A 115,343-nucleotide genomic window follows, 5' to 3' on the forward strand; every position below is an offset into this window, starting at 1 on the left:
TTGAACGCATCAACGTGCTTTTTGTAGTAACTGCCGCGATCGTAGCGTGCGTAGTGGCACTCGTAGTCGAAAAGCCCCAGAAACAGTCTCCGGTTCAGCCCGAGGCGCAGTGCCTCGGCCCAGCTCAAATAGGCGCTGACTGCCGGGTTGCTCCTGTCCAGCCAGAAAATCTCGTCGGTGCGCACAAACTGGTTCAGCTGGTGGTCCTGCTCGCGGCCGATACCGGCGGCCTGGAAGCGCGCGCGGTCGATGGAGCGAAAATGTCGCAGCAGCGACCCCAGTAGCGCAGGGGGCACCGGGGCGGGCAGGACGATATAACCGGTTTCACGCAGCGCGCTGGCGATCCGATCCAGGGGATCGTTGCCATCGGGACCGCGCCGCCAGGTGTCGCCCTCGAGGGCCTCCGCGAGAGGGCTCGTGAGAGATAGAGCAGCGTTCAATCAGGTGTGTTCCGAACGTGGCTGCGGGAAAGGGACGACCGGGCCAGCGGGTGCCGGCGGGAATGGGCCATCGTGCGCAGCAGGTTGATAAGGCCGGTCTTTATACCGCCGCCCGCACTGCTGCACCAGTAAAATTTATCGCGCCAGAGTGAGATCCCAGCCGGTCAGCAGAATGGTTACGGTTACCGCGCCCACCAGCAGGTTCATGGGGATACCGACTTTCAGATAATCCGAGAAACGGTAGCCGCCAGGGCCGTATACCATCAGGTTCGTCTGGTAGCCCAGCGGGGTGGCGAAACTGGCGGAGGCCGCCATCATCACCGCAAACATGAATGGCTCGGGGTTGAGCCCGGCGCTGGCGGTAATCTGCAGCACAATGGGTACCATGATGATGGCCGCCGCGTTATTGGTGACCATCTCGGTAAGGAGGGAGACGCACAGGTAAATCAGGATCAGCATCAACCAGGGGTGCCCGTAGGAAAGCGAGATTACGCCCTCCGCCAGCATCGCGGCCACGCCGGTTTTCTGCAGCGCGACGCCCAGTGCGAAGGAGGCCGCAATGGTGATCAGTACCGGCAGGTCGAGGCTTTTCTGCGCCTGGTTCACCGAGCAGCAGCGCGTGAGCAGCATGGCGCCGGCGCCAATCAGGGAGGCGTTCAGCATGCTGATCAGGCCGGTGCCTGCCGCCAGCACGATCGCGATCAGGATGAGCCAGGAGGTCAATCCCTTCTCGTGACGCGGGCTCTCCGCTTCCAGGTCGTTGATCAGCAGGAAATCCTTGCTGTAACGCTGGCGCATCACGAAGCCGGGGCGCGCTTCCAGCAGCAGGGAGTCACCGGCTTTCAGTTTGATACTGCCGAGATTGCCCGCCACCCGCCGGCCCTCGCGGGCCACCGCCAGCACTGCGGCACCGTAGCGTGCGCGGAACTGTGCATCGCGGATACTACTGCCAATGACCTCGCATTGCGGGGATACCACCACCTCCACCAGGCGACGTTCTTCGACACCCGAAGTGAGGACGGTGGTGCCGTCGTGATGGTCCGACGGCACAATGCCGCGCATGCGCAGAAGGTCGGAAATCGCTTCGGTGTCGCCGGCAAACACCAGCCGATCGCCGCCACGCAGTTTTTCACCGGAGCGTACCGGGGTAATTACGCGGCCGTCCCGCTCAATTTCCACCAGGTACACACGGCGAAGCCCCCGCAGGCCCGCATCCTCTACAGTCTGCCCGACCAGAGGGCCGGCACTGTCGATGGCGACTTCAAGAGTGAATTCACGCAGGTTGCCGAAGGGTTTTTTCTCGCGACGGTCGGGCAGCCAGCGTGGGAAAAACAGCAGCATGAAGGCAATGCCGACCAGCGCAGCGGGCAGCCCCACCGCAGCGATGGAGAACAGGGAGAACCCCTCGCTGCCGGTAATGGCCTGGTACTGGCCGTTGACCACCAGGTTGGTGCTGGTGCCGATCAGGGTCAGGGTGCCGCCGAGGATGGCACCGTAACTGAGAGGGATCATCAGCTTGGAGGGGGCGATATCGATACGCTTGGCCCAGGCGTTCAGCGCCGGGATCATGGTGGCGACCACCGGCGTGTTGTTGAGGTAGCCGGACAGGGCCACCACCGGCGCAAACACCCGCAGCATGGCGGAGCGTACCGTGTTCGGACGCCCCAGCAGGTGCTTTACCATCATGTCGATACCGCCGGAGGAATGGATGCCGGCAGCCACCACAAACATGGCCGCCACGGTGATCAGGCCGCTGTTACTGAAGCCGGACAGGGCCTCCGCCGGAGTAAGAATCCCGCTGACACTCAACAGTGTCAGCGCCGCCATCATCACCAGATAGGCCTGAATACGGGTAAAAATCAGTGTGGCCAGTACGGCGAAAACGAGAAAAAGGGAAAACCAGCCAGACCAATCCATAGTATTGCGAGTTCTTTCGGGGGCAGTTGACGGCTAAAGCTACTGCAAACGCTTTGGCACCAAAAGTTATTTTTTCGCATATTTATATAGCGTTGCGACGAATACTACAGCGATTGCCGCAGGGTTGGTGCGTCCGGACTGCTTCAGAATCGCCGGAGAATAATATTTTTCACTGCGGCTGCTAGGCTTTGCAGAGGATTGGCGTCTGGTATCTGCGGCTGCGCGGCCGGTAGAATACGCGGCTTTCTATTTAGGGCCTGTTGCTCGGCCCGCGCTATCGACGGCACGCAGTCCGCGCCTTCATTTGGTTTCAAGACATAGTTGTTTCAAGAGATAGTTGTTTCAAGACATAGTTTCAGAACACGGGATTCAGCACAGAATGGGAAATAAAACCGCGCTTTACGATGCCCACGTTGCCATGGGCGGAAAAATGGTGGATTTTGGTGGCTGGGATATGCCGCTGCACTACGGTTCGCAGCTGGAGGAGCACCACAAGGTGCGCCAGGACGCGGGCATGTTTGATGTGTCCCACATGACCGTGGTGGATGTAGACGGCGATGGCGCCAGAGACTTCCTGCGCACCCTGCTCGCCAACGATGTCGCCAAGCTCGACGGCAAGCCGGGCAAGGCGCTCTACACTGGCATGCTGAATGATAAGGGCGGTGTAGTAGACGACCTGATCGTCTATCTGCGCGATCCGGGCTACCGTGTAGTGGTTAACTGCGCTACCCGCGAAAAGGATCTCGCATGGATGAACCAGCAGGCCGCTTCCTTCGACGTGACCCTCAGCGAGCGTCCGCATCTGGCGATGATCGCTATTCAGGGGCCGCAGGCTATCGACAAGGTGAAAGAAGTGATGGGCATCGACTGGGCTGCAGCCATCGATGACCTCAAGGTTTTCAACAGCTTTTCCCGCGGAGACTGGTTTTTGGCGCGCACCGGCTACACCGGTGAAGACGGCCTGGAGATCATGCTGAACAACGACGACGCGCCGGGTTTCTGGAATGCGCTGGCGGGTGCGGGCGTAGCACCCTGTGGTCTCGGCGCGCGGGATACCCTGCGTCTGGAAGCCGGCATGAACCTGTACGGTCATGAGATGGACGACGATACTTCGCCGCTGCAGGCGAATATGGCGTGGACCATCGCGTGGGAGCCGGAGGACCGCAAGTTCGTCGGCCGCGAGGCACTGGAACAGGAAAAAGCCGCGGGCGTGGAAAACAAGCTGGTTGGCCTGGTCCTGGAAGAGCGCGGCGTTCTGCGTGCAGGGCAAGAGGTTGTGGTGGACGGCGAGGATCGCCGCGGTATCATCACCAGCGGAACTTTCTCTCCCACCCTGGGATATTCCATTGCCATGGCCCGGGTACCGGTGAGTGTTGGTGACACCGCACAGGTCGAGATCCGCAAAAAGCTGATCCCGGTGCGCGTGGTAAAACCGAGTTTTGTGCGTAACGGCAAGTCTCTGGTATGAGTACACCGTTGGGCCACTGGATCATTTTCTGAATACACTGTTTACAGCTTATTTTGAGGGAAGAACCCATGAGCGATATTCGCAGCGAACTGAAATACGCCTCCAGCCACGAGTGGGCGCGGTTGGAAGAGGACGGCACGGTAACCGTGGGCATCAGTGACCACGCCCAGGATGCCCTGGGTGATGTGGTTTACGTGGAAACCCCGGAAGTTGGCCAGACCCTGAACGCCGGTGAAGAAGCGGGCGTGGTTGAGTCGGTAAAAGCGGCCAGCGATATCTACGCGCCGATCTCCGGTGAAGTAATCGCCGTCAACGAAGCACTGGAAGACGAGCCGGAAACCGTGAACTCCAGCCCTTACGATGACGGCTGGTTCTTCAAGGTGAAGCCGAGTGACGAGAGTGAGCTGGACAAGCTGATGGACGCGGACGCGTACAGAGCGGAGAGCGAAGAGGACTGATTCCCCTTTATCTCTTATGCGAAACGCCGGGCCTTGTGCCTGGCGTTTTTGTTTGTGTTTCGCGGATTTGTGTCCGGCTCAGATATTCGAGCTTGCCTCAGCCTGCTGCGGCTGCACCAGCCCGCCAATACCGAGATCCTGCAAATACTCGTAAAGCTTTGCCTCGATCTGCTCGGGGCTTTCCATTTTCAGTACTTGCTGGAGCAAGCGGTCCAGGTCGGACTTGTTCACTTCCCTCAGGGCCGCTTTCACCCGCAGCAGGTTGGTGGCGTTCATCGAAAGAACATCGTAGCCCATGGCCACCAGTAACAGCGCTCCACCGGGGTCGCCGGCGAGCTCGCCACAGATACCCACCTTGGTACTGGTCTCATGCCCCGCGGTAACCACCTGTAACAGTGCCTGCAAAACCGCCGGATGGAAGCTGTGGTAGATACCCGCCACGCGGCTGTTGTTGCGGTCCACCGCCAGCAGGTACTGGGTCAGATCGTTGCTGCCCACCGACATAAAATCCACGCGTTTGGCCAGCTCGCGTGCCTGATATACCGCTGAGGGCACCTCAATCATGATTCCCAGCGGCGGGCGCTGGATTGCGTAGCCCTCGTCCACAAGCTCGCAGTAGGCGCGGTCCACCAGCTTGCGCGCCGCTTCCAGCTCGCCGACACCGCTGATCATTGGCAGCATGATGCGCAGGTTGTCGAGCCCGAGGCTGGCTTTCATCATCGCCCGCACCTGGGCCAGGAAGATTTCCGGATGATCCAGGGTTACGCGGATGCCGCGCCAGCCGAGAAACGGGTTGGTTTCCTCGATCGGGAAGTACGAAAGCGCCTTGTCGCCGCCGATATCCAGGGTGCGCATGGTAACCGGGCGGGGGGCGAAGGCCTGTAGCTGTTCGCGGTAGATTTCCCGCTGCTCTTCCTCAGAGGGAAAGCGGTCGCGCAGCAGGAAAGGGACTTCGGTGCGGTAGAGGCCGACGCCCTCGGCACCGCGCTCCAATGAGCGCACTACGTCGGCCATCAGGCCAGTGTTCACCCACAGGCGTATGCGGTGGCCATCCGCGGTCTCACACGGGAGTTTGGCGAGGTGGTCCAGGTTGCGCGCGAGCTCGCGCTCTTCTTCCACGATGGCGTCGTAGCGGCGCTTCAGTTCCACACTGGGGTTGATGTGCAGTTCGCCGCGGTAGCCGTCTACCACCAGGTCGACGCCGTCCACCTGCTCCCAGGGCAGTTCCTGCGCGCCCATTACCGCCGGCACACCCATGGCGCGCGCAATGATGGAGACGTGGCTGTTGGCGGAGCCCTTGATGGACACGAGCCCTGCGAGCTTCTCCCGGGGCACATCGGCAAGTACCGACGCGGTGAGTTCCTCGCCGATCAGAATGGTGTTGTCCGGGTATTCGCGGAGGCTCTGTTCCTGCTGGCGCAGGTGCATCAGCACCCGCGCACCGAGATCGCGTACATCGGCGGCGCGCTCGCGGAAATAGGAGTCAGACATCGCCTCAAAGCGCCGAACATGTTCCAGCATCACCTCGGCCCAGGCGCGGCTGGCAGTGAGTTGCTGGCGGATGCGCTCGCACACTTCGACGGCGATGGAATTGTCGTCAAGCATGCTGATGTAGGCGTCGAACAGCGCGCGTTCTTCCTTGTTCAGGTCGTTCTTCAGCCGTTCCCCGACATCGCGGATTTCATCCCGCGCAGCGGCCAGGGCCTGGTGGAACAGGTTGAGCTCGCCTTCCACATCCATGGTGCAGGCAAAGGGTACCGTGGCGAGGTTGGCCGGTGGCGCGACGATATGTGCGCGACCGATGGCTACTCCGGGGGAGGCGGCGAGGCCGGTGAATTTCGCCTCATTGCGCTGCTGGCCCATATTGGCCAGGGCGCCGGTGGCCTCAGCGTGGGCGATAACCCCGGCAAGCTGGGCGGAAAGTGTGACCAGAAAGGCCTCTTCGCCCTCGTCGAACCGGCGCCGCTCGGTTTGCTGTACCACCAGCACACCGAGCACATTGCGGTGGTGGATGATGGGGGTGCCGAGAAACGCGGAGAAGCGTTCCTCGCCGGTGGCGGGGAAGTACTGGAATGCGGGGTGGGCTTCGGCGTGCTCCAGGTTGATGGGCTCCTCGCGGGTAGCGACGTTACCTACCAGACCCTCGCCAGGTGCCAGATGCACCTGGCCAACGGCGTCCTGGTTCAGGCCCTCGGTGGCCATCAACACGTAGTTGCCCGTTTGTTTGTCGCGCAGGTAAACCGAACACACCTTGGTGTTCATTACATCCCTTACCCGACGGACAATAATGCCCAGCGCGGTGGTGAGATCCCGGGCGGTGTTTACTTCCTGAACGATACTGCGCAGTGATCCGAGCAAAGTGGCTTTCCTCGCCGTATTCTTGCGGCTCCGCGCGCTGGCGTCGCCGTCGTTAGCTGTGCGAGCCTTTTCCCCGCGTGGCTCTGCACCACCTGGGTAATCGGGTTACTGCTCGCGCTTCAGCCAGCGTCTTTCCAATTGTAATTGCGTGGGCGCGAGCTCCGTGAGCGCACGCCGGTAAACCTCACGTTTAAAGGTCACGACTTTGGTCAGTGGGTGCCAGTAGCTCACCCATCGCCAGTGATCAAATTCCGGTTTGTAGCCGTTATCGAAACTGATGTTGCTTTCTTCGGCGTTCAGTTGCAGCAGATACCACTTCTGTTTTTGGCCGATGCACAGGGGCTCGGAACGGCGCCTTACCAGGCGCTGTGGCAGGCGGTAGCGGAGCCAGCCGCGGGTGCTGGCGAGTAATGTCACTTGGCTGCGGGTCAGACCCACCTCCTCATAGAGCTCGCGATAAAGCGCCTGCTCGGGGGACTCGCCGGGGTTGATGCCGCCCTGCGGGAATTGCCATGCGTCTTTGCCGCCTACCCTGCGCGCCCAGAGGGCCTGACCGCGCTCGTTCAGGACAATGATGCCGACATTCGGGCGGAAGCCCTCGCTGTCGATATTGCTGCTGTTGTCCGAAGCTGCACCAGTATTTTCCGCGCTCGATTTGCGGGTATTTTTTCCGCCACCGGATTTGTCGTTGCGCGCGGAGGACCTGGCGGGTCTGCGGCGGTTTTTACGCCCGGCGGGTGTCTGCTTGCCGTCGCCCAAAATACCGTCCTCAAATTTTTGTGGTGCCGATTCGTGAGGTAAGGAATACCTGCCGCACCATAATGTCCTGCATTGTTCCACAGCGACCGAATTACGGCAATTCGGTGACATCGGTCGGTGTATCCCACGCCCCGGCGGGGTAAAATCTGCCGCCTCGGGGTGCCACGGGTGGCGGCTATACCTCCGTGCGGAAAGGAACAGTGGTACCGATTTGGCGTAAAAAATCACCGTAGGGGCAACCTGCGCGTCAATGGTGCCCTATAGTCAATAAAGGAGATTTTTGTGCAATTGGCGATTTTTGATCTGGATAACACCCTGATTGGCGGTGACAGCGATCATGCCTGGGGGGAATTTCTGGTGACCCGAGAGTGTGTGGACGGTGAGCGCTTTCGTAGCGAGAACGACCGCTTCTACCGGGATTACCAGAGCGGCGATCTGGATATCTTCGCCTACCTGACCTTTGCCCTTGAGCCGCTGGCGCAGCTTTCCCGGGGACAGCTGCAGAACTTGCAGCGGGAATTCATGCGCGAGGTGATCGGCGATATCTGGTTGCCGCACGCGGAGACGTTGATCCAGCGGCACCGGGATGCGGGACATCACATCATGATTATCACCGCCACCAACCGCTTTGTGGTTGAGCCGATTGCCTCCAGGCTGGGTGTGGACACCCTGCTGGCAACCGAGCCGGAAGAGGTAAATGGCCAATTCACCGGCCGGGTCGCCGGTCAGCCCTGCTTCCAGGAGGGCAAGGTGGTGCGCCTGCAGCAGTGGCTGGATCAGCACCCGCGCTATGCCCAGGGCGAAAAATGGTTTTACAGCGACTCCATCAATGACCTGCCGCTGTTGCAGCAGGTAGAGCATCCCGTCGCAGTGGACCCGGATGCGCAGCTGCGCGATGCAGCGCTGACCCGGGGCTGGCAGGTTATCAGCCTGCGCGGCGATCACGAGGATTTCGCCAGCGCACTGAAGCTGTGAGTACTCACCGCTGAATGGAACGGTCCAACACGTACAGTAAAGAGTTCGGAAAACACGTGAAATACGCAGTCATCAAATCGTTCTCGCCCCTGACCCGGGCACTGCCCCTGGCGCTGGTTCTGACCGGAGGGCTGATGCTGGGAAGTGGTTGCGAGCGCAAGGCGCCGGAAACCGAAACGGAAACCGGCGTAGCGACACCGCCGGCACAAGTGATTAACGAAGCCGCCGCCGAGGCATTCTCTGCCGAGTACTGGCAGGCCGGGCAGGCGCAGATCATCGATGCCGAGGCCGCCGCGCAGGCGCTTCAGCGTGCGGTGGCTCAGCTACTGCAGGCACCTACGGAAGACCATCTGGAGGCGGCCAAGTTGGCCTGGCTGGACGCCCACCGCGAGCTGGCGGGTGCACTGCCATTTATCAAGGTGGCATTCTCGCCGGCAGAGCTGCAGCAGCAGGGGAAAGAGCTGCTGCTGGCGCTGGACAGCTGGCCGACCCAGGCTGGGTATCTGGATACGGTACCGGGGTATTCCACCAGCGGTATCGTCAATGACACCGCCATCGAACTGACACTTGCCAACCTGCGCAAGCAACACCGGCTCACTGCGCACGAAGAGGCCAGTACCGGTTTTCACGCGCTGGAGGTGATGCTTTGGGGACCGACCAGTGAGCGCACCGCGGACCAGTTCGCCAAGTCGACAGGTGGCGAGCAGCCGGAGGCTCAGGCTTCCAATCGCCGCCGCGAGCTGACGCGCCTGATAGCCCAGGGCATCCACGAAGACCTTTCCGGCCTGGCCACGCGCTGGCCATTGACCGCCAACGACTTGTCCCAGCGCTATCTGGCCAAGCCTCCCGCGTCGCGCCTGCAGTGGATTCGTTCGGCACACATGGATCTGCTGAGCAATGAAGTCCTGCCGCGGATGCCGGAAAGTTCTGAAAGTGATGTGGAAAGCGGTCGCGCGGCGGATTCCAAACAGGCACTGCTGGCCATGTTGCGCAACCTGCAGGCCAGTTGGCTGCCGGAAGGCGGCGGTGGCCTGGCAGACTTGATGCTGGATCGCCATCAGACCACTGCGCTGGCGCAGACGTTTGCGGAGCTGGAACAGAGGCTACTGAAGATGGAAGATCCCATTGAGCTGGCAGATCCTGCGGAGCTACAGCGGGCCCGTCATCAGGTCGAAGCGCTGTTAGGGCTGCTGTCCGGTGACACCCAGGTGCCCGCGCGGGAGGAGGATATGACGCCGGTGAGCCTGACGAGGCCGGCGGAGTAATGACGCGGTTTCATCTTTTCCCAACGCAAAAAACCCAGGCAAAGCCTGGGTTTTTTGGTGTTGGCCAGCGCGGCTGGTGATTACCAGCGGCGTACCGGACCGGTGTCGACGTGTACGAAGTTACTTTTCGGGTAGTAACCTACACCGCCGGCCTTCAGGTCCAGTGCTGCCTGACGCAGTTTGGACAGTGCGACACCCGGCATGCGGATATCCAGTGCCATGCCGCGGGTGTGGTAGCTTCGGCGTGCCACACCTCGGCCCGCTGCGCGGAGCTTGGCGTTGGTCTTGGGCGAACGATATCCGGAGATGATTTCGACTTCGCCGTTGTAGTTCAGCTTCTCTTTCAACTTGTACACGATGTCGAACAGTTTCGGGTCCATACGTGTAACTTCGTTGGCGCGGTGGTCGCGCAGCAGGCGGTTGAATTGCTTCAGGCCGCTGCTCGCGTAGTCGCCGTCCGCCCAGTAGGCGGTACTCAGGCGCTCACCAGTGTGCAGGTTACGCATTTTAAGGGTGCGCGACTTGCCTACTTTTGCCATTGCGGGGCCGGCTGAAACCGCCGCCGCGGTTGCTGCAGAAACTGCCAAAAACCTGCGTCGTGAAAGTTCTTTCATACCCTGTTACCGCCTTTGGTTTAGTAGTGAGTGTTGCCGTCATGGGCCTCTAGTCTTCAAGTTGCTTCCAGTGCCACTCGGTATGGCTGCACTGTACGAAAAATAATCATTGGTTACAAATAGATCGCCTCTCATGACGAATTGATCAAAAAATGAACTGGTGATTTTTTTCTAGCAGGCTACGGCAACCGGATTTTTTTTGTCGAGAGGGGCGTGGAAAACCCCGAAAACAGGGTGACAACGCTGTCATTTGTGGAAATTTATTTTTCTGCGACCGACAGGTACCGTTTTTCCTCTATTTGACCAGCACAGCGGGGACTACCGGGTTTTAGGGCGGGTTTTAGGATGGTTTGGCCCGTGAAAAGGCCATCTGGAGCAAGGGATATTGCGTTTTTACGGCCAGCCGCCCCCAGTGTGGGAGCGGACAATTTGCTCAGTTTGGCAGGGGAGGGGGGCCTCAGTGGGCGTTTCTGTACCTATGGAGCGGTTTGGGTCAGTTATCCCGGTGGTAGATGTCCGGGCGGAAGTGGACTTTACCCAGGCCATCGACCCAGGCGGTGAAGTAGGCAATGAATAGTTTGGGCGGGTTAGCCACTTTGATGGTGATGGACTCGTCCCCGGTGGTCGCCTGGGCTACCCGTGTTCTGTCCCAGCCCTGGGGACCGAGCAGGGCGTAGGCCAGCTCTTCCGGCTGCTGAAGCCGGATACAGCCGTGACTGAAAGCCCTGTGGTGGTGTTCGAACAGGCTTTGGGCCTGGGTGTCGTGGAGAAAGATGGCCTGCTTGTTGGGCACGATGAACTTTACCCGTCCAAGCGTGTTCCCCGGGCCGGAGATCTGGCGCAGAGTGGCTTTGCCCCTGGCGGCACTCTGGATACTTTTGTCGCTAATAGGTGTTGTCGTATTGGTGCCGTACTTTACGACCCGGTAGCCGCGTCTGTGCATGGCCTCGGGGTTATTGCGGGCCTTGGGTAGCAGGTCGGTCAGCAGGATGCTTCGGGGTACTGTCCAGGTGGGGTTGAATACCACCGACACAACCTTGCTGGTCATGTCCGGGGTTCGCTTACTGCTTTTGCCCACCACTGTCTTCATCGACAGGACCACTCGATGCTGTTCGATCAGGTGTAGCCGGAAATCGGGCACGTTCACCAGGATGTAACGTTTGCCGGGCTTGTCCGGCAGTTTGTCCCAGCGTTTGGCGTTGACTTCCAGCTGGCGTGCCAGATCCACCGGTGGGCGCTCGAGCTCTTTCAGGGTCGCCTTGTCCGCGACACCGGTGACGGCCATGCCGTGGCGGCGCTGGTATGACTCCACGGCGAGTTGCAGGCCCGCGTCGAAGCGCTCGGGATTGTTGTTGTTGGCAGTGACAGGGCCGGGGTGGCCGTTATAGTCGCCGAACATTTGCAGCAGTTTACGCAGCTGTGCGATGCGCGGGCCCTGGTCGCCGGCGCGCAGCGGTTCTCCCGGGGCGATGGGATGCCACTGGGCCATCATTCTGCGGTAGTGCTCGGCCTGCTTGCGCAGGCTGCTGCCTGCGGTCGCGAAGTCGACCGCGCTGTCCGGGCCGGTATAGCCCTCGTCCGGGGCTTCCGGGCTCGCTTCCGTCGTGGTTTGCGCAGTTTGTGCTGTGGAGGAGGGTTCCTCATTGGCGGCGGTGTTGCCAGTCACCGAGTTCTCGGCCTTCTCCGCTGGTTCGCGCTCGCTCTCCGGATTTTCTTTGCTTCCCGCCTCGGCTACCTCCGTGTCTGCCGGAGGCTCCTCGTTGTTCTGTTCCCGGTCACTTTCCTGTTTGTCAGCGTTCGCGGTTGCTGATTCTTCCGGCTCTGCTACCGGGTTTTCAGTCGACTCTGCAGGCGTATCTGCCTGCTCGTCGGATGGCTCGGTTGCGGTTTCGGCGTCGGCAGTACTCTGTGATTCCGCTGGAGCCTGTTGTTCCTGCTCAATCTGTTGCTCGGTCTGCGGTGGCGCGGCGTCATCGGCTTCGGTGTAGTCCGACAGCGGCAGCAACGCACAGCAGCTGATCGCCACAATCGCATAAAAGTGGTGAGAGCTGGTTCGTTGGCAATCTTGTTTGGCAATGAATTTACTGCTCATGGGAACCCCCACTCCTCATTCGCCGGCGCTGTCGCTCTGCGGACCATTGCTGGATGTGTCGCTTTTGCTGTCCGCCGGTTGGTCTCGATCGTAGATGTCCGGGCGGAAATTCAATAATCCTTCTTCATCTACCCAGGCAGTCCAGTAAACGATATGTACGGGAATTGGTTGATCCAGGGCGACGGCACGGGTGCGGGTACCGCTGGTGTAGCGCGTGAGTCGCTCGGCATTCCACTTGCCCGGGCGCGACCCCTGGTCGGCGAGTACGATCTCCGCCAACTCCTGCGGTTTCTCCAGACGGATGCAGCCATGGCTAAAGGCGCGTGTGCTGCGGCTGAATAGTTCTTTCCGCTGCGTATCGTGGAGAAAAATCGCCTGCTGGTTGGGTATCACAAACTTGAAGCGCCCCAGCGCATTGCCTTCGCCTCCACGCTGTTGCAGGGCCACACTGCCAAGGCGCAGCGCGCGCAGGTTGCGACCGCTGAAGGCCACGGACTTGCCGCGGTTGTTGACCAGCCGGTAGCCCCCGGCGGCGAGGGTGGCGGTACCTTTCGGTAGCAGCTCGCGTACTGCAATATTTATCGGAACTGTCCAGGTGGGATTGAACACCACCCTCGTCATTCGGGTGCTCAACTGTGGCGTCGGGTGTTTGGACTTGCCCACCACGACACGCATCCGATACTGCTCCCGCTCTCCTTCGATCAGGCGCAGGGTGTAATCCGGGATGTTCACCACAATGTGGCGAGGCCCCAGGTCCTTGGGCATTTTTTCCCAGCGATCGAGATTTGCTTCCAGTGTGGCGAGGCGGCGCGCTGGCGGGGTGTTCAGTTGTTCGCGGGTGGCGCGGTCGACAATACCATCGGCGCGCAACCCATGGCGGCGCTGGAATCGCTCGACTGCATGGCGCACATCGCTGTCGTAGAGCTCAGGAGCGGCCTTGCCTTTGCTGTTTTTTCCATCACCCCGCAATTGTGTGGTGGTCATGTCGTTGGTCGTGGGCAAATCACCGTATTGCATCAACAGGCTGCGCAGTATTTTGACGCGTGGGTCGCGTACACCCGGAGCCAGAGTCTGACCTTTTTCGGGAAGTGGTTGCCAGTGATCGCCCTCGCTCAGTGCCCGGTAGCGGGCCAGTTCTTCCCGCATCAGCGCGTACTGGCGACCGTAAGGCGTAAACGGGCTGTATGAGCCGGACACGGTTGCAAACTCGGATGCATCAGCCTGACCCACTGTGACGGCAGAGGATCCGGTGTTTTTGAGTTGCTGTTCAGATTGAGGCGTGGCGGCCCGTGGATTGGCTGCGGTTCGCGCAGCCGTGTCGAATGACGCCGCCTCGGGCGACACCAGTTCAAGCGAGATCGAGAGCACTACCGCAGCGCTCAGATTTGATTGAATACCCGGTCTGTTACCCATCTGTGACCCCTGAAGAAATCTCGGTCGGCCGAGTGGCCCCAACAAATGCCGGATTGGTCCACATCAGGCGGCCTGAACCGGAAGATTCCGAGGTATTGGCGCGCGGTGGACGAACCCTGTGCCTCTAATTGGTAACTTGTGACCGGATTGGCGCCAAATAAGATTGGGGTATGCGCAGGGGGGGATTCGAGCGGATTCGGAATAACTACCGGGTGGATCTTCCACCCGGTAGTTCTAGTGGGCAGTGAGAGAAAGGGTTAAAAAGACACTTACAGTGGTTGGGTTGGACCTGCTCAGTTGAACTGGTTCACCGCCAGACCGTCTTTGCCATAGATGTCGGGACGGAAGTGCATCCGGCCCTGTCCATCGACCCAGGCGGTCCAGTAGGTGAGATAGACCTTCACGTTCTGGCTCATGCGGACCTCGGTGGTTTCATCGCCGGTGGTCAGCTGTTCGATACGGTAGCGGCTCCAGTCACCGGGCTCGTCGCGCAGCAGCACCTCTGCCAGCTGGCGCGGCTTCGCCAGGCGCACACAGCCGTGGCTGTAGTCGCGGTCGGTAAGCCCGAACAGGCTCTTGGCGCGGGTATCGTGCAGGTAAATGTCATCCGAGTTGGGGATTTCGAACTTCACCCGACCGAGGATATTTTTCTCACCACCTTTCTGGCGCATCAGGAAGCCACCGGCGGCAGCACGCCCCAGGTTCTGGGAGGTCAGTGGCAGGTAGTCACCGCTGCCGTTGACTACCCGGTATCCCATATTTTCCATGCCGTGCGGATTGGCGCGGGCCTTGGGCAGGATTTCGTTGACCAGAATACTGCGCGGCACCGTCCATGTCGGGTTGAACACCACACGCGCCACGCGAGTGCTGATTTCCGGGGTCTGGTGAACCTTCTTGCCCACCACCACATTCATCGACAGCTTGATCCGGTCCTGCTCCACGTATTCGAGGGAGTACCCGGGGATATTGACCTGGATAAAGCGGTCTCCCAGGCTGGCGGGCAGTTTTTCCCGGCGGCGGATATTGGCCTCGATGATGTGCGCGCGTGCGGTGGGTGAGATGTTCAGGCGCTCACGGGTCTGTTTGCCGACGATGCCGTCGGGTTTCAGCCCGTGGCGGACTTGGAAGCGCACCACGGCTTCGTGCAGGCGCTGGTCGAACTTCTTGTTGTTGAGGTCCCCATAGCCGTAGTAATCCCCGTACACCGCGAGCATATTGCGCAAGTGAACCACATTGTTGTGTTTTGCGCCGAGGGTCATTGCCGGCCCGGCCGGCAGCGGGCGCCAGCGGCCTGAGGCTGCCATATCACGGTAGCGCGCCAGCTGCTCACGCAGGGCCTGGGCATCACCGCCATACGGGGTGTTCTCCTCGATGAACATACCCTCGCCATGGCTCGGCGCCAGCCCGGAGCCCTCTCCCTGAAGGCTGCGGAAGCGCGGCATGACACGCGGGTAGGTCTGCGGATAGCTGCGTGTGGAGTAGCGCGCAGAGTGGCTGGTGCCATAGCGCTGGCCACTGCTGTAAGCGTTATTCCTACGCTGCGTGTAGTAGCGCGAGCGATCGACCGCCTGGACGCGCTGATTGTCGCGGTTGTAACCCCGGAAGTACTGGCGGCCACTGTCGTTTGCCGCATACGTGCGTGCCTCCGAAACATGGCTGCGGGTACTGGCCATCTGGAAGCCGCCCTCGGTCAGGTTGACCGGGGTGATGTCCTTGCGGCGCAGGCGTGGCTGATGCTTGGGGGCACTCGGATTCAGTTTGTCCAGCTGGGTGTCCTGGGCGTAAGAAATGAATGCATCGGTCAGCAGCACGTCGAGCACCGCCGCCATCTGCAGGCGCTGGGGCGTGTCGCGCAGGGTGCGGTCAAAGTAGCCCAGGTGATAGCGGTAATCCACCATGCTGCTCGGGTTGCCGGAGCTGGACGCAGTGAGCTGCTTGAGAAGGTCGTTGGCGGTATCGCTCAGGCTGTAGTTATCGAACCAGAGCAGCCGGTAGTCGGTGCGGCGGTAGATGCGGCGCACAGCCACCGGGTTGAAAATCGGGTCCTGGGCGGGCCAGGCGTCTGGGTTGTCCTCGAGCCAGTTCACCAAATGGGGGCGCACGGCGTTCTCCGGCAATACCGGCACCGTTTTCTGATTGGCAGTGAATGCGTAGTAGAGGGCGAACACACAAAGGCTGCCGAGAAAGATCAACGGCAGCGGCGACTTGCGTTTGCGACGCTCTGGAATGAAATATGACATGGTACCTCAGCGATACTGCAGGGCGCCGGTTTACAGTGCGGAAGCCGGGTGCCCGATCGTTCATACCTTCCCAACCTTCGGCGTGCCTGATCCTGAGTAATCGACAGAGCGAATCCATCGACGGCGCACCTTAGTCGAGCATCCCGCGCGACCTTCCTTTTATTTAGGTGGAGTTGAAGCGCGTTTAGCGCGTATCTCAACATCCCCCTGCCTGTGAAATTAAGTATGGCAACAAATGCGAAATTTGCTTGGCGCAAACTTCATTTCACCTTACGAAAGTGAAGGTGCGGGAGAGGGATAGCAGGGGACCTGTGGAACGCCGCTCGGGCTCCGGCGAGAACCTGGTGCCAAACGGGCGGGTAATATTGAAATAATGTGGCTGGCTGGGTCGTCCATACCGGGTTCGATACTCAGCGGCCCGGATAGCGAAAGTGACGCGGGCTGCCGCTGACTGTACCGTCAATATAGGTCTGCTCCCACAGCTGAACCTCGCCGCAGTGGTCCACGGCCACCAGCGTACTGGCTCGGGTTCCATAGCCGCCGCGCATGGCACGGTGATTTTCCGCACTGATATCCTCGGCGTGAATACGTACGAAGATGGGCGAAAGCGCCGACTCCATCGGCAGTCCCACGCCGGTGTCCGGAAGCTGCGATTCCTGTGCACGCGTGTCATCGGCGAGAAGGGTCAGCGCGGGGGCGATGAAGTTTTCCGGGTCCAGCTGGTCGGGCAGGTTGGCAATGAGTCCCGCCAGTGACCGGCAGCCCCGCTTCACCTTGGGCCAGGGCGCGTCGGGCGCTCCGTTGGAAATGCCATGTACGCCCGGCGCCATGGCAAACGGGGCGTGGCGGTTGCCCGCGCACACCAGCTCCCTGTCCGCGCGCGGGTCGAACAGCAATGCGTTGAACCCCCGGTATCTCGCTCCTGGCAGTCCCGCTGCGTAGGTTTGCGGTGATTGGGTGCTGCGGAGAAAGTTCGCGGGAATTTCACCCCGTGACAGCACTTGTTGCGGCTCCGGCACGCCCGGTTCGCGGATATTGGTCACCGCCGCCACGCGCCCGCCCGGTGCAATTCCGAGCCAGGTGCCCCCCGCCTCCAGGTCGCGGCCCGCGACCATTTCGCTGTCTTCCCACGGGTGTGCCGGTGCCGCAGGGCGGCGGTAAAACTCATCCCGGTTGGCGAGTAACAGCAGCGGGTAGTGGGGGTGTTGGCGGTAGGCGATCAAAAGCAGGCACATGGCATCTCGCAATAGTCATTTCCTCAATGCCATAATAACGCCCACTTTGAATAACCGCGGTTCGAGCATGCTGACTTACCCCGAGATTGATCCCGTTGCGGTGGCCATCGGGCCCCTCAAGATCCACTGGTATGGCCTGATGTACCTGGCCGGATTTGCCGCTGCCTGGTGGCTCGCCATGCGCAGGGCGCAGAAACCCTGGTCGCCGGTGATCAAGTCTGAAGTTGAGGATCTGATCCTGTTCTGCGCCATCGGTGTGGTGGCTGGCGGCCGCGTCGGTTACATGTTCTTCTATAACTTCAATGAGCTGGTGGCCCACCCTCTCAGCCTGTTCAAGGTCTGGGAAGGGGGCATGAGCTTCCATGGTGGCCTGGTCGGCGTGATGCTGGCGGCAACAATTTATGCCCGCAAGATCGGCACCACCTTTCCCGCATTGATCGACTTTGTCGCGCCGCTGGTGCCTATCGGCCTCGGCCTCGGCCGTATTGGCAACTTTATCGGGCAGGAGTTGTGGGGGCGCGAGACCGATGTGCCCTGGGGGATGGTTTTCCCGCGTGACCCGGAACTGCTGGTTCGCCACCCATCGCAGCTGTACCAGGCGTTTCTGGAAGGACTGGTGTTGTTTGTGGTTTTGTGGATTTTCTCCAGCAAGCCGCGCCCGCGTCTGGCCGTCGGGGGGATGTTTGTCCTTCTATACGGGATCTTCCGCTTCCTGGTGGAGTTCGTGCGCCAGCCGGACGTCGGCATCGAGGTGATGTTTGGCTGGATGACGCGTGGCCAGTTGCTGTGTCTGCCGATGATCGCCGCCGGTATCATTCTGCTCGTATGGAGCTACCGCACGCAGCCCATGCCGCAGGGGCGCGGCCAGCGGGAGGCGGAAAAGCGCACTTCCAAGGGTGGCGCCGGTGCTGCCAAGAGTGAAGCCAAGTAACGCTGTTCACAGCAAACCTATTTAGAAGCCAAGAGATATAAATGAAGCAGTATCTGGATCTTATGCGCCATGTGCGCGACAACGGCACCGAAAAGAGCGACCGCACGGGCACCGGTACCCGCAGTGTATTTGGCTATCAAATGCGGTTTGATCTGGCCGAGGGCTTCCCGCTGATCACCACCAAGAAGTGTCACCTGCGCTCGATCATTCACGAGCTGCTGTGGTTTCTGAAAGGCGATACGAATATCGCCTACCTGAAGGAAAACGGTGTGCGTATCTGGGATGAGTGGGCCACAGATGAGGGGGACCTGGGACCGGTCTACGGTTATCAGTGGCGCTCGTGGCCTGCCGCTGACGGCCGCCATATCGACCAGATCAGGGATCTGGTTCAGCAGCTCAAAACGCGCCCGGACTCCCGCCGCCTGATCGTCAGCGCCTGGAATCCGTCGGATTTGCCTGATGAAGGCGTGTCACCAAGCGAAAATGCCCGTGCCGGCAAGATGGCGCTTGCGCCCTGTCACGCCCTGTTCCAGTTCTACGTGGCCGATGGCAAGCTGAGTTGCCAGCTGTACCAGCGCAGTGCCGACATTTTCCTCGGAGTGCCCTTCAATATTGCGTCCTACAGCCTGCTGACCCTGATGCTGGCGCAGGTGTGTGGCCTGGAGCCCGGAGATTTTGTGCACACTTTTGGTGATGCCCACCTTTACTCCAACCATATGGAACAGGTTGAGGAGCAGCTTTCCCGTGAGCCTCTGCCGCTGCCGCAGATGTTGCTCAACCCGGAAGTGCACGACCTGTTTGACTTCCGTTTTGAGGATTTTGAGCTCAGGGGCTACGAAGCCCACCCGCATATTCCCGCGCCGGTGGCAGTGTAATGTCCGCGGGGTCGCCGAGACTGGCGATGATCGTTGCCATGGCCAGCAACCGCGCCATCGGCCGTGAGAATACCCTGCCCTGGCGTATCTCTGGGGACCTGCAGTTCTTCAAGCGCACCACGCTCGGCAAGCCTGTGGTCATGGGGCGCAAGACCTTCGAGTCCATCGGCCGGCCCCTGCCGGGGCGGCAGAATATTGTGATCACCCGCAATCCCGAGTGGCGTGCCGAAGGCGTGACCGTGGTGGCCTCGTTGCAGTCGGCACTGGATGCCGCGACCACAAGCGCGTCGGGCGACGGCGTCGAAGAGGTCATGATTATCGGCGGGGCGGAGATATACCGGCAGGCGATGCCTCTGGCGGAGCGTTTGTACGTTACCGAGGTGGATGCCGAAGTCGAGGGCGACGCCTTTTTCCCTGCGCTGGACGAAACCTGGCGGGAGGTCAGTCGGGACTGTTACCCGGCGTCTGAGAAGGACGAATACAACTACTGCTTAGTCCAGTACGACAGGTTTAAATAAAAACAATTTGACTAAAAAATGCCCTTTCGGGTAGTTTTGGTCAAATGTTGCACAAAGTAGCCCGCCGCAAATGTGTGCATGAAACCCGAGGGTGTTACCTGGGTGTTACCGAGCTACACAGGCGGGGCGGTACAGTCAATCGGCATTTGAATAATCAAATCGGCTGTTTACAATGTGCGGCTCTTAGCTGTCTTCAAACCAAAAACCACCGCGTTGTGGCAGCTAATCCATCGCGACCATGTTGTGAAATATTGAACCCACTGGGGGGTCTAATGAAAACCAAGCGATTCATGGCTGTGGCGCTGACCACTGCGCTGTCTGCCGGCGCACTGTACGGTAGCGTAGCCACTGCGGATACACTCGATACCGTTCTCAAGGTTGGCGAGCAGAAAACTGCTGCTGCCACTGCTTCTCAAAAGCGCATCGACAAGATCGCTCAGGAAACTTCTGAACTCCTGACTGAGTTCAGGGTTGTGAACAAGCAAATTGACGGTCTGCGCGTATACAACCGTCAGCTCGAAAAGCAGCTGGCTAACCAGCTGGCCGTGATCAAGGACCTCGACGAGTCCATCGATCAGGTAACCGTTATTGAGCGTCAGATCCAGCCCCTGATCCTGCGTATGCTGGATGGTCTGGAGCAGTTCATCGAGCTGGACGCCCCCTTCAAGTTGGCCGAGCGTAAGTCCAACCTCGAAGGTGTTAAGAACAATATGGACCGTTCCGATATCACCGTAGCGGAGAAATTCCGTCAGGTGCTGGAGCTGTACAACTTCGAAGCCGAATACGCGCGTAAGATCGACAGCTACGGCGACACCCTGAACGTGAACGGTCAGGACCGCGAAGTAAACGTACTGCAGATCGGCCGTATCGCCCTGGTAGCTCAGACCACTGACTCCAAAATCTCCCTGGCTTATGACAAAGAGCAGAAGGCCTGGGTTGAAGTTGACGCTGGCGAATACCGTCGCGCCATCATGCAGGGTCTGAAAATCGCCAAGAAACAGGCCACTACCGACATCATGACTATGCCGATTCCGGCTCCGGAGGCTGCGCAATGAAAACCTCTATCGCCAAACGCGTCCTAGCTGTTGCTGCCGCTGGCCTGATCAGTGTTTCCGCTGTAGCCCAGGACAAAGCATCTTCCCTGGACCAGCTGCTGAAGATGGTTCAGAGCTCCAAAATCGCCGAGTCTGCCGAGCACAAAAAGCGCGAAGCGGATTTCCGTCGCCAGAAAGCCAATCAGGCTTCTCTGCTGAAACAGGCTGAAAACACTCGCGCTTCCGAAGAAGCCCGCTCTGCGGCGCTGGAGAAGAAGTACGAAGAACAGGAACTGCTGGTTCAACAGAAGCGTCAGCAGCTGGACGAGCGCCTCGGCTCTCTGAAAGAACTGTTTGGTCACCTGACCTCTACCGCTGGTGACCTGCGTGCCAACCTGCAGACCTCGCTGGTTTCTGCCCAGTACCCGGGCCGTGCCGAGTTCCTCGATCAGCTGATCGACAAAATGAACTCTGCCACCAAACTGCCGACCATCGCAGAGATCGAGCGTCTGTGGTACGAACTGCAGCGTGAAACCGTGGAATCCGGCAAGGTTGTCAAGTTCAACGGCACCGTAATCCTGCCCGACGGCGAACAGACCGAGCAGGAAGTGGTACGTGTTGGTAACTTCAACCTGGTTTCCAATGGCAAATACCTGGAAATGAACGACAGCCAGAAAATGGCCGAGCTGATCCGTCAGCCAGACGGCAAGTACCAGGGCATGGCGTCTGACCTGCAGGCGGCGACCAGCGGTTTCACTCCGTTTGGTATCGACCCCACCGGTCCTACTGGCGGTTCCTACCTGAAGGCCATGATCGCGAGCCCGAGCCTCGTTGAGCGCTGGCACCAGGGTGGTATCGTGGGCTACATCATCACTGGTGTTGGTGTGGTTGCGTTACTGCTGGCCATCTGGCGCCTGATCGTGCTGTCTGGTGTGAACGCTAAAGTGAACTCCCAGCTGCGCTCCTCCACTCCGAACACCAACAACCCGCTGGGTCGTGTTCTGTCCGTAGCGGAAGAGAACAAAGGTGTCGACGGCGAGACTCTGGAACTGAAGATGGAAGAAGCGGTGCTGAAAGAGCGTCCGGCCATCGAATCCGGTCTGAACCTGCTGAAGATCATCGCCATGGTAGCCCCGCTGCTGGGTCTGCTGGGTACCGTTACCGGTATGATCATCACCTTCCAGGCGATCACCATCTTCGGCGCGGGCGATCCAAAGGCAATGGCCGGCGGTATCTCCTCTGCACTGGTAACCACCGTTCTGGGTCTGTGTGTCGCGATCCCGACTGTGCTGCTGCACACCATTGTGAATGGCCGTGCCAAACGCATCCTGCACATCCTGGACGAACAGAGTGCCGGTATCGTTGCAGAAAACGCTGAGCGTAAATAAGAGGAGGCGGCAACATGCACGCATTAAATGACGCATGGGCCGCCGTCAACGCCTTTATGGCGTCGGGCGGGCCAGTACTACTTCTGATCGCCGGCCTGACCTTCTTCATGTGGACGCTGATTTTCGAGCGGTTCTTTTACTTCAAAGGCAGCCTGAAACGCGATGTTCAGGGTGCTGTGGACACCTGGGAAGCGCGCCCTGAGCGCAAATCCTGGGGTGCCCACCAGATCCGCTACGCACTGGTTTCCCGGGTATCCGAGAAGATTCAGAGCAATATGGACATGATTCAGACTTGTGTCGCCCTCGCGCCGTTGTTCGGCCTGCTGGGTACCGTCTGGGGCATGATCAACGTGTTCGAGGTTCTCGCAATTACCGGCGGTGGTGATGCCAAGCAAATGGCCAGCGGTGTATCCATGGCCACCATCCCGACAATGGCGGGCATGGTGACCGCACTGTCTGGGGTATTTGCCAATACCTACATCACTCGTACTGCAGAGCGTGAAACCCAGCTGCTGGAAGACCATCTGACGATGGACCACTGACGGCACCACAATGACGCGACCGGTCAGTCTCTGAAAGGGCTGCTGGAAGCCGAGAAGGTTTAGCCAATTCGGGGAGCTTTCACTATCAATACATTTGAGGTGAAAGCTCCACAGGGCCAAATCTCGCTATTAGCATTTCGCTAGAGAGAGTTGCAATGAGCAGAAGAAACAATACGGCTGAAGAAGAAGGACAAGCGATTGACCTCACGCCCATGCTGGACGTGGTGTTCATCATGCTGATCTTCTTCATCGTCACCGCAACCTTTATCAAGGAACCGGGCATTGACGTTCTGAAGCCGGAAGCGACAACCGCTGATCTCAAAGCCGCCTCTATTCTGGTAGCGATTAACGACAACAACGAAATCTGGATTGCCAAAGAGCTGGTAGACGATCGCCTGGTGAAAAACACCCTGGAGCGTCTCTATGCAGAAAACCCGAAAGGGTGGTTGGTAATTCAGCCCGATAAGAAGGCAAGTATCGAGAAGGTTGCCCTGATCGCGGACGCGGCCAGGAAGATCGGAATCGAGAAAGTGTCGGTCGCTACAGAGAAGAGTTAACAGCTATGAACCCGGTAAGACTAGTAGGGGCAGGTGCGCTGGCGGTAGCCACGACTTTCGCCCTGATCTTCACCATGCATCAGCTGATCGAAGCCAACATGAAAGCTCCTGATGAAGAGGAGCAGATCAAAGTGGCCGACGTCGTGATGCCGGAGACGAAGATCGAAACCAAATACGATACCAGCAAACCGGATAAGCCCGACGAGCCCGAGCAGCCGCCGCCCGAAATGCCGGAGCCGGAGTTTGACCAGCCGGATGTGGACAATGCCCTGAACATGTCTGCGCCTGCGGCCAACGCCGACCTGAAGGTGGGTGGTATTGGTGGTTTCGCCACTGAAGGTGATTACCTGCCAATCGTAAAGGTTCAGCCCCAGTATCCCCGTCGCGCACTGCAGCGCGGTATCGAAGGCTGGGTAGTCGTGGAATACACGGTGACCAAGAACGGTTCTGTACGGGACCCGCGTGTAGTGGAAGCTTTCACCAAAGACGGCAACCCCACTACGATCTTCAATAGCGCTGCGGTGAAGTCTGCGCTGAAGTACAAGTACAAGCCGCGGGTTGTTGATGGCGAGCCGATTGAAGTTCCTGGTGTAAAAACCAAGATCAGCTTCAATATGGCGCAATAAGTTAGGGGACGCATATGAACATGACGACCGTGACGAAAGGTTTATCCAAGCTCGTCCTGCGCACGTCCGTGGCGCTGCCCCTGGTGCTGGCCCCGGCAGTAAGCGTTACCGTGCTGGAAGCGGTGGGTGTATCCGCTTCTTTTGCCCAGTCCCAAGCGGCTGAACAAAAGACGCGCAAAACCCCATCCATGCGTGAAAGTGCCTTCAAATACCTGGGCAAGGCCCAGGAAGCCGCTGACGCCGGAAAATGGCAGGAAGCACTGGCTGCGTTGAGGGAGATGGAAGCGGGTAAAAGTAAGCTGAACGGTTATGAAACCGCTCAGATGTACTACTTCTACGGCTTTGTCTACTACAGCATGGAGAAGTATCCGCAGGCGATTAACTACTACAAGCAGGTACTGCAGCAGGGTGAAGAAAACCTGCCGGTAGCTCTGGAAGTAGGCACCCTGCTGACCATCGCCCAGCTGTATTTCGTAACCGAAGACTACAAGCAGGCTCTGGTTTACCTGAACAGGTGGTTTGCACTTGCTGACAACGTAACGGCGGATTCTTACGCCCTGCGTGCTCAGGCTTATCATCAGGTGGGTAACGCCAAAAATGCGATGGCTGATATCACCAAGGCCATTTCCATGTACGAGCAGGATGGCAAGACCCCCAAGGAAAACTGGTTCCAGCTGCAGCGCTACTTCTACTATGAGCAGAATGACTACAAAAACGTAGCTAAAGTGCTCGAGAAGCTGGTGAAGTACTACCCGAAAGGCGAGTACTACAGGCAGTTGGCAGGCATGTATGGCGAGCTCAAGCGTGAAGACGACATGCTTCACATGATGGAAGCTGCCTACGTGGCCGGTGCCTTGCAGAAAGAGAAAGAGCTGTTGAACATGGCCTATCTCTTTATGGGTGCTGAGATGCCGTACAAGGGTGCCAAAGTCATCGACAAGGGCATCAAAGAGAAGAAGATCAAGCGGACCTCGAAAAATCTGGAAACCCTGGCTCAGGCTTACCAGATGGCTCAGGAGCTGCAGAAGTCGATTCCCGAGTTGGAAGCTGCTGCCAGCATGTCCGACAAGGGCGATCTTTACTCTCGCCTGGCCAGTATTTACCTGGACCTGGATGACAACAAGAAAGCCATTGATATGGGCGCAAAGGCGCTGAAAAAGGGCGGTATCAAACGTCCTGATCAGCTCTATATTGTTCTCGGTATGGCGAATGCCAACCTGAAGAAGTATGACACTTCGCTGAAGTACCTCGAGAAAGCGGTCGATGACAAGCGTTCCGAGAAATTTGCCAAGCAGTGGATTACTTTTGTCAAAGCAGAGCAGGAGCGGGAGAAGCAGCTGGCAATGTAAGCCACTTGTTTGTTCTGACCCAGAAAAGGCCGCACAGTGTGCGGCCTTTTTTTATGCCTGAAATTTGTCTGTTTTGGCGTTTGCATGATCAATAAATGGGAATTATTTGCATATTCGCCAAATTCGACTAAATACTGAAAGTAGCTGATCAGCTTTCCACTGTACCCACTTACTCGTATGTGGGCGCGAACAATCAACACCTGAAAATAAAAAGGAGAGGTGTTTATGGGACAGGCTTATCCGCTAGATTCCATTTCCCAATTATCCAACCGGCAATTTTCCATTCCGTTAAGGACGGTAACGTTGTTGCGTAACGGCGCTTTTGCCCTGGGTGCTACCGGCTTGCTGCTGTTCGGTATGACACAGCTCATTGCCACGGATTATCAGGCTCCTCCGGAGGCTTTGCCGCCCAAGGTGGCGCCTATCCATATGCCAGAAGTGAAGCCCACGGTGCATAGGAAGGAGCCAGTCAAGAAGCCACAGGAGCTGCCGCCCCCCATGCAACCTGTGACGGTCGACCGCCGCGTGGAGCCGGGGGACATACCGATATCGTTTGAGCCGCCGGTGGTGACGAAGAGAAAGTTGGGGCCTGCTATCGTCAGTTCGGACCCGCTGCCAATTTATAAGCCGGCGCCGAGTTACCCGCGTCGCGCACTGGCCAGGGGTATCGAAGGATATGTGGTGGTGGAGTTCACCATTAGCAAAAATGGCAGTGTGAAAAACCCCAGCGTTGTTGGAGGCTACGACGGTAGCGGCGCACCGACGGATATTTTCAATTCCGCAGCGCTGAATGCCGTAGAGCGGTTTAAATACCGGCCTTTGCTGTCTGAGGGGCAACCGGTGGAGAAGCACGGCGTGCGCAACCGAATCACGTTCAAAATGGCCGAATAACGGGAGAGGTCATTGGATAAAAAAATAGCGGGCAACTTGCCCGCTATTTTTATTTGGCACCGGCCGCTGGATCGAAGACCAGGTCAGTCGATCTCGCGTACCGCACCTTTGTCGGCGGCGGTAGCGAGCAGCGCGTAGGCCTTGAGTGCGCGGCTTACCTTGCGTGGTCGAACCTTGGCCGGCTTCCAGGCGTCTTGTCCTTTGTTGCTCATGGCTTCCCGGCGGCGGTGGAGTTCGGCTTCCGGGATATCCACTTCGATCAGGCGATTGGGGATATCGATGCGTATCAGGTCACCGTCCTGTACCAGGCCGATATTACCGCCACCGGCCGCTTCCGGAGATACGTGCCCGATGGACAGGCCCGAGGTGCCGCCGGAGAAGCGACCGTCGGTGATCAGGGCGCAGTACTTGCCCAGCCCCTTGGATTTAAGGTAGCTGGTGGGGTAGAGCATTTCCTGCATGCCGGGGCCTCCCTTGGGGCCCTCGTAGCGCACGATCACCGCTTCCCCCTGCTTTACCTTGCCCTCGAGAATATGCGCTACCGCATCTTCCTGGCTCTCGACGATATGTGCGGGCCCTTCGAACTTCCACAGTTCCTCTTCAACACCGGAGGTCTTCACCACGCAGCCATCGACGGCCAGGTTGCCGAACAGCACCGCCAGCCCGCCCTCGGCGGAGTAGGCGTGTTCTACGGAACGAATACAGCCATATTCGCGGTCGCCATCCAGGTTGTTCCAGCGACACTCCTGGCTGAATGCCTGTTGGGTGGGGATGCCGGCGGGGCCGGCGCGGAAGAATTTGTGTACGTCCGGGTCGTCGGTGCGGCGGATGTCCCACTGTTCCAGGGCTTCCTTGAGCGAACTGCTGTGCACGGTCGGCAGGCTGGCGTCCAGCAGGCCGCCCGCTTCCAGCTCGCCCAGAATGGACATCACACCGCCTGCGCGGTGTACATCCTCGATATGATATTTCTGGGTGTTCGGCGCCACCTTGCACAGCTGCGGAATTTTGCGTGACAGGCGGTCGATATCGGCAAGGGTGAAGTCGATCTCCCCTTCCTGTGCGGCAGCGAGCAGGTGCAGGATGGTATTGGTGGAACCGCCCATAGCGATATCCAGCGCCATGGCATTGCTGAACGCGGCGCGGTTGGCGATGGTGCGCGGGAGTGCGGATTCATCGTCCTGTTCGTAATAGCGCCTGGCGAGCGACACGATCTCGCGCCCGGCCCGCAGAAACAGCGCCTCGCGGTCTGCATGGGTGGCGAGCATGGTGCCGTTGCCCGGCAGTGACAGGCCCAGGGCCTCGGTGAGGCAGTTCATGGAGTTGGCGGTGAACATGCCGGAGCAGGAGCCGCAGGTGGGGCATGCTGAGCGCTCGTACTCGGCGACCTTTTCATCGGAAGCGTCATCTGTGGCCGCAATCACCATGGCATCGACAAGGTCCAGCTTGTGGTCCGCGAGCTTGGTCTTGCCTGCTTCCATCGGCCCGCCAGAGACGAAGATCACCGGGATATTCAGGCGCAGGGCAGCCATCAGCATTCCGGGGGTAATTTTGTCGCAGTTGGAGATGCACACCAGCGCATCCGCACAGTGCGCATTTACCATGTATTCCACTGAGTCGGCGATAATCTCACGGCTGGGCAGGCTGTAGAGCATACCGTCGTGGCCCATGGCGATACCGTCATCCACCGCGATGGTGTTGAACTCCTTGGCTACGCCGCCAGCCTTTTCAATTTCCCGCGCCACCAGTTGCCCCATGTCTTTGAGGTGCACGTGCCCGGGCACGAACTGGGTAAAAGAGTTGGCGACGGCAATGATCGGCTTTTGAAAGTCGTCATCCTTCATGCCGGTGGCGCGCCAGAGTGCGCGGGCGCCGGCCATATTGCGGCCGGCGGTAGAAGTGCGGGAGCGGTATTGAGGCATAGTATTTCTTACAAAAATGGCTCTTGGAGCGGTGCTCCGGAAAAAATCGGCAAGTGACAGAGTGCGGGCAACTGGAAAGCTCGACCCGTCACAGAGGTGGGGCAGCAAATAGCCCCGGCAGCGCGACAGATTACCAAAGTAGAAAGGATTTTGCGCGGTCGCGTGCCCGCGGGGGTTTCGCCGAAAGATCTGTCCGCTTGGGGCTACGGGATCCGCAAACTTTTTACGCCTTGAGCGCCTTACGCAAAACGCGAGAATTGCGCTGGATGTTGTACATCGACTGGCGGCTTGCGGGCAGGCTGGAAACGTCGACCTGCGCAAAGCCTCGCTCGATAAACCAGTGCTCGGTCTGTGTCGTCAGGACGTAGAGTTCTGAAAGCTCGAGCGCGCGGGCCTGGCGTTCCAGGTGCTGTAACAACTTGGCCCCGCGGCCGCCACCGCGAAACTCCGGGTGAATCGCGACACAGGCAATCTCGGCGGCCACGGTGTCCCCCTGGTGGTCGAGAATCGGGTAGAGCGCCGCGCAGGCTACCGGCGTTCCATCAACTTCGACCAGAGTAAAGTGGTCAATTTCCGCTTCCAGCTTCTCGCGCGAGCGCCGCACCAGAATACCCTGCTTTTCCAGGGGACGGATCAAGCCAAGAATACCGCCCACATCATTAATCCGCGCGCGGCGAATCACCTCGTAGCTGTCGCGGTAGATCATAGTGCCGGCACCCTCACGACTGAACAGCTCCTGTAGCAGCGTGCCGTTGTCGGCGTAACTGAGCAGGTGTACCCGCTGGGTACCAGCGTTACAGGCGCTGATGGCGCTGTTCAGCGTCTCGCTGTCGAGTTGCTCTGCGACGTCCTCGGCCTGATGGATACTGAGGTCATGCACCGGCGTGCCTGCTACTTCCAGCTGTGGTGTATCCCGGTACAGGATCAGTTTCTCGGCGCGCAGGCATTTTGCAGCCTCTGTAGCCAGGTCCAGATAATTGAGGTTGAACAGCTCCCCGGTGAGAGAGGTGCCGATCGGGGACAGCAACACCAGGGCGTTTTCTTCCAGCGCACGCGTGATCGCGGGCACCTCCATCCGCCGCACCCGGCCGGTCCAGCGCATGTCCGTGCCATCGATGATGCCGACCGGCCGCGCTGACACGAAGTTACCCGAGATCACCTTGAGCGCTGACCTGGCCATAGGCGAGTCCGGTAGCCCCTGGGAAAAGGCCGCCTCGATCTCAAAGCGCAGCTTGCCCATGGTCGCCTTGATGACTTCCAGGGTGTCGCGATCAGTAATACGGGTATTGCCATGAAAACGGTTTTCAATACCGGCGCTTTCCAGCGCCCGGTTTACCTGCGCGCGTGCGCCGTGTACCAGTACCAGGCGCACACCGAGGCTGATCAGTAGCGTCAGGTCGTGTACAAGGTTGCGAAAATTCTCGTGCTCCACGCCTTCGCCGGGAATCGCGACCACCAGGGTTCGCCCGCGCAGGTCATTGATATAGGGCGCGGCGTTTCGGAACCAATTGAGGGTGGTGGTTTCGGTATTCACAATCTTTACTGTTCAGCAGGTAAGTTGGAGGTTGGCACAATATACCGTATTTTCTGCGGGTGTATTGTTTCTGCGTCAAGATGAGCGTTAGCCTGGTGCACAGGCTGCGATGCCCGGTTACAAACAGAAATGCCCAATCATCCCTTTTAAAATATCCACCATCGGATCAATCCGGTCTAACCCGAGGTACTCATCCGGCTGATGCGCCTGGTCGATATCACCGGGACCGAGGACTATCGTCTGCATTCCAAGTTTTTGTAGAAAAGGCGCCTCGGTGGCAAAAGCCACGCTCCCGGCACTGTGCCCGGTGAGCTTTTCCGCTGCTTTTACCAGCTCGGATTGTGCTGGCTCTTCGAATGCGTCCACGCCGCCGATCAGCGAGTCCATTTCAAGTTTTATTTTTTCCCCGCCGACTGCGTTGCTGAGGCGCTGATGCAGCTCTCCACGCAGTTCGTCCATGGGCATTCCCGGCAGCGGGCGCAGGTCGAACTGCAACTCTGTGTGGCCACAAATGCGGTTTGGGTTGTCGCCACCGTGGATACACCCGAGGTTGAGTGTTGGCACCTGAACCTCGAAGCCCGGATTCTGGTAGCGCTGCTGCCACTCGCCGCGCAGTTTCAGAATTTCACCCATCGCGGTGTGCATGGCTTCCAGCGCACTGGCCCCATAAGCGGGGTTGGAGGAATGGCCGGCCTGGCCGGTGATACGCAAGCGCTCCATCATCATGCCTTTGTGCATGCGGATGGGCTTGAGCCCGGTGGGCTCGCCGATTACCGCATAGCGGGCTTTTGGTATGCCCGCCTTTACCAGCGCACGGGCGCCGGACATCGACGTCTCCTCGTCGGCGGTGGCGAGAATGATCAGCGGTTGCCTGAGTGGTTTGTCGGCGAAGGCCTTGGCTGCCTCGATGGCGAGCGGGAAAAAGCCTTTCATATCGGTACTGCCGAGACCGTAGAACCGATTGTCCCGCTCGCTCAGTTTGAACGGATCCGACTGCCAGCGATCGTCGTCGTAGGGTACGGTATCCGTGTGTCCCGCGAGCACCAGGCCACCGTCACCTCTGCCGAGCGTGGCAATCAGGTTGGCCTTGTTGGGCTTGCTCTCGATCGGCATGATCTCGGCCCGGAAACCGAGTGTGTCGAGCCATACCGCCAGCAGGTCGATCACACCGCGATTGCCCATATCGAGTTTTGGGTTGGTGGCGCTTACGCTTGGGCTGGCGACCAGCTGCTGCAGCTGGCTCTGCAGGGTAGGCAGAGTGCGGGTGCTCATTGGGACGATCCTTGTATGTGTGAACTTCGGTGTTTGTTACGCCATTCACTGATCGCAACGGCCGCTGCGATCAGCAAGCCGCCGACGATCAGCCTTGGCAGGTTTGCGTCACGATTCCAGATCAGCAGGTTAACCAGAAGGCCGGCCGGAATCAGCGCGTTGTTCATTGCGGCAAGCGTTGCAGGGGATACCTGTGTGGCACCTTTATTCCAGAGAAAATAGCCGAGGCCGGAGGCGACCGCGCCAAGCCAGAGTAGCACGGCCCACTGCACGCCACTCGTTGGATATTGTGGTGTACCGAGTATCAACCACGCGGCCACGGCAACAATACTCGCTCCGATAAAAAACCAGCCAAATGTTTCCCGGGGCGCCAGAGTCGCCCCCCGGGTGCGGGCAGATTGCATAAACTGCCTGTAAGCCACCTGGCCGGTCGCAAAGCACAGGTTGGCGCCCTGGACTACGAAAAAGCCCAACCAGTAATCCTCACTGAGGTCATCCCAGCGGATAACCGCAGCGCCGGCGACGGCAATTGCAGCGACGGACAGGTTCCAGAGCGAGTCTCCCAGGGTGAAACGCCGTGCCAGCAGGTTATAAATCAGGGCGATGTATACCGGGGTGAAAATCGTAAATAGCAGTACCTCGGGCACGCTGAGCAGCAGGAAGGACTGATAGTAAAACAGGTACATCATTCCCAGCTGAACGGCGCCGATCGTCATCAGGGTGATCGCTGTGCGCGGTGGAGTACGCCAGTTGAGAAGAGGCAGGAACACAACGGTTGCCAGCAATACCCGGGTGAGCACGGAAAAGTAGCTGTCGACCTGCCCGGCAAGGTACACGCCGATCAGGCTGAACGAGAAGGCCCACAATAGTGTGATGAGCAGGAGAAGAATCATGAGTGCGACATTGTCCGGATGAGTTTACGCATGGATTACAAGTCACTGGCGGCATTGGCGCAACTGTGTGAGCGCTTACACAAGGTGCGTGCGTTCAGCTTCAATGCCAGCAATGGCCCCGGTTCCAAAACCAACTGGCGTGGACACGCGCGGGGTGAGGTCGAAGTGACGACGGCGGGAGCGCATATCCTTTTTGCAGAGCAGGCAGAATTTACGGATGCGGAAGGCAACAAGGTGGCGCTGGAGAACCGCTACCGCTGGACCCGCTGTGTCGATTTTGTGCGGCTGGAGCATTTGCGGCGCGAGCAGCCGGTATTGTTGTTTAATCTGGTCCCCATCACCGAGCACGGGTTTCGCCACCAGTCGCCGCATTTGTGTGGCGAGGATACCTATACTGCGGACCTGATTCTGCACCCGGATGAAATTGAGCTGATCTGGCAGATTGTTGGGCCGCGGAAGAATGAAAAGCTTCATTACCATTACTGGTAGTTCTTTGTGGTGCTCCGTAGAGAGTCTTGTGGCGGCGCCGCTACCGGGTGCAAACTTGTGAGACCTTCTAAAACATCCCTGTTTTAGAAGGTCTCACAAGTTTGCACCCGGTATCGTCGCCTTCTCGTAGGCACTTTTACTTCATACAAACCTTCGAATTAGAGCGTGATTTGCCCCCGCAAATAGGTCACCGCTTTCCCCCGCATAATCACCCTGTCTCCCTGCAATTCACAATCAAGCTCACCACCACGTGGTGAAATCTGCTTCGCCTTGAGCGCGGTCTTATCCAGCTTGTCCGCCCAAAACGGCATCAGGTAGGTATGGGCAGAGCCGGTTACCGGGTCTTCATCGATACCGATAGCGGGCGCGAAGAAGCGGCTGACAAAGTCGCAGTCGAAGCCCTCCCCGGGAGCGGTGCAGATTACGCCTTTGTAGGGAAGGCTGGCGACGGCACGCATATCGGGGGCGAGGTTAGCAATGACTTCCGCGGAGTCAAATGCCACCAGTAGCTGGTCATTGGAGCCAGCGACCTCCATTGCAGACCGCGGCTCGGCACCGAGCGCATCGGTGTATTCCTTGCCGAGGCCGACCGGTTGGATATTTTGTGCGGGGAAGTCCAGCGCCAGTTGCTCGCTGTTACGTCGTACGATCAGTTCACCGCTGCGAGTGAAGAAGTGGATTTCGTCGTCGATAAAGCCAAGCTCGGTCCATAGCAGGTGGGCGGTGACCAGGGTGGCGTGGCCGCACAGGGGGACTTCTTCACCAGGGGTGAACCAGCGCAGCTCGAAACCGTTGCCGGCAGGGACGGTGAACGCGGTTTCGGCGAGGTTGTTCTCCGCGGCGATCTGTTGCAACAAGCGGTCATCGAGCCAGCGGGTGAGCGGCACGTAGGCGGCAGGGTTACCTTTGAACAGTTCGGAAGTGAAGGCGTCAGCCTGGTAGATGGGCAGTTGCACGGGAGTTTCCTTCTCCAGTAAACGAAAAATGAACAATAAAAAAGGGAGCGATAAGCTCCCTTTTTAACAGGTGACGGCGGCGGTTTCTATTACCTGCCGTTATCTACCAGTGGTTTTTACCATTCCCTGTTACCAACCAAACACACCCTTGAAGAAAAAGAAGAACAGGATGGCCAGGCCGGCGCCAGCGGGCAGGGTGACGATCCATGAGGCGGCGATGGTGGTGATCATGCGCAGGTTGAGTGCGCCGATACCGCGGGCCAGCCCCACACCCAGCACCGCGCCCACCAGTGTGTGGGTGGTGGAGACTGGCAGGCCGGTGCCGGACGCCAGTACCACAGTGGAGGCCGCACCCAGCTCGGCAGCAAAGCCCCGGCTCGGAGTCAGCTCGGTGATCTTCTTGCCGATGGTGGCCATTACCTTGAAGCCGTAAGTGGCGAGACCGACAACGATACCGGCACCACCGAGTAGCAGGATCCACCCCGGCATTGCGGCCTTGGCGGTTACCGTACCCTGTTGCACCGTGTTGACCACCGCAGCCAGCGGGCCTACGGCATTGGCCACGTCGTTGGAGCCGTGCGCAAATGCCATGGCGCAGGCGGTGAAAACCATAAGGATCGCGAACACCCGTTCAACATTCGCGAAACGATTGTATTTCTCGCGCTCCGGGTCGCGCTTGATACGCTTCAGCAGCATGATGCCGACCCCCATGACGATCAGGCCCATGACCCCGGCGATGAGTGCGTCCTGCCAGAAGGAGAGGGTGATGTCGGCGTCTTTCAGTACATGTTTCAGGCCTTTGGTGAGCGTCACCATGGAGATCATCCAGCCCACCGCGAACATGTAAACCGGGATATAGCGCTTGGCGTTGGCGAAGGGGTCTTCCGTGTTGAGGATCAGGCGCTGCACACTCCTGAATAACATAAAGGAAATGGTGCCCGCGAGTACCGGCGATACCACCCAGCTGGCGACGATACTCGCGACTTTCCCCCAGGCCACCGCGTCCACGGATATACCCACCGCCGAGAAGCCGACGATGGCGCCGACAATGGAGTGGGTGGTGGATACGGGCCAGCCCAGGATACTGGCGATCATCAGCCAGGTACCCGCCGCCAGCAGCGCGGAGAGCATGCCGTAGACCAGTAGTTCTGGTTTATCGTTGAACAGATCCGGAGAGATGATTCCCTTGCGGATGGTAGAGGTCACTTCGCCGCCGGCCAGGTAGGCGCCGGCAAACTCGAAGATCATGGCGATCACGATCGCCTGCTTGATGGTCAGTGCGCGCGAGCCCACCGAGGTACCCATGGCGTTGGCGACGTCGTTGGCGCCCACACCCCAGGCCATGAAGAATCCGAAAACACAGGCCAGGATCAGGAAGATGTGACCGTATTGAGCGATGATTTCCACGTTTTCTCTCCCTTTAGCGCGCCAGCAACAGCTGTAGTCGGTTGCCCACGGCGTGGGCCTCATCCGCCAGTACGCCAACCCACTCGATGACCCGGTAGAGGAAAATCACGTCTACTGGCGGCAGGTCTTTTTCTAGTTTGAATAATGTGGCGCGTACTTCCACTTCAAGCTTGTCGGATTTGCGCTCAAGGTCATCCAGTTCCTCGGTCATGCGACGGGCGATATCCACTTCGCGTCCCGCAAAGCCGGACTCCAGCAGTTCGTCCAGCTCATTGATGGCGGTGAGCGCCTGCGCTGAGGTGGCCACGGCGCTCTCGACAAAGATCGCCATCATGCTGTGCATGGACGCGGGAATCTCCATCTGGCGACCGATCGCGAGGCCAGCGATATCCTGGGCGGTGTTGGCCACTTTGTCCTGGGCGTGCAGCAGCTCCAGCAGGTCGCTGCGGGAGACCGGCATAAACAGGCTGTCCGGCAGGTGCAGGCGCAGATCCTTCTTGATGTCGTCGGCGCGGTTTTCGCTGGCGGAGATGCGTTGCTGAACGGTTTTGGCAGTGCCGAAGTCACCTTTCATAAGGGCTTCGAAGAAGGGCACCAGATCCGCTGACGCTTCGTGGGCGGTCGCCATGTGCTCCTTGATCGGCTTGATCGGCGAGCGGCCGAACAGATTGGCGATATTGGACAGGGGCATGGTCTGTTCCTTTTTTCCGGTCCTGAGAGAGGGGGTTATGGCCGCCGGGGCGGCCAAATTGGGCGGCATGGTACCCCAACCAGTGCGAAGGTCACAGTGACGGTTTGGTTTCGCCGCCAATCCGTTGATCTGGCGCACTGTTGCCGCTCGCCATAAAAGCTACAATGCGCCTTCATGATAAGCGTAGACGGGTAACAGGGTATGGCTGTGAGCAGAATGGCGGACCGGATTCTCGACCTGCCGGGATTGCTGGAAGACCTGGTGGGACAGGGCTATGTGAGCCGTCTGGAGGCCAACCGCCTGATCGGGACGCCGCGCAGCGCTGAGCAGGCGCAAATGCACCCGCTTTCGTATATAGCCAGCTGTGAGCTGGAGAATCAGAAGAAGCCTGGCAAGACACTGGATGCCGCCACCCTGACCCAGTGGCTGGCGGATACTTCCTCCCACGGCATCTATCATATCGATCCACTCAAGGTGAACGTGGCGGAAGTCACCGAGGTGATGAGCTTCCAGTTTGCCAAGCGCCACCAGATCCTGTGTGTGGAGGCCTCGAAAGAGATGCTGCTGGTGGCTACCGCGCAGCCCTACACCAGCGGCTGGGAAGAGCAGCTGGAGCACACCAGCGGCCGCACGGTACAGCGGGTGGTCGCGGACCCGGCGGATATCAAGCGCTACGGCATCGAGTTCTATTCCCTCGCGAACTCCATTTCCGGTGCCAGCGGCCTCAAGGGCAGCTCCGGCGCCGGCAACTTCGAGCAGCTGCTGGAACTGGGCAATCTGAAGGACCCGGAGGCCAACGACCAGCACATCGTCAATATCGTCGACTGGCTGTTACAGCACGCCTTCGATCAGCGCGCCAGTGACATCCATATCGAGCCGCGTCGTGGTATCGGCCGTATCCGCTTCCGCATCGACGGGGTGCTGCACCCGATTCACGAGTTGCCGGATCAGGTCAACGCCGCCGTCACCAGCCGCCTGAAGATCCTCGGGCGTATGAATGTGGCGGAGAAGCGCAAACCGCAGGACGGCCGCATCAAGACCAAGCGTCCGGATGGCAGTGAAGTGGAACTGCGCCTTTCGACATTGCCTACCGCCTTCGGGGAAAAGCTGGTGATGCGGATCTTCGACCCGGAAGTTCTGGCGCGCTCCTATCACGACCTGGGCCTTGCCGGCGAAGACCTCGCCCGCTGGCACAAAATGCTGGGTCGCCCCAATGGCATCGTGCTTGTTACCGGCCCCACCGGTTCCGGTAAAACCACCACGCTTTATACGGCACTGAAGCAGCTGGCCTCCACCGAGGTGAATGTATCCACCATCGAAGACCCGATCGAGATGGTGGAGGACAGCTTCAACCAGACCCAGGTGCATCACAGCATCGGCCTCGATTTCGCGGCCGGTATCCGCACCCTGATGCGCCAGGACCCGGACATCATCATGGTGGGTGAGATCCGCGACCTGGAAACGGCACAGATGGCGGTGCAGGCCGCTCTCACCGGCCACCTGGTGATCTCCACCCTGCACACCAACGATGCCCCCACCGCGGTTACGCGACTGCTGGATCTGGGGCTGCCGCACTACCTGCTGAAGTCCACCGTGCTTGGGGTTATGGCCCAGCGCCTGGTGCGCACCCTGTGTCCCAGTTGCAAGCGCAAGGCGGAAGTGAGTGACGAGGACTGGCAGGCGCTGGTAAAACCCTGGAAGGCACCCAAGCCGGAGGTGGTGTACCAGCCGGAGGGTTGCCTCGACTGTCGTAACACGGGCTACAAAGGCCGTCAGGGTATCTACGAAATTCTCCCGTTCACCGAGGCTGTACAGGCACTGGTGACGCACGATTGTGATTTGCAGCAGGTGCGTCGCCAGGGCATGCGCGAGGGCATGAACAGTTTGCGTCTCTCCGGTGCGCGAAAAGTGGCGGCGGGTATTACCACCGTACAGGAAGTGCTGCGGGTCGCGCCGCCGCCGGATATCTCTTTCTGATGCCGGCGTGGCGGTGAAACGCTTGCAAACTTTTTTTGTTGCGCCATAGTCGGGAAACCCGGTGTAAAACGGTTGACGATAAAAAGACTGAATAAAGGACTAATCAGATGGCGCTTGAATACGTATTACTGGATGTTTTTGCCGACGCTCCTTTCCAGGGAACCCAGATCCCGGTGGTGAACCTTGCTGGTCGCTCACTGGACGAGTTGGCAAAGAAGGCGATCGCGAGCGAATTCCAGCAGACGGAAACCGTGTTTATCGAGCCGGAAAAAACAGTCCCGGCCTGTGTATATAACAGCGCGGGCCAGCAGCGGTTCGGCGCCCATACCATTCTCGCGGTGTCCTTTATGGCATTTGAGCTGGGCCTGGCCAAAAGTGAAGGCAGCTTTGCCTCTTTCCTGCTGCAGCAGGACAGCGGACTGATCGAAAGCTTTATTGACGACAACGAAGGTAGCCCCGGTAATATCCAGTTTGCGCGTGTGCTGTCACCCACCGTGGATCGCTACACCCCGGAAGTGTCCCGCCTCGCCGCGGCACTGAATACCGGGGAAAAACATATTTCGTTCAGCAAGTACCGGCCCGCCGTAGTGAGTGTGGATACGCCGACCCTGATTGTGCCTTTTACCCGCCCCGAGCATGTCCTGGCTGCCAGTCTCAATCACGATCGCTGGGCGGAATTACTGGGTGACATGTACACGTCGGAGCTGTTTCTGTTTGCACCTGGTTCGATTACCGGCGGTACAGAGTTTCACGGCCGCCTGCTGAACCCGAATCTGGCAAAAGACGTCTACCCGCCCATCGGCAATGTGATGCCGGAGTTTATCGCCTATCTTGCCGAGCAGCAGGAAACCGTCGCGGGCACCCACACATTTTCTGTGGATCGCGGCAGCGAGGACACTCGCAAGAGTGTGCTGCATGTGGAGTTTGATAAAAAGGCGGGCAAGGAAGTGCGCTGCCGCATCGGCGGCAAGGTGATCAAGATGGGAGAGGGCAAGCTGTTCTATTCCTGACCTTTGCTGGCAATAAACAGCAGCCAATAAAAAACCGCGCCGTTGCGCGGTTTTTTTATTGGCGAAGGGGTTATGCTGCCGGATCTTCCGTATCCTCCTGTTCCTCGCCTTCGGCGGTCTGTTCCTTTTCCTCCCGTTCCACTAGTACCAGGTCGTCGTGGCGTTTGTTCACCACGCGCTCGAAATCGTATTTGGCGATCTCGAAAACCTGTTCCCGGTCGTTCCGCCGCACATAGTATTTGTTGTCGGCCTGGGCGAAGTGATAGCGCAGCTCACCGCGCTCGGACTGCACCACGATTTCCGTTTCCTCGACATCGGGTATTTCCTCTGCGGGTGAGGTAACACGCAGTTTCTCCAGGGCGCTGGCGAGCTCGCGGGATTTTCCGGGATCAACCGCGGGCACAACGATTTCTTTGCCGTCGCTATTTGCCGTGGCAAATTTCCAGTTGTCACCATTTTTGCGCAGCTGATAGTCCGGTCCCTCGATACGCTCGATATCGCCGGCGGCCAGCAGGGTTTTATCCAGCCAGCTGCCCGCGTTTTCCGGCAGGTCGAAGCTGTTTAGCTCCACCGCATAGATGGCGTCGTCATCGGCGCGGCGCACATGCACCTTGCGGAAACCCGGTGAGGTACCTACAAGCAACTCCGCAGTCGGCGTGTCACCGTCCGTGGTGTACAGCTTGAGGTGTTTGCGGAATTTGTCTTCCGCTACTTCAAAGCGCTCGCGCGCGCTGTTGCTGGTGGCCACCGGCCAGTTGCCTTTGAGCGCAGTGAGTTTTGCGAGCAGAGTATCGAGCTTGTCGCTGTCGACCGGCAGATCGTGCAGGTCCGGCAGCTGCCACTGGCCGTCTTTTTTCACCAGCGTCACACGTTCGTCGTCGCCGGCAATTTCCAGTCGCTTGAGCGCATCGGTTTTGGTCTGCACCAGTTGGGTCTGTTGTGCCTGCGCCTGATTGCGTGCGCTTGTATTCCAGAACAGGCCCGCGGCCAGTACCAGCTGCAGTGCCAGCACGCCGCTCAATGCCATTTGCAGATTTTTCATATTACGGTTCCTCCTCAGCCGGCCAGCAGCTGCTGGTAGCGCTGCTGGCGGGCGCGACTGCGCAGGGTCTGGATAAGGGCGACGATGCCCAGCGCCAGCAGTGCGCAGATATAGTTCAGGGTTTCCCAGAACAGACGGCTGTCCTGCTCCATGGGCGGCAGGGTGCGGTTGAAGTGGCCGCGGGCGCGGATGCCGAGCAGGCCTGCGTCCTCAAGAGACCAGTCGACGCTGTTGGCCGCCAGTTGCAGGGTGTTGAGGTAGTCGCCGCCCGCGGCCGCGCCGCTCATGCGCACCACCTGATCGCGCAGGAAGTCATTCGACGCGAACAGGATGATGCGCGCGGACTCCGGCGAACGGCTGATCTGGCTGGGCAGGTTTTCCAGTTTGGTGGCGTCACTCGCGCTGTCGGCTTCGCCTTCGGGCTGCTCTTCTGGTTGTTGTGCCAGCGGCGAGGGTTTGCCGGCGAAGTAGGAATCAAAGCGTCCGGCACTCACCACACCCAGCAGCTGCGACGCGCGCTCGCCCTCCGGGGTGAAGGCGCTGATCTGCCCGTCCACATAGCGCGGCATCACGCTGGTACTGCTGGACAGCCAGGACTCCTCCGAGCTGTGCAGCAGCGGGGTGATGGTGCGCTGTGCAGACTTCTCGTCGTCCACACGGATCGGCGAGGCCCAGCTCAGGGTGGCCTGGGGCAGGTTACCGGTGATGGGGTTGTCGGCGTTCAGGCCGTCGCCGCGCACGTCGATAAAGTAGGGGTAGTCCAGCATGCGCAGTTCCTGCAGCTGGAAACCGCCCACATTGCGGGTGACCGGCACCGGGAAGGCACTGTTCTGTGGGTCCAGCACCAGTTGGTTGTCCACCTTCAGGCCCATGTGTTCGAGCCAGGGTTCCAGGCCGCTGTTGACCCGATTCAGGCTCAGGCTGCGGTTGGACAGGTTGGCGCTGTAGGGGGAGGTGGCGGCAATCACGGTGCCACCTTGCATCAGGAACTGGTCCACCGCATACAGGGCTTTTTCGCTCAGGTTGCGCGGCGCCAGAAGCATCAGGATATCCGCGTTGCCGGACACGCGACCATCGCTCAGGTCCTCGCGCTCCACGTTCAGCTCGGCGCCGAGCAAGGTTTCCAGCTGGCTGAAGCGGGCACCACCACCCATCCCCCGGCTGAAATCGTCTGCGGGTGTCACCAGTGCGACGGTCTTGGTAAAGCCGCTGGCAAAGCGCTTGATGCCCGCTTCCAGGTTGCGCTCGAAAGTGTCCGCGCTGAGGTCGTCCAGCGGGATTTGCACGATCTGCTCATCGCGGGCGAGGGTCAGGTAGAAATAGAAGGGGCGGCCGACCAGGCTCGCGGCCATGGGCTGGAAGCCATAGTCCTCGGCAATCTGCTGCGCCACCACACCGCCATCCGCTTGCGGGTCGATGAACTCGACGCTCAGGCGATCACCGGCGTCCGCCTGTATTTTTTCCACGGATTCACGGATGGTCTGCTTGAACTCCGCCAGCTGTTCGGGCAATTGCTCGTCGGCGGAAACATAGGCGGTAAACGTCAGCTTGCCCTGCACCGTGTCGAACAGGTTGCCCTCGCTCTGGTAGCTCTGCAGGACTTTCTTGATCGCGCGGGTGAGGTCGTACTCCGGGTTGCGCAGTTGCACGTCGATGTCCGCCTCGCGCTCTGCATTCACCTCGATCAGGTCGCGGAAGCCCAGTACCTCGTACTCGTCGCCGTACTGCACCAGCACATCGAAATAGGAGCTGACGATGGAAGCCTGGTAGCGGTCCGCCACCTGGAAGGGCACCGGTGCGATACCGTATTTGCGGTTGGCTTCTTCCTCCAGTTCCGGCTCCTGTGTCGGGTCAATGATCTCCACCCGCACGCGGCCGTCGCCGGCCACCTCGTACTCCCGCAGCAGGTCGCGCATCTGCGGTACCAGCGGGGCGAGCAGCGGATGGGTTTTGCCGCTGAAATAGCCGCGGATCAGCAGCGGTTCCTGCAGCTGGTTGAGGTACTGCTCGGTGGCCGGGGAGATGGAATACAGGTTGCCCTCGGTCACATCCGCGCGCAGGGATTTCAATTGCCCCAGCCACAGGTTGGCGCCCAGGGCATTGACCACCAGCAGCGCGGTAACCGCGTGCCAGGCGCGGCGATGCTGGCGGTCGCCGCTGGCGGCCCAGCGCTCGCGCTCCAGTACCAGGGTGTTGAGGGCCAGGAACACCGCGCACAGGCTCAGGTAGTAGTAGAGGTCCGGCAGGTCGATGACGCCGCGGGTGATGGCATCAAAGCGCGCACCGGTGCTGAGACTGCGCAGCCACTCGCCGGCGCTGTTGCCGAAAAAGTCGGTGAGCAGCGGTGTGCCGATCAGATAGAACACTCCGCACATGGCGGAAGCCACGATCAGGCTGACGATCTGGTTGCTGGCGCGGGCGGAGACGAACAAGCCGATGCTGAGATACGCCGCACCCAGTAAAAAGGTGGCAAGATAGCCGGCCCACACCGGTCCCCAGTCCAGCTCGCCGATCAGCGCCACGGTGATCGGCAGCGGCAGGGTGATGGCCAGCGCAATACCGAGCAGTACAAGGCAGGCGACAAATTTGCCCACCACAAACTGCCACAGGGGCGCGGGCTGGGTGAGGATATGTTCCAGGGTGCCCTTGGCGCGCTCGTCGCTCCACAGACGCATGGTGAGTGCGCTACTGAGGAATATCAGCAGCAGCGGCATCCACTCGAACAGCGGGCGCACGTCGGCGATATTGCGGGCAAAAAAGGCCTCGCCCCAGAAAAACACGAACAGGCTTACCGCGGCAAAGGTGGCGAGAAACAGATAGGCCACCGGCGAGGCGAAAAACAGGGTGAGCTCTTTGGCGGCGACGCGCTGCATCAGCTGCTTGCCGCTGACCGGGGGCGTGTTACGGGGATTGTTATCAGGCCGCATTATCCAGTGCCTCCGTTTTTTCGTCTTTGCTGTTTTCATTTACCTGGCGGAACAGGCTTTCCAGGTCCCGCTGTTCCGGCTGCAGGCGATAGAGCTCGCCGCCGGCGGCGATCAGGGTGCGGGCGATCACCGCGCTGGCACTGCGCAGGTTGGCGTCCTCATTAAGCAGGATGCGGAACTGCCCGGCGCTCTTCTGTGGCTCGATGCGCTCTATGCCGTCTTCCTTGCCGAGGCGGCCGAGGACTTCGCGGGCGTCGGTGGCGGAGGTTTCAAGCAGGATGCTGTTGGCGCGGCGCAGCTGGTCGAGGTTTTCGTCCACCGCGAGGCGGCCGCGGTGGATGATCAGCACGCGGTCACACAGGGCTTCCACTTCCTGCATGATGTGGGTGGAGAGGATGACGGTGGCTTCGCGGGCGATGTCTTTGATCAGTGCGCGCATCTGCCGGGTCTGTGTGGGATCGAGGCCATTGGTGGGCTCATCCAGGATCAGCAGGCGCGGACGCCCGAGAATGGCCTGGGCGACGCCGACGCGCTGTTTGTAACCGCGCGACAGGGTGTGGATGCGCGCGTGCAGTTTGTCCGCCAGTTCGGTGGCTGTGAGGGCGCGGCGGATTTCGTCGATTTTTTCCTGGCCGTCGAGGCCTTTTAGTGAGGCGGCGTAGTCGAGGTAGTCGGCGACGGTCATTTCGCCATACACCGGCAAGTTCTCTGGCAGGTAGCCCAGTTGCCGTTGCAGGGTTTTGGGCTTGTCGGCCATGCTGATGCCATCAATCTTTACGCTGCCGGTATCCGGTTCGAGATAGCCGGAGAGCATTTTCATGATGGTGGTTTTACCGGCGCCGTTGTGGCCGAGCAGGCCGACAATTTCGCCTTTGCCAATATTAAAACTGACGCCGTCTACGGCTTTGAAGTCGCCATAGCAACGGCTGAGGTGGGTGACTTCCAGCACCTTGTCCTCCTTTTGATTTGGTTGTCAGGGGGTGGTGGTAAAACTTCGGGGTTTTAATCAGCTCCGTGGCGGCGCCGCTGTCCGGTACAGCTTTGCGAGACACGCGGTGAACCCTTCCATGGGGCTCTGCACCGCCATCCATGGCGGTGAAGGTCTCGCAAAGCTGTACCGGACATCGACGCCTTCGCGCGAAGTGATGTGATACTTTTTCGAAAGTGATTACGGCGGCGGACGCGAGATGGGCAGGTAGATAGGCACGCGTCGCATGGGGCAGCGACAGGTTGCCGCGGCCCGGGGGAGATAGAGAAACTGGTGATGATTCGTGTAATCAGTCGAAATAGTCATGCTCGTAAAACGGGTCGGCCCGCAATAAAAACAAGGTTCAGACGAAAGATCGTTGGGTGTTGATCGTGGCTTAGATAGGGCCGGTTTGGAAAAGTTCAAGGCGCGGATCTGCACCGGTGAGGAATCCGGTGACGGCCGGTGTACACTTTGGGTTTCGCCGCTTTTTTGTGGCCACTAAACTCGCCGTTCAGGATTTAGATGGAGTCGCCCATGTCATTGATGGAATTCTGCCCGCCACAGCATCAGACACTGTTCACCCAGCGTTGGGAGGATTGGTGCGCCGCGGTGGGGGCGGAGCAGGTGGCGGCGGTTGAGGCGTTGTTGGATGACGGCAATAGCCTGGCGTTGTCGCGGGGGTTGTCGCGGGGATTGGTGCGCACGTTTGTGGGCTCGGATTTCTTTGTGCAGCAGTGCAGTCGGCACCCGGAATGGCTGGCGGGCTTTGTCGGGCAGGAGGATTGCGGCCTGAGCGCACCGGAGCTGGCGGAAATTGAATCGGAAGAGCAGCTGGAAAAAGTGCTGCGAAATCTGCGTAACCGGGTTAATGCCGAGGCGGTCTGGCGGGATTTTGCCGGGCAGTGGGATATTCCCGCCGCCTGCGGGCGGCTGACCGAGCTGGCGGAGGTGTGTATCCAGTGTGCGCTGGACTGGCACCGGGGGAAGATGGTCGAGCGCCATGGTGAGCCGCGCAACAGAGATGGGGACATCCAGCCGATGGTGGTGCTGGGGATGGGCAAGCTGGGGGCGCGGGAGCTGAACCTGTCTTCGGATATCGATCTGATTTTTGCCTACCCGGAGCCGGGGCAGAGTGATGGCGAGAAGCCACTGGAAAATCAGGCCTGGTTCCAGCGCCTGGGGCAGCGTCTGATCAAGTCTCTGGATGCGGTTACCGCCGACGGCTTTGTATTCCGTGTGGATATGCGCCTGCGCCCCTACGGCGACAGCGGACCGCTGGTGAGCCATTACGCCGCGCTGGAGGATTACTACCAGACCCAGGGGCGGGAGTGGGAGCGCTACGCGATGATCAAGGCGCGCCCGGTCGCCATGAGCGGTGAAGGCGCCGCGGACGCCGCGGAGGAGCTGATGGAGTTGCTGCGGCCGTTTACTTACCGGCGCTATATCGATTTCAGTGTGATTGACGCGCTGCGCGAAATGAAAACCCTGATCCAGCGCCAGGTGCGCGCGCGTGGCCTGATCGATAATATCAAGCTGGGTCGCGGCGGCATCCGCGAAGTGGAATTTATCGCCCAGGCGTTCCAGCTGATCCGCGGCGGGCGCGAGCCGGATCTGCGGGTGCGCAATATTCTCAAGGTGTTGCCGCTACTGGAGCTGGGCGGCCATTTGCCCGAGGGTGCGGCACAAGAGCTGCGCGATGCCTACCTGTTGTTGCGCCGGGTGGAGCACGGGCTGCAGGCGGAAAAGGACCAGCAGACCCAGACCCTGCCGCCGGAACCGGAACGCCGTGAGCAACTGGCGTTCGCCCTTGGTTATGACCAGTGGTCGGAGCTGGAAAGTGAGCTGGTGGCAGCGCGTGCACACATTGAGCGCGAGTTTGATGAGGTGATTGCACCACCGGAAGAGAGTGGTGAGATCACCAGCTCCGATAACTGGGATATGCTCTGGGCCAGCTGCGAGCGGGACGAGGAGCGCGATAACTGGCTGGAGCAGTTGCACGAGGCCGGTTTCCAGCCAGCGGCGAAGGCGCTGGAGGCTCTGGCGAACCTGCACGGTGATCGTATTGTGGCGGCACTGCCCGCCGCCGGCCGCCAGCGGCTGGACCAGACCATGCCGCTGTTGCTGGCTGCGGCATCCGAGGTGAGTGAGCCTTTACTGGCACTTGAGCGGGTGTTGCCGCTACTGCGCTCTATTCTCCGCCGCAGTGCCTATCTGGTGCTGATTAATGAAAATCCGCCGGTGCTGGCACAGCTGCTGCGCCTGTGCAGCGCTTCACCGTGGATCGCTGATCTTCTGGCGCGCCATCCGATCCTGCTGGACGAAATGCTCGACCAGCGTCGCCTGCTGCAGCCTTCCACAGCGCAGGATATTGCCGACGATCTGCGCCAGCACATGCTGCGGGTAGACCCCGAGGACCTGGAAGCGCAGATGGAGGCCCTGCGTCATTTCAAGCAGGGCCAGAGTTTGCGAATCGCCGCACAGGAGGTCACCGGCGCGCTGCCGCTGATGAAAGTGAGCGACTCGCTCACCTGGCTTGCGGAGGCGATTCTGCAGCAGGCGCTGACGCTGGCGTGGCAGCAGGTGACGGAAAAGCACGGTATGCCTGAAGGCGCCAGTGCAGAGGATATGCGCTTCACCATTGTGGCTTATGGCAAGCTCGGGGGGCTGGAATTGGGGCATGGTTCGGACCTCGATATTGTGTTTGTGCACGACGCCGAGACACATCAATACACTGATGGCGAGCGATCCATCGACAACCTCAGTTTCTACACCCGCCTCGCCCAGCGCCTGATTCATATCCTGCAGACGCGCACCCTGAGTGGCCCCCTGTATGAGGTGGATACCCGTCTGCGTCCGTCTGGGAATTCCGGACTGCTGGTGACGTCCCTGGCGGCATTTGAAAAGTACCAGCGTGAGAGTGCCTGGACCTGGGAGCACCAGGCACTGGTGCGTACGCGACCGGTAGCGGGCAGCGAGCGCCTCGGATTGGCGTTTGAGTCCCTGCGTAAACAGCTGCTGTGTGCCGCGCGCGATGAACAGAAATTGCGTGAAGAGGTGGTGGAAATGCGCAATAAGATGCGTGCACACCTCGATAAGAGCAATGATCGACAATTCGATCTCAAGCACGGCTCCGGTGGTATTGTCGATATCGAATTTATGGTTCAATATGCCTCATTGGCCTGGGCGCAGCGCGCCCCTTCAATCGTGCGGTATACCGACAATATCCGCATTCTTGAAAGTCTCACCGAGGCGGGCCTGATGCCGGCCCACCAAGCCGCGCATTTGATCGACGCCTACAAAGCCTACCGATCAGAAGGTCATCGCCTGGCATTACAACAGCGGCCAGGAGTTGTATCCGGTGACCAATTCGAAGCGGAAAGAAAGACCGTTGAAACAACTTGGCAGCAGATGCTGGGCTAGACCGCTCCCGAAGGGAGGCAGGTGCCCGGTGATACCGGCTGCCCGATTAAACTGTTTTTCACCTGGCTCTGTGCTGTAGGAGCCAGCCTGCTGGCGAACTGAATCGATCTTCCCCTTCAAGGGCTCGACCATCCTCCCCAGGCCGCTCCTACAGAGTGCGTTAATAGATTTCTTGTAGGAGTTTCCCATGTCTTTTGCCGATAGAGACGGCGTTATCTGGTTTGACGGTGAATTGGTTCCCTGGCGCGATGCGCGGGTTCACGTGCTCACCCACACTCTGCACTATGGTATGGGCGTATTTGAGGGCGTGCGCGCCTACCAAACCGCCGATGGCGGCACCAGCATCTTTCGTCTGAATGAACACACCCGTCGCCTGTTCCGTTCCGCCAAGATCATGAACATGCCGATGCCCTTTGACGAGGAGCAGCTCAACGAAGCCCAGCGCCTGGTAGTGCGTGAAAACGGCCTCAAGGAAGCCTATTTGCGCCCGATGGTGTTTTACGGATCCGAAGGTATGGGGCTGCGTGCCGACTCCCTGCAGACTCATGTGATTGTTGCTGCCTGGGAATGGCCGAGCTATATGACCCCGGAAGCCCGCGAGCTGGGTATCAAGGTCAATACCTCTTCCTACACCCGCCATCACGTGAATATCTCCATGTGCAAGGCGAAGGCCAACGGCAATTACATCAACTCCATGCTGGCGCTGCAGGAAGCCATCCGCAACGGCTGCGAAGAAGCGCTGTTGCTGGACCCGGAAGGCTATGTGGCGGAAGGTAGCGGTGAGAACTTCTTCCTGGTGAGTGATGGCGTCATCTACACCCCGGAACTGACTTCCTGCCTGGACGGCATCACTCGCGCCTCGGTGATCCAGCTGGCCAGTGAATGCGGCTACCGGGTAGTGGAAAAACGCATTACCCGCGACGAGGTCTACATTGCCGACGAAGCCTTTTTCACCGGCACCGCCGCGGAAGTACTCCCGATCCGTATGCTGGATGGCCGCACCATCGGCGCTGGCCGTCGCGGCCCGATCACCAAGCGCTTGCAGCAGCTGTATTTTGACTCGGTGCAGGGCAAGAGTCAGGCGCATATGGGCTGGCTCAGCGATGTGCACGAAACCTGTGAAGCGGTAGCGGCCTCCGCTTGACCGGAGTGCCTGCAACAAGCGCAGATAGAAAGGGCGGATACCGAAAGGTCTCCGCCCTTTTTTATGTATGCAGTCTGAGAGCCCGTCCCTGGAGGCACCAATACTTATCCCTTAGAATGGACGTATCCGTTACAGAATATATCGAGTAACCGCACTGGGCGGGACAGGTTTCACCCTATGTTTTCGTATTTTATGAAGAAGCGGCTGCGCAAGCATGACGTGGTCAACAACCGCAAGCTGGAGTCCATTCTGCGGGTGCAGCTGTTGCAGCAGCAGTCACTCACCAGTACTGAGATGGGGGTGGGGAATGACAAGGAGCACAATATTGTCGTATCCCTGACCTCGTTCGATCGTCGAATCCACAACGTAGTGTATGCGGTAGAAAGCGTGTTCCAGCAGTGGGTAAAGCCGGATGCGGTGGTGTTGTGGTTGTCAAAGGAGCAGTTCCCGGAGGGACAGCTGCCGGAAAGCCTGGTGCGCCAGCAGAAGCGCGGCCTGCAGGTTTTTTATATCGAGGATCTCGGGCCCTATACCAAGTATTTTTACGCGTTCGACAAGTTTCCCGACAGCCTGATCATCACCGTCGACGACGACACCCTGTACCCGCCGGATATGATCGACCAGCTGTACCGCGCGTGGCTGCGCAATCCGGACTGGATCCACTGTCACCGCGCGCACCTGATGCGGCTGGACAAGCAGGGCAAACTCAAGTCCTACGACGACTGGGGTTCCGACTGGCGCTGGCGGGATTTCGACGGCGAGCCTTCGCCACTGGTATTCCCCACCGGGGTTGGCGGGGTGCTGTATTTCCCCGGCTCCCTGCACCCGGATGCCTTCGACAAGGAAAAATTCCAGAAACTCTGCCCCAATGCCGATGATGTCTGGTTGAAGGCCATGAGCCTGAAGCAGGGGACCCCCTGCGCCCGTCTGGCGGACCCGCGCGACTGGTCCAGTCGATTCTTTACCGTGGGCGGGACCCAGGAAGTGGCCCTGCGCAAGGAGAACTGGCGCTCCAAAGGCGGTAACGACTGCAAGATTCGGGATGTGTTTGAGTATTACGATCTGTACAAATTACTAAAGTAATTTGGTGACAGTCAGAAGGCCTGTAAGGCTGAGAAGGTCGACGAGAAGGTCGACGAGAAGGTTACACCCGGTAGCGGCACCGCCACCGGGCTAGATTCGAAGCTCAAACTAAGCCCGACGTTGTTACATGTTGCTTGATACCTGCGGACGACCCACGCAGTAGTATTCAAACCCGGCCTCCGCCATGTCCAGCGGGTGGTACAGGTTGCGGCCGTCGAACACCACCGGCTCGGCCAGGCTGCTGCGCACGGTGTTGTGATCCAGCGACTTGAACTGCTGCCACTCGGTGGCAATGATCAGCGCATCGGCACCGGACAGGGCGCTGTCGCGGGTACCGCACAATTGCAGCTCATTGCGGTTGCCGTAAATGCGTTCACACTCCTGCATCGCCTCCGGGTCAAAGGCGCGCACTTTGGCGCCCATCTCCCACAGGTTTTCCATCAGCACACGGCTTGGCGCCTCGCGCATATCGTCCGTATTCGGCTTGAACGAGAGTCCCCACAGGGCAAAGGTCTTGCCGGAGAGGTCCTTGCCGTAGCGCGCCACAATCTTGTCCAGCAGGTAGTGCTTCTGGGTATGGTTGCGCTCTTCCACCGCATTCAGCACCTTCGGATCCAGGCCGAGCTGTGCGGCGGTGGTTTTCAGGGCCTGCACATCTTTCGGGAAGCAGGAGCCGCCGTAGCCAATGCCCGGGTAGATAAAGTGGTAACCGATACGCGGGTCTGAGCCAATACCCTGGCGCACGGACTCGATATCCGCACCCACGCGGTCGGCAATCACTGCCATCTCGTTCATAAAGCTGATCTTGGTGGCGAGCATGCAGTTGGCCGCGTACTTGGCCAGCTCCGCACTGCGCACGTCCATCACGATTACCTTGTCGTGATTGCGGTTGAACGGGGCATATAGCTGGCGCATTTTCTGCTCGGAGGCATTCTCCGAGGTGCCGATGATGATGCGGTCCGGCTTCATGCAGTCTGCTACCGCGGAGCCTTCCTTCAGGAATTCCGGGTTCGAGATGACATCGAACTCCAGATTCAGCGCGTTGCGCGCTTGCAGCGTGCGTGTGATTTCTTCGCGCACCTTGTCTGCAGTACCTACCGGTACCGTCGATTTATTGATGATGTATTTTTTGCCTTCCATGTGCTCGGCAATGGTGCGGGCAACCGTGAGTACATAGCGCAGGTCGGCAGAGCCATCCTCGTCGGGCGGTGTGCCAACAGCGATAAAAATCAGCTCACCGTGGGCGACGCCATCTGCAGCACTGGTGGAGAAGGTCAGGTTGCCCGACTCGTTGTTGCGCTTTACCAGTGGTTCCAGGCCCGGCTCGAATATCGGGATATGGCCCTGCTTCAGTCGCTCGATCTTGTTTTCATCGATGTCGATGCAGGTGACCCGATGACCCGCTTCCGCGAGTACGGCGGCCTGTACGAGCCCCACATAGCCGGTACCAAAAACGGTAACGTTCATGATCTCTTCTCCAATACTCTTCTTGCTGTGTTACCAAAATGGGCTGGCAATAACCGGCGCTCTGGTGAACGGTAAATGCTATCAATGACGGGTGTCTTGTCGTGTAGCCTTGGACGGCTACCTGACCCACACGTAGTCGTGACTGAACTTCGACTCTGTTGCCGCCTCCACAATATATTGGGCGAACAGGGTATTGTTTATTTCCCTGTGGAAAAACGCCCTGCAATTTCCGGCCCAGTGACGACGCCTGGCGTCATCCTGGTGAAAGTCCTGAAGCCGGGCCAGCAGGGAGCGCTCATCGTCGAAATAGACCAGGGTCTCCTGCGGCATAAAGTCATCGAAGGCTGCCGCAGAATGCGTAAACACGAGCAGGCCGTTACCTGCCATCTGCGCAATACGGGCGGAAGAGTACCATTGAAAGCCCTCCTGCCTGTTCAGGTTCAGTCCCATTTTACTGCGCGCCAGCTTGCGGTCGTAATCCAGTCCCCACAGGGCGGGTTGGTCGAACAGGCCCGGAGTATGGAAGCGGAATCCCTCCGGTAACTGCTCCCTGAGCTGGGAAACCAGCTGGCCGCGCTCGGTATGCTGCCGCGAATTGCTGCAGAATAGCAGGTCGGCTTCGAGCGCGGCATCGTCGCCGGCGATGGCGCTGACGTCGGCGCATTCAACGCTGGGGTCGACCGGGTTTGGCATGTGCCAGAGCCTGGCGCGGTTACCGGCAAATCGTGTTAGCTCCCCGGGACCGGTGGAGACAAACATGGCGTCGGCAATTTCGCAGCGTTTCTCGATATTCGCCGCATTGCGCGGCACAAACAGAGGGTCGTTATTACACGCTGCCAGGATGATGCCGGGGTGCCGGCGGCGGATCTCGGCAAATGTCGCATTGTCGATCAGGTCGCAGTGGCCGAAGACGACCAGCTCCGGCTGGAATGCGTCCACTGTCTGCAGCAGCCGCTGGTTGGTCTTCTTCCTGCCGAACTCGCGGATGCCCAGCGGGGCCTCGAACTTCGCGACATCGCGATCGCTGAAGGCGAGCACATTGTGTCCAGCGCGAATCAGGCCGGTGTAGAGCTTGAGCGCCCAACTCACGCGGATATAGCCGTACTTGCGGTGCTGGTGGTTATCGACGTGAAGAATGCGCATAGGGAAAGTAGCACCAGCGGTAACGGCGAAAATTCTCGGTGCCCGGCATTATACTGCCGGGCACCCACGGTTCAATTGCCTGTGCGGCGGCGCCGGCTGGTGGAGTCCTGTATTCCGTCCGGTGGCTGGGGTAGGATTCTGGCATTCTCACAGCGGGCGTGTAGCACCGGGATAAGACCATATCCGGTGGCGGCACCATCGCCCGGCTTGGTAAGTGAACGGTATCTGGGATCATGGGGGCAGCATTGCTGACAATCTGGCGTTTTATGGATGGCAACCGCGCCCACGAAAAGCAGAGCGCGGCGCTGGTCAGCGGGCTCGGTGCGGTGCTCGGTGCGGACCGGATCGAGTGCTGTGATATCTCCTGCGAAGATGTGCGCATGCCCCTTTGGGGAAGACCGCCGGAGCGTCTCGTGCAACTGCCGGCCCCCGACTTCATTCTCGGTGCCGGCCATCGCAGCCACTGGCCGGTACTGCGTGCCCGCCGACTGTTCGGTGGGCGCAGCGTGGTGATCATGAAGCCGAGCCTGCCTCTTGCGTGGTTCGATTTTGTGGTTGTGCCCGAGCACGACCGGCCGCCGCCGGTGCACAATGTCATTCTCACCCGCGGTGCCCTCGCCGAACCGCTCCCCGACTTCCCATCTGACCCCAACCGCGCACTGCTGCTACTCGGGGGACCGAGCAAACACTTCCACTGGGATGCGGCAAAAGTCTCGGCGGTGGCTGGCCGGCTGCTGAAGCAACCCCGGCAGTGGGTGGTAGCCGACAGTCGCCGCACCCCACAGGACAGCCTGGCCCAGCTCGCCGGTACCGGTGCCGAGCTCTACCCGTGGCAGCAGTGTTCCCCTGACTGGCTCGCCGAACAGATGGCGCGGGCCGGGCAGATATGGGTCACCGGCGACAGTGTATCGATGATCTTTGAGGCACTGCAGAGTGACGTGCCAGTAGGGGTTATCGCCATGCCCAGCCGTAATCCACGCAATAAAATTCGCGCGGCAGTGGACCGACTTCTGGACGAGGGGCTGCTCACGGACCGGGTGGATGTCGACCTCCAGGGCACCGGCCCGCGCTCCCCGCTGGCCCAGCAGGTTATGTGTGCACAGGCGCTTCTGCGACGCAGTGGCTGGAGTGGGGCACCGCTGAGGTTTGCCGGGGAGGCCATGTGATACTCATTACCACGCAGAGTTTCCCCCCGGATCGCGGTGGCATCGAGGGCCTGATGAGTGGCCTGGCGGACGCACTTTGCGCGGAAGGGTGCGATGTCACCGTGCTGGCGGACCAGGCTGCTGCATCGGAACCGCCACACCCCTGTGCGTACCAATTGCGTCGCTTTGCCGGCTTGAAGCCCTGGCGCCGCTGGCGCAAGGCGGTGGCCGTGCGGGCCGCGATCAATGCCGGCGGGGTAACGGGCGTATTCGCAGATTCATGGAAAAGCGCTGAAAAGCTTGGTGCGCTGAGCGTGCCTGTGGCGGTACTGGCGCACGGAATGGAATTTCCCGCCCACCCGTCGGCGCGCAAAGCGGCACGTATCCGCCGTGTTGTCGGCGATGCCGACACGGTGATCGCCAATTCCTCTTATACCGCGGGTTTGGTGCGCCCCTATTTACAGGGTAAAACTCGCCTGGTGGTGATTAACCCTCCCATAGGTCCCCAGCCCCCGGCAGTGGACGAACAACTGGCTGCGCTGCGCACGCGCCTGGGTCGCAAGTCTCCCGTTTTGGCAACGGTTGCGCGGCTGGAACCGCGCAAGGGTGTGGATATGGTGATCCGCGCGCTGCCTGCAATCCGGCGAACATTCCCCGAGGTGTCCTACCTAGTCGCGGGCGCCGGTGGTGATCGCGAGCGCCTGGAAAACCTTGCCAGTGAGCTGGGTGTGTCGGAGTGTGTACATTTCCTCGGCGCTGTGAACGATGCACAAAAAGCCGCAGTTTATGCACTGGCGGACCTGTTTGTGATGCCGGTACGACGCGAGGGAGACTCGGTGGAAGGTTTTGGTATCGTTTACCGCGAGGCCAACTGGTACGGGCTTCCGGTGCTCGCCGGGCGTGATGGTGGTGCCGTGGATGCGGTGGCCGAAGGTGAAACCGGAGCGCTGTGTAATGGTGCGGATCTGAGCGAAGTCACAGCCGCTATTCTGGAGCTGTTGGGCAACGAGCGGGAGCGGCAAACCATGGCGTTGCGGGCTGCCGAGGTCGCGCGCGGTCCGGCGCAGTGGAAAGCATCGGTGCGGGAATTTCTTGCCGCACTGGAACCGTCCACCTGATTCGGTCGTTACCCGCTCTACGCAGCAAACTGTTGTTAAAGCTGTTGTTAAATCAGTTGTTAAAGACGCTCGGCCTTTTTCCACGGAATGCTGCGGTCGGAAATTTCCCAGTGTATGCGCTTCCACATCCGCTCGATTCGCCGCTCGATATAGCGCCGCCGGGACACCGCAAAGTACTCCGGCAGAGGCAGGAACGCTGCATGACCGAGGCCATCCACCAGGTACAGTTCCTGTTGCCCTCGGCGCGGAACCACCACCAGGTTGTGTGGTAGCAAGTTTTTGGTAAGTACCCCTGTGGCGCGCAGCCATTGTGAGAACCGCTCCAGAGCGCCGCGGATGGTGTCATCCAGTCCGATATTCTTGAGGTAGGCTTCCAGTGTCATGGCGGGAGAGCCGCTGTCGTCCAGCAGTAATTCCGACACTGCTCCGGGCCCTTCGCTGGTCTCGCTCATCCCGTACCAGCGCGGTAAATGCGCCCATACCGGGCTGTCAACGGGCGCATTACGCAGGACCTTCTGTTGGTAGCCTGCGACCTCCCGCGCGTTGTCATCGAAATGGCTGTCATGGGCCAGCGCCTTGTACCAGGCGGCCCGTCGGCGAAGTTCCACAAGTCTGCCCGGCAACATGACTTTGACACAGCGACCGGGAAAATCCGGGTGCCGGTAGCAATGGCGGTTACCGCCGGAGGCAAAAGGTTTGCTGTTGCTCAGGTCAATCAAATGGGTGGTCCCGTATTTTGCTTCTGTTCGAGCAGTCGTTGGTAGAGTGCCAGGGTTCTTCGCGCCTGCTCCTGAAGGGTAAACTCCGTCGCCAGGCGGGGGCGTGCTGGAGCCTGAAGCAGCTCGACGGTTTTTTCCAGCAGTCGGGCCTGGTTTCCCCTCTCCACAAGGCCATCGGGAAAACAGGCGTGCAGGGACTCAGCTGGCCCGCCAACGTTGTAGCCAATAACCGGACATTCCATGGCCAGCGCCTCGATCACGGTGCGCCCGAAGGGCTCCGGTTTACTGGACAGGTTGTACACCAGGGCGGCATGCCGGTACCACTCGCGGATATCACTGCGGTGGCCGGCAAAGGTAATCCTGTCGACTACGCCATGTTCTGTCGCAAGTGCACGTAGTTCCGCTTCATAGTGATGTTTGTTTTTTTCTGCTCCACCAATGATGATGCCCTGGATATCACTTTGTCGCTTGGTCAACACGGCAATCATACGAATGAAGTCTTCCTGTCCTTTCCAGCGGCTGAGCCTTCCGGGGAGCACCAGCCAGCGGCGATCGCGCAGTTCCGGGAACTCTCCCAGGGTACCCTCCAGCCAGTCTGCAGGCTCGGGAATATCCGTAGAAAACTCTGTGGTGTCCACGCCGCGATAAATCACTTCCGGCGGCGCGCGAAGGTCGGCAGCATAATTGCCGAGCAGGTAGTCTTTGACGCAATCGGAGATGGCGATGACCTGCTCGCTGCGGGCCATTATTGCGCTGTAGCGGTTGATCGAATACAGGCCGTGGGCGGTACTGACCAGGCGTGGACGGGTAGCGGCGTCGAGTTTTTTCCAGGCCAGGTATGTGAGCCACGCGGGTACGCGAGAGCGCACGTGGACTATATCGGGTTGTAGGCTGCGGAACAGTCGGCGCAACGGGCGAACCTGTAGCAGGCTGGTCAGGGACTTTCTGTGTACCGGCAGTGAAATGTGTCGGCTGCCCTCCATTTCGAGCTGTTCAACCAGGCGGCCACCGCTGGAAATAACGATGGAATCGTGACCGCCTTGAACCAGCGCGCGGGCCATATCCAGGGTGCCGCGTTCTACGCCGCCGGCATTCAGGGCAGGTAGCAACTGGATAACTTTCAACGCGCGATTCCCCCGCTCCAAACTACGTTGGTCAAACGGGGGATTATAGGGGACAGCGTGGGTGAATACAGGTGTGGGTGATGATGGATCAGGGTTTCCCTGTCGTTGCCGCCTGTTGCCGCTTTGCTGCCCACAACTGCGTTAGCAGGCCTCCGCCCACCACGGCCATCACAAAGCGGCCGCTATCGTAGAACAGGTAGGACTCGAACAGGTTTATGACGCCAAAAAATACCGTAAAAGACAGGCAGAACACCACATTGCTACCAGAGACTAGGCCTGCGCGGTAGTAGCGCAGGCAACGGTTGACCAGCCAGTAAACCAGTGCGCCGAGCAGTAAAAGGCCAAGCAGGCCAAAATTTACGGTCAGGTCCAGGTAGCTGTTATGCAGGTGGCCAAAATTCTTTTTGATCTCATCGGGAAGGTTGTTCGAGTAATCGAAGATCAGGCTACGGCCGTTGCCTCCCCAGCCCACCAGTGGCCGCTGGGCGATCCACTGCAGTGATTCCGCCCAGGTGCGAATACGGATTCCCGCACTGGAAAAGGGGAGGTTCTCCAGATCGCCCTGCTGTACCAGTGCGATGGTCTTTTGCTCCGCTTCCAGGCGGTGGCTGACGATTTCCCCAAAACCCAGGTAGCCGACCAGTGCCGCGGTACCGCAAGTGGCTATTGTGGCTGCGGCAATATAGCGGCGCTGGCCCTGGAAGCGTTTGCGCAGAGTGACAATTGCTGCGCAGATGATCACCACCAGCGCGAACAGCATGCCTATCCAGCCACCGCGGGTCTGGGTCAGCACCAGTGCGGTGATGCAGATAATCAGGCTCAGCGCCCAGATTGCCCGGAAAACCCAGCACCCGGGGCGCGCTCGCAATATACCGGGCGCAAACGCCAGTAGTCCCAGTGCGCCGGTGCCAAACAGCATGGCGGTGTGCTGGGCGTTGTGCAGGCCGAAGTCCACGCGTGAACCGCTGATGCCCTGCTGCCACTCCTGCCAGCCACCGCCGGAAATCCACGGGGAAAGCAGTAGGCCGAGTAGCGCTGCGGCCCACAGGGTGTAAGTATTTCGCAGTTGTCCGCCCAGCAGTACGGCCACGGGGATCATCGCGAACCAATTGGTGAGGCGGTGCACCTTGAATGAGGATTCCGCCCAGTGGGGGTGGGTTACCCAGGAGCAGCCCCAGGAAATCAGGGCTACGATAATAGCCGCAACGGCGAGCCAGACGATTCCTGAGCGCCGCAGGGAGACGCCATCCACCGGGCGCCCGTAGATGGCGAGCATCAGCAGTCCGCAAACGATGGCCAGCTGTGATGCTTTGTCCGGGACAGAGTCCAGGCTGATGCTGAAAAAGCCATAAACCAGTAGTGCGGGCACTCCGATGACTGGCAACCAGGCGCTGGTCTGCAGCAGGCGATTGGGTTGCCACCATCGCTCCAGGTCAACTCGCTGGTAAAGGGAGCTGTTCGTAATGGGCTGGTCAGTGGGCGGAGTGGGTGGCGTAGTCATCGGGCGATTGGCTCGGGTACAGCAGAGTTCGACACTGCAGGACGTGGGTTGCACCGGCGTGGCGCGTATATGGGGTAGAATGCTACCAAACACAGGGTTCAAATCCACGGAATTTGTCCCCACTCTGACAACCTTAACGGGCTTCAGCTGTAACCTTGATGCGCCATCTTTATACCTGGTTTTTCCGGCTTTCCCTCCCGCTGATGCTACTGCATCTCTGGTGGCGCGGCCGCGCCGACCCGGCCTACCGCAAGCGCTGGAGTGAGCGGTTTGGGCTGGTGCCCAAACGCCCTGAGACGCGCCGGCGCTGGCGCGAGCGTTTTGGTGTGGTGCCGGACCGTGCGAGCCGGGCACCGCTGATCTGGATCCATTCGGTCTCTGTGGGAGAGACCCTGGCGGCTGTTCCACTGATCGAATCGCTGGCGGCGCGTCACCCGCGCTGGCAGTGGCTGGTCACTACCACCACGCCCACCGGTTCCCAGCGTGTACATGATGCGCTGGAGCCGATTCTCAACGGGCGCTTGCTGCACTATTACCTGCCGTTTGACCTGCCGGAGTGCCTGACGCCATTTCTCGATGCATTGCGTCCCAATATTCTTGTGAGTATGGAGACTGAACTCTGGCCTAACCTCCTTGCGGTGTGCAGCAAGCGGCAAATACCTGCAGTTTTGGTCAACGGACGCCTGAGCGAGAAGTCCGCGCGCGGCTACGGGCATTTTTCCCGACTGAGCCGGGAGATGCTGAGTCACCTCACCAGGGTGGTAGCGCAATACCCGGCAGATGCGGAGCGTTTCATCAAGCTGGGGGTGCCTCTAGAAAAGGTCTCTGCGGTGGGCAATATCAAATTTGACCTGCACATTGGTTCCGGGCTGGTCAGTGAAGCGCAGGCGCTTTCGCATCAGTGGCAGAGTGCCGGAAGCCGCCCCGTGTGGCTGGCGGCGAGCACACATGCGGGAGAAGACGAAATTGTGTTGCAGGCTTACGCGGCCCTGTGTGCAGAGTTTCCCCAGCTGTTGCTGGTACTTGTGCCGCGCCATCCAACGCGTTTTGACAGTGTGGCGCGACTGTGTCGCGATCAGGGCTTGCGGGTGGTGCGGCGCAGTGATGGGACCCCGCCGGGTATGGGAGACCGCGTTCTGCTGGGCGATACCATGGGTGAGTTACTGCGTTTTTATGGTGCCTGTGACGTAGCGTTCGTTGGGGGCAGCCTGGTGCCGGTGGGCGGGCACAACATGATCGAGCCGGCGGCCTGGGGCGTGCCGGTGGTCTGCGGGCCCTATCTGCACAATTTCAGTACCGTTTCAGGGCTGATGGAAGAAGTCGGTGGGCTGGTCGTGTGTGAAGATGCCGCAGGGCTGGCGCAACAGGTGGGCGACTGGCTGCGCGATGACCAGGGCCGCGAGGTTGCTGGCGCCCGCGCCCGTGAAGTGGCCGCACAGAACAGCGGTGCCCTGGCGCGCACCGTCAGTGAGGTGGAGACGCTGATGCAGGGCTATTGAGGGCTACTGGATATGGGCCCCGAAAAAGGCCGGTCGCGAAAGCGCCCGGCCTTTTTATTTGCTGTGATCAACCCTCAAAGGGGACATGTCCCGGTTCAGTGTTTGTCGGTCGCCTTGCGCACTTTGCTGCGAATCTGGGTATTCAATTTACTGCCGGTATAGCGGCCCTTGCTCACATGGCGGATACGGTAAACCCCGGGGATGTCCAGGGGCTCGCCCTGTGTGCCCAGTAGCCAGCGGAAGGCGCGGTCTTCATGCGCCTTGCACCAGCTGTCGGCAGGCTTCTGATAGTAGCTCAGGCTATCGCAGTAGCCGCCCGCACGGGCGATATCACCGTGCGCTATCTGTAGCGGGCCGGTAGCGCGGTCGCGGGTTTGCTCGACAAACCGGCTGTCGTCGATTCCGATCACGCGCAACTCCGACGGGTCAAAATTCAGCATGGGGTCGTCGTCGGCAAGCAGTGAGGTGATGCGCTCTCGGGACGGAAACACCAGGCTGTCCTGCCGCCCCTGCAGCAACTCGGCAAGGGTGTCGATACAGCCTTCGCGGAACATCAGGTCACAGTCCGTAAACCAGATCCAGTCCGCCTTGGTGGCCAGTGCCGCCTCATTGCGACCAATGGCCCGACGATACAGGGATTCTTTCGGTAGTTCGCACCAGTTCCAGGTCACCCCCGGCACTTGCTGCTTTGCAAAAAAGTCGAGAACCGCCGCAGTGCGGGTGTCTTCACGGTTGTAGTAGACGGTCATGGTGACCGTGGCCTTGGAAGGCGGGTAGAGTACCAGCGAGCTCAGCTGGTAAACCAGGAAGTGGGAGTACTGCCAGCAGTGGCTGACAATCTCGATATCCAGCACACCGGTGCGCGCTGCACGCTCGCTTTTCTTCGGCAGTGGTTTCTGAAACAGTGAGGCGGGGATCCAGCCGCTGGCAGCCAGGCGCAAGAAGCGACTGACAATCGGGTCCGACCAGTGTTTTTTCGGGGTGGTTGCATCCATGGTGAAGCTCTTTTACGAAGGCTGTCAGGGGGTGGGTTGCTTATTCAGCTCGTGATCATTCGGGCTGTAGCCGTTTTCGATTAACTGGCGTATGCCCTGCGGTGTTTCAACAATGCCTTCTTTGGCGACGCGTACACGCAGGGCTTTGTTGCGGGCAACAATTTCCGGGTCTGCATAGCCTCGGGGGTGATCGAGGTGAACGCAGATCGCGTCGAAACGCACATGGCGCGGCTTGATTCCCAGGTTTTCCAGGCGCACGCCAAACTCCCGGTCGAGGCCACCCCAGGCCATTCGCTCATCAAAGCCATTGACCTTGAGAATATCTTCCCGCCAGGCTGAGGCATTGGAGCCTTTCAGGTTGCAGGCAGTCGGTGTGAGGCGGTTGAGCAGAGGTGCCCAGCGGGCACTGGCGCGCAGTTTCAGGGTTTTCCGCCGGGTTTTCAGACCATTGGCTTTGAGCCAGGCGTAATCAAAACAGCGCCCGCTGAGAATATCTTCACGGGTTATCGCTTCGCTGGTACTCATGGGCAGCTTGAAATAGCTGCCGGATAGGAAATACCCGGGGGCAGCACGGCGTTCGTGCACCGCGAGGAAGTCCGCGCGCGGAATACAGTCCCCATCGGTGAATACGATGTAGTCGCCTCGGGCCTGGAGAATGGCCTTGTTGAGGATGCGGCATTTGCGGAAGCCGTCATCTTTCTGCCAGACATGGCGAATATCCAGCCCGGTTTCGCTGCGCATACGCGCTACCAGTTTGGCGGTTTCCGGGCCGGAGCCATCGTCCGCCACGATTACTTCCAGTGGCGGTACGCTCTGGCAGCTATACCCCCAAAGCACCTTCTCCAGCCAGACTGGGGAGTTATAGGTCGTCATGATGACGGAGATCTTCATGGTGGGTAATTCCAGTGCAATCAAACAGTGTCAGAGTGTATAGCCATAGCGATCGGCCGCCCGCGCCAGCTCTTCGCGCAGTTCGCCGGGCAGCAGATCCAGAGTGATATCTTCACGTTTCTGGCCGCGAGTGTTCACATTTCGGGGGAGACTGTTGAAGGTCTCCTCGACCTCATCCTGCCGGTAGCTGAACTCGATCCTATCCAGGATGCGCAGCAGGAGCGGTAGGTCGAAGTCCTCGATCCGGTAGCGCAGGTATGCCTTGTTCCGAGACCTCGATTCTACCAGTGCATTCCAGTCGATCCAGAACCGGGCCAGCCATGCGGCCTGTTGCTCCAGGGGCAGGGCGGCGAACTCGGCTTTGTTCATCTTGGGGATGTGCGGCAGATGGCGATTGCGGAAACGGCCGTGTACCCAGCCCTTTTTCTGGCGCGAGCGGATGAACTCCAGCGGATGCCTGATTTGGTGGAAGACCTGTGTGCTGTCCGCGAGCAGGGGTAGCCACGGAGCGGCCTCCCACGCTGCCTCGCCGATGACCGGCGGCTTCCACCCCAGTTGGTGCAGGCCTCCGCGGGCGAGCAGGCCTCGCAACGGTGACGGTTTGCTGCCGGTAAAGAATTTCTCATGGGTGCACTGGCACCCCAGTTGACTGAGAAGTCTGGCGGTGTAAGTAGTGCCGGATCGGCCGCAGCCGGTGATGACGAAGTGCTTGGCCATACTGGTCTCGGGGTATGTGCTGAGCCGAATCCGTGGCACAAAACGGCGCATTCTAGGGCTTTTTCCCGGTAACTGCACCCTGCGTCTATCTTAGTGCGCGACCGCGGTGGTGCCTGCAAGTGATGATCGGCTCACGACCAGTGTGGGTCGACTTCTGGTATGCTGCGCGAAATTTCCACGGACGCCGAGAAATGCATATTTTTGTTTTCTCCTACAACAGAGGCCCCTTTCTTGAGAACTGCATTCGTTCCATCGAGGCCTGCGCACCGCAATGCGGATTGACGGTCATCGATGACGGCAGTGACGACCCGGATACCCGCCGGGTTCTGGCTGAGGTTGGTGAGCGGCACCGGGTAGTGGATAAGACCGCAGAGTCCGGTCACAAGCTCGGCGGGCTGTACGCCAATATGCAGGCCGCCTTTGAAATGGCGTCCGACGACGAGCTGATCTGCTTCCTGCAGGACGATACCCAGATGGTGCGCCCCCTGTCAGACAAAGACATAGAGGAGCTGAGGCAGAGCTTTGCCCGGCAACCGGATCTGGGTTTCATCTCCCCGGCGTTCGTGCGGGGTATCTCCCTGAAAAAGAAGGCAGATCGGGATTTTCGTTTCGATGCTGGGCGCAACTTCTGGTTCTGGTATCCGCGCAAGCGCTCCACGGGCACCTGGTTTTCAGCGTTGCTCATCGCTGACCCACGCCGCTTGCGCGCGGTGGACTGGCATTTTGAAGTGGGAGAGTCGGTCAATAACCGCAAGGCGGCAAAAATTTTCTGCCGTATGGCGCGAATGCGCGCGCCATTTTCCATGTGGCTGCCCAACGGGCGGGCCTATCGTGGCAAGCAGAAGTCTTTGGCGCTGCGTTTTGGTGAGTGGTCACGTCGCTGCGGGCTGTATCCGCTGGAAATAATGAGCGATCAGGACGTTGAGGCATTAAAATCGGCGGAGCCCGCGCGATTGCCGGTCGCGGAAGAGTGTCTGAAGACGACCCGCGGAAAAATCAAGACGCCATGGGCATATGACCCCATGCAGGGTGCCGGCTGGCTCAAGTTGCTGGACCGTGCGGAGCGAAAAGTACGCGGGCTGTTTTCCTGATCCGGCTTCCCTGGCCATATTTTCCTGGCTCGTTATTCGAGGTGCGCCGTCGAGATGCACTTTCGAGAGATGCTCTTGGGCTGAGCGCTGTGGATATCTGCGCTCAGGCGTTAGAATTACCAGAATTTACAACAGTTAAATAACACAGGTCACAGGCCCGGCAATTTGTGCTGGTCGATGTTTCACTGTGTTTTGAGGGGATTTCCGGTGGGGTATCGGCAATTCAAAAGCGGGCGCGCCAGACTTATCTACGACGATGAAATCGTCGGCGCGGACTGTGAGAAGCTTTTCCATCGAGAATGGTTGCAAGCCAACAGCCACTGTGCGCTGGTGGAGCGTGGCAAGGCGGTAATGTTTGAGTACAACGGCGTGGAGCTGGTGTTCAAGCAGTATCATCGCGGTGGTCTCGCAGGTCGTCTGGTGGAAAAGTCCTACCTCTACAGTCGCCTGCCCAATACCCGGGTATGGCGCGAATTCAACATGTTGCGTGAAATGCGTGAGCTGGGCCTGCCTGTTCCACGGCCGGTTGCGGCGCGCTGCGTCAGCGTTCCCCCGCTGGCTTATCGAGGCGCGATGATTACCGAGCGTGTTGCGGATTCGAAAACGCTGACCGAAGTGCTGTGTGAAAAAACGCTGGATAACGCGAGCTGGGAAAAGCTGGGCGGTCTGATCGCGCATTTTCACGCAAAGAACGTCTACCACGCAGATCTGAATGCCAACAATATTCTGCTGACCGGAAGTGGTGACTTTTACCTGATTGATTTCGACAAGGGGGTAATGCGAAAAGCCCTTTCCCGTCAGGATGCGCTATCCAATGTGGCCAGACTGCGGCGCTCCCTCGACAAGTTGCAGGGGCGGCTCTCACCGTTTCACTTTTCCAGTGACAATTGGCAGGCCCTTGAAAGGGGCTACGCCGCAGCCGCGGGCTAATCAAAAAAAGGCGCCGGGCGCTACACGGAATAGTAGTCCCGGTACCACTCCACAAATTTTTGTACCCCTTCACGCACGCTGGTGTCCGGCCGATAGCCGATCGCCTGTTGCAGTTTGCGGGTGTCTGCGTGAGTGTCGGGAATGTCGCCCGGCTGCATCGGCAGCATTTCGCGGACGGCCTTTTTCCCCAGGGCTTCCTCGAGTGCATCGATGTATGCGGAAAGCTGGGCCGGGTTGCCATTACCGATATTGAAAACCCGGTATGGTGCATTACTGGTGGCCGGTGTTGGTGCTGCGCTGGACCAGTCGGGATCTGCGCTGGCGATCTGGTCCGAAGACTTGATGACACCCTCTACGATGTCGTCGATGTAGGTGAAGTCCCGGCTGTGATGGCCATGGTTGAACACCGGAATGGGTTTGCCCTCGAGAATCAGGCGGGTGAACTTGAACAGGGCCATGTCCGGGCGGCCCCATGGGCCGTACACGGTAAAAAAACGCAGTCCGGTGGTGGGCAGTTGAAACAGGTGGCTGTAACTGTGCGCCATCAGTTCGTTGGCGCGCTTGGTGGCTGCGTAGAACTGCAGTGGGTGGTCTGCCCCGTGGTCCTCGCTGAACGGCATGCTGGTGTTGCCGCCGTACACACTGCTGGTACTGGCATAGGACAGGTGCGGTGTTTTCGCGTGGCGGCAGGCCTCGAGCAGGTTGAAAAAACCGATGAGGTTACTCTCGACGTACGCCTCCGGGTGCTCGATGGAGTGGCGTACCCCAGCCTGCGCGGCCAGGTGAATCACCCGGTCGAAGTCGTGGCGTTGGAAGCAGTCGTCGATCGCCGTTTTATCGGCGATATTGGCGCGCACAAACTCATACTCGACATCGCCGCCCTGCCGGCTGGCGATCTGCTCAAGCGCCTGCAGGCGGTCTTCCTTGAGACTGGTGTCGTAGTAGTCGTTGACGTTGTCCACGCCCACCACCGAGTCGCCCCGTGATATCAGGGCTTTTGCCACGTGAAAGCCGATAAAGCCCGCATTGCCGGTAACCAGATACTTCATGAATTTCGTCAGTTCGCAAAAGTCTGTGAAAACGAGGGTGACGGTCCCGGCAGGATTCCGGGAGTGTTTCGCAATTGTAGTCAGCCCACAAAAAAGGCCGGCACTATAGCAGTGCCGGCCTTCTATTTCTGTGCCCTGTGTAGGTTATTTGCTGAAGCTTGCGGCGCCGCTATCGAGGATGTGGGCGCGGGAAACCGGGCTCGCCGGGTTCAGGCTTGCGTCCAGCTGCTGCAGGTCTTCCGGGGCCAGCAGGCCGGCCACCAGCTTCAGGTTGAGGGTGTTCAGGATGTAGTCATACAGCGCATTGGCGTAGTCGGTCTTGGCCAGGGCCAGGGTGCGCTGCGCGAGTAGCACATCGACGATGTTGCGGGTGCCCACCTCGTAACCCGCCTGGGTGGCGTCGAGGGCACTCTTGGCGGAAATAACCGCCTGCTCGCGCGCTTCCACCCGGCTGGTATCGGTAGTAACCGCCCGGTGCAGGGTGCGGGTGTCCTGAATGGTGTTGCGCTCGGTCAGGTTGCGGATGTCCTCGGCCTGAAATGCCTGGTTGCGCGCCTCGCGGCGGCTGGCGCTGAGGCGGCCGCCACTGTATAGCGGCATGTTAAAGCTAATGGCGGCAATCGAAATCTCGGTGCTGCCGTCAATCGGGATCGAAGATCTTACGCTGCCGCGCCCCTCGGCGCTGGTTACCGAATTGCGCTCGCCATCTTCGTCGATATTTCTGTAGCTCAGCGAGCCAGTCAGTGTCGGCAGGTGATCGGCCGCGGCAGCGCGGGCACCGTAGCGGGCGGCGTCTGCCGACAGGCGTGCGGCCTTGAGGGAGAAGTTGTTGGCCAGGGCAAATTCCACCCAGGAGGCGCGATCTGCGGGGTCCGGTGCCGCCACGGTGAAACCGGGCTGCAGTGGGGCGACCACGTCGTGATCGCGTCCGGTCAGTACGGACAGCGCATCAAAGTTGCTCAACAGGTCGTCCTGGGCGGTGAGGCGACGGGCCACGGCACTGTCATAGGCAGAGCGGGAGTCGTAGACGTCGGTGATGGCAGTCAGGCCCACCTCGAAGCGCTGCTGGGTCTGCTCCAGCTGCTTGGCCAGGGCCTCTTCTTCGGCAAGGGCCGCCTCCAGCACGTCGTGCGCGCGCAGCACGTCGAAATAGGCCGCAGCGACGCGCACCATCATGTCCTGCTGATTAGCGCTGAACTCTGCGGTGGCCTGCTCGCTCACCGTCTTGCCCTGCTTGTAGCCGAACCAGGCTGGCAGATCGAACAGCGCCTGATCCAGGCGCGCGCCATAACTGGTGCTATCGACGTCGCTGTCGCCTCTGGTGGTGAAGCCGAAAAGGGCGCCGGTGGTGTTGTCGAACTGGGTACCTACCGAACTGAAGTCAGTCTTGGTTTTGCTGGCTTCCGCAGAGGCATTCACCTGCGGCAGCAGCGCGGAGCGGCCGAGGTTCTTCGCCTCCAGGCCGGCACGGTAAGCGGCGCGATCCGCGGCCAGTTGCGGGTCGTTGTCCAGTGCCTGCAGGTAGATTTCCCACAGGGTGTCGGCCTGGGCCTGCATGGCAGCGAAACTGGTGCCAAGTCCCATGACGGTGGCGGCGAGCAGAGATTTGATCGGGCGGCCAATACGCTGGGCGAGGCGCCCCTTTGCACTTCTTGTCATTACTGTTGATTTCCTGTGACAGCTGCGGTCTTCAAGTTTCCGTGGCGCCGGCTGAGTGCAACGCCTACTGCTTTCCTGTAAACCCCGCTTTCCCTTTTTTAAAGGATTATGGAGCCAGTCTGTAATGTGCTCTGAAGGCGGCGCTGGCTTGGCCCGGCGTGCGATACCCTCGCTTGGAGGGTGGTGCACCCGTTTTAAAGACGGAGTTCGGGCCTGCGGTCGCGAGAGTGTACCTCTCGGCTGCAGGAGCGTCGAGGCGACGACCGGCGCAAATTGGTATATCTTCGTTAAACGGACGCGAATGTGCGTCCAGTTACAAAAGGTTCCCGATGCGCGGTCCGCGAGCCGTACTCCACGCCACTTCCCGGAAACTCTGACGCGTTGGGGTATGCAGCTGGATGCAGTCGCGATTGGAAATGCTCGGGGCAGTGAGCAGAGTTGGAAGGAGCATGGGGCAAGAATCCCGTCAGGGCATACAAGGCGCGGCATCTGCGCGGAGCGGGCTCCGTGAGCGGGCGCAGGAGTGGAAGCGTGCCTGCCACCAGTGCGATCTCTTGCTCACCCGGGCGCACGCCCCGGTTGGTGAGCGGCTGACCTGTGCGCGCTGCGGTGCCACACTGCATCGGAATATGGCGCGCAGCGTTGCCCATACCGCGGCTCTGAGCCTGAGCGGCCTACTTTTGTTTATCCCCTCCGCCACCCTGCCACTGCTGGAATTCTCCATGTTTTCTTTTGGCGCGGAAAACACCCTTATGAACGGGGTGCAGGCGCTGTTTGCCGCGGGCTACCTGTGGTTGGCCTCGCTGGTTCTGTTTTGCAGCGTGGTGGCGCCTCTGGGGAAGTTTTTACTGCTGGCGTTCATCTGCTGGGGTAGTGCCTGGGCGCGCTTGGCGAAGCCGGTGGCGCGGGCCTTGCGCTGGTACCACCACCTCCAGGAGTGGGGCATGCTGGATGTGTACATGCTCGGAATACTCGTTGCCCTGGTAAAAATGTCGGATCTGGGAAAGATGACAGTGGAGCCGGGGCTCTACTGTTTTGTCGCGATGATGGTTGTCTCCAGTGCGGCCACGGTGTCGTTTGATGCTGAAACCGTCTGGGCGCGACTCGCCCGGCGGGCCGCGGGTACCGCAGCCGGTGCCCGACCGGAAGTGAAGGGTGCACAGTGAACCGGCCGGCGCGCGCTTTGTCTCAGGGATTCTGGACCTGCCTGGGTTGTCGCCAGTTGGTGCGGGCACCACAGGCGGACTCCTGCCTGTGCCCGCGCTGTGGCGCGCGTATGCACGGGCGCGTGGACAGTAGCATTATGTTGACCTGGGCGCTGACGATCACCGGTGCGCTATTGCTGATTCCGGCGAATGTACTGCCGGTTATGACGGTCATTTACCTGGGCTCAGGTGACCCCAGCACCATTGTCGGGGGGACGCTGGAGCTGTATCACAACGGCCTTTGGGGTATTGCCCTGATTGTATTTGTGGCCAGCGTAGCGGTGCCAGTGATGAAGCTGGTGGGGCTGGTGATTCTGTGCCTGATTGTACAGCGGCGTCTGGAAGTGTCGCCGCGCCAGGCCATGCGGATATACCGGGTAGTGAATGCAATCGGTCGCTGGTCCCTGCTGGATCTGTTTATGATCTCGATTCTGGTTGCGTTGGTGGACATGGGTGCCATTGCCGATGTCGCCGCAGGGGCCGGTAGCACCGCCTTTGCCTCGGTCGTGGTGGTGACCATGTTTGCGGTACGGGCATTTGACCCGCGTCTTGTTTGGGACGTGTACGAAGAAAAAGTGGCCGCTGTGCAGACACATGCGGACAAAGACTCTCACAGGGAGAATGGATGAGCGAACCGCCGTTGGAATACGACGCCCAGCCTGAAGGGTTGGCGCGCCGCAGTCGCGGCCTCTCGCTGGTTTGGCTGTTGCCGCTGGTTGCGGCGCTTATTGCTGCCTGGCTGCTGTACAAGGATTTTACCCAGGGGGATATTCGCGCCACCATCCTGTTCTCTACCGGTGACGGGCTGGTGAAAGGCAAGACGGCGGTAAAGTATTCCGGGGTAGAAATTGGCGTCGTGGATGATTTCCGTCTGGTGCCCAATGCCAAGGAGCTGAACGGGCAGGACGGGGTATTGGCCGAGGTTTCCTTTAATCGCAGTGCGGCCTACCTGCTGACCCAGGGGAGCAAGTTCTGGCTGGTCAAGCCGGAGGTGTCTTTGACCGGTGTGCGCGGTCTGGAAACACTGGTTTCCGGCAACTACATCGCCGTCGAACCCGGCAGTGGCGCCACACAAAAGCACTTTGTCGCGGTTCCCGAACCGCCCGCTTATGTTCGTGGTGACGGTCTGCGGGTTACCCTCAAGGCGCCCCGTCTGGCGTCTCTCAATCGCGGTTCCCCGGTGTACTACCGCCAGCTGGAAGTGGGGCAGGTGGAAAGTTACCGGCTGGCGGAAGGCGCAAGTGAGGTGGAGATCGATCTGTTTATTCGCCGCGAATATGCCCACCTGGTGCACCGGGGAAGTCGATTCTGGAATGCATCCGGGGTCTCGATACAGGGTGGGATCAGCGGCGTCAACGTGGAGGTAGAGTCGCTCGCATCCCTGATTGCCGGCGGGGTGAGCTTCTATACACCGGACGCCCAGCGTCAGTCTCCAAAAGCCGAAGATGGCAACGAATTCAAACTGTACAAAAGTTTTGCCGAGGCGGACGCCGGCATTCCCATCACCCTCAATTTCGATCGCGGTGTCAGCCTCTCGGAAGGGTCCACCCAGGTGATCTACCAGGGGATTACGGTGGGGCAGGTGAGCACGGTCAAAGCCAACCGCAACATTGATGGCATGGAAGTCGAGGTCTTGATGGACCCGATCACCGACGACCTGCTGACGGAGAACACGCGATTCTGGTTGGCGCCCCCTACCCTGGATTTTACTTCGGGGGTAGACGACCTGTTGAAGGGGAACCGGATCGAGGTGGATCTGCGCTCGGGGAATCGCTCCGTCCGAACCTTCGAAGCGGAAGCTTCGCCCCCGCCTCGGGATGAGCGTACTCCCGGCCTGCATCTGCGGCTTACGGCCAAGAACACGGGGTCGATACAGCGCGGCGCCTCGGTATATTACCGCCAGGTGGAGGTGGGGCGCGTGCAGGGTATGGAGCTGAAAAAAGACGGTTCCAGCATTATCGTTTATGTGGTCATTCAGCCACGCTACGCGCATCTGGTGAACAGTGACAGCCGTTTCTGGAATGTAAGTGGCGTCCGCGCGAGCGCCGGATTGCAGGGGATAAAAGTGGAGACTGACGCCCTGCTTTCGGTGGTGCGCGGTGGCATTGCCTTTGGTAGCGGTCCCCACCAGAGCAAAAATGCCGCACGCGCACGTTCCGGTGACAGTTTCCGTCTTTACGGCAGTCGTGATGAAGCGCTCGAGGAAGGAATCAATATCTACATCGACCTTACCGGTGATGAGGGGCTGAAGGTGGGTTCGCCGCTGCGCTACCGGGGGATACAGGTAGGGGAAATTACCCGTATGCGCCTGAACTATGCGCTGGATGGCGTGCGGGCCAAGGCGCGGCTGTACCGCCGGGCGGAGCGTTTCGCCCGTACCGGCACCCGCATGTGGGTGGTGGGCCCGAAGATCGGGCTGGGCGGTGTGGATCACCTGGATACACTGGTGACCGGCCCGTTCCTGGAGTTGGATCCGGGGCTCGGCAACGAGCCACAGACCGACTTCGTCGCACTCGCCGCCAAGCCGGAGCCGGATCTGGCGGATACCATGATGATGCCGGGCCTGGCGCTGATTCTGGATGCGCCGCGCCGCGGGTCGCTCAAGCGGGGCAGCCCGGTATATTACCGGCAGATCAAAGTCGGGCAGGTGACGGGATATCAGCTCGGGGAACTGGCGGACCGGGTTTACATCTATGTTTATATAGAGCCGGAATATCGCTCCCTGGTGCGGGAACACAGCAAGTTCTGGAACGCCAGTGGCGTGGATGTGAACTTCGGCGTGATGACAGGACTGGATGTGCACACTGAGTCAGCTCAGGCGCTGCTTGCTGGCGGTATCGCTTTTGCCACGCCGAACAACGCCGAGATGGGTCTTGAAGTGGAGTCCGGCAGCCATTATCCACTGTATGGAGAACCGGAAGACGAATGGCTGCTGTGGAGCCCCAAAATCGAGCTGTACCCGGCGCTGGAAGATAGTTTCAAGTAGGCCGCCTGACGGGCGCGCCGGAGAATCGAGCAAATCTCATACGAGTAACGGAGAACGGATGCGTATTACAATAACCAGCCTGCTTGCGGGCCTGTTGACGGTTACAGGGCTCACAGGCTGTGGCACTCCCACCCAGATCGACCGGATTGAGCCGCGCACTGCGCCGGTAAGCTTCCAGACCTACGCCTGGGGGACGGAAGTGCTGACCGGCGACACCGGAGCCCCGGCACAGCTGGTTGAACTGGACACGGAGCTGCGCGGCACGGTGAGTGCTTTGCTGCAGTCCCGTGGCTACCGCCAGGTACAGAGCGTGGATAGCGCCCAGATGGTGGTGGAATACCAGATTGCGGTGGTTGAAGAAGAGTTTGCCAGCGAGGAAGAGAATGAAAGCTGGGACGCGCAATTCGACAGTAACGCCCAGCGTGGTGTGGTCGAGCTGCCTGACCGCAGCGGTGCGCCGCGGGTTACCCTCTCCGTGGGGATAGGCCCCCACAACGGTATGCCCATCTGGGGCGGTAGCGCGACCAAGTTGATGGCGCGTCCGGAAGACAAAAACGAGCGCCAGCGCATCCTCAACAAAGCGGTGGGGGAGTTGCTGAAGGATCTGCCCCCGGCCAGCTGAAGGCTGCTGGCACCCGCAACCTGCGCTGGTAGCATACAGACAGGCGTTATTTTCAAAAACAGTTCGGCAAGGACGCCGGGACGCTCACACCACTTACAGGAGAGCATATGGCTTCATTGCTTCGAACTTTTCGTGTCGTCGCCCTCGGGCTTGCCCTGGCCCTCGGCGGCTGCGCGACCCCCAACCCGGTCGCGGTGGATTACGACCCGGCCTTCCAGTTTGCCAACCTGCGCAGTTATTACCTGCTCGATACCCTGGCCAATGGCCCTGTGTCACCGTTTGAAAGCAAACGTGCCAACCAGGCCGTCAACGACGTGTTGAAGGGCAGTTATCGCCCCGCGGAAACGCGTGAAGAGGCGGATTTCCTGGTGCGGGTACAGTTATACAGCAGCGACAAGGTAGCCGTGTATGAAGACCCTTTCAGCATTTACGGAGGCTACCGCTACTTTGGCTTTGGCTGGAGAGCACCATTGCGAGTGCGTGAATACCGGGAGTCTTCGCTGATCGTGGATGTGCTGTCGCCGGAAGAGGCGCCGCTGTGGCGCGGTAGCATGCCGTCCGTGGCAGGTCGCTACGATGCACCGGAGCAACAATTGTTCCGCCTGCGGGAAGAAGCCGGGATGATTCTTGCGAAATTCCCGCCATACAACGATGTTGGTTACGACTGACGGTTTGATGTAATGGATGTAGGGCGGGTTCCATGAGCGACAACAAGGATCTAAAGCCGCAGTTTACCCGCGGTGCGGTGGATATTATCTCCCGCAAGACCATGTACGACGGTTTCTTCCAGATACAAAAGCTGCGCCTGCGCCATCGCCTCTATCGCGGCGGCTGGGGTGGCGAAATGGACCGCGAGCTGTTCGTGCGCGGGCACGCAGTGGGGGTGCTGCTGTATGACCCCGAGCGCCATCTTGTCGCGCTTGCCGAGCAGTTCCGGGTCGGCGCCCTGGAGCGCGAGAACGGCCCCTGGTGCCTTGAGGTGGTCGCCGGCATGGTCGAGGAGGGTGAGTCCCTGGAGGACGTCGCCCGCCGGGAACTGCAGGAGGAGGCAGGTCTGGAGGTACAGGATCTGCACTTTATCCGCAGCTACCTGCCAAGCCCCGGCGGCACCTGTGAGCGAATGCACCTGTTTTGCGCCTGTGCTGACTTGCACGGTGTCGAGGGATACTTCGGGCTGGCCGACGAGCACGAAGACATCCGCCTGCGGGTGTTCCCGCTGGATACGTTGCTGGAAGCGGTGGCCAGCGACGACAGTGCCATTGATAACGCCGCGAGTATCATCAGCCTGCAGTGGTTGCAGCTGAACCGCGAGCGCCTGCAGCGCTGATAGGTACCTACAAATGGCAATCCCCCTGCGGATGCTGCCAAGGTCATGCATGCCCGGAGCAAATTTCCGCCGGGGCATGGAAAAACTGTACATCGATGCCGTGATTCCATCGCAATGCGGGGAATTTGAGAGATCAATCACGGCGCGGACTCAACAGGAGTGTCGATAATGGCGGTACCGGCAGGCACTGGCCGTAGCAAGGCAATATCGCAGGCCCGGACGGGTGCACGAGAGGGCGCAAAGGAGCGTTATCGCGTGGACCTGCCCACCTATCATGCCGATTGCGATGCCAATTACCTGCGCCTGTGCAAGTTGATGCCGGAGCTCGCAAGCAATCAGAGCTGGTCCTATCAGATGCCGGACGGCACCCTGGAAGTGGCTGTGCTGGAGCGCAGCAGGTACACCACCGAGGTGTGCCTGCACGCTTCCCCGCTGAAAAGCGGTGATAGGGGCAATAAGTGGCTGATGCCGCCACCCATTACCGTACGCCTCTATCATGACGCGCGTATGGCAGAAGTGGTGGCAGTAGATGGCCAGGGGCCAGTAGGGGGCGATGGGCTGAATTTCAGCTACCCCAACCCGGCGATGCACAACGAAGATGAGCGCCAGCAGGTCAATCGCTACCTGAGCGAATGGCTGGCGCACTGCCTGGCAAATGGCCGCGCGGAGGTAGACCTCCCGTTTCGCGGAAGTTAAATCTGACGCCGGCCGGGCATCGTATACGCGGACATGGATGTTTCGGCAAGGTGAGAAAGTGAATATCGATGCAGTACAACCGGAAAACCGGCTGATCCAGATCACCGACCCCCACATTGGCGGTCGGCCGGATTACCAGTTGCTGGGGTTGGATACCGGGCACACCCTCAATGAGGTGTTGGCTGCCGTGTCCACGGATACTGCTGCGGCCGATTTAATGGTCGTCACCGGAGATGTCTCTGCGAATGGTTCCGAGGCATCCTACCGCCGTTTCCTGCACAAGATGCAGTCGATCACTACGCCCTGGTACTGGCTTCCAGGAAACCACGACAACCGCCACAGAATGGACGAACTCGCCCCCAGGCGGCGCCCGCAGGTGGTGTCGTTAGGGGCCTGGCGCCTGCTGTTGCTGGACACCAGTGTGCCCGGGCAGATCAGCGGCGGTTTCAGCGGTGACGAGATTGCGCATATCCGGGACCTGCTGGCGGAGTACCGCGAACACCCCGTGATGCTGATGATGCACCACCAGCCCGTGCCGGTGGGCAGCCACTGGATCGATGGCCATATGTTGAAAGCCGGGCGCGAGGCGTTTATCGAGCTGGTAAGCGCTGCGGACAACGTGCGTTCGGTCGTGTGGGGTCATGTGCACCAGCAATTCGACAGCCGGCTCGCCCATATTGGGCTGCATGCCACGCCTTCCACTTCCGTACAGTTCACTCCGGGCAGTGGCCCGTTTGCTGTCGATAGCGAAATGCCCGGCTACCGCTGGTTCGACCTGCGTGATGACGGCAGTTACGATACCGGCGTGGAGCGAGTGGCCATTAAAGAATACCGCGTAGATCTCGCCTCCTCCGGGTACTGATCCCGCGCAATCCATTCATGCCGGGTCAATTGCCTGCTTGCACTCCCCAACCTGCCGTTCATGACTCAATGTCCGGCGGTCTATCATACAATGGCACCTGAATTCGCGGTTCAGTGGTACCGGGTTCCTGCGGTAACGGACTGGGTAAATGCCACCCTCCCCCGCAATGACACGTGTTCATCAGGAAGTGAGGTCACCATGCAGACAATCCATCAAGTATTTCTGTCTTTCCTGCTTTTCGTCGCGGTTCTGTCGACGGGCTGTGTGCAACAGCCGGTAGCGACTCCGGAAGATGAAGCGGACGGGCTGTTGCCCCGTAGTACCGGTCTGGATCGCGTCAGTGCCGTATACGCCTTTGACTTGAGCGGCGCCAAGGTCTATCTGGAGCCGGTCGGTGTCGCGTATAGCAAACACTCGCGGAATGTCGGCTCGCCACTGCGCGCAGAGGACTATGAGTTGCGGGACAAAGACATCGCAAAGCTGCAGGACGTGATGGGTGAAACATTCAGCGAGCGCTTTCTGTCTCCACGCCGCAGTGCGCTGGTGCCAGACAAGTCGGAAGCAGATTACGTGATGCAGCTCGATCTCAGCCGTTTTTCACTCGGTGCGCCGCTCGACCCGCAGCCCTGGTTGTGGCGGGTCTATACCGACCAGAGCGCATACGGGGTACTTTCCGGCGAGCTTAAGGACCGTAATGGCAACGCTGTAATGCGGTTCAGTGACCGCCGTGATATCGGGGAAAACTTCGGCAACCTTGGCCCCAGTGGGCGCTTTGAACGCTTCACCAGCGTGACTTTCTGGCGGGATATGAAAGTGGACCTGCGTCGTGCTTTCGCCAGTCTGGATGAGTCTCTCCGCTAAAGTTCTCTCTTTCGGGGGGCGGCCGCCGGTACTTCTGCCGGCGTCGCCGCTATAATCCCCGCCATGTCACAAAACGATCTTCTTCAAGACCAGGATAATTCCAGCGCGGAAGGCCAGCCAGGCGGACGCCCCTTGCTGATCTACCTGCACGGTTTCCTGTCTTCGCCGCAATCTTACAAGTGCCAGGTGCTCAAACAGTGGCTGCGGGAATCTCGCCCGGACATAGTTTTCTATGCGCCGCTGATTTCGCCCTACCCGGCAGAAGCCGCAATGGCACTCGGTAACATGCTGAAAGACTTCAAAGCCCATCAGCGCGGTCCCATCGGTCTGGTGGGAAGCTCCATGGGCGGCTTCTGGAGTACCTGGCTGGCCGAGCAGCACCAGCTGCCCGCTGTAGTGGTAAATCCTGCGGTCGCGCCCTCTCGCTTTATGCCCAAGTATTTGGGGCAGGACCTCAAGCCCTACAGTGGAGAGATGCATACCTACCGCCTGCAAGCCTCCGATGTGGATAACATGCGGCAGCTGGAAAGCGCGATACCTGAGGCGTTGACCGGTCGATACTGGCTGCTGGCGCAGCGAGAAGATGAGACACTGGACTGCCGTGAGGCAGAGCAGTTCTACCGCGGTCAGCGGCAGACCGTCGAAGATGGTGGTGATCACAGTTTCCAGGGATTTGCCCGGTACGCGGGCGCACTGGTAGATTTCCTGTTTCCAAATAACTGACTAAACCCATAATAACCCCCAAGCAGTAGGCGCCGGCCACGGCGAACAGAACTCTATGGCCAATTACTCCGCAGAAGATATCGAGGTATTGACGGGGCTGGACCCGGTGAAAAAACGTCCGGGCATGTACACCGAGACAACCCGTCCCAACCACCTGGCGCAGGAAGTCATCGACAATAGTGTCGACGAAGCGCTCGCCGGTCACGCCAAGAAAATTGAAGTGGTTTTGCACAAAGACCACTCTATTTCCGTCAGCGACGACGGCCGCGGCATGCCGGTGGATATTCACCCGGAACAGGGGCGTCCGGGGGTTGAAGTGATTCTTTCCACCCTGCACGCCGGGGGCAAATTCTCCAAGGACAACTACCAGTTTTCTGGTGGTCTGCACGGGGTGGGGGTGTCGGTGGTGAACGCCCTGTCCAAGGTGCTGGAAGTCACTATCCAGCGCGAGGGCAAAGTGCACCGCATTGGCTTCCAGAACGGTGACAAGGCCTCAGACCTCGAAGTGGTCGGTGAGTGTGGCAAACGCACCACCGGGACCAGTGTGCGCTTTCTCCCGGACCCGAAGTACTTCGACTCCTACAAGTTTTCCGTACCGCGCCTGCGCCACCTGTTGCGGGCGAAAGCGGTACTCTGCCCCGGCCTGAATGTCACGTTTATCAATGAGCAGGATGGCGAATCCGACCAGTGGTACTACGAGGACGGTCTCAAGGACTACCTCGCGGCAGCAAACCAGGGATGGGAAGTGCTGCCGGCGGAGCCCTTTATCGGTAACTTCTCGGCGCAGACCGAGGCGGCCGACTGGGCGGTGCAGTGGTTGCCGGAGGGCGGTGAGGTTACCGTCGAGTCCTACGTGAACTTGATTCCTACCGCCCAGGGCGGCACCCACGTGAACGGCTTGCGCGCCGGCCTGCTCGATGCCATGCGCGAGTACTGTGAAATCCGCAACCTGCTGCCGCGCGGGGTCAAACTCGGGCCGGAAGATATCTGGAGCCAGTGCTCCTATGTGCTTTCCGCCAAGCTTGCGGACCCGCAGTTTTCCGGGCAGACCAAGGAGCGCCTGAGCTCCCGCGAAGCCACCGCATTTATTTCCGGCGTGGCCAAGGACGCGTTTGGTTTGTGGTTGAACCAGCATACCGAAGACGGCGACAAGCTCGCCGAGCTGTGCATCGGCAATGCGCAAAAACGTCTGCGTTCCGCCAAGAAAGTCGCGCGCAAAAAAGTTACCCAGGGCCCGGCGCTGCCCGGCAAGCTCGCCGATTGCTCCAGTGGTGACGCCACCCGCTCGGAACTGTTCCTGGTGGAAGGGGACTCTGCCGGCGGTTCTGCCAAGCAGGCGCGCGACCGCGAGTTTCAGGCGATCATGCCCCTGCGCGGCAAGATCCTGAATACCTGGGAAGTGGATTCCAGCGAGATCCTGGCCAGCCAGGAAGTCCACGATATCGCCGTTGCCCTCGGTGTCGACCCCGGCAGCGACAACCTGGAGGGGCTGCGCTACAGCAAGATCTGTATTCTCGCGGATGCGGACTCCGATGGCTTGCACATTGCCACGCTCCTGTGCGCATTGTTCCTGCGCCATTTCCGTCCGCTGGTAACCAGTGGCCACGTTTACGTCGCCATGCCGCCACTTTTCCGTATCGATATCGGTAAAGATGTTTACTATGCGCTGGACGATGCCGAACGCCAGGGGATTCTCGACCGCATTGCGGCAGAGAAAAAGAAAGGCAAAATCCAGGTTACCCGCTTCAAGGGCCTCGGTGAAATGAACCCGCTGCAGCTGCGCGAAACCACCATGGATCCGAATACCCGCCGGTTGGTTCAGCTGTTTATCGAAGACGGGGATAACAGCAACCAGCTGCTGGATATGCTGCTCGCGAAAAAACGGGCCGGCGACCGCAAGCAGTGGTTGGAGAGCAAGGGCAACCTTGCCGAAGTGAGTTGAACAGAAAGCCCCGAATTCCGGGGCTTTTTTTATGAATTTAGCCGGTGAAACCGGTGTGTCCGCTAGTGGGCTGGCTCTGTCCTGGATCGGATTCGACCTTACTCCAGTTGCTCCCGGATAAACCGGATCATATCGTCCAGCGTATCTGGAGCGTCCGCGGCAAAACAGTTGCCGAGGTACTCGTTACACCCTGTATCCAGAAAGGCATGATTCTTCCCCGTGTACTCCTTGTATTCCACCCTCTGCCCTGCTGATTTCAACTTCTCTGCAAAAGCTCGCACTGCTTCAGGCGGCGTTGTGGTGTCGCGGCTACCCACGTGAACGAACATCGGTGGCAGGGTGCGCTGACGGGTATCGGGAATCAGATGGATGGGGGAGGCTGCCCGGTATAGCTCCGGGTGTGTATCGACACTGAAGTCGCGACCAAAGATGCCGCGCGGTTCGGCGCCGGCCATTTGCCAGAAAAAGTTATCGGCAGACTCGAATCCATTTTGCGTTCTATCGTCCATGTCAAAAGCGCCGTAGCTGAATACCGCGGCCTGCACTTCCATTTCCCCATTTTCAGCGATCTGTTCCGGTGTTTTCCCCGCTGGAATATACGTCGGCCGGAATGCCAGATTGTCCGATGTGAACGGCTTGCTGCTGAGGTTGTTGGCGGCCAGTACGACCATGGCACTCAGGTGGCCGCCGGCGCTGTCGCCGGTAACGGCGATGCGTTCAGGGTCGCCCTTGTATTGTGAAATATGCTCTTTCACCCACAGGATACCGCCGAGGGCATCTTCGACGATGTCGTCGAGGGTGGTGGTGTTGTGGTTATCGCCGAGCAGGCGATAGTTCATGTTTGCCACCACAAATCCGCCATGCTCGGCCAGGTAGCGGGCGGTGGATTCCATGATGCTGTTGTCGTTGATCAGCCAGCCGCCACCGTGGTAAATCAGGACGACCGGGTAGTGTTTGTCCCCGGTGTCCGGCACGAATATGTCTGCGGTGAGCGTTTTATTGCCGGCCTGTACCCAGGGAACATCTCGGTACTCGATCAGTTGACGGTGTTTTTCGGCAGATGTAGAGGCTTGCGTTGCCACGGTCGCGGTGAGTCCGGCGAGCAGCAGGAAACCGGCAATTAGAACGGAGTGGAAAGGCGTTGTCCTGAACATGAGTGGCCTCACTTTTTATGATGGGGCCACTCTACTGGGCGGGGTGGGGAAATACCAGATTCTGTCCGCTTGGTGTTATCCCACTTCGGCAGGGTGGGACGCGCGCTCTTCGGTTGCTGTGCGCGCATGTGCTTTCGCCAGGCGCCGCCCGTAGGCCGCGAGCAGGAAGCCCAAGGGGAACATGATGACACCGTAGATCGCAGATGGCACGGACATGTCGCTGGAGTGCAGCAGAGTAAGGGTAACCATCAGACCGAGGGTGCCATTCTTGATGCCCAGTTCCGTGGCCACCGCGAGGCGCTCGCGGTTACCAAGCCCGGCCGCACGCGTGCTCAGCAGGCCGATCGCAATACCCAAAACGTTGAGGGCGATGGTGGCGGGCCCGGCCTGAAACAGCAGGTCGACAAAACGGTCACGCATGCCGTAGACGATACCAACAATGAGAGCGGCAAGAACTACCCCGCCGAAGATGCTCACCACCCCTTCGGCCCGTGCCGCCAGGGCGGGGCGCTGCGCTTTGATTCCCATACCAATGGACACCGGCAAGAGTACGATGGCGGACAGCATCAGAACGGTTTTGCCCAATGGCAGCGCGATCTGCTGTTGGGTGCCAAAGTAGAAGTTAAGTGCGAGGTTGGCGAACAGAGGCAGGCTCATGATGGTGATCAGGCTCGCAGAAACCGTCAGAACAATGGACAGGGCGACATTGCCCTTGGCCAGCAGGGTAAACAGATTGGATGTGGTGCCGCCGGGGCAGGCGGCAATAATCACCAGGCCCACGGCCATAGCGGGCGGTAGCTGCAGGGCCCATGCCAGGGCGAAGGCTGCGAGTGGCATGATGAGTATCTGGGCGATAGTGCCGAGGATCAGCCCGCGGGGCTTTACCGTGACCTGATGAAAGTCGCGCGCGGTGAGTGTCATACCAATCCCGACCATGATGATGAACAGGGAAAGGGGGAGGCCGATTGAGATGAGTGGGCCGGATTCCATGGGAACCTCCGAATTTATTATTAGAACCTATTTTATATAGCCCAAACTGGCGTAGCTTCAATCTGTTGGCAAGCTTTTCGAGGGTCAGTTTTGCAGGAGGTTGAACTTTGACGGGTTGCGCTTCAGCGGGATACAGAAACGGCGGGCTGGGTGCCCGCCGTCAGTCCTCTGTCAGATCTAGCTTCACATCAGTGAAGGCTGAGCGAGTAACGCAGGGTCGTGTAGTCGCGCGGATCCGCTTTGCACGCGAACCCCAGTTCACGCGCTACGTGGTCGATCGCGTTATTGCCGGCGGACTCGATGGAATAGATCTCATCCAGACCATCCGCTTTGGCTGCATCCACCAGCTCCCGCAACAGCATCTTGCCGAGGCCGAGTTTTTGCCAGCTGTCGGCAACCACAACGGCACATTCGCAGGAGTGCCCGTCAGGATCGCAGGCGAAGTTGGCGACCCCCACCGCGTGCTCGACGCCTCGATCATCCCGGTGCAGGGCAATAAAGGCCTCGTGCTGTGCGTCATTGTCGGTGAGGATGCGTATCAACTGCTGGCTGACTCGCCCGATACCACCGAGAAAGCGCATGCGGCTGGAGTCTGCGGACAGGCTCTCAATCATTTCCCGTTCCAGGTCACCGTCGGAGGCCCTTACCGGGCGGATGCTGACTTCGCGGCCGTCGCTCAGGGTGTGGCGAACTTCGCCACCATCGAGACTTGAGCCCGTAAACTCCTGTCGCGACGGCCCTATCGTTGTGGAAGTGCGTGTCGTGTCAGACATGATTTACCCTCCCCGTTTTTACCGTGGAGAAATAGTACGGTCCCGCGTTTTCCGTCAAAAGGTTCCACAGGGCTGCGTGCGAGAAACCTCGGGAAAAATGCTCCCGGCACAACTTTGCAAATAAAACTGGGCAGTCTGCCGCGCTGTGTTATAGTGCCGCGGCTGGCATGATTGCCAGTTGCGTCATCTGTAGGCCGGATTGGTTTTCGGCTCATTTCTAGAACACTGTACTAACCAGTGTGTCTGAACCCTTTCTACTGAATGCCGCACCCGGTCAGGTTGGAATATCTGGCCATCGCCTCTGGCGGCAACCTATCTCCCTCCGTGGAACATCGGCCCCACAATGGCGCCGGCGGACTGAGTATTCCAATTTCTGCCCAGAGTAAAAACACTCGGGTGTAACAGCGGGCTGGTGTGATCGTTCCCCCGGCCGCTCTCAAGAAAGAATTTCTATGTTATTTGAAGATCTCGGCCTCGCGCCGGAAATTGCCCGCGCTGTTGCGGAGCAGGGCTATACCAAACCCACCCCGATTCAGGAGCAGGCCATTCCCGTGGTCATGCGCGGTGGCGACGTGATGGCGGCGGCACAGACCGGTACCGGCAAAACCGCTGGCTTTACCTTGCCTCTGTTGCACAAACTGAATGCCGGTGAGCGCGCGCGCAATAATCAGGTGCGCGCCCTGGTGCTGACGCCAACGCGCGAGCTGGCGGCACAGGTTTTCGACAACGTCCAGAGCTACAGCCAGCACCTGCCCATGCGTCACTCGGTGGTATTCGGCGGGGTAAAAATCAATCCGCAGATGATGCGCCTGCGCAGCGGTGCGGATATCCTGGTTGCTACACCGGGGCGCTTGCTGGACCTGTACAACCAGCGCGCTATAAAGTTCGACAAGCTGGAAACCCTGGTGCTCGACGAAGCTGACCGTATGCTGGATATGGGCTTCATCCACGACATCAAGAAAATCCTGCGGGTACTGCCGCCCAAGCGTCAGAACCTGCTTTTCTCCGCGACTTTCTCCCCCGAAATCCGCACCCTGGCCAAGGGCCTGGTGAACGACCCGGTGGAGATCGATGTAAGCCCGCGTAACAGCACCACCAAGACCGTGAGCCAGAAGCTGCACCCGGTGGATAAGTCCCGCAAGGCGTCGCTGCTGTGTCACCTGATCAAGGAAAACGGCTGGCACCAGGCGCTGGTGTTCAGCCGCACCAAACACGGAGCCAACCGTCTGGCCAAGCAGCTTGAGCAGAGCCGGATTCCGGCGGCGGCGATTCACGGCAACAAGAGCCAGAATGCACGCACCAAAGCCCTGGCAGACTTCAAAAGCGGCAAAGTACAGATCCTGGTAGCGACGGATATTGCCGCACGCGGTATCGATATCGATCAGTTGCCACAGGTGGTCAACTTCGACCTGCCGAATGTGCCGGAAGATTATGTGCATCGTATCGGCCGTACCGGCCGTGCCGGTGCCAGCGGCCAGGCGGTTTCGCTGGTTTCTGCGGATGAGGCCAAGCAGCTCTGGGATATCGAGAAGCTGATCAAGAAGCCGATCGAGCGCGAAGAAATTGATGGCTTTGAGCCGGATCACCAGCTGCCGGCCTCTGGCGGTAAACCCGGCAAGGGCAATCAGGTGCGTCGCGGTGGTGCCAAGCCGGCGGCGAGAAGTGGCGGCAACAATAGCGCTGGCCGCAGCGGCAAGAGTGACGGTCAGTCGGCGGGTCGCGGAAACGGCCGCGGTGGCAATGGAAGTCGCGGCAATGGCAACGGTGGCAACCGCAGCAGCGCGCCCTCTGGCAACAGCGGCAATCGCCGTCGTCGTCCCCAGTCCGCGTAAGCACTGTATGGCTGACGCTTAGGCGATAGACACAAAAAAGGCGATCATTGATCGCCTTTTTTGTACCTGCGAATTACCGACTTTTTTTACTGGCAAAGTAGTCCAGCGTTAACTGGGTAATCGCCCTGGTGCCGATTGCCAGTGCACTTTCATCCACATAAAAGCGCGGTGAGTGGTTGCTCGCCGCGGTGGCGGGGTCGGTGCCCTTCGGGGTTACCCCGAGAAAATAGTAGAAACCGGGAATTTCATTGGCGAAGAAGGAAAAGTCCTCGGCGCCGGTAATTTTCGGGATCACCATCACCTTGTCGGCACCCGCGGCTGCCTTCAGTGCCGGAATCGCCGCTTCGGTCAGCTCGGGATTGTTCACCGTTACCGGGTAGCCTTCCAGGATCTCTACTTCCGCCTTGGCGCCGCTGCTCTCGGCAATTTTCTCCGCGGTGACCTTGAGGCGTTTGAAGATCTCCTGGCGGTTATCCATGTCGAAATTGCGGATGGTGCCATTGAGGTAGACGCTGTCGGGGATGATATTGTTGCGCACTCCGCCGTCGATCACACCAAAGGAGACCACGGCGGGTTCCTTGGTGATGTCAATCTGGCGGCTGACCAGAGTCTGGGTACCCATGACAATCTGTGCGGCGGCGGTGATAGGGTCGACACCGCCCCAAGGGCGTGAGCCGTGAGTCTGGCGGCCTTTTACGTTGATACGGAATTCATCGGAACTGGCCATCAGTGGGCCAGAGCGGTAACCGATCACCCCAACGGGCAGGCTGGAGGTCACATGCTGGCCAAAGGCCACCTCCGGTTTGTATTTCTTGAACAGCCCCTCTTTCAGCATCAGTTCCGCACCGCCTTCCTCACCGTCTGGCGCGCCCTCTTCCGCGGGCTGGAAAATAAACAGTACGTTGCCAGCCAGCTCATCGCGCATTCCCGCGAGTACCTGCGCGGCCCCCATCAGCATGGCGACATGGGTGTCGTGGCCACAGGCGTGCATTACGCCCACTTCTTCACCGTTATATTCGGTCTTTGCCCTGGAGGCGAAGGGAATATCCACTTGCTCGGTCACCGGCAGTGCGTCCATGTCGGCGCGCAGGGCGACGGTCGGGCCGGGTTTGCCGCCCTTGAGCAAGCCGATCACGCCGGTGTGGGCGATGCCGGTCTCGACCTCCATACCGAGGGATTTGAGATGCGCGGTAATGTATTTCGCGGTCTCAAACTCGCGGTTGCCCAGCTCCGGGTTCTGGTGCAGGTGGCGGCGCCATTCGATAACGTCGTCTTGTGTTTGTGCGAGGCGTTTGTCTGCGTCGGGGCTTTGTGCGAGCACTGCGGTGGAGGCGAGCGCGAGAGGTGCCAGGGAGGCGAAGGAAAGGGCGATAAGTGTCTTTTTCAAGGGGTTATTATTCACAAGGACGTCCTGTTTTGCAGTGCATGGGCTGCCTGAAAGCAAACCATGCACTGCGCCGGGAATCAATCCTTGTTGGCGATGCTACTCCCCACCCGCTCGGCGAAATGCGCCACGCCTTCTCCGGTAACATCGACTTTCCGGATTGACCGGTCCTTTATTTTTTAGGGGCGGACCGATTGTGTCGGGTGCGCCACAAAAAGAAACCGCGCCGGAGGGCGCGGTTTCTCAAGGTCTGGGGAGGGGCTTGCGACTTACATGTTGAAGTAAGTGGCCGCTCCGGGTCCAACCGGCATGCCGGCGACGAATACCCACAGGAAGAACAGTGCAGTCCAGCCGATAAAGAAGAAGATGGAGTAGGGGATCATGGTGGCGATCAACGTGCCCATGCCCAGGTCTTTCTTGTAGCGGGTGGCGAAAGACACGATCAGGCCAAAGTAGCTCATCATCGGGGTAATGATATTGGTCACCGAGTCGCCGATACGGTAAGCGGCCTGGATGACTTCCGGCGCATAGCCCAGCAGCATCAGCATCGGCACGAAGATCGGCGCCGTCACCGCCCACTGCGCGGACGCGCTACCCAGACTCAGGTTGACCACACCACACATCATGATAAAGAACAGGAACAGGATCGGACCGGTCAGGCCGATGCTCTGCAGTGCCTCGGCACCCAGCACCGCGAAAATGGTGCCCAGGTTGGTCATCTTGAAGAAGGCCACAAACTGCGCGGCGAAGAACACCAGCACAATATACATGCCCATGGTGCCCATGCTCTTCGACATTGCGTCGATCACATCGCGGTCATTGTTCATGGTACCCACGGCCTTGCCGTAGACAAACCCGGGAATCGCGAAGAACACCACGATCAACGCCACAATCCCTTTCAGGAACGGCGAGCCGGCCACGGCGCCGGTTTCCTGGTTGCGCAGCGCGCCCCACTCGGGAACGATGGTAAGTGCCAGCAAACCACACACCCCAAGTACCGCGAGGCCGGCGAACTTCAGGCCGCGTTTTTCCTCGGCGGTGAGCTGGGTCATCTTGTCCTGGGACAGATCGACAGAGGCCTCACTGTTGTCGTATTTGCCCAGTTTGGGCTCGACGATGGACATGGTTACCCAGCTGCCCAGGGCGGTGATCAGGAAGGTGCTGATAATCATGAAGTACCAGTTCACCTCCGGGCCCACCACGTAGTTGGGATCGATCATATGCGCGGCGGATTCGGTAATACCGGACAACAGCGGGTCCACGGTGCCCAGCAGCAGGTTGGCGCTGTAGCCGCCGGAGACACCGGCAAAGGCCGCAGCCAGGCCCGCCAGGGGGTGGCGGCCGAGGGAGTGGAAGATCATCGCTGCCAGTGGGATCAGCACCACGTAGCCGAGCTCGGAGGCGGTGTTGGAGATAATGCCCGCAAATACCACAGTCACGGTCACGGTGTGTTTGGAGGCTTTCAGCACCATGCCGCGTACCGCCGCGGATAGCAGTCCCGAGTGCTCGGCAATGCCCACGCCCAGCAACGCCACCAGCACCGTGCCCAGTGGCGCGAAGCCAGTGAAGTTGGTCACCAGCGTGGTGACGATGGTCCTGAGCCCCTCGCCAGACAGCAGATTGACCACCTGGATAACGCCGTCGGCGGAACGTCCCGCAGCACCGACCGGGCGTGGATCAACCACGGACAGGCCAAAGAAGGAGGCGATACCACTGAGTATGACCACGCCCACCGCAAAGATGGCGAACAGGGTAATCGGGTGCGGGAGCAGGTTGCCCAGCCATTCCACGGTATCGAGGAAGCGGGTGAAGGCTGTTTTCTTGCCGGAGCCGGCGGGCTGGATGTCACTGGGGGAAGCGGATGTCGTCATTATTTCTCCTGTGTGTTCGCCTGCCGGCCAAATTGTGATCAGTTGGCGCGCAATCATACATTAGAAATGACAGCGATACCTTTTGGTGGCGGGTAACCAGTTTTTATTTTCGATTTTAGAGATTTAGGGCAATCTTCCGCCTAATTATCAGGTGCAAATGGGGCATGCTGCCAGTAGTTAGGCGGGACAAGCAATTTGTGGGAGACACTACATAGGGGGAGAACAGGCTGGAACGGTGAGACAACAGCGCATTTTTACGTGGTGCGGAATAGGCGCCGGACACCGCGGGTGCCCGGGCCGTCGTGTCTCAGAACTTGTAGCCGAGCCCCACGGAGTAAACCCAGGGGTCGATATCGACATCCGTGGTGATACGGTTGAAATAGTCGCCTCTTGAGCGAAAGTCGATTTTGGCTTCGGTATCGATATCCAGATACCAGACCGCAGCATTGAACAGCCAGTTGCTGTCGCGGCCGAACATGATGTCTACGCCGAGTTCAGCGGCGAGCCCCCAGGAGTCGTCCAGTTCCAGATCGGCATTGCTCAGGGCACCGAGTTCATCCTCGAAATATTTCTGTGCGACATTGCTGATCTCTTCATCCCCAAACGTGGTGAAGTTCACTCCGATACCGACGTAAGGCTGCACCCAGGATTCCTTGCACACGGGAAACCACTGTACGGTAAGCGTGGGCGGCAGGTGCTCGATACTGCCGAGCTCGACTTTGCCCAGCCGGCCCTCGCTGTCCGGATCCGGCAGGCCGACGACGTCGAGGTCGTGCTCAAATGGCAGTGCGACGAGCAGGCCGAGGCCGAAGTGGTCGGCAAACAGCCAGGTGCCGGTAAACGTGGCGCTGTCGCCGTCGTCTACATATACACGGGTGTCGGGGAGGTCCAGCGTGTTGTCGAGCCGCAGCCACTCGGAGTCGTCGTCGGGCGCCACGAGTCCCCAGCCGACCCGGACGATGAAGTCGCCCTGTTCGTAGTCGGCGAGACACTGGCTGGCGCTCAGGGCGGTAGCGAGCAGGGCGGCGGTAAGTGTGGCGGCCTTCTTGGCTGCTTTCATGTCTTCGCTCCTTGAACATCTTGGGGGGCAGGCGCAACACTTTTAGTCTAGCCGGGACTTTGGTTGCGCAATATTTTTGCGTTTACTCAGGTGTCAGCCCGAGGCGGGTTGTTCGGCTGCGTGCATGGCGCGATAATGTGATCACAAAATTCCAGGGTGCTGTTTAGCAAGGTAGTGGAGCTGTTATGAAGATTGGTGTGCTGAAAACCGATGATGTGCGCGAGCAGTTGGTGGGGGAGTTTGGCGAGTACCCGGAGATGTTTGCGGACCTGTTGCAGCGCGAGGATCCATCCCTGGAGTTTGTGACCTATGAGGTACAGCACGGCCACTATCCCGATGAGATCGATGAGGTGGATGCCTACCTGATCACCGGCAGCAAGACCGGGGTGTATGAGGACAAGCCGTGGATTCCACCGTTGATGGATTTTGTGCGCGAGCTGCACCGCCGCGAGAAGCCGACGCTGGGCATCTGTTTCGGCCACCAGTTGATTGCCCATGCACTGGGTGGTGAGACGCGCAAGTCGGAGAAGGGCTGGGGCGTAGGGGTACACAGCTACGAGGTGCAGGAGACGCCGGCGTGGATGGCGGAACCGCAGCCGTCGTTCAGTCTGCTGGTGAGCCACCAGGACCAGGTGGTGGCGCCGGCTCCGGGGACGAAGGTCATTGCATCCAGTGATTTCTGCCCGTATGCGTTGTTACAGGTCGGTGAGCACATGCTTACCATGCAGGCGCACCCCGAATTCACCAAGCCCTATTCCAAGGGGCTGATGGAGCTGCGCCAGGAAGTATTTGGTGAGGATATGGTCGCGAAGGGCAAAGATTCCCTGCAGAACGACATTCACACCAGTGCAGTTGCCCGTTGGATGCTGGAGTTCCTCAAGAGCGCTTCGTAATTCAGCGCGAACGTTTTAGGACCCGTGGTTTTCGGACCTATGGTTTTAGAAATCATAGTGGCGCCAAAGCACTGGGGAACTGTTTTCGAAACCGCTGTGGATACGTCCCTGTACGCTGCGTCGGCAACGTCCCTGTTGCCGACGCTTTCGAAAACAGTTCCCCAGCACTTTGGCTTCAGCCCACCTGTATTGCTTCGTCAGTAATATTCACTTCCATTTGATATTACAGCCGACAGAAGGCACCTGATCTTCCCCCGGTTTCTCTCCCGCCAGAATCTTATCCACAGCCGCGCGCAAATCTTTCCCGTTTACCGGCTCATTATTTCCCGGCCGGCTGTCATCGAACTGGCCGCGGTACGCCAGTTTTCCTTCCCGATCAAAAAGAAAAAAGTCCGGTGTGCAGGCCGCATCGAATGCCTTCGCCACCGACTGATCCTCATCCACCAGGTACGCAAACCGGTAGCCTCGCGCCGCCACCTCTTCCTGCATTTTTTCCGGGCTGTCTTCAGGGTAATTGGCGAGGTCGTTACTATTGATGGCAACGATGCCAAGGCCGGCGGGTTGGTATTGCTCGGCGAATTCGGACAGGGCTGCGGCAATGTGTTTTACGAACGGGCAATGGTTGCAGATAAACATGACCAGCAGCGGTTTGCCGGCGTAATCGTCACTGCTAACAACACTACCGGTGGGGTCCGGGAGTTTGAAGGCGGGCATGGGGGTGCCCAGCGGAATCATGGTTGAGGGGGTGAGGGCCATGGGCTGCTCCTTGCTGAAAGGGGGCGCGTTGCCCCTTGGTGCCAGTTGCGTTGATTTACTGGATTCCGAGTGTACGGCTTTTGTCCGGCGTTTTCAGGTGGCGCCGTCGCTGGCCGCACTACGTCAATTGACGCATTCCGCTCGGTTCTGAATCTTGTTTCCATTGGCCTTAAATCCATCCTGTACGCCGGGTTCAGTCCGGGCGGCGGGAAACAGCCGCCAGTATTTTCATGAACCAACTTGTCATTCCGGATCCGACTACCGCAAAGGCCGCCGAGGCGGGCCGTTGGCATGCGGATCTGGAGCTGCAGTTTGAGCGGGGTGAGCGGGGCTGCCGGTTGGCGCGCAATCGTCATCGCGGACCTTTATACGTGCAGAAGCCGTTTTTCCCCGAAGGGCGGGATCTGGCGCATGTCTACCTGTTGCACCCTCCCGGCGGGCTGGTGTCGGGGGACCGACTGGATATCCGGGTTGAGGTAAAAAAAGACGCGCGGGCCCTGGTGACGACAACGGGTGCGGGCCGGGTCTACCGGGCGCGGAGTGATGGACTGCTGCAGAGCCAGAATACCTTTTTGCGTGTGGGCGAGGGCGCAAGTCTCGAGTGGTTACCGCTGGAAAATATTGCCTACCCCGGTGCCAACGGTGCCATGCACACCCGGATCGAGCTGGCGCGAGATAGTCGATTTTCTGCGTGGGAAATTACCTCACTTGGCCTGCCCGCATGCGATGCAACTTTTGGCAACGGTAGCCTCCTGCAGCGTCTGGAAATTTTTCGCGAAGGTGTGCCGCTGCTGATCGAGTCGCTGCGCCTGCAGGGTGTCGCGGGGTCTACAGACGGCCTGCTTTCCGCGCGTGCGGGACTGCAGGGGCATCCGGTAAATGGTCTGCTGGTGATGGGACCTTTTGCACCGGCGGAGTCGGTACAGGAGGCCTGCCGCGCAGTTTTAGCTGCGCACGAAAAGCGCTGCCTCGCCGGGATCACCCTGGTCTCCGAAATGATCGTCGTGCGTGCGCTGGGCAAATGTGCCTTCGAGGTGCGCGCCCTGCTGACCGAGTTATGGGAATTGTTACGGCCCGAGCTGCTCGGGCGCGCCGCCTGTGCACCGCGTATCTGGCGCACCTGAATTTAAAAGAAACCCACCACAGGTTTTTGCATGGAATTACTGCCGAGAGAAAAAGACAAGCTGCTGGTATTTACCGCGGCCCTGCTGGCGGAGCGCCGTCTGGCGCGGGGACTGAAGCTGAATTATCCGGAGGCGGTGGCCCTGATCACCATGGAGATCATGGAGGGCGCCCGCGACGGCAAGACGGTTGCCGAGCTGATGGGCTATGGCCGCGAAATCCTGCGCGCGGACCAGGTAATCGATGGGGTGGCGGAGCTGGTTCACGAGGTGCAGGTGGAAGCGACTTTCCCGGACGGGACCAAGCTGGTCACCGTACACAACCCCATAAGCTGAGGCGGAGACAATTATGATTCCAGGAGAAATCCAGGTCGCCGCGCACAAGGGCGATATCGAACTCAACCGCGGTCGTGAAACCCGCACCCTGCGGGTGGAAAATACCGGTGATCGCCCGGTTCAGGTTGGCTCCCATTACCACTTTTACGAAGTCAACCCGGCGCTGCGTTTCGAGCGGGAACGCGCGCGTGGTTTTCACCTGAATATTGCCTCCGGAACCGCGGTGCGATTCGAGCCGGGGCAGGGGCGTGAGGTGGAGTTGGTGGCTTATGCGGGTCGCCGCATGGTGTACGGTTTCCGCGGTGAAGTGATGGGTGCCCTGGATGACACAGGAGAATCCATCGTATGAGCCACATGGACAGAGAAAGCTACGCGCAGATGTTCGGCCCCACCACCGGCGATCGCGTGCGCCTGGCGGACACCGAGCTCTGGCTGCAGGTGGAAAAGGACTTCACCCGCTACGGTGACGAAGTGAAATTCGGCGGTGGCAAGGTAATTCGCGACGGCATGGGCCAGAGCCAGCGGCCGTCCTCGGATACCCCCGACCTGGTGATTACCAATGCGCTGATTCTGGACCACTGGGGCGTGGTCAAGGCGGATGTGGCGATAAAAGATGGTCGCATCGCCGGCATCGGCAAGGCGGGCAACCCGGATGTGCAGGATGGGGTGGATATCATTATCGGCCCGGGAACGGAAATTATTGCCGGTGAGGGTTCGATCCTGACCGCCGGCGCCATCGATGCACACATTCATTTTATCTGTCCACAGCAGGTGGAAGAGGCGCTGATGTCCGGTGTCACCACCATGATCGGTGGTGGCACCGGCCCCGCTACCGGCACCAACGCGACGACCTGCACGCCGGGGCCGTGGAATATCGGCAAGATGCTGCAGGCCACCGACAGCCTGCCGATGAACTTTGGCTTTCTCGGCAAGGGCAATGCCAGTCTGCCGCAAGCACTGGAAGAGCAACTGGAGGCCGGTGCCTGTGGCCTGAAACTGCACGAGGACTGGGGCACCACGCCGGCCGCCATCGACTGTTGCCTGAGCGTTGCCGAAAAGTACGACGTGCAGGTGGCGATCCACACCGACACCCTGAATGAGTCCGGGTTTGTCGACGACACTCTGGGCGCCTTCAAGGGGCGCGCCATACACACCTATCACACCGAGGGCGCCGGCGGTGGCCACGCGCCGGACATCATCAAAGCCTGCGCCTCACCCAACGTACTGCCGTCTTCCACCAATCCCACCCGGCCATATACCGTCAACACCGTGGACGAGCACCTGGATATGCTGATGGTGTGCCACCACCTGGATACCAGTATTCCGGAAGATATCGCGTTTGCGGACTCCCGCATTCGCAAGGAAACCATCGCCGCGGAAGATATCTTCCACGACCTGGGCGCCTTCAGCATGATCGCCTCAGACTCGCAGGCGATGGGGCGCGTGGGCGAGGTGATTACCCGCACCTGGCAGACCGCGCACAAGATGAAAGTGCAGCGCGGCAACCTGACCGAAGATGCCCGTGGTGAGACCGAAGGTGCGGACAATTTTCGCGCGCGTCGCTACATTGCCAAGTACACGATCAATCCGGCGATCACCCACGGCATCGCCCATGAAGTCGGCTCCATCGAAGCGGGAAAGCTCGCGGATCTGGTGTTATGGAAGCCGGCCTTCTTCGGTATCAAGCCATCGATGATCATCAAGGGGGGAATGATTGCCGCAGCGCCCATGGGGGATCCCAACGCGTCCATCCCCACGCCGCAACCGGTGCACTATCGCCCGATGTTCGGCGCCCATGGCCTGGCCGCTGCCAACACCTCGGTGACCTTTGTATCGAAGGCTGCACTGGAGCGTGACGTCGCGGAAAAACTCGGCCTGCAGCGCGGACTGGTGGCCTGCAAAAATACCCGCAGTATCACCAAAAAAGACATGCTGCTGAACGACTGGCAACCGGACGTCACCGTGGACCCACAGACTTACGAGGTGCGCGCCGACGGCGAACTGCTTACCTGCGAGCCCGCCACGGAATTGCCGCTGGCGCAGCGCTACTGCTTATTCTGAATCCGAGGACGTACATGTGACACTGGATATCTACCAGCGCCTGGGTATCGACAGCGGAAAGGCCGCGCAATATTCGATCGTGCTGGACCACCTGCAGCGAGACCGGGGACGGTTACGTGCAAAGACCACCGATGGCATCGAAGTGCGGATTTTTCTGGAGCGCGGTAAACCGCTTCAGGTCGGTGAAATACTGCAGAGCCAGTGCGGCAAGTGGGTGAAAGTAATGGGGGCGCAAGAGCCGGTGACCACCGCGCGCTGTGACGACTGGTTTACCTTCAGTCGCGCCTGCTATCACCTGGGGAATCGCCACGTCAAATTACAAATTGCCAATGCAGAGGGTGAGGGCGAACGCTGGCTGCGTATAACCCCGGATCACGTTCTGGAAGAGATGCTGGAGTTGCTGGGCCTGAGTCTGAAGCGGGAAACCGCGGTATTTATTCCCGAGTCTGGTGCCTACAGCGGAGGCCACTCTCACAGCCACGCGCACAGCCATTCGCACAGCCATCATCACAGTCACGCGCACGACCAGAATGAGCATCACCACCACTGACGGCGCGCTGCTGCGCCTGCTGCAACTCTCGAGCGCCAGCCTGCCGGTGGGGGGCTATGCGTTTTCCCAGGGCCTGGAATATGCCATCGACATTGGCTGGGTGAGAAATATCGACGACACGCGAGACTGGCTCTCGCTCCAACTACTGGAATCTCTGGCCCAGGTGGACTGCCCGCTACTACTGCGCTGTCATCGCGCCCTGCAGCAAAATGATACCGGGCAACTGCAGTACTGGAACCACTACGCCCTGGCCTGCCGTGAGACACGGGAACTGCGCCTCACCGACACCGCTACCGGTAACGCCCTGATCCGTCTGCTGGCGCAGCTGCACATCGAGCAGCCGATGGGGCGTCAGGAAACCAGTTTTATTACGGCCTTCGCGATTGCGGCACACCACTGGCACCTTAACGAAGACGCCACTGTCCTGGGGCTGGTCTGGGGCTGGCTCGAAAACCAGGTCGCTGCCGCTACCAAGCTGGTGCCACTGGGGCAGTCCCAGGCGCAGCAACTGATCGGTGAGATTCAGCAGCAGGTACCCGCAGCCATCGCCCGCGCGCAGCAGTTGCAGGACAGCGAACTCGGTGCTGGACTGCCGGCACTGGCCATCGCCAGTGCCAAACACGAACATCAATACAGCCGACTCTTCAGGTCGTAACAAGAATTCAAGCAAGTATTCCGTGGAGTAGAACCATGACCACAATGAAAAAACAGACCTTGCGCGTCGGCATCGGCGGCCCGGTCGGCTCGGGTAAAACGGCACTGTTGCGTGAACTCTGCAGCGCCATGCGCGATCACTACGACATCGCCGTCGTCACCAACGACATCTACACCCAGGAAGACGCCAAATTCCTTACTCAGCATGAGGCCCTGAGCGCTGATCGCATTCTTGGTGTGGAGACCGGCGGCTGTCCCCACACCGCCATCCGTGAAGATGCCTCCATGAACCTCGCTGCCATCGACGAGCTCATTGCCCGTCATGGCGACCTGGACGTGGTATTCGTGGAAAGCGGCGGCGACAATCTCAGCGCGACCTTCAGCCCGGAACTCTCCGACCTGACCATTTACGTGATCGATGTTTCCGCCGGCGACAAAATTCCGCGCAAGGGCGGTCCCGGCATCACCCGCTCCGACCTGTTGATCATCAATAAAATCGACCTGGCCCCACTGGTCGGCGCGTCCCTGGAGGTCATGGATCGCGACGCGAAAAAAATGCGTGGCGAACGGCCTTTTGTATTCTCCAACCTGAAAGCACAGAAGGGCCTGAAAGAAATCATCGAATTCATCGTGCGAGAGGGAATGCTGGAAGAAAAAGCCATTCCCGCAATCGCGTGATCCCATTTACAAGAAATCAGCCCACGCCGTAGAGGAACGCATGAAAATAAAGCATCTGATCCTGACCGTTATTGCAACAATTTCCAGCCTCATTAGCCTGTTTGCCACGGCGCACGAAGGCCATGCGCCGGCCGGTATCGTGCACGAATTGCATCATATAATGTGGATTGTTATGGCCCTGGCGGTGAGCACTGTAGCAGTTTTTCTGATCCGGAAAGGCCCACAGGAAAAAGAAGATTCCCAGGACTAGGAAAGATCATTAAAGCCACGAAAGGAAAGTAGAATCCACCGAACCCAGATGTCTCAGGAGTCCGGATTCAACGCCCGAATGGCAATGCCCGCAGCGGCGGTCCGGTTCTCCACCCCGAGCTTGGAGAAAACCCCTTCGAGGTGTTTGTTGACGGTGCGCGGACTCACATCGAGGATCTCGCCGATTTCCCGGTTTGTCTTTCCGTTCGCTATCCAGAACAAAACTTCCGATTCCCGCTTGGTCAGTGACAGCTTCTCTCGCAGAATATCCTCACCGGCGGGACCGCCATCGTCCACCAGTTTTAATAGATAAGTGCTGCTATCCCGCTGCTCAATAAACACCACCGCCAGCGGCTTCTGCAAACCCTCCAGCTTCAATCTGTGGCCCGCGCCCGGGCTGCGCGACAACCACATCTGTAAATCCGCCTCCATTTTGCGTTGCAGTATTCCCTCCATGGCGTCCGCACTGCTCAGCAGCGCATAAGTCTGTGGCGTAGCCCAGTGCATGCGGCCCGCCGCATCCACGGTGCACAGGAACTGGCCTGTTGAGTCCAGTGCCTGGTGCGCGCTGGATGTCAGGCGTGCGTTGTTCAGGTGCACTTTCATGCGGGCCAGCAGCTCGTTCGGCTGGATCGGTTTGGTCAGGTAATCCACGCCACCACTTTCCAGGCCTCTCACGATATTTTCCGAGTCTGTCAGTCCGGTCATGAAGATGACCGGGATCGACGCCAGTTCCGGGTCGGCTTTCAGCAGTTTGCAGGTTTCAAAGCCGTCCAGTCCGGGCATCACCGCATCCAGCAGGATCATGTCCGGGCGCAGGCGGCGGGCAATATTCAGCGCCTGGCTGCCATCCAGGGCGACGAGCGCATCAATACCCGCCTGCTCCAGGGTATCGTTGATCAGGCTCAGGGTGTCCGGGGAATCGTCCACCACCAGAACGATATCCCCGGTGTGCGTGTCCGCGGTTGTCCGCGCGGGGCTTGCGGTATCGTCGCAGGTATTCATTCTCGCTCCTTGATTTCCAGGGCTTCGCTCAACTGCTCGAAGCGCATGGTGTCCGCCAGCTGGCGGAACTGTTCTATACGGTGGTCGGCTACGATTGTTTCGGCGGCAATCCGGTCCAGTGTCCTGTGCACGCCACTGCGGTAGCCGATGCGCGCGTAGGCCAGCAGTTCTGCCAGCAGCGGATGTTCTGGCAACGCTTGTGTGGACGCGGTTTGCCGTATCGATGATTTGCACGGGATATCGCGGTCTTTTCCATATACCCAATCGAGCTTCAGCAGGCGGGCAATGGTGTTGAACAGCTTCTGGTTTACCAGCGGTTTCACCAGGTAGGCATCGTGATGGGCGGGCTCGTCGTCTCCGGGATTCAAGTGCCGCTCCTGGGCGTCGGCCGACAGCATCACTATCGGCGCGGTGATACCGCGCGCACGCAGTTGCTCGGCGAGATCCAGCCCGTTCATTCCCGGCATGGTCACATCCAGCAGGAACAGATCCGGCCGCTGATGTTGTACCAGTGCCAGGCAGTCCTCGGCACTCTGTGCTTCCATCATGGAAAAGCCGAGCGGCGTCAGCAGGTCGCCGATCAGTCCGCGATGAATGGGTTCGTCGTCCACCACCATCACGCTGCGACGGGGGCCGTGATAGCCACTGATGCGGCGCACCGGTATTTCGCGGCGGTGGTCCGATTCCACCCATGACAGCAGCAGCGAAACCGTAAAGCGGCTGCCCTTGCCCGGCTCGCTTTGCATGCGCAGCTCACCACCCATGATTTCTGTGAGCAGGTAGGCAATGGTCAGTCCCAGCCCGGTGCCGGTGGCCACGGGGCTCTGCCCGTTGCGCACCCGCTCAAACGGTTTAAGTATCCGCGCCTGATCGTCCGCACGAATCCCCACGCCGGTATCTTCAATGGAAAACTCTGCCACCTGATTGCGGTAGCGGATATGAAAATCCACCTGGCCCTCGCGGGTGTACTTGATGGCATTGGACAACAGATTGATCAGAATCTGGCGCAGACGTTTCTCATCGGCAATCACGGTGGATGGTAGCGGGCTGTGGATATGACAGTAAAAGCGCACACCTTTTGCTTCCGCCTGTGGACGGAACATCTCCACCATCTGCTCCAGTAGTTCCGGCAGGCGCACCTGGTTGCGATAGATATCCAAGCGCCCGGCCTCGATCTTGGAGATATCCAGCAGGCCCTCAATCAGGTCCGTCAGGTATTCCCCGCTGCGCTTGATGATGCGCAAACCGTTGCGGTGCTTTTCCGGGATATCCTGTTGCTGGTTCAGCAGCTGCGCGTAGCCGAGAATGGACTGCAATGGAGTGCGCAGTTCGTGGCTGATACCGGACAGGTAGCGGCTCTTGGCGCTGTTGGCCCGATCCGCCTGTTCCTTGGCCGCCTGCAGCGCGCGATCGGTTTCCTTGTGCGCCTCGATCTCGTTGAGCAGCAGGCGCGTCTGCCGGTTGGACTCCATCTGCGCGACGGTACGGCTGTCGTGGGTAAGCAGGAACAGCCACGCCAGTACCCCGGAAATCAGCAGTAGCAATACGAACAGTGTCCAGAATGCTTGCTGCAGCAATTCTGCCTCGCCAGTGGTGGCGGGCTGCAATTGGCCGTAAATCAGTGACAGCACACCGGCGATACACACGCTCGCTCCCAGAAGCAGTATCGCAAAGCGCCCAAGGCGTGAATCCACCCCGTTCACGACCCGCTCAGGCACCAGTATTTTCATCAGGGTGGCAAGCTGCTGGGAGAAGCGCGCATCTGGCTTGCACGCATCCAGGCAGCGGGAGTCCAGCGAACAGCACAGGGAGCAGATCGGGCCCTGGTAAGCGGGGCAATGGCTCATGTCCGCAGGTTCGAAGTCGTTTTCGCAGATACAACAGGTCTGCGCAGACTGGACGCTGGTGCTGACCGTGCGCTGGCCATCGTCGTCATCGCCATAGAGAGAGTCCCGGTGACGGGCCAGGTAGAAGCGCCCGCGGGTGGCCATCCCCAGTAGCGGCACCATCAAAAAGCAGATGCCGAGGCTGATAAAGCTGGCAAAATTTTTCGCACCATCGCCGAAATGACCGAGATAGCAGACGATGCCAATCAGTGAGGCCAGCAGCATCGAGCCCACACCCACCGGGTTGAAGTCATACAGGTGTGAGCGCTTGAACTCGACATAGGACGGACTGATGCCGAGAGGCTTGTTGATCATCAGGTCTGCGGCGAGGCATCCGAGCCAGCTGATGGCCACCAGTGAAAAAATACCCAGCACCCCCTCGAGCGCGCGATAAATCCCCAGCTCCATCAACACCAGCGCGATGCTCACGTTGAACACCAGCCACACAACCCGTCCCGGATGGCTGCGGGTCAGGCGCGAGAAAAAATTCGACCAGGCGATGGAGCCCGCATAGGCGTTGGTGACGTTGATCTTCATCTGCGAGATCACCACCATCACGCCAGCCAGGATCAGTGCCATGGTGGGGGACTGGGTCAGGTAGTTGAACACCATCTGGTACATACGCACCGGGTCCGCCGCCTGCTCTGCGGAGGCACCGCCGGTGATGGCCAGATAGGCGAGGAAGGAACCGAACAGCATCTTGATCACACCGATGAAAATCCAGCCCGGCCCGGCAAGCGTCAGCCAGAACCACCAGCGCGCGCGATTCTCGCGGGTCTTTTCTGGCATAAACCGCAGGTAGTCCACCTGCTCGCCGATCTGCGCGACCATGGCAAAAAATACTGCACTGGCCGCGCCGAATAACATCCAGCTGAACTCGCCACTCTGCGGGTTGTGCTGGGGTGCGTAGCGGGCCCAGTCCTCCACCCGCGCGAGCTCGAACCAGGCGGCAATACCGAGCGCGAGGCACTGCAACAACAGCCACAGCGGCTGGGTGCCGATCTGAAACTTGCTCACCGCCCGGATACCGTGGGTCACAATTGGGATCACGGCCACCGCGCAGAGGATATAACCGATGGCCGGCGGTATGCCGAGCAGGGCGTGCAGCGCGGAGGTGAGTATCGCAGCCTCGATGGCGAAGAAGATGAACGTGAAGGAGGCGTAGATCAGCGAAGTGATGGTGGAGCCGAGGTAGCCGAAACCGGCACCGCGGGTGAGCAGGTCGATGTCGAGGCCGTGTTTGGCCGCGTAATAGGTGATGGGGAAGCCGGTAATGAAGATCACTGCGGCCACCGCGAGCATCGCGGTGACGGTGTTGATAAAGCCGTAGTTGAGGGTCACTGCCGCGGCGATGGCTTCCAGGGCGAGGAAGGCGGTGGCTCCGAGCGCGGTCTTCGCCACCTGTTCAATGGTAAAGCGGCGCCCGCGCACGGCGGTAAAGCGCAGTGCGAAGTCTTCGAGGGTCTCGTCTCCCACCCACTTGTTGTAGGTCCGCCGTACGCGGAATACCTGTTGTGCGGGTCGCATGGCCTGTTGATCGTTGTCGTTATTTTTGCCCGTAAATGTTCCAACCACCGGGTGCTGCCTACTGCTTGTTTCTCGTCATGTTCTTTTTCTTGCAACAAGAATACCGAATTACACCACTCAATTACGCTTTTGCGGCTCAAAAGCCTGATAACAGGGTGCCGCTAGCGGGTAAAGCCGTATGAGATCTTGCACCAGATAGCGCTCCCTTCAGCCGGCCAGAAGGGTGAATTACCGGGTTCCGGTTCTTGCCGCCATTAGTGTACGTACACCCTCACATCTGAAAACCGTCAAATGACGTAGGCACCGGCCCCAATACGCGTATGGCTCCCCTGTGCCACCGGTCGAATAATCGATAGCAGCAAAAAATAACCAATCGAGACCAGGGTCAAGACCAAAACCAAGGGGAAATACATGGAAACGTTGTCAGGAGGTTTGCGACCGCAAGGTGCGTCGCAGTCGAAAAAAGTGTTCGGTCGCAGTGTCTGCGCCGCGGCGGTGCTGGCCGCGAGTGTGGCACCACTGCCGGCATTCGCCAAACAGTTCGAATCCGAAGGTGGGCAGACGTTCAGTATCGGTGCCGGGTTCCGCTCCCAGTTCCAGTCCGTGGAAGGAGATAGTGAATTTACCCTGCCGGACATCCGGGTATACAGCTCCGGGCAGCTGAGCGACACAGTGAAATTCACATTCAACTTGCAGCAGCGGAGCAACGATACCGCCGATGTGCTGGATGCGATTGCGCAATTCGAGTTCAGCCCGGAGTTCAACATCTGGGCCGGGCGCATGCTGACGCCGGCGGACCGTATCGAGATGAGTGGCCCCTATTACGCGCTCAGCTGGAACCAGTACCGGCAGCCACTGTACGCCTCCGACCAGGGCGGTCAGGCGGGACTGATCGGGCGCGATGAAGGGATCACCTTCTGGGGCACCGCCGGCAAGTTCCAGTATGCCGTGGGAAGTTTTATCGGACTGGATGAATACTCCAACCAGGACGAAAACCCGCTGTACGCGGCGCGCTTCGCCTACAACTTCCTGAATATGGAATCCAACCCGGGTTACTACACCAGCTCAACCTATTACGGTGGGCTCGATAATATTTTCACCCTCGCACTTTCCCTGCAGAGCCAGGAAGACGGTGTCGGCAGTGCCGAGAGTGCCGGAGACTTTTCCGGTTGGACCGTGGATATGCTCTCCGAGACGGTGCTCGACGCCGGTGGTGTGATCACCGTCGAGGCCGAATACAAAAGCTTTGATGCGGATTACACCCTTGCTTCCCAACCGCTGGCTGGCGACTGCTTCTGCCTGTTTGACGGCGAGTCAGCGTTCGCCACCGCCGCCTATCTGTTCCCGGCCAATGTCGGTCCTGGCAAGTTCCAGCCGTACCTGCGCCTGGTGGAAAACAGCCCCTCCGACGCCGACAGCAGCAGCTCTACCGAGCTCGGCCTCAACTATGTGGTCAATGGCCACAACACCCGCCTGAACCTGAGCTTTGTCTCCGGCGATGCCAACGCATCCGGCTATGCCGGTGCGGATGTAGATGTACTGAGCCTGGGGATGCAGGTACAGCTGTAAGTCGACTGCGTGCGCTTCACGCGATTTGAAAATAATGAACAGGAGCAATTCCATGAGCATGAAAAAATTTGTTGCCGGGCTCGCCTTTGCGGCCGGTACCAGTGTCATCAGCGCCGCGGCAATGGCGGCGGAAACCATCAAGGTAGGTGTATTGCACTCTCTCTCGGGGACTATGGCGATCAGTGAAACCACATTGAAAGACACTGTGCTGATGATGGTGGAAGAGCAGAACCGCAAAGGAGGCCTGCTGGGTAAGAAGCTCGAAGCGGTGGTTGTCGACCCGGCCTCGGACTGGCCGCTGTTTGCGGAGAAAGCCCGCGAACTGATCACCAAGGAAAAAGTGGATGTGATCTTTGGCTGCTGGACATCGGTATCGCGTAAATCCGTGCTGCCGGTGATCGAGGAACTGAACGGCCTGATGTTTTACCCGGTGCAGTACGAAGGCGAAGAGTCTTCGAAGAATGTGTTCTACACCGGTGCCTCGCCGAATCAGCAGGCGATTCCCGCGGTGGATTACCTGATGTCTGACCTGGAAGTGGAGCGCTGGGTACTGGCGGGGACCGACTATGTGTATCCGCGTACCACCAACAAGATTCTGGAGTCTTACCTGGAGTCCAATGGTGTGGCCAAGGAAGACATCCTGATCAACTACACACCGTTCGGTCATTCCGACTGGCAGAGCATCGTTTCCGACATTAAGAAATTTGGCAGCACCGGTAAGAAGACCGCCGTGGTCTCCACCATCAACGGTGATGCCAATGTGCCCTTCTACAAGGAACTCGCCAACCAGGGCATCAGCTCGGAAGATATCCCGGTGGTGGCCTTCTCCGTGGGTGAAGAGGAGCTCTCTGGCATCGACACCGGTCCGCTGGTGGGGCACCTGGCTGCCTGGAACTACTTCCAGGGCATTGATAGCGAAGCCAATGAGTATTTCGTACAGCAATGGAAGAAGTTTATCGGTGACGAAAAACGCGTGACCAACGACCCCATGGAGGCGACCTATATCGGTTTCAACATGTGGGCCAAGGCGGTTGAAAAAGCCGGCTCCACAGAGGTGGATGCGGTCGAGCAGGCGATGATCGGCATCGAGTTCCCGAACCTGACCGGTGGCGTGGCGAAAATGAACAAGAACCACCACCTGTCCAAGCCGGTATTTATCGGTGAGATTCAGGACGACGGACAGTTTGAAGTGGTTTGGGAAACCGACGGCGTTGTGCCTGGCGATGCCTGGTCAGACTTCCTGCCCGGCTCCAAGGACCTGATTGCCGACTGGACCGCGCCGATCAAGTGCGGCAACTACAACACCAAGGCCGAGGCTTGCAGCGGCCAGGTACAGTAATCCCGATGACGGTGGTGAATGGTGGCTCTTTTTCTTCACGGAAGAAAGGAAAAGTAAGCCCGCAAGTGAATTCGCCACCGATCACAGGGTAAGCCGGACTGCTCTCTGCCTGTAGAGGAGCCCGGCCAGGGAGTTGGCCCCGACAACCCATTCAGTATTGGATTGTCCGGGGCCTGTTTCCGTTTCGGCGCTATTGAAAGTCGGCCGAAGTATTACTGATTCGCGTATCGCAATTACCGCGGGGTTTTCTGTGAAAAAATTAATACTGAGTTGTGGCCTGCTGCTGGCAGTGTTTGCCGGCATTTCCGTGCAGGCGCAGCCGCACTCTGTACCTCCAGCAGTGGACGCCACGCTAGAGCAGCTGACTGAAGCCAGCTTGCGCGAGACGGCTACGCTGGTCGAGCAGCTCGAGCAGTCTGGTGGCGCCGCCATGCGTCCGTTGTTTGAAACCATGCTGGCCGGCGATCTCCACTATCACAAGACCACCAGACAGCTGATGGCGGTACAGAAAAATGCTGCCGGAGAGCCGGTCGGGCGGGACATATTTACCGGCGCGGACCTGGGCGTACAGGAACGGCGGGACATCAAGAAAATCCGCGTAAACAATCGCCTGCGAGGCCAGCTGCGCGAGGCCATAGGGCGGATTGATCTGCTGCATGGTAGCGAAGCGCAAAAACGCACCGCGGTGCTCGCAATACTCGACGACCTCTCCGCTGACAATATGCGCCTGCTGCAGAGTGCCACCGAGGCCGGTGTGAACCCGGCAGTTGAAGACCTGATTGCGCTGGCCAACGCCATGGTGCGCCTGCGCGACAGCAGCGATACGGAAGAGCGCCTGGGGGCGATCGCATTGATGAGCGAACGCCTGGAATCACCGGTGCGCAACCAGCTGCGGGGTCTGCTGGAAAACCAAAGCGAGCAGGATGCCGCGGTGAAGGCAGCGGCACAGAAAGCGCTCGACAAGATTTCCGAGCGCATTGAATTTTACGGGCAGATGGAACAGCTGTTTTTCGGCCTCAGCCTGGGTTCGGTGCTTGTACTGGCCGCAATAGGCCTCGCCATCACCTTCGGTGTGATGGGCGTAATCAATATGGCGCACGGCGAAATGATCATGCTCGGCGCCTATACCACCTATGTGATCCAGCAACTGATGCCGCAAGCGATCGGATACTCACTGCTGGTGGCGGTGCCGGCGGCCTTTCTGGTCTCCGGTAGTGTCGGTGTACTGATTGAGCGCGGCGTGATACGGCACTTGCAGGGGCGGCCACTGGAAACACTGCTGGCCACGTTCGGTATCAGTCTGATCCTGCAGCAGGCAGTCCGTAGTATTTTCTCGCCACTGAATATGCAGGTGGTCACGCCGGAATGGATGAGTGGCTCCCTGGCCATCAATCCGGTGTTCTCGGTGACCTATAACCGGCTGTACATACTTTTGTTCGCACTGGCAGTATTTTTTGCGCTGGTGATGGTGCTGAAAAAGTCTTCCCTCGGACTGAATGTCCGCGCGGTATCCCAGAACCGGGATATGGCAAAGGCCATGGGCGTGCGTACGGAAATGGTCGACGCAATGACCTTCGGCCTCGGTTCCGGGATTGCCGGTGTTGCCGGCGTGGCGCTGTCGCAGCTCACCAATGTAGGACCAAACCTCGGCCAGTCCTACATCATCGATTCCTTTATGGTGGTGGTGTTTGGCGGTGTCGGTAATCTGCTCGGGACACTGGTGGGTGGCTTTTCCCTGGGCGTGGCGAACAAATTCCTCGAGCCGGCCACCGGCGCCGTGCTCGCCAATATTATCGTACTGGTATGCCTGATCCTGTTTATCCAGAAGCGGCCGAAAGGGCTGTTTCCCCAACGCGGAAGGGCGGCAGAATGAGTGTAACGAATCCCGTGTGGGAAAAAATTGGCAGTGCGCTGACGGAGTTGCGTCAACCGGGTAAGGGTTCCTCAGCACTGGTCGGCATTCTGCTGGTAACGACGCTTGGTATGTCGGCGGCCAACCTGTTGTTACCGGCGGACTCGCCACTGTATGTCAGCACCTACACCATCACCCTGATGGGTAAGTACCTGTGCTTCGCCATGCTTGCCATGGCGGTGGACATCATCTGGGGTTATTGCGGCATCCTGAGCCTGGGCCACGGCGCCTTTTTCGCACTGGGTGGTTACGGCATGGGTATGTACCTGATGCGTCAGATCGGCGACCGCGGTGTCTACGGCAACCCGGACCTGCCGGACTTTATGGTGTTCCTGAACTGGCAGGAGCTGCCCTGGTACTGGTTTGGCATGGACCAGTTCTGGTTTGCGGTGGTGATGGCGCTTGCCGTACCTGGGCTGCTGGCGTTCGTGTTTGGCTGGCTGGCGTTTCGCTCGCGGGTGACTGGTGTTTACCTCTCGATCATGACCCAGGCGTTGACCTACGCACTGATGCTGGCGTTCTTCCGCAATGAAATGGGCTTTGGCGGCAACAACGGGCTGACGGATTTCAAGGATATTCTCGGTTTCGACCTGCAAGTGGATGCAACCAGGGTGGCGCTGCTGCTGGTGACCACGCTGTTGCTGGTGATCACGTTTATTACCAGCCGCGCGATTGTGCAATCGCGCCTCGGCCGGGTGATCGTGGCGGTGCGCGATGCTGAGGCGCGGGCGCGCTTTCTCGGCTACCGCACCGAGCGCTACAAGGTGTGGCTGTTTGTCTATTCGGCGCTGATTGCCGCGGTGGCGGGGATGTTATACGTGCCGCAGGTGGGCATCATCAATCCCGGTGAATTTTCCCCGCTCAATTCCATCGAGGTGGTGGTGTGGGTTGCCGTTGGCGGACGCGGCACCCTTTATGGCGCCATTGTGGGCGCTCTGCTGGTGAATTACGCCAAAACCCGCTTTACCGCGATCATGCCGGACGGCTGGTTGTTCGCACTGGGGGCGCTGTTTGTGATCGTGACCGTGTATCTACCCAAAGGGCTGGCGGGCTTGTTGCAACGTTTCGGTAGTGAAGAAACCGCGCAACCCGCGCGGCGCAATGCGGGTGCCGACACTGACGGTGGAGTGCGTGCCCGGGAGGCTAATGCATGAACAGTCTGAACCAATTTGCCGGGCAGGCGCGCGAGCTGCTGCGCCGGGATACCACCTGGCCTTTTCTGGTACCGCGCAAGCGGTCGGTGGATGTGTCGAAAAACGTCATCCTGTACCTGGAGGGCCTGAATGTCAGCTTTGACGGCTTCAAGGCACTGAATAACCTAAACCTGTACGTGAATGACGGCGAGCTGCGGTGCCTGATCGGCGCCAATGGCGCCGGTAAAACGACCCTGATGGATGTGATTACCGGCAAGACCCAGTGCGACAGCGGCAGTGCCTGGTTTGGGCGAAATATCGACCTGCTGGCCCACGACGAGGCGGAGATCGCCCAGCTGGGGATTGGGCGCAAATTCCAGAAGCCCACGGTATTCGAGGCACACACGGTGTTCCACAACCTGGAACTGTCGCTACAGGGCAGCAAGGGCGTGTGGAGCGCGTTGACCGCAAAACTGTCCAGCAGTGAGTGCGACCGAATCGACGAAGTACTGAAGACGATCGGCCTGGAAAAATGCCGCTATCAGCTCGCGGGTGCATTATCCCATGGACAGAAACAGTGGCTGGAAATCGGCATGTTGCTGGCGGCCCAGCCGCGCCTGCTGCTGGTGGATGAACCGGTGGCGGGAATGACGGCGGAGGAAACGGAACGCACGGCAGAATTGCTGACTTCCCTTGCGGGCGAGCACACCGTGATCGTGGTGGAGCACGACATGGAATTCGTGCGCAGTATTGCGCGTACGGTGACGGTTTTACATCAGGGCTCGGTGCTTGCGGAGGGCTCGATGGATCAGGTACAGAGCAATCCCGACGTGATTGAGGTATATCTGGGGGAGGAAGCATGATCCGGATCGAAAAGCTGAACCAGAAATATGGCGGAACACAAATTCTGTGGGACCTGGATCTGGAAGTGGAGCGCGGTTCCTGTACCTGCATCATGGGACGCAATGGCGCGGGCAAGACGACACTGCTGAAGTGCCTGATGGGGCTGTTACCGACCAGTGATGGAAAAATCCTTTACCAGGGCGAGTCGATCGAGGGAAGCCCGGCGCAGGCGCGGGCCAAGATGGGCATCGGATATGTGCCACAGGGGCGCGACATCTTTCCGCTATTGACGGTGGAGGAGAACCTGCAGATCGGGTTGCCCGCACGGCGGGATGGACTCAAAAAAATACCCGAGCGCGTTTTTGAATTGTTTCCGGTACTGAAGGATATGCTGCACCGCCGCGGTGGCGATTTATCCGGTGGCCAACAGCAGCAGCTGGCGATTGGCCGCGCGCTGGTGATCGACCCCAAGGTGTTGATTCTGGATGAGCCGAATGAGGGTATCCAGCCGAATATTGTGCGACAGATTGCTGATGTGGTGACGCAACTTAATGAAGAGGATGGGTTGACCGTAATTCTGGTTGAACAGAAGCTCGGGTTTGCGCGTCGTGTGGGAAAGGAGTTCCGGCTGATGCAGAAGGGTTCGGTTGTGGCCGCGGATAAGATGGCCAACCTGGATGATGGACTGATTCGCCAGTATCTGGCGGTCTAGACTATTCCCTGAAGACCCTCAGGTAGTCGCTGTTGCCATAGTAGTGAAACTCCTCCAGCGCGCTGTACGCGAGCTTGATGACATGGTCATCGTCGCTGTGCAGCGCTTCTTCCATGATGTCTGCCTGCCGTTGCGGAATATCTTCTATCTCTTGTGATACAACCGGCGGGATCACCTTCGGCCCGGTGCTCAAATACGCAATCACCAGCCCCTGCCAGAAATGGCGCAGCGCCGCTTCTTTGTCTGGGCAATAGGGCAATATCAAGCGTAGTGCGTGGCAGCCGGTGACGCCGTGCAACAGGGTGAAATCCTTTGTTCCCAGGTAGGCGTTGATCGCGAGCTCTGCGATATCTTCGAGCCCCAGCAACTCCGGCTGGATCGGGGTTTCCATCCAGCCCGGCTGGCCGGTAACGGATTGCATATGGTCGGCAATGTTTCCGGGGGCGAGGGGGATTTCAGGAAACTTTTCCGCTACCTGTGAAACGATCTCCGCTGCTGTCAGGGGCACCTGCTGATTGCTGCCGGCAAGCGTTTGGTAGTCGAGGTTCCAGTAGGCGAGGCCCATGGCAATCTCTTCCAGATGGCGGGCGTCTATGCCATAAGCGGTACGGATAAGGCCATGGAAGGCGGCGGTGGCGATGGACGGGAGGAGTTTTGGCAGTTCCTGCTGCAGGCATTTGGCGATGCCGAGCTGTCTGAGTTGTTGCTCATAATAGCGCAGGGCGCTGGGGAACAGGTCTTCGCGATTGCGGCACGCGGCGATTTCGCGGATGTCGTCCACCGGGCTGCCGGGGCGCGGTTGCAGGTGCGGGATACTGCGGTCAAAGGCGTTACCGAGCCGCTCCGGGGCAGCGCTCATCTTGTCGAGGGCAATCAGTACCATCGGCAGATGGTTGGCGAGACGGTCGCCGTAATGCACATGGTAGCGGCTGCCGGCTTCGAGCATTTGTGCGCAGTCGCGGGTGATACTCATGCGGGCTCTCCGTTGGCGGTTCAGCGGACTTCCACTCGGTCTCCCAAGTGTATGGTGACCGGATTCCGGTCTCCAGTGGCCTGATCGGTAACCGCGGAACTGGCTGGCGCCAGGTTCATACCAAAATAGATCTGCCCATCTTCCCAGCGACGATAGCTGGCGAGGGTGCGCAGCGGCTCTTTCTGTGCACGACCGGTGAACGGATGCAGGCCGGGAATACCGCAGCGGGCACAGGGATGGGTGCAATCGAATACCTGCGGACCGTCGTGGGTGTGAACGGTGAGGGTTTTCCATTCGTCCTCGGCGAAGGGTTCGCAGCCGCTTATCACCAGATTGGGGCGAAAGCGCAGCATGGATACCGGTTCCGCGAGGCGGCTGTTCAGGTCATCGAGTGACGCCTGGCTGATCACCAGCAGCGGTGCGGCGTCGGCGAAGCCAACCTGGCGGTCGCTGCGCGGAGCCTCGAGCGGACGGTTGAATTCCTCGCCCATGGCGACGAGGCGTACCGGTGATTGTAATTGCTCACTCAGCCAGTGGGCGGCATCATCGCCGGCGTCCCGGGCTCGGACATCGTCGTTCCACACCCGTACGGTTTTCACTTCCGCTTCACGGCCGGGCTGGCGGATCTCGATGCGCTCTCCCTCGGCATTTTCCAGGCGCACGCCGTCACCGGTGGCGGTGGCTTTGAGTTGCGCCATGGCCCGCAGGCGGCGCTGGGTGACGAACTGATTGTCGTTATCCACCAGCATCCAACGGCGGTCGTCGATTGCGCCAAACCGGTCCAGGGGCAGGGATTTACTTTTGTGTCCCTGCAGGGACTTGACCGGGAAGTGATAGAGCGCGGAAATTTCCACGAGCGGCTCCTGATCCTGAGTCTTGATGTACAAGAGTAAAGGCAATGGATACAACAAAAAAGGCCCGCATGTGCGGGCCAGAATTTCAGACTACTTAAAGTAACCGTCGTGTGAATGCTGGCTGTGTTCAGTTCTCGGGCTGGCGACTGAACTGGTACTCGGCTCCCGCCTGGTACAAAGTCAATCCATCCTGGAAAAATGCAATGCGGAGTCCGGCGGGTGCAAACTCGAACGTGTCTTTGTCTACCGGGGAAAGCGGGAACTTGCCCTGTCCTGTGGCCTGCCCGTAAAGCTGATCCTCTTCGATAAACATGTCCAGGGCAAGTGGCATCTGCTCACTCGTATAGTGACCGATAAAGTCCGCAATGCGTGCTGCAGCTGCGCTGGTATCCGCTGCTGACCCGAACTGCGGGATGGTTACCGGGTCGCCATAGGCCGTTGCCAGCAGGGCAATCGCGATATCGTTATTGTTGAAACGGCTGCCATTGGACAGCACGGCAAAGGCGATATCCTGGTCGGGAAAATAGCCGGCCATGGAGCTGAACCCATCGAGTCCGCCGGTGTGCCCATACCCGCTGTGTTTCCCGTAGGGGAATTTCATCAACCCGAAGCCGTAAGCGGCGGATGCAGGCAGCATTTTTGGTAGCGAATCGTCGGCGTCCACAATCTTTCCTTGCACAAGTGCACGGAAAAACCGCGAAACGTCTTGCGGTGTCGATAGCACGGCGCCAGCGGCACCGGGTACCGAAAGATCGGTCGCCGGCGCGGGTTGCCAGTTGCCCTGCCAGACATAGGAGGCCAGATTGCCGGATGGCGCTGTCTCGCGGGTATCCGGCTCACCGCCAAATGTGGTGTGGTGTAATTTCAGCGGTTCGGCAATCTGCGACTGCAGCAGTTGTGGTAGCGACTTGCCGGAAACGTCTTCCAGGATCAGGCCAAGTAGCAGATATCCGGAATTACTGTACTTGAATGCACTTCCCGGCTCGAAATCAGATTTCAGGGATTCCAGTAATTCCACCTTGTCTGCTCGGCCCATCGGCTGGGTGTGGACCGTGAGGTATTCCTGCCGGTCGGTGAAGTTCTCCAGTCCGCTGGTGTGGGTGAGCAGTTGCTCAATCGTGATCGTTTCCGCGTGGAGTATGTCCGGAAACCACTGGTCAACAGTGCTGGTCAGCGAAAGGGTGCCCATCTGAATCTGCTGCATCACCAGCGCGGCGGTGACGGATTTTGTAATCGAACCGATGCGGTAGACTGGCGCAGATTCACCTTCGCCGGAGCCGGTTTCATGGGCGGCCAGCGTGCGCTGGTAAATCGGTTCGCCGTCCACCATCAGGGCTACGGAACCACGCCAGCGGTCCTGCTCTTCCAGGACGTCGAAAAATGCGTCCAGTTGCGATGTGGTGATTTCGGTTTCGGTTTTGGCGAGGGTGTCAGGGGGGGATTTCGGTGGTGTGCAAGCAGCAAGCAGAGCGACAACAATGCCTGCGACGAGCGGGGCGAAAACGTTGGACTGCGGTTTGTGTTTTCTTCTATCCATGAAGGTGTCCTTTGTGGACCGCTTTCCTGCTGCGGTGTGATTCGTACTTATTGGTTGGTGACATCAGGGGCACAAAAAAGGCGGCCCGAGAGCCGCCAGTCTACATCCTGTGAAACCATGAAAGGAGAGGAATCGCTGTCTGGGTTCCGACGGTTTGCCATACTCCGGGAATCCCTCGCCGTTCCAACGGATCGCGTAACCAATGGTGTCCAGCATGCAGGCGCCGGCCAGTACCAGCCTCTGGTCGTTCTTTACCAACAGTCGCGATTGTTCCCCCAGTGGCTTTTTACACACAATGTGTTTGACCCACTCACGGGTGGTGAAGAAGACCGCAAGCCCACAGGGAATGGACAGATACAGGAACCAGGGCTTGCCTGAGCTCTACATTATTATTTCTCTACTATCACCGTTTTCGCCGCGCCGATTTACTTATTGGATTGGCGCCAGGGTTATATGTATTATTGTAGTATTAAGGTCGAAGCGGGCGAGCCCTGTGCACGGATCGCTTTTATCTAAAAGGGTTTCCGCGTAAATTGCCCTGGTAGTGGGCGATTCTTGCTCCTTATGGGCTCCGGTCGTTCCCGGTTTTGCCCTTGCGAGAGTCCCGCCTCCCCTTCGCAAGTTCTGATATTTTTAGCACTTTTGTTGCAAAGAGCGCGTGAAAAATCGGCAGATTCGCCACAGATTGGGATTGTCCGGCGGTGAAGCCGCCGCAGGCGTGGCCGGATGGGCCGTCCTGCTTGATCACGTTACACGTTATTTGTCCTAAGGTACGTCGATTGGCGTGATTTATTCGATATGCCCCCGTGTCCGCCTACCATTGGTTGTGCCGACGCTGTGTATTCCGGGGTGGTACAGCTGGCAGCCGAAGCTAGGTAGTGAAGATATGGTTAAACAAGTCAGGGAAAACAGACCGCGCAGTGTGCACGCCTGGGTCGCTTATGAGCTGGGTACGCGCATTGTCACCGGCTATTACGCGCCCGGGGAGTACATTCCCAATGAGGCCACCATTGGCGAAGAGCTGAATGTGTCGCGTACCGCCCTGCGGGAAGCGTTCAAGATTTTGAGTGCTAAGGGGTTGATCGAGTCGCGGCCCAAGCTGGGTACCCGGGTGCGGCCGCGGGAATTCTGGAACATGTTCGATTCCGACGTGCTGCGCTGGTGCTTTGACTCTACGCCGACGCCGGAATTTTTGCGCGCGCTGTTCGAAGTGCGCGAGATGATTGAGCCCAACTCGGCGGCGCTCGCCGCCAAGCGTGCCAGTGACGAGCAGATAGCGGCCATGGAGGTAGCCTACCGGGCGATGGAAAGTGCAGAGCCCGGTACCGAGCAGGTGATCCTGACCGATATCGAGTTCCACATGGCGATCCTGCGCGGTACCAACAACGAGTTTATGGTGTCCCTCGGTGAGTCGATCAAGACCGCGCTGATGGGGTTGTTTCGCATCAGTAGTTCCAAAGAAGCGGCCTATCAGGCGTCGCTGCCCGGTCACTACGCGGTGTTTCTGGGAATTCGCGATCGCGATCCGGAGCGCGCGCGTTTTGAAATGAAGTCGCTGCTGTCCAAGTCGGTGCACAAGGCGTTGGACCATCTGGCGGAGGATGAGGGCGGCAAGGTGGATGTGGCGATCTGACCAGGGTTCCCGCATCGAGCCTGAGTGGTCTCGGTCCGCTTAACGCAAAAAAGGCAGTCCATTGACTGCCTTTTTTCGTTATCGGGCCCCCATCTTGTGAGGGTTGAGGCCCGAGGGCGATTCAGAGCGCCTTTACCGTGGGAATCTTGCGCTCCACCACTTTCAGCGGGTTGCGCAGGGCGCGGCCGAAGGTCGCGGACTCAATTTCAAAGCGGTCACCTTCCTGCGGCTTGATGCCGTCGCCGAAGCTCAGGGTGGCAGTGCCGAAGAAATGCACCTGAACGTGGCCCGGGCGGCAGAAGGCGTTGTACTTGAAGTGGTGGTGTTCCAGGTTCTTGATGGTGTGGGACATATTGTCTTCGCCACTGAGGAAATTCTTTTCCCAGATCACTTTCCCGTTGCGCACGATGCGGGAGGTGCCCTCGATGTGTGCAGGCAGCTCGCCCAGCAGTAGCTCCGGGCCGAAAGAGCAGTGGCGCAGTTTGGAGTGGGCCAGGTACAGGTAGTTCTGGCGCTCGGTGATGTGATCGGACAGCTCGTTACCGATGGCAAAGCCAATGCGGCAGGGGTTGCCTTCACTGTCATTGATGTAGATCCCGGCGATCTCCGGCTCCTCACCGGCATCGAGTGCAAAGGAAGGGCTGGGGATGGCCTGCTCCGGGGCTACCACACAATCGCCGTCGCCCTTGTAGAACCATTCCGGCTGCACGCCCGCTTCGCCGTTCGCCGGCTTGCCGCCTTCGACCCCCATCTTGAACATCTTCATGGTGTCGGTCATTTCTTCCTGTTTGCCTGAAGAGTTCTGCGCGTGCATGGCGGCCCGGGTGTCGGCGCTGCCGAGGTGGGTGAGACCGGTACCCGCCACCATCAGCTGGGTGGCTTGCGGGTGGTCGATCGGGGATAGCAGGCGACCGTCATCGATGATCTTCTGGTAGTTCTGGCGCTGGTCGGACAGCAGCGAGCTGGCGAGCGCTTCCAGTCCGGAGCCGCTTTCCATCGCGCGGTGTGCCAGCTGGTAAATGGTCTCGACGTCTTTCAGCTGTTCGATGGTGTTGCTGTCGACTACGGCGCCCACTGCGCGCTGGCCGGACTCGGTGGTGAACTGGATAAGTCTCATCGCTTTTTTCCCTTGATTATATGCACGAGCCCAAGGTTTCGCCTTTGGAATACGGGTAGGTGATTTTTATATAGTATGATACTACTTATTGTAATTGCTTACCTGGAGGCAGGGTAGGTGCAAACCCCACTTTTTCGCTAGCGGTGGATACAAGCGCACGGTCTCGAGAACTGTCGTATCGATCACACTAGCTTCATACAATAAGATTGACTTCATCCGGGGTGCTTTGTAACTATAAATGGTAACGCTACCATTTTGATGGTAAATAGAAAAATAATCATGCCGTTGCGCAGCGTCCCGGTAATTACGTTAGGGGGCGGCAGCGGCAAATAGCGATATAGGAGAAGCATGCCATCGGGCCGTCTTGTCGGTGGCTGCCGTAAATATGAATAACAAACGCCCGCTTCACGCTTCCGGCCCCCTTATACACATCTCTGCTCCCCCGCATGGCAAGGGGTTGTTTCTCCTGCACGACGCCCTGTATCGGCTCCCTTCCGGCAGGATGGTGATCTTCGATTCTCTGGTGGCAGACATTGGTTTTGGCAGCCGAGGTTGTATGGATCTCGATGGCGCTGTACGAGTATGACTATGAAAAAAATAGAAGCGGTTAGAAAGTTATTCGTGCTGTCAGTGCTTGCCGCTTTGGCAACCTCCGCAATTGCGGAAGAGTACAAGCCTGGCGAAAACCCGATCTTCCGAAACATCTTTACCGCCGATCCGGCGCCTCTGGTTGTCGGCGATACCCTGTACCTGTATGTCGGCCACGATGAAGCCGGCGAAGGCCAGATGTTCAACATTACCGAGTGGGTGGTCTATTCCACCACAGATATGGAGAGCTGGACGTATCACGGTCCGGTTATGAAACCCACGGATTTTGCGTGGGCAGTCCGGGACGCCTGGGCCTCACAAGTGATCGAAAAAGACGGGAAATTCTGGTTGTACACCACAGTGGAGCACGGCCCCCCGCACAATTCGAAAGCCATAGGCGTCGCGGTTGCGGATAACCCATTGGGGCCGTTCAAGGATGCGAAAGGCTCCGCCCTGGCTCACGACGCAATTACCCCGACACCGGAGGATCCACACGACTGGGACGATATCGATCCGACGGTATTTACGGATGACGACGGAACCACCTGGATTGCCTGGGGCAATATGCACCTGTACCTGGCCAGGCTAAAGCCCAACATGATCGAGTTCGACGGGCCCATCCGGGAAATATATTTGCCCAACTATACCGAGGGCCCCTGGCTGCACAAGCGTGATGGTCACTATTACCTGACCTATCCCTGTTTCGCGCATCAGAATATGTTTGAAAAAATGTGCTATGCCACGGCCTCCGATATCGCGGCCGAATGGACGTACCAGGGCATTCTCACCGATCGCACGGAGAACAGTTTTACGATTCATCCCGGTATCGTCGAATACAAGGACCAGTGGTACTTCTTTTATCACGACGCCAAGCTTTCGATAGATGGCTTGCCTGGAGCCATGGGCAGGCGGTCGGTTGCCGTTGAATACCTTCATTACAACGACGACGGGACCATCAAGCCGATTACCCAGACAAAGGAAGGGATCAGTGTCGCCCCTGATCCGTCCAAAACCTTTCAAGCGCCAGTGTTCAACCCCGCGGGCCCATTGGTCTCGGTAACGAGCGACCTGTCTGTCACCCAGAATACAGGCGTTGCTGCCAAGCAGTGGAAAGGCGCACCGATACTGCAGACCACCACCAATCCTTACCAGATGGCAATTGCCTCAGAGAGCTTTAACCGTAATGAGAACGGGGCCACAACGCTCGGCCAGGCATTCCGCCCCGACGCGGATTTCAAGCTGCGTGAAATTAGCTTGTATGTCGGGGATGGCTTTGGAACTACGGCAGATCAACCCCTGACTCTGGCACTGTATGAGCTCGACGAAGACGGCGCGAGTGAAGGACGCGCACACTCTTACACGGTGGGAAAAAATCTTCTGGGATCGGCGGATAGGCTGAGAATTAATTACAAACCCCAGGCGCCGGGGTTACTTCAGCTGCAACTGAACAAGTCCCGTCAGCCTGTGTTGATAGCGGGAAAAAGCTATGTATTGGAGTTGCAGGCAGAGCGTGGGTCGGCCCCGCTTTTCTGGCGCAGGACAAAATCGGATTCCTATTTAAATGGTGCGGCTTATCGGGATCGATCACTGATTCAGGATGCTTCAGCAGCTGGCGATTTTCTATTGGCGCTATACGGGGAAAAGCGGCAAGACTGAGAACACAACTTTTCATTTCACAATCATTACCTATGTCTTTTATGAATCTTACAAGAATGCAAACGCTCGCCTCACTACTCTTGCTCACTATAGCCTCGTTCGCCTTTGCTACGAACTCGATGGCACAAGACGGGACAATCTATCCACTGGAAGCTCCCGAAGAGCCCAAGGCGATCCCACTGGGGACGGGCGGTGTCGAGGGGCAGACTGCGCCCGAGACCTGGTTCCGCCAGTGGGGCGATCCGATGGCGAGAAATATCTCCACCGCAACCCTCACTCCGTTTCTGCCCGAACCGGACAAAGCGAATGGTGCGGCGGTCATCGTTGCGCCCGGCGGCGGTTTCAGGTGGCTGTCCCTCGGCAATGAGGGCTGGGAGGTGGCGGAGGCACTTGCCGAGCAGGGTATTGCGGCCTTTGTGTTGAAGTACCGCCTGCAGCCGACACCGGAGTCGCTCGATGGTTTCCGGGAGTCAATGGAACAGCTCTTCGCCGAAGCGGGCGCGTCCCCGGACGGTGAGAAACAAGACGAAAAGCCGGCGACGCCGCCGCGCTGGGACCTGTCCAATCAGCTTGAGGATGCCGAGGCTGCTTATGCCCTGATTGTTGAACGCGCCGCGGAGTGGGGAGTGGATACAGATCGCCTGGGTATGATCGGATTCTCGGCCGGGGCCGGGCTCACCATGCACTCTGCGCTCAACTCCAAGACCATGGATCTGGCCTTTATCGGGCCTGTCTATGGTGGTATGGGACCGGTCGAAGTGCCAGCGGACGCTCCGCCCATGTTCAATGTGATCGCCACGGATGACTTTCTCTTTCGCGGCCAGTTCGATGTGGTCAAGTCCTGGTTCGAAGCGGGGCGGCCGGTGGAGTTTCATCTCTACCAGAATGGCGGACACGGTTTCGGTCTGGGCAATCCCAACCGCACCAGCAATCGCTGGTTTGATGCTTTTATGCACTGGCTGAGTGTGAATGGCTTTCTTGCTGCCAGCGCATGAGTCGAGCCTGAAAAGAAATAAGAGGTAAGCGCCGGTCCTTATTGGCAATTCCGTCGCTATTGAGCAGTCGGGAGTTGTCCCTCAAATTAATAAATCATACAATAATACCTATGAGGGAATAGGTGGGGTTTGGTAATGGCCAGTGATAAGAAAAAGACGGTCCTGCGGTCGGCCAATTGGTTCGGAACTCGAGACAAAAACGGTTTCATGTACCGCAGTTGGATGAAGAACCAGGGGATCCCCGAGCATCATTTTGAGGGCAAGCCGGTCATCGGTATCTGCAACACCTGGTCCGAGCTGACTCCGTGTAATGCCCATTTCCGCAAAATCGCCGAGCACGTCAAAAAGGGCGTGATCGAAGCCGGCGGCGTGCCGGTGGAGTTCCCGGTGTTCTCCAACGGCGAATCCAATTTGCGCCCAACCGCCATGTTTACCCGCAACCTTGCCGCGATGGATACCGAAGAGGCGATCCGCGGCAACCCGTTGGACGCCGTTGTGTTGCTGGTCGGTTGTGACAAGACCACACCGGCCCTGCTGATGGGCGCTGCCAGCTGTAACCTGCCCACCATCGTGGTAACGGGTGGCCCGATGTTGAATGGCAAGCACAAGGGCAAAGACGTCGGTTCTGGCACCCTGGTGTGGCAGGCTCACGAAGAATACAAAGCGGGCAATATCTCCCTGCATGAATTCCTGAGCGCCGAGGCGAGCATGTCCCGTTCCGCCGGCACCTGTAACACCATGGGTACGGCCT

98 protein-coding genes (2 of these 98 running past the window's edge) are annotated in these 115,343 nt (G+C 59.3%); 56 read left to right on the forward strand and 42 right to left on the reverse strand.

Annotation, left to right across the window (positions count from 1 at the left end; all coding sequences use genetic code 11):
- Both GTQ55_RS02900 and GTQ55_RS02905 read right to left on the reverse strand, forming a co-directional pair.
- Positions 1-440 carry the 5' portion of a 2OG-Fe(II) oxygenase gene (locus tag GTQ55_RS02900; RefSeq protein WP_161857387.1) on the reverse strand. 262 nt of this gene lie to the left of the window's left edge, so the window shows 440 of its 702 coding nt (coding positions 1-440); the start codon lies at positions 438-440; its stop codon lies off the left edge, out of view.
- Positions 441-575: 135 nt separating this feature from the next.
- On the reverse strand, positions 576-2,357 hold the full coding sequence (locus GTQ55_RS02905) for an SLC13 family permease (RefSeq protein WP_161857388.1): 1,782 nt from the start codon (positions 2,355-2,357) through the stop codon (positions 576-578).
- 379 nt (positions 2,358-2,736) lie between these two features.
- Between GTQ55_RS02905 and gcvT the strand changes: the two genes are divergently transcribed.
- Both gcvT and gcvH read left to right on the forward strand, forming a co-directional pair.
- Positions 2,737-3,825, forward strand: coding sequence for a glycine cleavage system aminomethyltransferase GcvT (gene gcvT / locus GTQ55_RS02910; protein ID WP_161857389.1), 1,089 nt, complete (start codon positions 2,737-2,739; stop codon positions 3,823-3,825).
- Between the two features lie 68 nt (positions 3,826-3,893).
- On the forward strand, positions 3,894-4,283 hold the full coding sequence (gene gcvH / locus GTQ55_RS02915; RefSeq protein ID WP_161857390.1) for a glycine cleavage system protein GcvH: 390 nt from the start codon (positions 3,894-3,896) through the stop codon (positions 4,281-4,283).
- Between the two features lie 78 nt (positions 4,284-4,361).
- Here gcvH and ptsP read toward each other — a convergent pair whose 3' ends face one another.
- Together ptsP and rppH are read right to left on the reverse strand one after the other, a co-directional pair.
- The gene (gene ptsP, locus GTQ55_RS02920; protein WP_161857391.1) at positions 4,362-6,641 is read right to left on the reverse strand and encodes a phosphoenolpyruvate--protein phosphotransferase; all 2,280 of its coding nucleotides are present in this window, start codon (positions 6,639-6,641) and stop codon (positions 4,362-4,364) included.
- 105 nt (positions 6,642-6,746) lie between these two features.
- Entirely contained in the window at positions 6,747-7,250 is a 504-nt protein-coding gene (gene rppH / locus GTQ55_RS02925; protein ID WP_161859972.1) for an RNA pyrophosphohydrolase, read from the reverse strand.
- Positions 7,251-7,682: 432 nt separating this feature from the next.
- Between rppH and GTQ55_RS02930 the strand changes: the two genes are divergently transcribed.
- Together GTQ55_RS02930 and GTQ55_RS02935 are read left to right on the forward strand one after the other, a co-directional pair.
- A complete protein-coding gene (locus tag GTQ55_RS02930; RefSeq protein WP_161857392.1) occupies positions 7,683-8,375 on the forward strand; it encodes a histidinol-phosphatase in 693 nt (230 codons plus the stop codon).
- A gap of 56 nt (positions 8,376-8,431) precedes the next feature.
- A complete protein-coding gene (locus tag GTQ55_RS02935) occupies positions 8,432-9,640 on the forward strand; it encodes an imelysin family protein (RefSeq protein WP_237567791.1) in 1,209 nt (402 codons plus the stop codon).
- 80 nt (positions 9,641-9,720) lie between these two features.
- Here GTQ55_RS02935 and mepK read toward each other — a convergent pair whose 3' ends face one another.
- The 5 genes from mepK to GTQ55_RS02960 all read right to left on the reverse strand — a co-directional run bounded on the left by mepK (position 9,721) and on the right by GTQ55_RS02960 (position 17,246).
- Complete coding sequence (gene mepK / locus GTQ55_RS02940) at positions 9,721-10,179, reverse strand: peptidoglycan L,D-endopeptidase MepK (RefSeq protein ID WP_202620659.1); 459 nt, start codon at positions 10,177-10,179, stop codon at positions 9,721-9,723.
- A 568-nt stretch (positions 10,180-10,747) separates the two neighbouring features.
- The gene (locus tag GTQ55_RS17825; RefSeq protein WP_237567792.1) at positions 10,748-12,346 is read right to left on the reverse strand and encodes a L,D-transpeptidase family protein; all 1,599 of its coding nucleotides are present in this window, start codon (positions 12,344-12,346) and stop codon (positions 10,748-10,750) included.
- 15 nt (positions 12,347-12,361) lie between these two features.
- Complete coding sequence (locus tag GTQ55_RS02950; RefSeq protein WP_161857394.1) at positions 12,362-13,759, reverse strand: L,D-transpeptidase family protein; 1,398 nt, start codon at positions 13,757-13,759, stop codon at positions 12,362-12,364.
- Between the two features lie 293 nt (positions 13,760-14,052).
- A complete protein-coding gene (locus GTQ55_RS02955) occupies positions 14,053-15,999 on the reverse strand; it encodes a L,D-transpeptidase family protein (RefSeq protein WP_161857395.1) in 1,947 nt (648 codons plus the stop codon).
- A gap of 410 nt (positions 16,000-16,409) precedes the next feature.
- Positions 16,410-17,246 (reverse strand): NRDE family protein, encoded by an 837-nt coding sequence (locus tag GTQ55_RS02960; RefSeq protein ID WP_237567793.1) that lies wholly within the window; start codon positions 17,244-17,246, stop codon positions 16,410-16,412.
- Positions 17,247-17,301: 55 nt separating this feature from the next.
- Between GTQ55_RS02960 and lgt the strand changes: the two genes are divergently transcribed.
- The 10 genes from lgt (at position 17,302) to GTQ55_RS03010 (ending at position 25,945) form a co-directional block, all read left to right on the forward strand.
- A complete protein-coding gene (gene lgt, locus GTQ55_RS02965) occupies positions 17,302-18,165 on the forward strand; it encodes a prolipoprotein diacylglyceryl transferase (protein WP_237567794.1) in 864 nt (287 codons plus the stop codon).
- A gap of 41 nt (positions 18,166-18,206) precedes the next feature.
- Positions 18,207-19,040 carry a thymidylate synthase gene (locus GTQ55_RS02970; protein ID WP_161857396.1) on the forward strand — a complete coding sequence of 278 codons (834 nt, stop codon included), beginning with the start codon at positions 18,207-18,209 and terminating at the stop codon, positions 19,038-19,040.
- A complete protein-coding gene (locus GTQ55_RS02975; protein ID WP_161857397.1) occupies positions 19,040-19,558 on the forward strand; it encodes a dihydrofolate reductase in 519 nt (172 codons plus the stop codon). The genes GTQ55_RS02970 and GTQ55_RS02975 overlap by 1 nt, the downstream gene beginning before the upstream one ends.
- Positions 19,559-19,830: 272 nt before the next feature.
- Positions 19,831-20,613 (forward strand): DUF3450 domain-containing protein, encoded by a 783-nt coding sequence (locus GTQ55_RS02980; protein WP_161857398.1) that lies wholly within the window; start codon positions 19,831-19,833, stop codon positions 20,611-20,613.
- A complete protein-coding gene (locus GTQ55_RS02985; RefSeq protein ID WP_161857399.1) occupies positions 20,610-21,980 on the forward strand; it encodes a MotA/TolQ/ExbB proton channel family protein in 1,371 nt (456 codons plus the stop codon). Before GTQ55_RS02980 ends, GTQ55_RS02985 begins: the two co-directional genes overlap by 4 nt.
- 14 nt (positions 21,981-21,994) lie before the next feature.
- Positions 21,995-22,522, forward strand: coding sequence for a MotA/TolQ/ExbB proton channel family protein (locus GTQ55_RS02990; RefSeq protein WP_161857400.1), 528 nt, complete (start codon positions 21,995-21,997; stop codon positions 22,520-22,522).
- 155 nt (positions 22,523-22,677) lie between these two features.
- Entirely contained in the window at positions 22,678-23,079 is a 402-nt protein-coding gene (locus GTQ55_RS02995; RefSeq protein ID WP_161857401.1) for an ExbD/TolR family protein, read from the forward strand.
- A gap of 5 nt (positions 23,080-23,084) precedes the next feature.
- Positions 23,085-23,705, forward strand: coding sequence for an energy transducer TonB (locus GTQ55_RS03000; RefSeq protein WP_161857402.1), 621 nt, complete (start codon positions 23,085-23,087; stop codon positions 23,703-23,705).
- 14 nt (positions 23,706-23,719) lie between these two features.
- Complete coding sequence (locus tag GTQ55_RS03005) at positions 23,720-25,054, forward strand: tetratricopeptide repeat protein (protein ID WP_161857403.1); 1,335 nt, start codon at positions 23,720-23,722, stop codon at positions 25,052-25,054.
- 225 nt (positions 25,055-25,279) lie between these two features.
- On the forward strand, positions 25,280-25,945 hold the full coding sequence (locus GTQ55_RS03010) for an energy transducer TonB (protein ID WP_202620660.1): 666 nt from the start codon (positions 25,280-25,282) through the stop codon (positions 25,943-25,945).
- Between the two features lie 83 nt (positions 25,946-26,028).
- Here the strand turns inward: GTQ55_RS03010 and ilvD are convergent, their stop codons facing one another.
- From ilvD to GTQ55_RS03030, 4 genes are all read right to left on the reverse strand, one after another.
- Positions 26,029-27,864 carry a dihydroxy-acid dehydratase gene (ilvD, locus tag GTQ55_RS03015; protein ID WP_161857404.1) on the reverse strand — a complete coding sequence of 612 codons (1,836 nt, stop codon included), beginning with the start codon at positions 27,862-27,864 and terminating at the stop codon, positions 26,029-26,031.
- A gap of 223 nt (positions 27,865-28,087) precedes the next feature.
- On the reverse strand, positions 28,088-29,398 hold the full coding sequence (gene argA, locus GTQ55_RS03020) for an amino-acid N-acetyltransferase (RefSeq protein ID WP_161857405.1): 1,311 nt from the start codon (positions 29,396-29,398) through the stop codon (positions 28,088-28,090).
- Positions 29,399-29,515: 117 nt separating this feature from the next.
- Positions 29,516-30,670: an acetylornithine deacetylase gene (gene argE / locus GTQ55_RS03025; RefSeq protein ID WP_161857406.1), complete on the reverse strand. Its 1,155-nt coding sequence runs from the start codon at positions 30,668-30,670 to the stop codon at positions 29,516-29,518.
- Positions 30,667-31,563, reverse strand: a complete 897-nt coding sequence (locus GTQ55_RS03030) for a DMT family transporter (RefSeq protein ID WP_161857407.1) — start codon at positions 31,561-31,563, stop codon at positions 30,667-30,669. Before GTQ55_RS03030 ends, argE begins: the two co-directional genes overlap by 4 nt.
- 30 nt (positions 31,564-31,593) lie before the next feature.
- Here GTQ55_RS03030 and GTQ55_RS03035 point away from each other — a divergent pair, with 30 nt between their 5' ends.
- Positions 31,594-32,052: a DUF6314 family protein gene (locus GTQ55_RS03035; protein WP_161857408.1), complete on the forward strand. Its 459-nt coding sequence runs from the start codon at positions 31,594-31,596 to the stop codon at positions 32,050-32,052.
- Between the two features lie 158 nt (positions 32,053-32,210).
- Here GTQ55_RS03035 and GTQ55_RS03040 read toward each other — a convergent pair whose 3' ends face one another.
- The 3 genes from GTQ55_RS03040 to GTQ55_RS03050 form a co-directional block, all read right to left on the reverse strand.
- Entirely contained in the window at positions 32,211-33,008 is a 798-nt protein-coding gene (locus tag GTQ55_RS03040) for a PhzF family phenazine biosynthesis protein (protein ID WP_161857409.1), read from the reverse strand.
- A gap of 129 nt (positions 33,009-33,137) precedes the next feature.
- Positions 33,138-34,415 carry an inorganic phosphate transporter gene (locus tag GTQ55_RS03045; RefSeq protein ID WP_161857410.1) on the reverse strand — a complete coding sequence of 426 codons (1,278 nt, stop codon included), beginning with the start codon at positions 34,413-34,415 and terminating at the stop codon, positions 33,138-33,140.
- A gap of 13 nt (positions 34,416-34,428) precedes the next feature.
- Entirely contained in the window at positions 34,429-35,106 is a 678-nt protein-coding gene (locus GTQ55_RS03050; protein WP_161857411.1) for a TIGR00153 family protein, read from the reverse strand.
- Positions 35,107-35,307: 201 nt separating this feature from the next.
- Here GTQ55_RS03050 and tfpB point away from each other — a divergent pair, with 201 nt between their 5' ends.
- Complete coding sequence (gene tfpB, locus GTQ55_RS03055) at positions 35,308-37,083, forward strand: type IV pilus assembly ATPase TfpB (RefSeq protein ID WP_161857412.1); 1,776 nt, start codon at positions 35,308-35,310, stop codon at positions 37,081-37,083.
- Between the two features lie 107 nt (positions 37,084-37,190).
- Entirely contained in the window at positions 37,191-38,093 is a 903-nt protein-coding gene (locus tag GTQ55_RS03060; RefSeq protein ID WP_161857413.1) for a PhzF family phenazine biosynthesis protein, read from the forward strand.
- 70 nt (positions 38,094-38,163) lie between these two features.
- On the opposite strand, the gene GTQ55_RS03065 is transcribed toward GTQ55_RS03060, so the two are convergent.
- The 3 genes from GTQ55_RS03065 to GTQ55_RS03075 are packed head-to-tail and all read right to left on the reverse strand — an operon-like array spanning position 38,164 to position 43,011.
- Positions 38,164-39,135 carry a DUF4340 domain-containing protein gene (locus tag GTQ55_RS03065; protein WP_161857414.1) on the reverse strand — a complete coding sequence of 324 codons (972 nt, stop codon included), beginning with the start codon at positions 39,133-39,135 and terminating at the stop codon, positions 38,164-38,166.
- 14 nt (positions 39,136-39,149) lie between these two features.
- Positions 39,150-42,062 carry a Gldg family protein gene (locus tag GTQ55_RS03070; RefSeq protein ID WP_237567795.1) on the reverse strand — a complete coding sequence of 971 codons (2,913 nt, stop codon included), beginning with the start codon at positions 42,060-42,062 and terminating at the stop codon, positions 39,150-39,152.
- Positions 42,052-43,011, reverse strand: a complete 960-nt coding sequence (locus tag GTQ55_RS03075) for an ABC transporter ATP-binding protein (protein ID WP_161857415.1) — start codon at positions 43,009-43,011, stop codon at positions 42,052-42,054. Before GTQ55_RS03075 ends, GTQ55_RS03070 begins: the two co-directional genes overlap by 11 nt.
- Before the next feature lie 555 nt (positions 43,012-43,566).
- Between GTQ55_RS03075 and glnE the strand changes: the two genes are divergently transcribed.
- The 3 genes from glnE (at position 43,567) to GTQ55_RS03090 (ending at position 48,679) form a co-directional block, all read left to right on the forward strand.
- On the forward strand, positions 43,567-46,452 hold the full coding sequence (gene glnE / locus GTQ55_RS03080; protein ID WP_161857416.1) for a bifunctional [glutamate--ammonia ligase]-adenylyl-L-tyrosine phosphorylase/[glutamate--ammonia-ligase] adenylyltransferase: 2,886 nt from the start codon (positions 43,567-43,569) through the stop codon (positions 46,450-46,452).
- A gap of 187 nt (positions 46,453-46,639) precedes the next feature.
- Positions 46,640-47,596 carry a branched-chain amino acid transaminase gene (locus tag GTQ55_RS03085; protein ID WP_161857417.1) on the forward strand — a complete coding sequence of 319 codons (957 nt, stop codon included), beginning with the start codon at positions 46,640-46,642 and terminating at the stop codon, positions 47,594-47,596.
- 177 nt (positions 47,597-47,773) lie between these two features.
- Positions 47,774-48,679 carry a hypothetical protein gene (locus GTQ55_RS03090; RefSeq protein WP_161857418.1) on the forward strand — a complete coding sequence of 302 codons (906 nt, stop codon included), beginning with the start codon at positions 47,774-47,776 and terminating at the stop codon, positions 48,677-48,679.
- A gap of 123 nt (positions 48,680-48,802) precedes the next feature.
- On the opposite strand, the gene GTQ55_RS03095 is transcribed toward GTQ55_RS03090, so the two are convergent.
- Both GTQ55_RS03095 and GTQ55_RS03100 read right to left on the reverse strand, forming a co-directional pair.
- Complete coding sequence (locus GTQ55_RS03095; protein ID WP_161857419.1) at positions 48,803-50,146, reverse strand: UDP-glucose dehydrogenase family protein; 1,344 nt, start codon at positions 50,144-50,146, stop codon at positions 48,803-48,805.
- 117 nt (positions 50,147-50,263) lie between these two features.
- Entirely contained in the window at positions 50,264-51,289 is a 1,026-nt protein-coding gene (locus tag GTQ55_RS03100; RefSeq protein ID WP_161857420.1) for a glycosyltransferase family protein, read from the reverse strand.
- A 233-nt stretch (positions 51,290-51,522) separates the two neighbouring features.
- On the opposite strand from GTQ55_RS03100, the gene GTQ55_RS03105 reads away from it, so the two are divergent.
- A complete protein-coding gene (locus GTQ55_RS03105; protein ID WP_237567796.1) occupies positions 51,523-52,455 on the forward strand; it encodes a mitochondrial fission ELM1 family protein in 933 nt (310 codons plus the stop codon).
- Positions 52,452-53,552, forward strand: a complete 1,101-nt coding sequence (locus tag GTQ55_RS03110) for a glycosyltransferase family 4 protein (protein ID WP_161857421.1) — start codon at positions 52,452-52,454, stop codon at positions 53,550-53,552. The genes GTQ55_RS03105 and GTQ55_RS03110 overlap by 4 nt, the downstream gene beginning before the upstream one ends.
- A 59-nt stretch (positions 53,553-53,611) precedes the next feature.
- Here GTQ55_RS03110 and GTQ55_RS03115 read toward each other — a convergent pair whose 3' ends face one another.
- The 3 genes from GTQ55_RS03115 to GTQ55_RS03125 form a co-directional block, all read right to left on the reverse strand.
- Positions 53,612-54,271 (reverse strand): YrbL family protein, encoded by a 660-nt coding sequence (locus GTQ55_RS03115; protein ID WP_161857422.1) that lies wholly within the window; start codon positions 54,269-54,271, stop codon positions 53,612-53,614.
- Complete coding sequence (locus tag GTQ55_RS03120; protein ID WP_161857423.1) at positions 54,268-55,395, reverse strand: glycosyltransferase family 4 protein; 1,128 nt, start codon at positions 55,393-55,395, stop codon at positions 54,268-54,270. Before GTQ55_RS03120 ends, GTQ55_RS03115 begins: the two co-directional genes overlap by 4 nt.
- 88 nt (positions 55,396-55,483) lie before the next feature.
- Positions 55,484-56,896 carry an O-antigen ligase family protein gene (locus GTQ55_RS03125; RefSeq protein ID WP_161857424.1) on the reverse strand — a complete coding sequence of 471 codons (1,413 nt, stop codon included), beginning with the start codon at positions 56,894-56,896 and terminating at the stop codon, positions 55,484-55,486.
- 158 nt (positions 56,897-57,054) lie between these two features.
- Here GTQ55_RS03125 and waaA point away from each other — a divergent pair, with 158 nt between their 5' ends.
- Complete coding sequence (gene waaA, locus GTQ55_RS03130) at positions 57,055-58,395, forward strand: lipid IV(A) 3-deoxy-D-manno-octulosonic acid transferase (RefSeq protein WP_161857425.1); 1,341 nt, start codon at positions 57,055-57,057, stop codon at positions 58,393-58,395.
- Between the two features lie 95 nt (positions 58,396-58,490).
- Here waaA and GTQ55_RS03135 read toward each other — a convergent pair whose 3' ends face one another.
- Genes GTQ55_RS03135 through GTQ55_RS03145 form a run of 3 tightly spaced genes read right to left on the reverse strand, consistent with a single transcriptional unit; the run spans position 58,491 to position 60,998 of the window.
- The gene (locus tag GTQ55_RS03135; RefSeq protein WP_161857426.1) at positions 58,491-59,390 is read right to left on the reverse strand and encodes a glycosyltransferase; all 900 of its coding nucleotides are present in this window, start codon (positions 59,388-59,390) and stop codon (positions 58,491-58,493) included.
- A 24-nt stretch (positions 59,391-59,414) separates the two neighbouring features.
- Positions 59,415-60,281 (reverse strand): glycosyltransferase family 2 protein, encoded by an 867-nt coding sequence (locus tag GTQ55_RS03140; protein WP_161857427.1) that lies wholly within the window; start codon positions 60,279-60,281, stop codon positions 59,415-59,417.
- A gap of 30 nt (positions 60,282-60,311) precedes the next feature.
- Complete coding sequence (locus GTQ55_RS03145) at positions 60,312-60,998, reverse strand: hypothetical protein (protein ID WP_161857428.1); 687 nt, start codon at positions 60,996-60,998, stop codon at positions 60,312-60,314.
- 191 nt (positions 60,999-61,189) lie between these two features.
- Here GTQ55_RS03145 and GTQ55_RS03150 point away from each other — a divergent pair, with 191 nt between their 5' ends.
- Together GTQ55_RS03150 and GTQ55_RS03155 are read left to right on the forward strand one after the other, a co-directional pair.
- Positions 61,190-62,089, forward strand: coding sequence for a glycosyltransferase family A protein (locus tag GTQ55_RS03150; protein ID WP_161857429.1), 900 nt, complete (start codon positions 61,190-61,192; stop codon positions 62,087-62,089).
- Between the two features lie 207 nt (positions 62,090-62,296).
- A complete protein-coding gene (locus GTQ55_RS03155) occupies positions 62,297-63,019 on the forward strand; it encodes a 3-deoxy-D-manno-octulosonic acid kinase (protein WP_161857430.1) in 723 nt (240 codons plus the stop codon).
- Between the two features lie 20 nt (positions 63,020-63,039).
- On the opposite strand, the gene GTQ55_RS03160 is transcribed toward GTQ55_RS03155, so the two are convergent.
- Entirely contained in the window at positions 63,040-64,068 is a 1,029-nt protein-coding gene (locus tag GTQ55_RS03160) for an NAD-dependent epimerase (RefSeq protein WP_161857431.1), read from the reverse strand.
- A gap of 144 nt (positions 64,069-64,212) precedes the next feature.
- On the reverse strand, positions 64,213-65,727 hold the full coding sequence (locus GTQ55_RS03165; protein ID WP_161857432.1) for a TolC family outer membrane protein: 1,515 nt from the start codon (positions 65,725-65,727) through the stop codon (positions 64,213-64,215).
- Between the two features lie 449 nt (positions 65,728-66,176).
- On the opposite strand from GTQ55_RS03165, the gene GTQ55_RS03170 reads away from it, so the two are divergent.
- The 11 genes from GTQ55_RS03170 (at position 66,177) to parE (ending at position 76,951) form a co-directional block, all read left to right on the forward strand.
- Entirely contained in the window at positions 66,177-66,893 is a 717-nt protein-coding gene (locus tag GTQ55_RS03170) for a paraquat-inducible protein A (protein WP_161857433.1), read from the forward strand.
- A complete protein-coding gene (locus GTQ55_RS03175) occupies positions 66,890-67,561 on the forward strand; it encodes a paraquat-inducible protein A (RefSeq protein ID WP_237567797.1) in 672 nt (223 codons plus the stop codon). Before GTQ55_RS03170 ends, GTQ55_RS03175 begins: the two co-directional genes overlap by 4 nt.
- Complete coding sequence (locus GTQ55_RS03180) at positions 67,558-69,918, forward strand: PqiB family protein (RefSeq protein WP_161857435.1); 2,361 nt, start codon at positions 67,558-67,560, stop codon at positions 69,916-69,918. The genes GTQ55_RS03175 and GTQ55_RS03180 overlap by 4 nt, the downstream gene beginning before the upstream one ends.
- 58 nt (positions 69,919-69,976) lie before the next feature.
- Positions 69,977-70,540, forward strand: coding sequence for a DUF4136 domain-containing protein (locus GTQ55_RS03185; RefSeq protein ID WP_161857436.1), 564 nt, complete (start codon positions 69,977-69,979; stop codon positions 70,538-70,540).
- Between the two features lie 107 nt (positions 70,541-70,647).
- Complete coding sequence (locus GTQ55_RS03190) at positions 70,648-71,208, forward strand: DUF4136 domain-containing protein (protein ID WP_161857437.1); 561 nt, start codon at positions 70,648-70,650, stop codon at positions 71,206-71,208.
- A gap of 32 nt (positions 71,209-71,240) precedes the next feature.
- Positions 71,241-71,867, forward strand: coding sequence for an NUDIX domain-containing protein (locus GTQ55_RS03195; protein ID WP_161857438.1), 627 nt, complete (start codon positions 71,241-71,243; stop codon positions 71,865-71,867).
- 168 nt (positions 71,868-72,035) lie between these two features.
- Positions 72,036-72,563, forward strand: coding sequence for a DUF1249 domain-containing protein (locus GTQ55_RS03200; RefSeq protein ID WP_161857439.1), 528 nt, complete (start codon positions 72,036-72,038; stop codon positions 72,561-72,563).
- A gap of 58 nt (positions 72,564-72,621) precedes the next feature.
- Positions 72,622-73,425, forward strand: coding sequence for a phosphodiesterase (locus tag GTQ55_RS03205; protein ID WP_237567798.1), 804 nt, complete (start codon positions 72,622-72,624; stop codon positions 73,423-73,425).
- Between the two features lie 198 nt (positions 73,426-73,623).
- On the forward strand, positions 73,624-74,286 hold the full coding sequence (locus GTQ55_RS03210; protein ID WP_161857441.1) for a hypothetical protein: 663 nt from the start codon (positions 73,624-73,626) through the stop codon (positions 74,284-74,286).
- Between the two features lie 63 nt (positions 74,287-74,349).
- Entirely contained in the window at positions 74,350-75,009 is a 660-nt protein-coding gene (locus GTQ55_RS03215; protein WP_161857442.1) for a YqiA/YcfP family alpha/beta fold hydrolase, read from the forward strand.
- Positions 75,010-75,064: 55 nt separating this feature from the next.
- Positions 75,065-76,951: a DNA topoisomerase IV subunit B gene (gene parE, locus GTQ55_RS03220; RefSeq protein ID WP_161857443.1), complete on the forward strand. Its 1,887-nt coding sequence runs from the start codon at positions 75,065-75,067 to the stop codon at positions 76,949-76,951.
- Between the two features lie 98 nt (positions 76,952-77,049).
- Here the strand turns inward: parE and GTQ55_RS03225 are convergent, their stop codons facing one another.
- The 3 genes from GTQ55_RS03225 to GTQ55_RS03235 form a co-directional block, all read right to left on the reverse strand.
- Positions 77,050-78,105, reverse strand: a complete 1,056-nt coding sequence (locus GTQ55_RS03225) for an alpha/beta hydrolase (RefSeq protein WP_161857444.1) — start codon at positions 78,103-78,105, stop codon at positions 77,050-77,052.
- Positions 78,106-78,180: 75 nt separating this feature from the next.
- Positions 78,181-79,095: a bile acid:sodium symporter family protein gene (locus GTQ55_RS03230; RefSeq protein WP_161857445.1), complete on the reverse strand. Its 915-nt coding sequence runs from the start codon at positions 79,093-79,095 to the stop codon at positions 78,181-78,183.
- A gap of 188 nt (positions 79,096-79,283) precedes the next feature.
- Positions 79,284-79,868: a GNAT family N-acetyltransferase gene (locus GTQ55_RS03235; RefSeq protein WP_161857446.1), complete on the reverse strand. Its 585-nt coding sequence runs from the start codon at positions 79,866-79,868 to the stop codon at positions 79,284-79,286.
- Between the two features lie 452 nt (positions 79,869-80,320).
- Between GTQ55_RS03235 and GTQ55_RS03240 the strand changes: the two genes are divergently transcribed.
- Complete coding sequence (locus GTQ55_RS03240) at positions 80,321-81,700, forward strand: DEAD/DEAH box helicase (protein ID WP_161857447.1); 1,380 nt, start codon at positions 80,321-80,323, stop codon at positions 81,698-81,700.
- A gap of 73 nt (positions 81,701-81,773) precedes the next feature.
- On the opposite strand, the gene GTQ55_RS03245 is transcribed toward GTQ55_RS03240, so the two are convergent.
- The 3 genes from GTQ55_RS03245 to GTQ55_RS03255 all read right to left on the reverse strand — a co-directional run bounded on the left by GTQ55_RS03245 (position 81,774) and on the right by GTQ55_RS03255 (position 86,015).
- Positions 81,774-83,102, reverse strand: a complete 1,329-nt coding sequence (locus GTQ55_RS03245) for a M20 family metallopeptidase (protein ID WP_237567799.1) — start codon at positions 83,100-83,102, stop codon at positions 81,774-81,776.
- Between the two features lie 251 nt (positions 83,103-83,353).
- Complete coding sequence (locus GTQ55_RS03250) at positions 83,354-84,955, reverse strand: AbgT family transporter (protein ID WP_161857448.1); 1,602 nt, start codon at positions 84,953-84,955, stop codon at positions 83,354-83,356.
- Between the two features lie 307 nt (positions 84,956-85,262).
- The gene (locus GTQ55_RS03255; RefSeq protein ID WP_161857449.1) at positions 85,263-86,015 is read right to left on the reverse strand and encodes an OmpW/AlkL family protein; all 753 of its coding nucleotides are present in this window, start codon (positions 86,013-86,015) and stop codon (positions 85,263-85,265) included.
- 185 nt (positions 86,016-86,200) lie between these two features.
- Between GTQ55_RS03255 and GTQ55_RS03260 the strand changes: the two genes are divergently transcribed.
- Positions 86,201-86,908 (forward strand): glutamine amidotransferase-related protein, encoded by a 708-nt coding sequence (locus tag GTQ55_RS03260; RefSeq protein ID WP_161857450.1) that lies wholly within the window; start codon positions 86,201-86,203, stop codon positions 86,906-86,908.
- A 207-nt stretch (positions 86,909-87,115) separates the two neighbouring features.
- Here GTQ55_RS03260 and GTQ55_RS03265 read toward each other — a convergent pair whose 3' ends face one another.
- The gene (locus GTQ55_RS03265) at positions 87,116-87,664 is read right to left on the reverse strand and encodes a thioredoxin family protein (protein WP_161857451.1); all 549 of its coding nucleotides are present in this window, start codon (positions 87,662-87,664) and stop codon (positions 87,116-87,118) included.
- A gap of 230 nt (positions 87,665-87,894) precedes the next feature.
- Between GTQ55_RS03265 and GTQ55_RS03270 the strand changes: the two genes are divergently transcribed.
- Genes GTQ55_RS03270 through GTQ55_RS03305 form a run of 8 tightly spaced genes read left to right on the forward strand, consistent with a single transcriptional unit; the run spans position 87,895 to position 93,314 of the window.
- Positions 87,895-88,788, forward strand: a complete 894-nt coding sequence (locus tag GTQ55_RS03270; protein WP_161857452.1) for an urease accessory protein UreD — start codon at positions 87,895-87,897, stop codon at positions 88,786-88,788.
- A gap of 30 nt (positions 88,789-88,818) precedes the next feature.
- Positions 88,819-89,121 carry an urease subunit gamma gene (locus GTQ55_RS03275; protein WP_161857453.1) on the forward strand — a complete coding sequence of 101 codons (303 nt, stop codon included), beginning with the start codon at positions 88,819-88,821 and terminating at the stop codon, positions 89,119-89,121.
- A gap of 13 nt (positions 89,122-89,134) precedes the next feature.
- Positions 89,135-89,470, forward strand: a complete 336-nt coding sequence (locus GTQ55_RS03280) for an urease subunit beta (protein ID WP_161857454.1) — start codon at positions 89,135-89,137, stop codon at positions 89,468-89,470.
- Complete coding sequence (gene ureC, locus GTQ55_RS03285; RefSeq protein ID WP_161857455.1) at positions 89,467-91,182, forward strand: urease subunit alpha; 1,716 nt, start codon at positions 89,467-89,469, stop codon at positions 91,180-91,182. The genes GTQ55_RS03280 and ureC overlap by 4 nt, the downstream gene beginning before the upstream one ends.
- A 16-nt stretch (positions 91,183-91,198) precedes the next feature.
- A complete protein-coding gene (ureE, locus tag GTQ55_RS03290; protein ID WP_202620661.1) occupies positions 91,199-91,732 on the forward strand; it encodes an urease accessory protein UreE in 534 nt (177 codons plus the stop codon).
- The gene (locus GTQ55_RS03295; RefSeq protein ID WP_161857456.1) at positions 91,713-92,387 is read left to right on the forward strand and encodes an urease accessory protein UreF; all 675 of its coding nucleotides are present in this window, start codon (positions 91,713-91,715) and stop codon (positions 92,385-92,387) included. Before ureE ends, GTQ55_RS03295 begins: the two co-directional genes overlap by 20 nt.
- A 44-nt stretch (positions 92,388-92,431) precedes the next feature.
- Positions 92,432-93,064, forward strand: a complete 633-nt coding sequence (ureG, locus tag GTQ55_RS03300) for an urease accessory protein UreG (protein WP_161859981.1) — start codon at positions 92,432-92,434, stop codon at positions 93,062-93,064.
- A 40-nt stretch (positions 93,065-93,104) separates the two neighbouring features.
- Positions 93,105-93,314, forward strand: coding sequence for a hypothetical protein (locus GTQ55_RS03305; RefSeq protein ID WP_161857457.1), 210 nt, complete (start codon positions 93,105-93,107; stop codon positions 93,312-93,314).
- A 53-nt stretch (positions 93,315-93,367) separates the two neighbouring features.
- Here the strand turns inward: GTQ55_RS03305 and GTQ55_RS03310 are convergent, their stop codons facing one another.
- On the reverse strand, positions 93,368-94,318 hold the full coding sequence (locus GTQ55_RS03310; RefSeq protein ID WP_161857458.1) for a response regulator transcription factor: 951 nt from the start codon (positions 94,316-94,318) through the stop codon (positions 93,368-93,370).
- Positions 94,315-97,779, reverse strand: coding sequence for a hybrid sensor histidine kinase/response regulator (locus GTQ55_RS03315; protein WP_202620662.1), 3,465 nt, complete (start codon positions 97,777-97,779; stop codon positions 94,315-94,317). The genes GTQ55_RS03310 and GTQ55_RS03315 overlap by 4 nt, the downstream gene beginning before the upstream one ends.
- A gap of 363 nt (positions 97,780-98,142) precedes the next feature.
- On the opposite strand from GTQ55_RS03315, the gene GTQ55_RS03320 reads away from it, so the two are divergent.
- The 6 genes from GTQ55_RS03320 to urtE all read left to right on the forward strand — a co-directional run bounded on the left by GTQ55_RS03320 (position 98,143) and on the right by urtE (position 105,239).
- Positions 98,143-99,300 (forward strand): hypothetical protein, encoded by a 1,158-nt coding sequence (locus GTQ55_RS03320; RefSeq protein WP_161857459.1) that lies wholly within the window; start codon positions 98,143-98,145, stop codon positions 99,298-99,300.
- Positions 99,301-99,358: 58 nt separating this feature from the next.
- Complete coding sequence (urtA, locus tag GTQ55_RS03325) at positions 99,359-100,639, forward strand: urea ABC transporter substrate-binding protein (RefSeq protein WP_161859983.1); 1,281 nt, start codon at positions 99,359-99,361, stop codon at positions 100,637-100,639.
- Between the two features lie 250 nt (positions 100,640-100,889).
- The gene (gene urtB, locus GTQ55_RS03330; RefSeq protein ID WP_237567800.1) at positions 100,890-102,512 is read left to right on the forward strand and encodes an urea ABC transporter permease subunit UrtB; all 1,623 of its coding nucleotides are present in this window, start codon (positions 100,890-100,892) and stop codon (positions 102,510-102,512) included.
- Positions 102,509-103,705 (forward strand): urea ABC transporter permease subunit UrtC, encoded by a 1,197-nt coding sequence (gene urtC / locus GTQ55_RS03335; RefSeq protein ID WP_161857460.1) that lies wholly within the window; start codon positions 102,509-102,511, stop codon positions 103,703-103,705. Before urtB ends, urtC begins: the two co-directional genes overlap by 4 nt.
- A gap of 5 nt (positions 103,706-103,710) precedes the next feature.
- Positions 103,711-104,547 carry an urea ABC transporter ATP-binding protein UrtD gene (gene urtD / locus GTQ55_RS03340; RefSeq protein WP_375791543.1) on the forward strand — a complete coding sequence of 279 codons (837 nt, stop codon included), beginning with the start codon at positions 103,711-103,713 and terminating at the stop codon, positions 104,545-104,547.
- A complete protein-coding gene (gene urtE / locus GTQ55_RS03345; protein WP_161857462.1) occupies positions 104,544-105,239 on the forward strand; it encodes an urea ABC transporter ATP-binding subunit UrtE in 696 nt (231 codons plus the stop codon). The genes urtD and urtE overlap by 4 nt, the downstream gene beginning before the upstream one ends.
- 1 nt (position 105,240) lies before the next feature.
- Here urtE and GTQ55_RS03350 read toward each other — a convergent pair whose 3' ends face one another.
- The 3 genes from GTQ55_RS03350 to GTQ55_RS03360 form a co-directional block, all read right to left on the reverse strand.
- Entirely contained in the window at positions 105,241-106,212 is a 972-nt protein-coding gene (locus GTQ55_RS03350; RefSeq protein WP_161857463.1) for a questin oxidase family protein, read from the reverse strand.
- Positions 106,213-106,232: 20 nt separating this feature from the next.
- On the reverse strand, positions 106,233-107,066 hold the full coding sequence (locus tag GTQ55_RS03355) for an MOSC domain-containing protein (protein WP_161857464.1): 834 nt from the start codon (positions 107,064-107,066) through the stop codon (positions 106,233-106,235).
- Positions 107,067-107,193: 127 nt separating this feature from the next.
- On the reverse strand, positions 107,194-108,603 hold the full coding sequence (locus GTQ55_RS03360) for a serine hydrolase domain-containing protein (protein WP_161857465.1): 1,410 nt from the start codon (positions 108,601-108,603) through the stop codon (positions 107,194-107,196).
- An 886-nt stretch (positions 108,604-109,489) separates the two neighbouring features.
- On the opposite strand from GTQ55_RS03360, the gene GTQ55_RS03365 reads away from it, so the two are divergent.
- Positions 109,490-110,236 (forward strand): FadR/GntR family transcriptional regulator, encoded by a 747-nt coding sequence (locus GTQ55_RS03365; RefSeq protein ID WP_161857466.1) that lies wholly within the window; start codon positions 109,490-109,492, stop codon positions 110,234-110,236.
- A gap of 121 nt (positions 110,237-110,357) precedes the next feature.
- Here the strand turns inward: GTQ55_RS03365 and araD1 are convergent, their stop codons facing one another.
- A complete protein-coding gene (araD1, locus tag GTQ55_RS03370; RefSeq protein WP_161857467.1) occupies positions 110,358-111,353 on the reverse strand; it encodes an AraD1 family protein in 996 nt (331 codons plus the stop codon).
- A gap of 588 nt (positions 111,354-111,941) precedes the next feature.
- Between araD1 and GTQ55_RS03375 the strand changes: the two genes are divergently transcribed.
- The 3 genes from GTQ55_RS03375 to GTQ55_RS03385 form a co-directional block, all read left to right on the forward strand.
- Positions 111,942-113,597 (forward strand): glycoside hydrolase family 43 protein, encoded by a 1,656-nt coding sequence (locus GTQ55_RS03375; protein WP_161857468.1) that lies wholly within the window; start codon positions 111,942-111,944, stop codon positions 113,595-113,597.
- Positions 113,598-113,716: 119 nt separating this feature from the next.
- Entirely contained in the window at positions 113,717-114,592 is an 876-nt protein-coding gene (locus GTQ55_RS03380) for an alpha/beta hydrolase (protein ID WP_237567801.1), read from the forward strand.
- 135 nt (positions 114,593-114,727) lie between these two features.
- Positions 114,728-115,343, forward strand: partial view of an IlvD/Edd family dehydratase gene (locus GTQ55_RS03385; RefSeq protein WP_161857470.1) — the beginning only. The gene runs 1,121 nt beyond the window's last position; the window shows 616 of its 1,737 coding nt (coding positions 1-616); its start codon is at positions 114,728-114,730; the stop codon falls past the right edge of the window.

Origin of the sequence: Microbulbifer hydrolyticus, assembly GCF_009931115.1 — a bacterium.
GTDB lineage: Bacteria > Pseudomonadota > Gammaproteobacteria > Pseudomonadales > Cellvibrionaceae > Microbulbifer > Microbulbifer hydrolyticus.

Excerpts from the sequence above, each read along its gene's own strand:
- GTQ55_RS02905 (WP_161857388.1), bottom strand. The coding sequence starts at position 2,357 with ATGGATTGGTCTGGCTGGTTTTCCCTTTTTCTCGTTTTCGCCGTACTG.
- gcvT (WP_161857389.1), top strand. The coding sequence starts at position 2,737 with ATGGGAAATAAAACCGCGCTTTACGATGCCCACGTTGCCATGGGCGGA.
- gcvH (WP_161857390.1), top strand. The coding sequence starts at position 3,894 with ATGAGCGATATTCGCAGCGAACTGAAATACGCCTCCAGCCACGAGTGG.
- mepK (WP_202620659.1), bottom strand. The coding sequence starts at position 10,179 with ATGGCAAAAGTAGGCAAGTCGCGCACCCTTAAAATGCGTAACCTGCAC.
- GTQ55_RS17825 (WP_237567792.1), bottom strand. The coding sequence starts at position 12,346 with ATGAGCAGTAAATTCATTGCCAAACAAGATTGCCAACGAACCAGCTCT.
- GTQ55_RS02950 (WP_161857394.1), bottom strand. The coding sequence starts at position 13,759 with ATGGGTAACAGACCGGGTATTCAATCAAATCTGAGCGCTGCGGTAGTG.
- GTQ55_RS02955 (WP_161857395.1), bottom strand. The coding sequence starts at position 15,999 with ATGTCATATTTCATTCCAGAGCGTCGCAAACGCAAGTCGCCGCTGCCG.
- lgt (WP_237567794.1), top strand. The coding sequence starts at position 17,302 with ATGCTGACTTACCCCGAGATTGATCCCGTTGCGGTGGCCATCGGGCCC.
- GTQ55_RS02970 (WP_161857396.1), top strand. The coding sequence starts at position 18,207 with ATGAAGCAGTATCTGGATCTTATGCGCCATGTGCGCGACAACGGCACC.
- GTQ55_RS02975 (WP_161857397.1), top strand. The coding sequence starts at position 19,040 with ATGTCCGCGGGGTCGCCGAGACTGGCGATGATCGTTGCCATGGCCAGC.
- GTQ55_RS02980 (WP_161857398.1), top strand. The coding sequence starts at position 19,831 with ATGAAAACCAAGCGATTCATGGCTGTGGCGCTGACCACTGCGCTGTCT.
- GTQ55_RS02985 (WP_161857399.1), top strand. The coding sequence starts at position 20,610 with ATGAAAACCTCTATCGCCAAACGCGTCCTAGCTGTTGCTGCCGCTGGC.
- GTQ55_RS02990 (WP_161857400.1), top strand. The coding sequence starts at position 21,995 with ATGCACGCATTAAATGACGCATGGGCCGCCGTCAACGCCTTTATGGCG.
- GTQ55_RS02995 (WP_161857401.1), top strand. The coding sequence starts at position 22,678 with ATGAGCAGAAGAAACAATACGGCTGAAGAAGAAGGACAAGCGATTGAC.
- GTQ55_RS03000 (WP_161857402.1), top strand. The coding sequence starts at position 23,085 with ATGAACCCGGTAAGACTAGTAGGGGCAGGTGCGCTGGCGGTAGCCACG.
- GTQ55_RS03005 (WP_161857403.1), top strand. The coding sequence starts at position 23,720 with ATGAACATGACGACCGTGACGAAAGGTTTATCCAAGCTCGTCCTGCGC.
- GTQ55_RS03010 (WP_202620660.1), top strand. The coding sequence starts at position 25,280 with ATGGGACAGGCTTATCCGCTAGATTCCATTTCCCAATTATCCAACCGG.
- ilvD (WP_161857404.1), bottom strand. The coding sequence starts at position 27,864 with ATGCCTCAATACCGCTCCCGCACTTCTACCGCCGGCCGCAATATGGCC.
- argE (WP_161857406.1), bottom strand. The coding sequence starts at position 30,670 with ATGAGCACCCGCACTCTGCCTACCCTGCAGAGCCAGCTGCAGCAGCTG.
- GTQ55_RS03030 (WP_161857407.1), bottom strand. The coding sequence starts at position 31,563 with ATGATTCTTCTCCTGCTCATCACACTATTGTGGGCCTTCTCGTTCAGC.
- GTQ55_RS03035 (WP_161857408.1), top strand. The coding sequence starts at position 31,594 with ATGGATTACAAGTCACTGGCGGCATTGGCGCAACTGTGTGAGCGCTTA.
- GTQ55_RS03050 (WP_161857411.1), bottom strand. The coding sequence starts at position 35,106 with ATGCCCCTGTCCAATATCGCCAATCTGTTCGGCCGCTCGCCGATCAAG.
- tfpB (WP_161857412.1), top strand. The coding sequence starts at position 35,308 with ATGGCTGTGAGCAGAATGGCGGACCGGATTCTCGACCTGCCGGGATTG.
- GTQ55_RS03060 (WP_161857413.1), top strand. The coding sequence starts at position 37,191 with ATGGCGCTTGAATACGTATTACTGGATGTTTTTGCCGACGCTCCTTTC.
- GTQ55_RS03065 (WP_161857414.1), bottom strand. The coding sequence starts at position 39,135 with ATGAAAAATCTGCAAATGGCATTGAGCGGCGTGCTGGCACTGCAGCTG.
- GTQ55_RS03070 (WP_237567795.1), bottom strand. The coding sequence starts at position 42,062 with ATGCGGCCTGATAACAATCCCCGTAACACGCCCCCGGTCAGCGGCAAG.
- glnE (WP_161857416.1), top strand. The coding sequence starts at position 43,567 with ATGTCATTGATGGAATTCTGCCCGCCACAGCATCAGACACTGTTCACC.
- GTQ55_RS03085 (WP_161857417.1), top strand. The coding sequence starts at position 46,640 with ATGTCTTTTGCCGATAGAGACGGCGTTATCTGGTTTGACGGTGAATTG.
- GTQ55_RS03090 (WP_161857418.1), top strand. The coding sequence starts at position 47,774 with ATGTTTTCGTATTTTATGAAGAAGCGGCTGCGCAAGCATGACGTGGTC.
- GTQ55_RS03095 (WP_161857419.1), bottom strand. The coding sequence starts at position 50,146 with ATGAACGTTACCGTTTTTGGTACCGGCTATGTGGGGCTCGTACAGGCC.
- GTQ55_RS03100 (WP_161857420.1), bottom strand. The coding sequence starts at position 51,289 with ATGCGCATTCTTCACGTCGATAACCACCAGCACCGCAAGTACGGCTAT.
- GTQ55_RS03105 (WP_237567796.1), top strand. The coding sequence starts at position 51,523 with ATGGGGGCAGCATTGCTGACAATCTGGCGTTTTATGGATGGCAACCGC.
- GTQ55_RS03125 (WP_161857424.1), bottom strand. The coding sequence starts at position 56,896 with ATGACTACGCCACCCACTCCGCCCACTGACCAGCCCATTACGAACAGC.
- waaA (WP_161857425.1), top strand. The coding sequence starts at position 57,055 with ATGCGCCATCTTTATACCTGGTTTTTCCGGCTTTCCCTCCCGCTGATG.
- GTQ55_RS03135 (WP_161857426.1), bottom strand. The coding sequence starts at position 59,390 with ATGGATGCAACCACCCCGAAAAAACACTGGTCGGACCCGATTGTCAGT.
- GTQ55_RS03140 (WP_161857427.1), bottom strand. The coding sequence starts at position 60,281 with ATGAAGATCTCCGTCATCATGACGACCTATAACTCCCCAGTCTGGCTG.
- GTQ55_RS03145 (WP_161857428.1), bottom strand. The coding sequence starts at position 60,998 with ATGGCCAAGCACTTCGTCATCACCGGCTGCGGCCGATCCGGCACTACT.
- GTQ55_RS03150 (WP_161857429.1), top strand. The coding sequence starts at position 61,190 with ATGCATATTTTTGTTTTCTCCTACAACAGAGGCCCCTTTCTTGAGAAC.
- GTQ55_RS03160 (WP_161857431.1), bottom strand. The coding sequence starts at position 64,068 with ATGAAGTATCTGGTTACCGGCAATGCGGGCTTTATCGGCTTTCACGTG.
- GTQ55_RS03165 (WP_161857432.1), bottom strand. The coding sequence starts at position 65,727 with ATGACAAGAAGTGCAAAGGGGCGCCTCGCCCAGCGTATTGGCCGCCCG.
- GTQ55_RS03170 (WP_161857433.1), top strand. The coding sequence starts at position 66,177 with ATGGGGCAAGAATCCCGTCAGGGCATACAAGGCGCGGCATCTGCGCGG.
- GTQ55_RS03180 (WP_161857435.1), top strand. The coding sequence starts at position 67,558 with ATGAGCGAACCGCCGTTGGAATACGACGCCCAGCCTGAAGGGTTGGCG.
- GTQ55_RS03185 (WP_161857436.1), top strand. The coding sequence starts at position 69,977 with ATGCGTATTACAATAACCAGCCTGCTTGCGGGCCTGTTGACGGTTACA.
- GTQ55_RS03190 (WP_161857437.1), top strand. The coding sequence starts at position 70,648 with ATGGCTTCATTGCTTCGAACTTTTCGTGTCGTCGCCCTCGGGCTTGCC.
- GTQ55_RS03195 (WP_161857438.1), top strand. The coding sequence starts at position 71,241 with ATGAGCGACAACAAGGATCTAAAGCCGCAGTTTACCCGCGGTGCGGTG.
- GTQ55_RS03200 (WP_161857439.1), top strand. The coding sequence starts at position 72,036 with ATGGCGGTACCGGCAGGCACTGGCCGTAGCAAGGCAATATCGCAGGCC.
- GTQ55_RS03210 (WP_161857441.1), top strand. The coding sequence starts at position 73,624 with ATGCAGACAATCCATCAAGTATTTCTGTCTTTCCTGCTTTTCGTCGCG.
- GTQ55_RS03215 (WP_161857442.1), top strand. The coding sequence starts at position 74,350 with ATGTCACAAAACGATCTTCTTCAAGACCAGGATAATTCCAGCGCGGAA.
- parE (WP_161857443.1), top strand. The coding sequence starts at position 75,065 with ATGGCCAATTACTCCGCAGAAGATATCGAGGTATTGACGGGGCTGGAC.
- GTQ55_RS03225 (WP_161857444.1), bottom strand. The coding sequence starts at position 78,105 with ATGTTCAGGACAACGCCTTTCCACTCCGTTCTAATTGCCGGTTTCCTG.
- GTQ55_RS03230 (WP_161857445.1), bottom strand. The coding sequence starts at position 79,095 with ATGGAATCCGGCCCACTCATCTCAATCGGCCTCCCCCTTTCCCTGTTC.
- GTQ55_RS03235 (WP_161857446.1), bottom strand. The coding sequence starts at position 79,868 with ATGTCTGACACGACACGCACTTCCACAACGATAGGGCCGTCGCGACAG.
- GTQ55_RS03240 (WP_161857447.1), top strand. The coding sequence starts at position 80,321 with ATGTTATTTGAAGATCTCGGCCTCGCGCCGGAAATTGCCCGCGCTGTT.
- GTQ55_RS03250 (WP_161857448.1), bottom strand. The coding sequence starts at position 84,955 with ATGACGACATCCGCTTCCCCCAGTGACATCCAGCCCGCCGGCTCCGGC.
- GTQ55_RS03255 (WP_161857449.1), bottom strand. The coding sequence starts at position 86,015 with ATGAAAGCAGCCAAGAAGGCCGCCACACTTACCGCCGCCCTGCTCGCT.
- GTQ55_RS03260 (WP_161857450.1), top strand. The coding sequence starts at position 86,201 with ATGAAGATTGGTGTGCTGAAAACCGATGATGTGCGCGAGCAGTTGGTG.
- GTQ55_RS03265 (WP_161857451.1), bottom strand. The coding sequence starts at position 87,664 with ATGGCCCTCACCCCCTCAACCATGATTCCGCTGGGCACCCCCATGCCC.
- GTQ55_RS03270 (WP_161857452.1), top strand. The coding sequence starts at position 87,895 with ATGAACCAACTTGTCATTCCGGATCCGACTACCGCAAAGGCCGCCGAG.
- GTQ55_RS03275 (WP_161857453.1), top strand. The coding sequence starts at position 88,819 with ATGGAATTACTGCCGAGAGAAAAAGACAAGCTGCTGGTATTTACCGCG.
- GTQ55_RS03280 (WP_161857454.1), top strand. The coding sequence starts at position 89,135 with ATGATTCCAGGAGAAATCCAGGTCGCCGCGCACAAGGGCGATATCGAA.
- ureC (WP_161857455.1), top strand. The coding sequence starts at position 89,467 with ATGAGCCACATGGACAGAGAAAGCTACGCGCAGATGTTCGGCCCCACC.
- GTQ55_RS03295 (WP_161857456.1), top strand. The coding sequence starts at position 91,713 with ATGAGCATCACCACCACTGACGGCGCGCTGCTGCGCCTGCTGCAACTC.
- ureG (WP_161859981.1), top strand. The coding sequence starts at position 92,432 with ATGAAAAAACAGACCTTGCGCGTCGGCATCGGCGGCCCGGTCGGCTCG.
- GTQ55_RS03305 (WP_161857457.1), top strand. The coding sequence starts at position 93,105 with ATGAAAATAAAGCATCTGATCCTGACCGTTATTGCAACAATTTCCAGC.
- GTQ55_RS03310 (WP_161857458.1), bottom strand. The coding sequence starts at position 94,318 with ATGAATACCTGCGACGATACCGCAAGCCCCGCGCGGACAACCGCGGAC.
- GTQ55_RS03320 (WP_161857459.1), top strand. The coding sequence starts at position 98,143 with ATGGAAACGTTGTCAGGAGGTTTGCGACCGCAAGGTGCGTCGCAGTCG.
- urtA (WP_161859983.1), top strand. The coding sequence starts at position 99,359 with ATGAAAAAATTTGTTGCCGGGCTCGCCTTTGCGGCCGGTACCAGTGTC.
- urtC (WP_161857460.1), top strand. The coding sequence starts at position 102,509 with ATGAGTGTAACGAATCCCGTGTGGGAAAAAATTGGCAGTGCGCTGACG.
- urtE (WP_161857462.1), top strand. The coding sequence starts at position 104,544 with ATGATCCGGATCGAAAAGCTGAACCAGAAATATGGCGGAACACAAATT.
- GTQ55_RS03350 (WP_161857463.1), bottom strand. The coding sequence starts at position 106,212 with ATGAGTATCACCCGCGACTGCGCACAAATGCTCGAAGCCGGCAGCCGC.
- GTQ55_RS03360 (WP_161857465.1), bottom strand. The coding sequence starts at position 108,603 with ATGGATAGAAGAAAACACAAACCGCAGTCCAACGTTTTCGCCCCGCTC.
- GTQ55_RS03365 (WP_161857466.1), top strand. The coding sequence starts at position 109,490 with ATGGTTAAACAAGTCAGGGAAAACAGACCGCGCAGTGTGCACGCCTGG.
- araD1 (WP_161857467.1), bottom strand. The coding sequence starts at position 111,353 with ATGAGACTTATCCAGTTCACCACCGAGTCCGGCCAGCGCGCAGTGGGC.
- GTQ55_RS03375 (WP_161857468.1), top strand. The coding sequence starts at position 111,942 with ATGAAAAAAATAGAAGCGGTTAGAAAGTTATTCGTGCTGTCAGTGCTT.
- GTQ55_RS03380 (WP_237567801.1), top strand. The coding sequence starts at position 113,717 with ATGGCACAAGACGGGACAATCTATCCACTGGAAGCTCCCGAAGAGCCC.